This window comes from Thermomonas aquatica, from assembly GCF_006337105.1.
GTDB lineage: Bacteria > Pseudomonadota > Gammaproteobacteria > Xanthomonadales > Xanthomonadaceae > Thermomonas > Thermomonas aquatica.
Genome location: NZ_CP040871.1, coordinates 787648 through 897197, shown reverse-complemented (window position 1 = coordinate 897197; position 109550 = coordinate 787648). Strand labels below are relative to the sequence as shown.

The 109550-nt window shown below is 63.6% G+C and carries 125 protein-coding genes and 1 riboswitch (1 of these 126 running past the window's edge); of the genes, 49 read left to right on the top strand and 76 right to left on the bottom strand.

Annotated features, from left to right (window positions below):
• The 3 genes in view from FHQ07_RS04290 to FHQ07_RS04280 are tightly spaced (at most 2 nt apart) and all read left to right on the top strand, a layout consistent with a single transcriptional unit that may run on beyond the window.
• Window positions 1–336 carry the 3' portion of a PadR family transcriptional regulator gene (locus tag FHQ07_RS04290; protein ID WP_139715583.1) on the top strand. Its footprint begins 24 nt before the window's first position, so the window shows 336 of its 360 coding nt (coding positions 25–360); its start codon lies beyond the left edge, outside the window; the stop codon is at window positions 334–336.
• Complete coding sequence (locus FHQ07_RS04285) at window positions 333–1235, top strand: sensor domain-containing protein (protein WP_139715581.1); 903 nt, start codon at window positions 333–335, stop codon at window positions 1233–1235. The genes FHQ07_RS04290 and FHQ07_RS04285 overlap by 4 nt, the downstream gene beginning before the upstream one ends.
• 2 nt (window positions 1236–1237) lie before the next feature.
• The gene (locus FHQ07_RS04280; protein ID WP_139715579.1) at window positions 1238–2176 is read left to right on the top strand and encodes a hypothetical protein; all 939 of its coding nucleotides are present in this window, start codon (window positions 1238–1240) and stop codon (window positions 2174–2176) included.
• Window positions 2177–2222: 46 nt separating this feature from the next.
• On the opposite strand, the gene FHQ07_RS04275 is transcribed toward FHQ07_RS04280, so the two are convergent.
• Together FHQ07_RS04275 and FHQ07_RS04270 are read right to left on the bottom strand one after the other, a co-directional pair.
• A complete protein-coding gene (locus FHQ07_RS04275) occupies window positions 2223–3515 on the bottom strand; it encodes a polyhydroxyalkanoate depolymerase (RefSeq protein ID WP_139717864.1) in 1293 nt (430 codons plus the stop codon).
• Window positions 3516–3606: 91 nt separating this feature from the next.
• Complete coding sequence (locus FHQ07_RS04270; RefSeq protein ID WP_139715577.1) at window positions 3607–4200, bottom strand: class I SAM-dependent DNA methyltransferase; 594 nt, start codon at window positions 4198–4200, stop codon at window positions 3607–3609.
• Window positions 4201–4239: 39 nt separating this feature from the next.
• Here FHQ07_RS04270 and FHQ07_RS04265 point away from each other — a divergent pair, with 39 nt between their 5' ends.
• The gene (locus tag FHQ07_RS04265; RefSeq protein WP_139717863.1) at window positions 4240–4659 is read left to right on the top strand and encodes a CopD family protein; all 420 of its coding nucleotides are present in this window, start codon (window positions 4240–4242) and stop codon (window positions 4657–4659) included.
• A 9-nt stretch (window positions 4660–4668) separates the two neighbouring features.
• On the opposite strand, the gene FHQ07_RS04260 is transcribed toward FHQ07_RS04265, so the two are convergent.
• Entirely contained in the window at window positions 4669–6360 is a 1692-nt protein-coding gene (locus tag FHQ07_RS04260) for an alkaline phosphatase (protein WP_139715576.1), read from the bottom strand.
• 25 nt (window positions 6361–6385) lie between these two features.
• On the bottom strand, window positions 6386–6532 hold the full coding sequence (locus FHQ07_RS14290) for a hypothetical protein (protein WP_168191458.1): 147 nt from the start codon (window positions 6530–6532) through the stop codon (window positions 6386–6388).
• On the opposite strand from FHQ07_RS14290, the gene FHQ07_RS04255 reads away from it, so the two are divergent.
• Window positions 6531–7850 (top strand): dicarboxylate/amino acid:cation symporter, encoded by a 1320-nt coding sequence (locus tag FHQ07_RS04255; protein WP_139715574.1) that lies wholly within the window; start codon window positions 6531–6533, stop codon window positions 7848–7850. The genes FHQ07_RS14290 and FHQ07_RS04255 overlap by 2 nt on opposite strands.
• Window positions 7847–8272, top strand: a complete 426-nt coding sequence (locus FHQ07_RS04250; RefSeq protein WP_139715572.1) for a GNAT family N-acetyltransferase — start codon at window positions 7847–7849, stop codon at window positions 8270–8272. Before FHQ07_RS04255 ends, FHQ07_RS04250 begins: the two co-directional genes overlap by 4 nt.
• Here the strand turns inward: FHQ07_RS04250 and FHQ07_RS04245 are convergent.
• Window positions 8260–8679, bottom strand: a complete 420-nt coding sequence (locus FHQ07_RS04245) for a hypothetical protein (protein WP_139715570.1) — start codon at window positions 8677–8679, stop codon at window positions 8260–8262. The genes FHQ07_RS04250 and FHQ07_RS04245 overlap by 13 nt on opposite strands.
• 92 nt (window positions 8680–8771) lie before the next feature.
• On the opposite strand from FHQ07_RS04245, the gene FHQ07_RS04240 reads away from it, so the two are divergent.
• Window positions 8772–9260 (top strand): acyl-CoA thioesterase, encoded by a 489-nt coding sequence (locus FHQ07_RS04240; protein ID WP_139715569.1) that lies wholly within the window; start codon window positions 8772–8774, stop codon window positions 9258–9260.
• Window positions 9261–9330: 70 nt separating this feature from the next.
• Here the strand turns inward: FHQ07_RS04240 and FHQ07_RS04235 are convergent, their stop codons facing one another.
• Both FHQ07_RS04235 and FHQ07_RS04230 read right to left on the bottom strand, forming a co-directional pair.
• Window positions 9331–9978: a C40 family peptidase gene (locus tag FHQ07_RS04235; protein ID WP_240703545.1), complete on the bottom strand. Its 648-nt coding sequence runs from the start codon at window positions 9976–9978 to the stop codon at window positions 9331–9333.
• A 163-nt stretch (window positions 9979–10141) separates the two neighbouring features.
• Complete coding sequence (locus tag FHQ07_RS04230) at window positions 10142–10696, bottom strand: C40 family peptidase (protein WP_139715567.1); 555 nt, start codon at window positions 10694–10696, stop codon at window positions 10142–10144.
• Between the two features lie 61 nt (window positions 10697–10757).
• Here FHQ07_RS04230 and FHQ07_RS04225 point away from each other — a divergent pair, with 61 nt between their 5' ends.
• The 4 genes from FHQ07_RS04225 (at window position 10758) to hutG (ending at window position 14963) form a co-directional block, all read left to right on the top strand.
• Window positions 10758–11240 (top strand): FKBP-type peptidyl-prolyl cis-trans isomerase, encoded by a 483-nt coding sequence (locus tag FHQ07_RS04225; RefSeq protein ID WP_139715565.1) that lies wholly within the window; start codon window positions 10758–10760, stop codon window positions 11238–11240.
• 142 nt (window positions 11241–11382) lie between these two features.
• Window positions 11383–12837 (top strand): DUF418 domain-containing protein, encoded by a 1455-nt coding sequence (locus tag FHQ07_RS04220; RefSeq protein ID WP_139715563.1) that lies wholly within the window; start codon window positions 11383–11385, stop codon window positions 12835–12837.
• Between the two features lie 69 nt (window positions 12838–12906).
• Window positions 12907–14178, top strand: a complete 1272-nt coding sequence (locus tag FHQ07_RS04215) for an NAD(P)/FAD-dependent oxidoreductase (RefSeq protein ID WP_139715561.1) — start codon at window positions 12907–12909, stop codon at window positions 14176–14178.
• On the top strand, window positions 14175–14963 hold the full coding sequence (gene hutG, locus FHQ07_RS04210; protein ID WP_139715560.1) for an N-formylglutamate deformylase: 789 nt from the start codon (window positions 14175–14177) through the stop codon (window positions 14961–14963). Before FHQ07_RS04215 ends, hutG begins: the two co-directional genes overlap by 4 nt.
• Window positions 14964–15011: 48 nt before the next feature.
• On the opposite strand, the gene FHQ07_RS04205 is transcribed toward hutG, so the two are convergent.
• Together FHQ07_RS04205 and parE are read right to left on the bottom strand one after the other, a co-directional pair.
• Complete coding sequence (locus tag FHQ07_RS04205; protein WP_206202349.1) at window positions 15012–17012, bottom strand: alpha/beta hydrolase family protein; 2001 nt, start codon at window positions 17010–17012, stop codon at window positions 15012–15014.
• Window positions 17013–17074: 62 nt separating this feature from the next.
• On the bottom strand, window positions 17075–18964 hold the full coding sequence (parE, locus tag FHQ07_RS04200) for a DNA topoisomerase IV subunit B (protein ID WP_139715556.1): 1890 nt from the start codon (window positions 18962–18964) through the stop codon (window positions 17075–17077).
• A 172-nt stretch (window positions 18965–19136) separates the two neighbouring features.
• On the opposite strand from parE, the gene pyrG reads away from it, so the two are divergent.
• The 7 genes from pyrG to truD are packed head-to-tail and all read left to right on the top strand — an operon-like array spanning window position 19137 to window position 25515.
• The gene (gene pyrG, locus FHQ07_RS04195) at window positions 19137–20831 is read left to right on the top strand and encodes a CTP synthase (RefSeq protein WP_139715554.1); all 1695 of its coding nucleotides are present in this window, start codon (window positions 19137–19139) and stop codon (window positions 20829–20831) included.
• Window positions 20828–21661, top strand: a complete 834-nt coding sequence (kdsA, locus tag FHQ07_RS04190) for a 3-deoxy-8-phosphooctulonate synthase (protein WP_139715553.1) — start codon at window positions 20828–20830, stop codon at window positions 21659–21661. Before pyrG ends, kdsA begins: the two co-directional genes overlap by 4 nt.
• Window positions 21662–21678: 17 nt before the next feature.
• A complete protein-coding gene (eno, locus tag FHQ07_RS04185; RefSeq protein WP_139715551.1) occupies window positions 21679–22983 on the top strand; it encodes a phosphopyruvate hydratase in 1305 nt (434 codons plus the stop codon).
• A gap of 15 nt (window positions 22984–22998) precedes the next feature.
• On the top strand, window positions 22999–23322 hold the full coding sequence (gene ftsB / locus FHQ07_RS04180; RefSeq protein WP_139715549.1) for a cell division protein FtsB: 324 nt from the start codon (window positions 22999–23001) through the stop codon (window positions 23320–23322).
• Window positions 23319–24005, top strand: a complete 687-nt coding sequence (gene ispD / locus FHQ07_RS04175) for a 2-C-methyl-D-erythritol 4-phosphate cytidylyltransferase (protein ID WP_139715547.1) — start codon at window positions 23319–23321, stop codon at window positions 24003–24005. Before ftsB ends, ispD begins: the two co-directional genes overlap by 4 nt.
• The gene (ispF, locus tag FHQ07_RS04170; RefSeq protein WP_139715545.1) at window positions 24002–24487 is read left to right on the top strand and encodes a 2-C-methyl-D-erythritol 2,4-cyclodiphosphate synthase; all 486 of its coding nucleotides are present in this window, start codon (window positions 24002–24004) and stop codon (window positions 24485–24487) included. Before ispD ends, ispF begins: the two co-directional genes overlap by 4 nt.
• Window positions 24484–25515, top strand: coding sequence for a tRNA pseudouridine(13) synthase TruD (truD, locus tag FHQ07_RS04165; protein WP_139715544.1), 1032 nt, complete (start codon window positions 24484–24486; stop codon window positions 25513–25515). The genes ispF and truD overlap by 4 nt, the downstream gene beginning before the upstream one ends.
• Here the strand turns inward: truD and FHQ07_RS04160 are convergent.
• Window positions 25512–26087, bottom strand: coding sequence for a Smr/MutS family protein (locus FHQ07_RS04160; RefSeq protein ID WP_240703544.1), 576 nt, complete (start codon window positions 26085–26087; stop codon window positions 25512–25514). The two genes, truD and FHQ07_RS04160, sit on opposite strands and share 4 nt — an antisense overlap.
• 70 nt (window positions 26088–26157) lie before the next feature.
• Here FHQ07_RS04160 and surE point away from each other — a divergent pair, with 70 nt between their 5' ends.
• Genes surE through FHQ07_RS04140 form a run of 4 tightly spaced genes read left to right on the top strand, consistent with a single transcriptional unit; the run spans window position 26158 to window position 29027 of the window.
• Window positions 26158–26937, top strand: coding sequence for a 5'/3'-nucleotidase SurE (gene surE / locus FHQ07_RS04155; protein WP_139715535.1), 780 nt, complete (start codon window positions 26158–26160; stop codon window positions 26935–26937).
• Entirely contained in the window at window positions 26934–27614 is a 681-nt protein-coding gene (locus tag FHQ07_RS04150) for a protein-L-isoaspartate(D-aspartate) O-methyltransferase (protein WP_139715534.1), read from the top strand. Before surE ends, FHQ07_RS04150 begins: the two co-directional genes overlap by 4 nt.
• Window positions 27611–28225, top strand: a complete 615-nt coding sequence (locus tag FHQ07_RS04145; RefSeq protein ID WP_139715532.1) for a YqaA family protein — start codon at window positions 27611–27613, stop codon at window positions 28223–28225. Before FHQ07_RS04150 ends, FHQ07_RS04145 begins: the two co-directional genes overlap by 4 nt.
• Before the next feature lie 19 nt (window positions 28226–28244).
• Complete coding sequence (locus FHQ07_RS04140) at window positions 28245–29027, top strand: peptidoglycan DD-metalloendopeptidase family protein (protein WP_240703543.1); 783 nt, start codon at window positions 28245–28247, stop codon at window positions 29025–29027.
• Between the two features lies 1 nt (window position 29028).
• Here the strand turns inward: FHQ07_RS04140 and FHQ07_RS04135 are convergent, their stop codons facing one another.
• The 3 genes from FHQ07_RS04135 to yhbY are packed head-to-tail and all read right to left on the bottom strand — an operon-like array spanning window position 29029 to window position 30316.
• Window positions 29029–29598 (bottom strand): D-Ala-D-Ala carboxypeptidase family metallohydrolase, encoded by a 570-nt coding sequence (locus FHQ07_RS04135; protein WP_139715529.1) that lies wholly within the window; start codon window positions 29596–29598, stop codon window positions 29029–29031.
• Between the two features lie 20 nt (window positions 29599–29618).
• The gene (locus FHQ07_RS04130) at window positions 29619–29993 is read right to left on the bottom strand and encodes an Mth938-like domain-containing protein (protein ID WP_139715527.1); all 375 of its coding nucleotides are present in this window, start codon (window positions 29991–29993) and stop codon (window positions 29619–29621) included.
• A gap of 17 nt (window positions 29994–30010) precedes the next feature.
• Window positions 30011–30316: a ribosome assembly RNA-binding protein YhbY gene (gene yhbY, locus FHQ07_RS04125; RefSeq protein WP_139715525.1), complete on the bottom strand. Its 306-nt coding sequence runs from the start codon at window positions 30314–30316 to the stop codon at window positions 30011–30013.
• Window positions 30317–30388: 72 nt separating this feature from the next.
• Here yhbY and rlmE point away from each other — a divergent pair, with 72 nt between their 5' ends.
• The 14 genes from rlmE to FHQ07_RS04055 all read left to right on the top strand — a co-directional run bounded on the left by rlmE (window position 30389) and on the right by FHQ07_RS04055 (window position 46194).
• Window positions 30389–31051: a 23S rRNA (uridine(2552)-2'-O)-methyltransferase RlmE gene (gene rlmE / locus FHQ07_RS04120; RefSeq protein ID WP_139715523.1), complete on the top strand. Its 663-nt coding sequence runs from the start codon at window positions 30389–30391 to the stop codon at window positions 31049–31051.
• Between the two features lie 16 nt (window positions 31052–31067).
• Window positions 31068–32966, top strand: coding sequence for an ATP-dependent zinc metalloprotease FtsH (gene ftsH / locus FHQ07_RS04115; protein ID WP_139715521.1), 1899 nt, complete (start codon window positions 31068–31070; stop codon window positions 32964–32966).
• A gap of 189 nt (window positions 32967–33155) precedes the next feature.
• Window positions 33156–34952 (top strand): tetratricopeptide repeat protein, encoded by a 1797-nt coding sequence (locus FHQ07_RS04110; protein WP_139715519.1) that lies wholly within the window; start codon window positions 33156–33158, stop codon window positions 34950–34952.
• Between the two features lie 5 nt (window positions 34953–34957).
• A complete protein-coding gene (folP, locus tag FHQ07_RS04105) occupies window positions 34958–35854 on the top strand; it encodes a dihydropteroate synthase (protein ID WP_139715517.1) in 897 nt (298 codons plus the stop codon).
• An 86-nt stretch (window positions 35855–35940) separates the two neighbouring features.
• A complete protein-coding gene (locus FHQ07_RS04100; protein ID WP_139715516.1) occupies window positions 35941–37359 on the top strand; it encodes an amino acid permease in 1419 nt (472 codons plus the stop codon).
• On the top strand, window positions 37356–38315 hold the full coding sequence (gene miaA / locus FHQ07_RS04095) for a tRNA (adenosine(37)-N6)-dimethylallyltransferase MiaA (protein ID WP_139717861.1): 960 nt from the start codon (window positions 37356–37358) through the stop codon (window positions 38313–38315). The genes FHQ07_RS04100 and miaA overlap by 4 nt, the downstream gene beginning before the upstream one ends.
• Window positions 38316–38454: 139 nt before the next feature.
• Window positions 38455–38712 (top strand): RNA chaperone Hfq, encoded by a 258-nt coding sequence (gene hfq / locus FHQ07_RS04090; protein WP_139715514.1) that lies wholly within the window; start codon window positions 38455–38457, stop codon window positions 38710–38712.
• A gap of 92 nt (window positions 38713–38804) precedes the next feature.
• Window positions 38805–40121 (top strand): ribosome rescue GTPase HflX, encoded by a 1317-nt coding sequence (hflX, locus tag FHQ07_RS04085; RefSeq protein WP_139715512.1) that lies wholly within the window; start codon window positions 38805–38807, stop codon window positions 40119–40121.
• Between the two features lie 41 nt (window positions 40122–40162).
• The gene (hflK, locus tag FHQ07_RS04080; protein ID WP_139717860.1) at window positions 40163–41248 is read left to right on the top strand and encodes an FtsH protease activity modulator HflK; all 1086 of its coding nucleotides are present in this window, start codon (window positions 40163–40165) and stop codon (window positions 41246–41248) included.
• Complete coding sequence (gene hflC / locus FHQ07_RS04075; RefSeq protein ID WP_139715511.1) at window positions 41245–42108, top strand: protease modulator HflC; 864 nt, start codon at window positions 41245–41247, stop codon at window positions 42106–42108. The genes hflK and hflC overlap by 4 nt, the downstream gene beginning before the upstream one ends.
• A gap of 3 nt (window positions 42109–42111) precedes the next feature.
• Entirely contained in the window at window positions 42112–42300 is a 189-nt protein-coding gene (locus tag FHQ07_RS04070) for a DUF2065 domain-containing protein (protein WP_139715509.1), read from the top strand.
• Between the two features lie 82 nt (window positions 42301–42382).
• A complete protein-coding gene (locus tag FHQ07_RS04065; protein WP_139715507.1) occupies window positions 42383–43675 on the top strand; it encodes an adenylosuccinate synthase in 1293 nt (430 codons plus the stop codon).
• Window positions 43676–43783: 108 nt separating this feature from the next.
• Complete coding sequence (locus FHQ07_RS04060; protein WP_139715504.1) at window positions 43784–45748, top strand: TIR domain-containing protein; 1965 nt, start codon at window positions 43784–43786, stop codon at window positions 45746–45748.
• A 143-nt stretch (window positions 45749–45891) separates the two neighbouring features.
• Window positions 45892–46194 carry a hypothetical protein gene (locus FHQ07_RS04055; RefSeq protein WP_168191457.1) on the top strand — a complete coding sequence of 101 codons (303 nt, stop codon included), beginning with the start codon at window positions 45892–45894 and terminating at the stop codon, window positions 46192–46194.
• A 64-nt stretch (window positions 46195–46258) separates the two neighbouring features.
• Here the strand turns inward: FHQ07_RS04055 and FHQ07_RS04050 are convergent, their stop codons facing one another.
• Window positions 46259–47677 carry a serine protease gene (locus tag FHQ07_RS04050; protein ID WP_139715502.1) on the bottom strand — a complete coding sequence of 473 codons (1419 nt, stop codon included), beginning with the start codon at window positions 47675–47677 and terminating at the stop codon, window positions 46259–46261.
• Between the two features lie 272 nt (window positions 47678–47949).
• Here FHQ07_RS04050 and FHQ07_RS04045 point away from each other — a divergent pair, with 272 nt between their 5' ends.
• Entirely contained in the window at window positions 47950–50616 is a 2667-nt protein-coding gene (locus tag FHQ07_RS04045; RefSeq protein WP_139715501.1) for a M1 family metallopeptidase, read from the top strand.
• Between the two features lie 75 nt (window positions 50617–50691).
• On the opposite strand, the gene FHQ07_RS04040 is transcribed toward FHQ07_RS04045, so the two are convergent.
• From FHQ07_RS04040 to FHQ07_RS03995, 10 genes are all read right to left on the bottom strand, one after another.
• On the bottom strand, window positions 50692–53577 hold the full coding sequence (locus tag FHQ07_RS04040) for a TonB-dependent receptor domain-containing protein (RefSeq protein ID WP_206202348.1): 2886 nt from the start codon (window positions 53575–53577) through the stop codon (window positions 50692–50694).
• Between the two features lie 213 nt (window positions 53578–53790).
• On the bottom strand, window positions 53791–56727 hold the full coding sequence (gcvP, locus tag FHQ07_RS04035; RefSeq protein ID WP_139715499.1) for an aminomethyl-transferring glycine dehydrogenase: 2937 nt from the start codon (window positions 56725–56727) through the stop codon (window positions 53791–53793).
• Between the two features lie 34 nt (window positions 56728–56761).
• Window positions 56762–56892, bottom strand: a riboswitch (glycine riboswitch).
• A gap of 98 nt (window positions 56893–56990) precedes the next feature.
• On the bottom strand, window positions 56991–58247 hold the full coding sequence (locus FHQ07_RS04030) for an amino acid permease (protein WP_240703541.1): 1257 nt from the start codon (window positions 58245–58247) through the stop codon (window positions 56991–56993).
• 84 nt (window positions 58248–58331) lie between these two features.
• Window positions 58332–59417: an aromatic ring-hydroxylating oxygenase subunit alpha gene (locus FHQ07_RS04025; RefSeq protein ID WP_139715494.1), complete on the bottom strand. Its 1086-nt coding sequence runs from the start codon at window positions 59415–59417 to the stop codon at window positions 58332–58334.
• Window positions 59418–59496: 79 nt separating this feature from the next.
• Window positions 59497–61485 carry a M2 family metallopeptidase gene (locus FHQ07_RS04020; RefSeq protein WP_139715492.1) on the bottom strand — a complete coding sequence of 663 codons (1989 nt, stop codon included), beginning with the start codon at window positions 61483–61485 and terminating at the stop codon, window positions 59497–59499.
• Window positions 61486–61579: 94 nt separating this feature from the next.
• The gene (locus tag FHQ07_RS04015; protein ID WP_139717858.1) at window positions 61580–62062 is read right to left on the bottom strand and encodes a hypothetical protein; all 483 of its coding nucleotides are present in this window, start codon (window positions 62060–62062) and stop codon (window positions 61580–61582) included.
• Between the two features lie 13 nt (window positions 62063–62075).
• Window positions 62076–62342: a cell division topological specificity factor MinE gene (gene minE, locus FHQ07_RS04010; protein ID WP_139715490.1), complete on the bottom strand. Its 267-nt coding sequence runs from the start codon at window positions 62340–62342 to the stop codon at window positions 62076–62078.
• Between the two features lie 3 nt (window positions 62343–62345).
• Entirely contained in the window at window positions 62346–63158 is an 813-nt protein-coding gene (gene minD / locus FHQ07_RS04005) for a septum site-determining protein MinD (RefSeq protein ID WP_139715488.1), read from the bottom strand.
• A gap of 30 nt (window positions 63159–63188) precedes the next feature.
• Complete coding sequence (gene minC / locus FHQ07_RS04000; RefSeq protein ID WP_139715486.1) at window positions 63189–63956, bottom strand: septum site-determining protein MinC; 768 nt, start codon at window positions 63954–63956, stop codon at window positions 63189–63191.
• The gene (locus tag FHQ07_RS03995; protein ID WP_139715484.1) at window positions 63953–64567 is read right to left on the bottom strand and encodes a GNAT family N-acetyltransferase; all 615 of its coding nucleotides are present in this window, start codon (window positions 64565–64567) and stop codon (window positions 63953–63955) included. Before FHQ07_RS03995 ends, minC begins: the two co-directional genes overlap by 4 nt.
• A 132-nt stretch (window positions 64568–64699) precedes the next feature.
• On the opposite strand from FHQ07_RS03995, the gene FHQ07_RS03990 reads away from it, so the two are divergent.
• The 4 genes from FHQ07_RS03990 to FHQ07_RS03975 all read left to right on the top strand — a co-directional run bounded on the left by FHQ07_RS03990 (window position 64700) and on the right by FHQ07_RS03975 (window position 68500).
• Window positions 64700–65896 (top strand): sensor histidine kinase, encoded by a 1197-nt coding sequence (locus FHQ07_RS03990; protein WP_139715482.1) that lies wholly within the window; start codon window positions 64700–64702, stop codon window positions 65894–65896.
• Complete coding sequence (locus tag FHQ07_RS03985; protein ID WP_139715480.1) at window positions 65893–66579, top strand: response regulator; 687 nt, start codon at window positions 65893–65895, stop codon at window positions 66577–66579. The genes FHQ07_RS03990 and FHQ07_RS03985 overlap by 4 nt, the downstream gene beginning before the upstream one ends.
• A gap of 100 nt (window positions 66580–66679) precedes the next feature.
• On the top strand, window positions 66680–67741 hold the full coding sequence (locus tag FHQ07_RS03980) for an SRPBCC family protein (RefSeq protein WP_139715478.1): 1062 nt from the start codon (window positions 66680–66682) through the stop codon (window positions 67739–67741).
• An 84-nt stretch (window positions 67742–67825) separates the two neighbouring features.
• Window positions 67826–68500: a DNA-3-methyladenine glycosylase family protein gene (locus FHQ07_RS03975; protein WP_139715476.1), complete on the top strand. Its 675-nt coding sequence runs from the start codon at window positions 67826–67828 to the stop codon at window positions 68498–68500.
• 19 nt (window positions 68501–68519) lie between these two features.
• Here the strand turns inward: FHQ07_RS03975 and FHQ07_RS03970 are convergent, their stop codons facing one another.
• From FHQ07_RS03970 to FHQ07_RS03955, 4 genes are all read right to left on the bottom strand, one after another.
• On the bottom strand, window positions 68520–68909 hold the full coding sequence (locus FHQ07_RS03970) for a DUF488 domain-containing protein (RefSeq protein WP_139715474.1): 390 nt from the start codon (window positions 68907–68909) through the stop codon (window positions 68520–68522).
• A 402-nt stretch (window positions 68910–69311) separates the two neighbouring features.
• Window positions 69312–69821 carry a 2'-5' RNA ligase family protein gene (locus tag FHQ07_RS03965; RefSeq protein ID WP_139715472.1) on the bottom strand — a complete coding sequence of 170 codons (510 nt, stop codon included), beginning with the start codon at window positions 69819–69821 and terminating at the stop codon, window positions 69312–69314.
• Window positions 69822–70240: 419 nt separating this feature from the next.
• Entirely contained in the window at window positions 70241–70423 is a 183-nt protein-coding gene (locus tag FHQ07_RS14715; protein WP_139715470.1) for a PDZ domain-containing protein, read from the bottom strand.
• A 245-nt stretch (window positions 70424–70668) separates the two neighbouring features.
• Complete coding sequence (locus FHQ07_RS03955) at window positions 70669–71091, bottom strand: hypothetical protein (protein ID WP_139715468.1); 423 nt, start codon at window positions 71089–71091, stop codon at window positions 70669–70671.
• A 197-nt stretch (window positions 71092–71288) separates the two neighbouring features.
• Between FHQ07_RS03955 and FHQ07_RS03950 the strand changes: the two genes are divergently transcribed.
• Window positions 71289–72281, top strand: coding sequence for an IS30 family transposase (locus FHQ07_RS03950; RefSeq protein ID WP_139715466.1), 993 nt, complete (start codon window positions 71289–71291; stop codon window positions 72279–72281).
• Between the two features lie 755 nt (window positions 72282–73036).
• Here FHQ07_RS03950 and FHQ07_RS03945 read toward each other — a convergent pair.
• Window positions 73037–73372: a hypothetical protein gene (locus FHQ07_RS03945; protein ID WP_139715465.1), complete on the bottom strand. Its 336-nt coding sequence runs from the start codon at window positions 73370–73372 to the stop codon at window positions 73037–73039.
• A 106-nt stretch (window positions 73373–73478) separates the two neighbouring features.
• Window positions 73479–73787 (bottom strand): hypothetical protein, encoded by a 309-nt coding sequence (locus tag FHQ07_RS03940; protein ID WP_139715464.1) that lies wholly within the window; start codon window positions 73785–73787, stop codon window positions 73479–73481.
• 166 nt (window positions 73788–73953) lie between these two features.
• On the opposite strand from FHQ07_RS03940, the gene FHQ07_RS03935 reads away from it, so the two are divergent.
• Together FHQ07_RS03935 and FHQ07_RS03930 are read left to right on the top strand one after the other, a co-directional pair.
• On the top strand, window positions 73954–74205 hold the full coding sequence (locus tag FHQ07_RS03935; RefSeq protein WP_139715380.1) for a type II toxin-antitoxin system Phd/YefM family antitoxin: 252 nt from the start codon (window positions 73954–73956) through the stop codon (window positions 74203–74205).
• Entirely contained in the window at window positions 74202–74456 is a 255-nt protein-coding gene (locus tag FHQ07_RS03930; protein WP_139715462.1) for a Txe/YoeB family addiction module toxin, read from the top strand. The genes FHQ07_RS03935 and FHQ07_RS03930 overlap by 4 nt, the downstream gene beginning before the upstream one ends.
• A gap of 88 nt (window positions 74457–74544) precedes the next feature.
• On the opposite strand, the gene FHQ07_RS03925 is transcribed toward FHQ07_RS03930, so the two are convergent.
• The 4 genes from FHQ07_RS03925 to FHQ07_RS14460 all read right to left on the bottom strand — a co-directional run bounded on the left by FHQ07_RS03925 (window position 74545) and on the right by FHQ07_RS14460 (window position 76427).
• Window positions 74545–74895, bottom strand: a complete 351-nt coding sequence (locus tag FHQ07_RS03925) for a hypothetical protein (RefSeq protein ID WP_139715460.1) — start codon at window positions 74893–74895, stop codon at window positions 74545–74547.
• 98 nt (window positions 74896–74993) lie between these two features.
• On the bottom strand, window positions 74994–75290 hold the full coding sequence (locus FHQ07_RS03920; RefSeq protein ID WP_139715458.1) for a hypothetical protein: 297 nt from the start codon (window positions 75288–75290) through the stop codon (window positions 74994–74996).
• A gap of 163 nt (window positions 75291–75453) precedes the next feature.
• A complete protein-coding gene (locus tag FHQ07_RS03915) occupies window positions 75454–75804 on the bottom strand; it encodes a hypothetical protein (protein ID WP_139715457.1) in 351 nt (116 codons plus the stop codon).
• A gap of 419 nt (window positions 75805–76223) precedes the next feature.
• Entirely contained in the window at window positions 76224–76427 is a 204-nt protein-coding gene (locus FHQ07_RS14460; protein WP_338419640.1) for an excalibur calcium-binding domain-containing protein, read from the bottom strand.
• A gap of 263 nt (window positions 76428–76690) precedes the next feature.
• On the opposite strand from FHQ07_RS14460, the gene FHQ07_RS14455 reads away from it, so the two are divergent.
• Window positions 76691–76969 carry a hypothetical protein gene (locus tag FHQ07_RS14455; RefSeq protein ID WP_139715455.1) on the top strand — a complete coding sequence of 93 codons (279 nt, stop codon included), beginning with the start codon at window positions 76691–76693 and terminating at the stop codon, window positions 76967–76969.
• Window positions 76970–77087: 118 nt separating this feature from the next.
• Here FHQ07_RS14455 and FHQ07_RS03900 read toward each other — a convergent pair whose 3' ends face one another.
• The 19 genes from FHQ07_RS03900 to FHQ07_RS03800 all read right to left on the bottom strand — a co-directional run bounded on the left by FHQ07_RS03900 (window position 77088) and on the right by FHQ07_RS03800 (window position 92224).
• Window positions 77088–77381, bottom strand: a complete 294-nt coding sequence (locus tag FHQ07_RS03900; RefSeq protein ID WP_139715453.1) for a HigA family addiction module antitoxin — start codon at window positions 77379–77381, stop codon at window positions 77088–77090.
• Window positions 77381–77659 carry a type II toxin-antitoxin system RelE/ParE family toxin gene (locus FHQ07_RS03895; RefSeq protein ID WP_139715452.1) on the bottom strand — a complete coding sequence of 93 codons (279 nt, stop codon included), beginning with the start codon at window positions 77657–77659 and terminating at the stop codon, window positions 77381–77383. Before FHQ07_RS03895 ends, FHQ07_RS03900 begins: the two co-directional genes overlap by 1 nt.
• Before the next feature lie 483 nt (window positions 77660–78142).
• On the bottom strand, window positions 78143–78682 hold the full coding sequence (locus FHQ07_RS03890; RefSeq protein ID WP_139715450.1) for a DUF2262 domain-containing protein: 540 nt from the start codon (window positions 78680–78682) through the stop codon (window positions 78143–78145).
• Between the two features lie 93 nt (window positions 78683–78775).
• Window positions 78776–79129 carry a low molecular weight protein tyrosine phosphatase family protein gene (locus FHQ07_RS03885; protein ID WP_139715448.1) on the bottom strand — a complete coding sequence of 118 codons (354 nt, stop codon included), beginning with the start codon at window positions 79127–79129 and terminating at the stop codon, window positions 78776–78778.
• A 96-nt stretch (window positions 79130–79225) separates the two neighbouring features.
• The gene (locus FHQ07_RS14710) at window positions 79226–79522 is read right to left on the bottom strand and encodes a type II toxin-antitoxin system RelE/ParE family toxin (protein WP_139715446.1); all 297 of its coding nucleotides are present in this window, start codon (window positions 79520–79522) and stop codon (window positions 79226–79228) included.
• The gene (locus FHQ07_RS03875) at window positions 79522–79746 is read right to left on the bottom strand and encodes an addiction module protein (RefSeq protein WP_139715445.1); all 225 of its coding nucleotides are present in this window, start codon (window positions 79744–79746) and stop codon (window positions 79522–79524) included. Before FHQ07_RS03875 ends, FHQ07_RS14710 begins: the two co-directional genes overlap by 1 nt.
• Window positions 79747–79869: 123 nt before the next feature.
• Window positions 79870–80253 carry a hypothetical protein gene (locus tag FHQ07_RS03870; protein WP_139715443.1) on the bottom strand — a complete coding sequence of 128 codons (384 nt, stop codon included), beginning with the start codon at window positions 80251–80253 and terminating at the stop codon, window positions 79870–79872.
• Window positions 80254–82007: 1754 nt separating this feature from the next.
• Complete coding sequence (locus tag FHQ07_RS03865) at window positions 82008–82328, bottom strand: type II toxin-antitoxin system RelE/ParE family toxin (RefSeq protein ID WP_139715441.1); 321 nt, start codon at window positions 82326–82328, stop codon at window positions 82008–82010.
• Window positions 82316–82573 (bottom strand): type II toxin-antitoxin system prevent-host-death family antitoxin, encoded by a 258-nt coding sequence (locus FHQ07_RS03860; protein WP_139715434.1) that lies wholly within the window; start codon window positions 82571–82573, stop codon window positions 82316–82318. Before FHQ07_RS03860 ends, FHQ07_RS03865 begins: the two co-directional genes overlap by 13 nt.
• Window positions 82574–82714: 141 nt before the next feature.
• Window positions 82715–83125 carry a DUF6188 family protein gene (locus FHQ07_RS03855; RefSeq protein WP_139715432.1) on the bottom strand — a complete coding sequence of 137 codons (411 nt, stop codon included), beginning with the start codon at window positions 83123–83125 and terminating at the stop codon, window positions 82715–82717.
• Between the two features lie 457 nt (window positions 83126–83582).
• Window positions 83583–84005 carry a hypothetical protein gene (locus tag FHQ07_RS03845; RefSeq protein WP_139715374.1) on the bottom strand — a complete coding sequence of 141 codons (423 nt, stop codon included), beginning with the start codon at window positions 84003–84005 and terminating at the stop codon, window positions 83583–83585.
• 763 nt (window positions 84006–84768) lie between these two features.
• Complete coding sequence (locus FHQ07_RS03840) at window positions 84769–85047, bottom strand: type II toxin-antitoxin system RelE/ParE family toxin (protein ID WP_139715430.1); 279 nt, start codon at window positions 85045–85047, stop codon at window positions 84769–84771.
• On the bottom strand, window positions 85044–85316 hold the full coding sequence (locus tag FHQ07_RS03835) for a CopG family ribbon-helix-helix protein (protein ID WP_139715429.1): 273 nt from the start codon (window positions 85314–85316) through the stop codon (window positions 85044–85046). The genes FHQ07_RS03840 and FHQ07_RS03835 overlap by 4 nt, the downstream gene beginning before the upstream one ends.
• A 175-nt stretch (window positions 85317–85491) precedes the next feature.
• A complete protein-coding gene (locus FHQ07_RS03830; protein ID WP_139715428.1) occupies window positions 85492–85833 on the bottom strand; it encodes a hypothetical protein in 342 nt (113 codons plus the stop codon).
• Between the two features lie 135 nt (window positions 85834–85968).
• Window positions 85969–86301, bottom strand: a complete 333-nt coding sequence (locus tag FHQ07_RS03825; RefSeq protein ID WP_338419621.1) for a hypothetical protein — start codon at window positions 86299–86301, stop codon at window positions 85969–85971.
• 1712 nt (window positions 86302–88013) lie between these two features.
• The gene (locus FHQ07_RS03815; RefSeq protein ID WP_139715426.1) at window positions 88014–88430 is read right to left on the bottom strand and encodes a hypothetical protein; all 417 of its coding nucleotides are present in this window, start codon (window positions 88428–88430) and stop codon (window positions 88014–88016) included.
• A 1104-nt stretch (window positions 88431–89534) separates the two neighbouring features.
• A complete protein-coding gene (locus tag FHQ07_RS03810; RefSeq protein ID WP_139715425.1) occupies window positions 89535–90416 on the bottom strand; it encodes an LAPAL motif-containing putative phage structural protein in 882 nt (293 codons plus the stop codon).
• Between the two features lie 1242 nt (window positions 90417–91658).
• The gene (locus tag FHQ07_RS03805; protein ID WP_139715424.1) at window positions 91659–91979 is read right to left on the bottom strand and encodes a type II toxin-antitoxin system RelE/ParE family toxin; all 321 of its coding nucleotides are present in this window, start codon (window positions 91977–91979) and stop codon (window positions 91659–91661) included.
• A complete protein-coding gene (locus FHQ07_RS03800; RefSeq protein ID WP_139715423.1) occupies window positions 91967–92224 on the bottom strand; it encodes a type II toxin-antitoxin system prevent-host-death family antitoxin in 258 nt (85 codons plus the stop codon). The genes FHQ07_RS03805 and FHQ07_RS03800 overlap by 13 nt, the downstream gene beginning before the upstream one ends.
• Before the next feature lie 183 nt (window positions 92225–92407).
• Here FHQ07_RS03800 and FHQ07_RS03795 point away from each other — a divergent pair, with 183 nt between their 5' ends.
• Together FHQ07_RS03795 and FHQ07_RS03790 are read left to right on the top strand one after the other, a co-directional pair.
• The gene (locus FHQ07_RS03795; protein ID WP_139715422.1) at window positions 92408–92749 is read left to right on the top strand and encodes a type II toxin-antitoxin system RelE/ParE family toxin; all 342 of its coding nucleotides are present in this window, start codon (window positions 92408–92410) and stop codon (window positions 92747–92749) included.
• Window positions 92746–93036 (top strand): XRE family transcriptional regulator, encoded by a 291-nt coding sequence (locus FHQ07_RS03790; protein ID WP_139715421.1) that lies wholly within the window; start codon window positions 92746–92748, stop codon window positions 93034–93036. Before FHQ07_RS03795 ends, FHQ07_RS03790 begins: the two co-directional genes overlap by 4 nt.
• A 78-nt stretch (window positions 93037–93114) precedes the next feature.
• Here the strand turns inward: FHQ07_RS03790 and FHQ07_RS03785 are convergent, their stop codons facing one another.
• The 15 genes from FHQ07_RS03785 to FHQ07_RS03715 form a co-directional block, all read right to left on the bottom strand.
• Window positions 93115–93483 carry a YfeK family protein gene (locus FHQ07_RS03785; protein WP_139715387.1) on the bottom strand — a complete coding sequence of 123 codons (369 nt, stop codon included), beginning with the start codon at window positions 93481–93483 and terminating at the stop codon, window positions 93115–93117.
• 498 nt (window positions 93484–93981) lie between these two features.
• Window positions 93982–94476 (bottom strand): hypothetical protein, encoded by a 495-nt coding sequence (locus FHQ07_RS03780; RefSeq protein WP_139715420.1) that lies wholly within the window; start codon window positions 94474–94476, stop codon window positions 93982–93984.
• A 471-nt stretch (window positions 94477–94947) separates the two neighbouring features.
• Window positions 94948–95538 (bottom strand): hypothetical protein, encoded by a 591-nt coding sequence (locus FHQ07_RS03775; protein ID WP_139715419.1) that lies wholly within the window; start codon window positions 95536–95538, stop codon window positions 94948–94950.
• 837 nt (window positions 95539–96375) lie between these two features.
• Window positions 96376–96738: an ACT domain-containing protein gene (locus tag FHQ07_RS03770; protein ID WP_206202347.1), complete on the bottom strand. Its 363-nt coding sequence runs from the start codon at window positions 96736–96738 to the stop codon at window positions 96376–96378.
• Window positions 96739–97154: 416 nt separating this feature from the next.
• A complete protein-coding gene (locus FHQ07_RS03765; protein ID WP_139715417.1) occupies window positions 97155–97487 on the bottom strand; it encodes a hypothetical protein in 333 nt (110 codons plus the stop codon).
• A 113-nt stretch (window positions 97488–97600) separates the two neighbouring features.
• Window positions 97601–98095: a hypothetical protein gene (locus FHQ07_RS03760; RefSeq protein ID WP_139715416.1), complete on the bottom strand. Its 495-nt coding sequence runs from the start codon at window positions 98093–98095 to the stop codon at window positions 97601–97603.
• 97 nt (window positions 98096–98192) lie between these two features.
• Window positions 98193–98708 carry a hypothetical protein gene (locus FHQ07_RS03755; RefSeq protein WP_139715415.1) on the bottom strand — a complete coding sequence of 172 codons (516 nt, stop codon included), beginning with the start codon at window positions 98706–98708 and terminating at the stop codon, window positions 98193–98195.
• A 304-nt stretch (window positions 98709–99012) separates the two neighbouring features.
• Window positions 99013–99267 (bottom strand): DUF2164 domain-containing protein, encoded by a 255-nt coding sequence (locus FHQ07_RS03750; RefSeq protein WP_139715414.1) that lies wholly within the window; start codon window positions 99265–99267, stop codon window positions 99013–99015.
• Between the two features lie 871 nt (window positions 99268–100138).
• Window positions 100139–100354 carry a hypothetical protein gene (locus tag FHQ07_RS03745; RefSeq protein ID WP_139715413.1) on the bottom strand — a complete coding sequence of 72 codons (216 nt, stop codon included), beginning with the start codon at window positions 100352–100354 and terminating at the stop codon, window positions 100139–100141.
• Window positions 100355–100444: 90 nt separating this feature from the next.
• Entirely contained in the window at window positions 100445–100699 is a 255-nt protein-coding gene (locus FHQ07_RS03740; protein WP_139715412.1) for a helix-turn-helix domain-containing protein, read from the bottom strand.
• A gap of 1 nt (window position 100700) precedes the next feature.
• Window positions 100701–100988, bottom strand: a complete 288-nt coding sequence (locus FHQ07_RS03735) for a type II toxin-antitoxin system RelE/ParE family toxin (RefSeq protein WP_139715411.1) — start codon at window positions 100986–100988, stop codon at window positions 100701–100703.
• A 155-nt stretch (window positions 100989–101143) separates the two neighbouring features.
• The gene (locus FHQ07_RS03730) at window positions 101144–101623 is read right to left on the bottom strand and encodes a hypothetical protein (protein ID WP_139715410.1); all 480 of its coding nucleotides are present in this window, start codon (window positions 101621–101623) and stop codon (window positions 101144–101146) included.
• A gap of 448 nt (window positions 101624–102071) precedes the next feature.
• A complete protein-coding gene (locus tag FHQ07_RS03725) occupies window positions 102072–102704 on the bottom strand; it encodes a DUF4253 domain-containing protein (RefSeq protein ID WP_139715409.1) in 633 nt (210 codons plus the stop codon).
• 89 nt (window positions 102705–102793) lie between these two features.
• On the bottom strand, window positions 102794–103132 hold the full coding sequence (locus FHQ07_RS03720) for a hypothetical protein (protein ID WP_139715408.1): 339 nt from the start codon (window positions 103130–103132) through the stop codon (window positions 102794–102796).
• A 122-nt stretch (window positions 103133–103254) separates the two neighbouring features.
• On the bottom strand, window positions 103255–103677 hold the full coding sequence (locus tag FHQ07_RS03715) for a hypothetical protein (RefSeq protein ID WP_139715374.1): 423 nt from the start codon (window positions 103675–103677) through the stop codon (window positions 103255–103257).
• Window positions 103678–103860: 183 nt separating this feature from the next.
• On the opposite strand from FHQ07_RS03715, the gene FHQ07_RS03710 reads away from it, so the two are divergent.
• A complete protein-coding gene (locus FHQ07_RS03710) occupies window positions 103861–104100 on the top strand; it encodes a type II toxin-antitoxin system ParD family antitoxin (protein WP_139715407.1) in 240 nt (79 codons plus the stop codon).
• A complete protein-coding gene (locus FHQ07_RS03705) occupies window positions 104097–104396 on the top strand; it encodes a type II toxin-antitoxin system RelE/ParE family toxin (RefSeq protein WP_139715406.1) in 300 nt (99 codons plus the stop codon). The genes FHQ07_RS03710 and FHQ07_RS03705 overlap by 4 nt, the downstream gene beginning before the upstream one ends.
• A 78-nt stretch (window positions 104397–104474) precedes the next feature.
• Here FHQ07_RS03705 and FHQ07_RS03700 read toward each other — a convergent pair whose 3' ends face one another.
• The 8 genes from FHQ07_RS03700 to FHQ07_RS03665 all read right to left on the bottom strand — a co-directional run bounded on the left by FHQ07_RS03700 (window position 104475) and on the right by FHQ07_RS03665 (window position 109428).
• Window positions 104475–104777 (bottom strand): hypothetical protein, encoded by a 303-nt coding sequence (locus FHQ07_RS03700; protein WP_139715400.1) that lies wholly within the window; start codon window positions 104775–104777, stop codon window positions 104475–104477.
• An 86-nt stretch (window positions 104778–104863) separates the two neighbouring features.
• Window positions 104864–105307, bottom strand: coding sequence for a hypothetical protein (locus FHQ07_RS03695; RefSeq protein ID WP_139715405.1), 444 nt, complete (start codon window positions 105305–105307; stop codon window positions 104864–104866).
• Window positions 105308–105408: 101 nt separating this feature from the next.
• The gene (locus tag FHQ07_RS03690) at window positions 105409–106302 is read right to left on the bottom strand and encodes a DUF2971 domain-containing protein (RefSeq protein WP_139715404.1); all 894 of its coding nucleotides are present in this window, start codon (window positions 106300–106302) and stop codon (window positions 105409–105411) included.
• Window positions 106303–106611: 309 nt separating this feature from the next.
• Window positions 106612–106950 (bottom strand): immunity protein Imm33 domain-containing protein, encoded by a 339-nt coding sequence (locus FHQ07_RS14705; protein WP_139715403.1) that lies wholly within the window; start codon window positions 106948–106950, stop codon window positions 106612–106614.
• Between the two features lie 87 nt (window positions 106951–107037).
• Window positions 107038–107463, bottom strand: coding sequence for a hypothetical protein (locus tag FHQ07_RS03680; RefSeq protein ID WP_139715402.1), 426 nt, complete (start codon window positions 107461–107463; stop codon window positions 107038–107040).
• 196 nt (window positions 107464–107659) lie between these two features.
• Window positions 107660–108424, bottom strand: coding sequence for a hypothetical protein (locus tag FHQ07_RS03675; protein WP_139715401.1), 765 nt, complete (start codon window positions 108422–108424; stop codon window positions 107660–107662).
• A gap of 97 nt (window positions 108425–108521) precedes the next feature.
• Complete coding sequence (locus FHQ07_RS03670; protein ID WP_139715400.1) at window positions 108522–108824, bottom strand: hypothetical protein; 303 nt, start codon at window positions 108822–108824, stop codon at window positions 108522–108524.
• A 106-nt stretch (window positions 108825–108930) separates the two neighbouring features.
• The gene (locus tag FHQ07_RS03665) at window positions 108931–109428 is read right to left on the bottom strand and encodes a hypothetical protein (RefSeq protein ID WP_139715399.1); all 498 of its coding nucleotides are present in this window, start codon (window positions 109426–109428) and stop codon (window positions 108931–108933) included.
• Window positions 109429–109550: the final 122 nt, after the last annotated feature.

Genomic DNA, 109550 nt, shown 5'->3' with positions numbered 1-109550 from the left:
TTCCACAAGGAGCTGAGCGCCGGCACCGTCTCGCTGGCGTTGCTGGCGGTGGTCGCCGCCGGCGGCGAGGCGATGTACGGCTACCAGATCGCCAAGCGGCTGGAACAGCTCGGCGACGGCGTGCTGGCCGGCAAGCAGAGCGCGCTGTACCCGGTGCTGCGCAACCTGGAGGGCGCCGGCCTGCTGGAAAGCTTCGTCGAGCCCTCGATGAGCGGGCCGCCGCGCCGCTACTACCGCGTCACCGCCGCCGGTCGCGACGCGCTCACCGACTGGAGCGCCGCCTGGCGCGCCACCCGCGATTCCCTCGATGCCGTGCTCAAGGAAGCCAGCGCATGAACGCCGACCTGCCGACCACCATTCCCGCCTACCTGGAGCGCCTCAAGCACGCGCTCGATGGCTGCGATCCGGCGCTGGCGCAGGACGCGCTGTACGACGCCGAGGATTACCTGCGTTCGGAACTCGCCGCCAATCCGCACAAGTCCGAGGCCGAGGTGATCGCCGCGGTCGCCGGCAGCTACGGCGCGCCGGACGAAGTCGCCGACATCTACCGCGATACCGAAGTGAAGGTGCAGACCGCGCTGCGGCCGCCGGCTCCGACGCCGCGCAAGTCCGCGGCCGGCCGCTTCTTCGGCGTGCTGACCGATCCGCATACCTACGGATCGCTGTTCTACATGCTGCTGGCGATGGCCACCGGCACCATCTACTTCACCTGGGTGGTGACCGGCGCCTCGTTGTCCGTGGGGCTGGCGGTGCTGATCATCGGCATCCCGTTCGTGATCCTGTTCATCGGTGCGACGCGGATCCTGGCGCTGGTCGAAGGCCGCATCGTCGAGGTCATGCTCGGCGAGCGCATGCCGCGTCGGCCGCTGTATTCGGACAAGAGCCTGCCGGTGCTGCAGCGGATCGGTGCGATGTTCACCGACCCGCGCACCTGGGGCACGATGCTGTACTTCCTGATGATGCTGCCGCTCGGCGTGACCTACTTCACGGTCGCGGTGACGCTGCTCGCGGTGGGCGTGGCCTTCATCGCCTGGCCGTTCGCGTGGTGGTTCGGCAATCCCGAGTACATCAACGTCGACCTCGGCTGGATCGACCCGGCGTCGCCGTGGGCATGGCCGCTGAGCATCGCCATCGGCGTGCTGCTGGTGTTCGCCACCTTGCACCTGGTCCGCTTCGTCGGCCGCATGCACGGCAAGCTGGCGAAGGCGATGCTGGTCAGCAGCCGGGCGTATTGAGGATGAAGTGGCTGAAACGCGTCGCGTTGGGACTGCTTGCCTTGCTGGTGGTTTCGTCGGTCGGCGGCTATGTCTACTTCGACAGGAAGTTCACGCCGCCGGCGAATGCCTTGTCGGTGTCGAACGCGGCGCAACGCATCCCGCTCCGCTGGCTCGCCAGCGATGGCAATCCGCATGCCGCATTGCTCCTGCCGGTGAAGATCGATGGCATCGCCGACGTCTTCTACATGCAGCTGGATACCGGTGCGCCAAGCACGGTCTTCTATCGCAGATCGCTGCAGTCGATCCTCGAACAGCATCCCGCGGCATTCGCCATCGAAGCCGGCAAGCAGCAAGTCGGCCTGGGATTCGCGATCGATGGGTTGAACGTGCGCTCTCCGCGCTTCGCACTGCTCGACTACGGCAGCAAGGTCGAATCCGGCAACCCGCAAGCAGCCAACATCATCGGCAGCATCGGTACCGACCTGCTGGAGAAGCGCGTGTTGGTGCTGGATTTCAGGCAGGACGAGTGCGCGTTCCTGCAGGCGGTGCCCGAGGCGGGGTTTGCCGATTTCCAGTTCAGGAAACGCAGGATCCTGCTGCCCGCGCGCATCGGCGACCAGCCACGCACGCTGCTGTACGACTCGGGATCCAGCGGCTACGCCTTGCTGACCGGCAAGCAGGAGTGGGATCGGCTGAAAACGCCCGGTGGCTTGGTCAAGGTGGAGAAGGGCAATTCGTGGGGGCGCGCGCTGAAGGTGATGACGGCGCCGGCGAATCGGGAAGTGACGGTCTCGACGGTCGCGCTGCCGTTGACGGATGTGACGTACGTCGAAGGCACGTCGCGCATGCAGGACTGGCTGATGCGCAGTTCCGGTATGCAGGGGATGGTCGGCAACACGCTGTTCCTGGGCCGCAAGCTCACGCTGGACGCGAGCACGCGGAAGTTCAAGGTCGAATGACTGCTGGCGGGCGCAGAGGTCCGCCGATACCGCAACTCGGAGTGCTTCAGCGCGCGGACTTCTTCGCCGGTTTCTTGTTCGGCGCGACGGCCGCAGTCCCCGCATGCGCCGCGATGAAATCGCGCACCTGCGGATACACCTGGGTGCGCCAGCGACGACCGCTGAAGATGCCGTAGTGGCCGGCACCCGGCACCGTGTAGTGCTGCTGGTCGGCCTGCGGGATGCCGGTGCACAGCTTGTGCGCGGCGCGGGTCTGGCCCTGGCCGGAAATGTCGTCGAGTTCGCCTTCGATGGTGAGCAGCGCGCTGTGCACGATCTTCGACGGATCCACGCGCTCGCCGGCCACGTCCCACAGCCCGCGCGGCAGCAGGTGTTCCTGGAACACGGTGCGGATGGTGTCGAGGTAGTACTCCGCCGGCATGTCCAGCACCGCGTTGTATTCGTCGTAGAACTTGCGGTGCGATTCGGCGGAGCTGAGGTCGCCCTTCAGCAGGTCCTGGTAGAAATCCCAGTGCGAGGTGCCGTGCCGCTCCGGGTTCATCGCCACGAAGCCGAGGTGCTGCAGGAACCCCGGATACACGCGGCGGCCGGCACCGGGATAGTTGGCCGGCACGTTGTGGATCACGTTGTTCTCGAACCACCACAGCGGCTGGCGCGTCGCCAGGTTGTTGACCGCGGTCGGCGATTCGCGGGTGTCGATCGGGCCGCCCATCATCGTCATCGAACGCGGCAACGGTTCGCCGCGCGCGGCCATCAGCGAGACCGCCGCCAGCACCGGCACGGTCGGCTGGCAGACGCTGATCACGTGCAGGTTGTCGCAGCCGATGTGGCGGATGAAATCCTGCACGTAGGCGACGTAGTCGTCGAGGTGGAACGGGCCCTGGTCGGCCGGCACCATCCGCGCGTCGGTCCAGTCGGTGATGTAGACCTTGTGGTCGATCAGCAGGGTGCGCACGGTGTCGCGCAGCAGGGTGGCGTGGTGGCCGGACAGCGGCGCGACCACCAGCACGGTGGGATCGTCCTTGAGGTCGCGCAGGCGGTCCTCGTTGTCGCTGTAGCGCTTGAAGCGCAGCAGGCGGCAGAACGGCTTGCTCATGTCGACGCGTTCGACCACCGGGCATTCGACGCCGTCGATCTCCACGCCGTGGATGCCGAATTCGGGTTTCTCGTATTCCTTGCCCAGCCGGTACATCAGCTCGAACGCGGCGGCGGTGCGCTGCGCGCCCGGCAACGCGGTCAGCCAGCTGTCCTGCGCGGAATACATCTTGGCGCCGGCGTCGGCGAAGTAGGTGTACGGCGCCAAGCCCGCACGCCAGAGTTCATGCCATTGGTAAAGCAGCATCGTCGGTCGGTCACCCATTTGCGGCGATGCAGCATAACGCATCGCCACGGGTGGCCCGTGATGGCGGCCACGGTTCCCGCAAACGGCGTCAGTCCGGCAATTCCAGGGCCGCGGCGTGCCCGACCCGCGCCGGCGACAGCCAGCAATGCGAACCCAGCGGGCGCAAGCCGAGCGCGCGCAGGCGGCTGCGGTAGAACGCCGCGGGTCGGGCGATGAAACCGTGGTCGTCGCCGACGGCTTCATCGCCGCGGGCAAAGGCCTCGATGAAGGCCACCCCGCCGCACAACTCCGCCAATGCGGGCAGGCCGCGGTCGAGTTCGCGCGTCGGCAGGTAATGCAGCACGTCGCTGCACACCAGCAGGTCCACCGGCGCGCACGGGCGCAGGAATTCGAAATCGCCGAAGTTCGCCAGGTGCAGGTTGCGCGCGCGGCCGTAACGTTGGATCGCGTACTCGCTGCTGTCGAAGCCGAGGTAGCTGAGCTTCGGCCGCAACTTCAGCAGCGGCGCGCGCCACGCGCCTTCGCCGCAGCCGATGTCGAGCACGCTGCGCAGCGGGCGTTCCAGGTGGTATTCGGCGGTGGCGACGGCCAGCGCCACTTTCCGCGCAAGGCGCGCGGCGCCGCCGACTTCGCTGTGGCGGTACCACTTGTCGAAATAGGCGCGGTCGTAGGTCTTGGTCATCGTGGCATCCTAATGGCTTCGACCAACCACGAGCACGCCATGGCCTACCTGCTGACCAAGACCGCGCACCTGGTGTTCGTGATGGCGTGGATGGGCGGGGTGTTCTACCTGCCGCGGATCCTGGTCAACATCGCCGAAGCCGGCGATGAACCCGCGGTGCGTGCGCGGCTGGTGCTGATGGGGCGTCGCCTGTATCGCTTCGGCCACGTCATGTTCGGGCTGGCCTTCCTGCTGGGCCTGGCGTTGTGGCTGCACTTCGGCATCGGCGGCGGCTGGCTGCACGCCAAGCTGGTGCTGGTGCTGCTGATGATGACCCACTACAGCATCGGCGGGCGCTGGCTGAAGGGCGTCGATGCCGGCAAGCCGCTGCCCTCGGCGACGGCGCTGCGCTGGTTCAACGAAGCGCCGGTGTTCCTGCTGGTGGCGATCGTGTTCCTGGTGCTGGCCAAGCCGTTCTGAGATCCGCCGTCAGCGCGGCTTGAAGTCCTCGATGTTCGGCAACGCCACCGGCACGCCGTTCGCGTCGCAATCGCCCTTCGCGCACAGCGCGGCGCGCAGGCGCGGGGTGGCCTGCACGGCGAAATGGAAGATCGCGTTCTCCTCCACGCTGCCGCGCACGGCGTCGCTGCCGGGCCCGCGCGCCCAGATGCCGACGTCCTCGCCGCCGTGGGTTTCGTTCGCCAGCGGGACGATCGATTCCTGCATGTAGTCCGGGGCCTCGGTATCGACCTTGCGCAGGTCGGGGCGTCCGTTCGCCGGCCGGTAGCCCTTGCCGTCGTGGAAGAACGTCTTCGGGCCCGCGGCCTGCGAGCCGCTGGCGCCGGTGTAGCCGGGACCGTTGGCGTAGTTCAGCGTGGTGTAGGGCAGGCCGGTGCCGTCGCCGACCAGTTCGCCGCTGCCGTCCTCGCCGCCGCTGCCGCGCACCTTGCCCAGGATCGGATTGCCGCGGACCGGATAGCCGGAGAAGCTCAGCGTGTGCGAGTGATCGGCGGTGACCACGATCAGGGTGTCGTCCGCCGAGGTGGCCTCGGCCGCGGCGCGCACCGCGTCGCTCAGGGCCACGGTTTCGACCAGCGCGCGATAGGCATTGCCGTAATGGTGGGCATGGTCGATGCGCCCGCCTTCCACCAGCAGCACGTAGCCGTTCGGGTTGCGCGAGAGGCGCGCGATCGCGGCGCGGGTCATCTGCGCGAGCGACGGCTCGCCGGCCCGGTCGCGCGCGCGGTCGTGTTCGTACTGCATGTGGTCGGGCTCGAACAGGGCCAGCAACGGCTTGTCGAGGGGAGCGGCATCGAGTTGCCGCGCATTCCACGCATACACGCCGCCCGGGTGGCGTTGTTTCCATTCGGCGACGAGATCGCGCCCATCGCTGCGCTCGCCGGCCCTGTCGGGATATTCCGGGTCGCGCTGGGAGGACGGCATGTAGTTTTCGCGGCCGCCGCCCATCAGCACGTCGAAGCCGCCGGCGAACGCGGACTCCACCTGCTGCCGGGCGATGTCGATGCAGCCGGCCTTGCGTGCGTCCTCGCTGAGGTCGCCGTCCTTTTCCCAGTTGCGTTCCGCCGAATGGGTGGTGGCGGCGGCCGGCGTGGCATGGGTGATGCGCGTGGTGGTGACCACGCCCGCGGCCATCCCGCTGCCGGCCGCGAGCTCCCACAGGGTGAGCTGCGGCGCGGCGAGCGCGCCGGTGCAGTCCTTGCGCTTCGCGCCCTGGCCGACGCTGATCACGCCCATCCGGGTCTTCACCCCGGTGGCGATCGCGCTCATGGTGCCGGCCGAATCCGGAGTCTGCGAATCGGTGTTGTAGGTCTTGCTGAGCGCGGTGGCGGGGAAGGTCTCCCAGGCCAACCGGTTCTCCTCGCCGCTGCCGCCCTTGCGCTGGCCTTCGAAGATGCGCGCCGCGGCCACCGTGGTCAGGCTCATGCCGTCGCCGAGGAACACGATCACGTTCTTCGCGCGGCCCGCCATCGCGCCGCGCGCCGCGGCCTGGGCGGCGCCGTCGCGGAACCACCAGGCCGCGGTTTCGCCGCCGGGGCGGACGATCTGCGGCACGTCGACATGCACCGCGCCCGACCGGGTTGCAGCCGGCTGGCCGCTGCTGGCGCAGCCGCCGGTCGCGAGGGTGATGGCGAAGGCGAGGACAAGGCGGGTCGGTCGCATGGTCGATTCCGTTCGTATTGCGGGATTATGACCGCTGCACATGACGATTCGGCATGGCATCACGCCGACGCGCGCGCGGAAGCTTGCGGATTTCAGCGTTCCAGCCGGGGTCCTGACGCTGCATGGCGCGGTCGGTTATCGTCGCGGTCTGCTGCTTCAGGGCGACGTGCATGTTCGACTGGTGGTTCAAGATCAAGTTCTGGAAACGCGTGGTCGCCGGCTTCGTGCTCGGCGCGCTGGCCGGCTGGGCGTTCGGGCCGGATGCGGAAACCTGGTTCGGCCCGCTCGGCGACCTGTACGTCACCCTGATCAAGATGATCGCGGTGCCCCTGGTGTTCTTCGCGGTGATCAATGCGGTGGCCTCGCTGAGCGGGCAGAAATCGATCGCCGCGCTCGCCGGCCGCACCTTCGTCTGGTTCGCGATCACCGCGGTGCTGGCGGTGGGCGTGGGCCTGGCGTTCGGCTGGATCCTCAAGCCGGGCGTCGGCGTCGGCGTGCTGCAGGTCGCGTCCGACTACAAGGAAAAGCAGATCCCCGGCGTGCTCGACATGCTGCTCAACCTGGTGCCGTCCAATCCGTTCCAGGCGCTGGGCGGCGCGGCCAGCGCCAAGACCGCCGACGGCATGACCGTGCTGGTGCCGCGCAACGGCACCGTGCTGCAGGTGATCTTCTTCGCCGGCCTGGTCGGCTTCGCCATCGTCAAGCTGGGCGAGAAGGTCGCCGGCATGCGCAAGCTGGTCGGCGAGGCCAGCGAGATCATGATCCAGGTCACCCGCTTCGTGCTGGAGTTCACCCCGATCGGCACCTTCGGCCTGATCGCGGCGCTGGTCGGCGGCTACGGCTTCGAGCAGCTGCGGCCGCTGCTGATGTTCGTGATCGCGCTGTATGCGGCCTGCGCCTTCCACATCGTCCTGGTGTACAGCGGCCTGCTGCTGGCGCACGGCCTGAATCCGCTGAAGTTCTTCCGCGGCGCGGCGCCGGCCATGCAGGTGGGGTTCGTGGCGGCCAGCAGCTTCGCTGCGTTGCCGGTGTCGCTGCGCAGCGCCACCCACAACCTCGGCGTCGACAAGGACTATGCGGCGTTCGCGGTGCCGCTGGGCGCAACCATCAAGATGGACGGCTGCGGCGCGATCTACCCGGCGCTGGCGGCGGTGTTCATCTCGCAGTACAGCGGCATCGAGCTGTCGCTGACGCAGTACGTGGTCATCGCGCTGGCCTCGGTGCTGGGCAGCTTCGGCACCGCCGGCGTGCCGGGCACCGCGGTGATCATGGCCACGGTGGTGCTGAGCGCGGCCAACCTGCCGCTGGAAGCGATCGGTTACCTGTACGCCATCGACCGCATCCTCGACATGATGCGCACGATGACGAACGTGACCGGCCAGATCCTGGTGCCGACCCTGGTGGCGAAGGAAACCGGCTTGCTGGACCGCGGGATCTACGAAGCCGCGAATTCCGATGTCGGGCTGGACGAAGGCGGCGAGCAGGCATGAGCATCGCGGCGGCGCTGGTCGACGAGATCCGCCTGGTCGAGCGCGCGCCCGGCATCGACGACTACCGTCGCCTGCGCGCGGCGACCGGACTGTCGCCGAAATCGGAACAGGCGGCCCGCCGCGGGTTGGCGAAGACGAGCTATGGCGTCAGCCTGCTGCGCCGCGACGAGGTCGTCGGCATGGGCCGCATCGTCGGCGACGACGGCTGTTTCTACTTCGTGGTCGACATCGCGGTGATCCCGGAATTGCAGGGCCGCGGCCTCGGCAAGCGGATCATGGACGCGCTCGACGCCTGGCTGCGCGCGAACGCGGCGCCGAGCGCGCACGTCTCGCTGTTCGCCGATGGCGAGGCGAAACGGCTGTACGCGAAATACGGTTTCGCCCAGTCCGACCACTCGGTGGGGATGTTCTACCGGGTCTGACGGCGCGCGCGGGTCGCGATCCACGCGCCGGCCAGCGCCGCAGGCATCGGCAGCAGCAAGCCTGCGACCGACATCCACGCCGGGTGCGCGGGCATCACCACGATCATGCCGACCACGCCGGCCATGACCATCAGCGCGGGCACGATCGCCGCAGCGCGCGGATGGCCCTTGCGCGCGATCAAGCCGGCGACGAAACCGCCGTCGAACGCGCCGATCACCCAGGCCAGCACGATCATCAGCAGCGCACCGAACGGCAGCATGCCGATCAGTTTCGCCATGTCCGCGGTGTTGCCGGGGTCGATGCCCGGCGGCGGCGGATACACGTGGTGGCTGGCCAGCTCGACCAGCATGATGGTGAAGAAGGCCACCACCAGCCCGACCGTCGCGCCCAGGATCGTGCGTCCCATCTGCATCCCCTCGAAGAGTCCCCGCGCGAGCATCGCGCGTAGGTACGCTTCCCGCAAGCCGCGGCGTAGGATGGCCGCGACAAGGGGGAACGATGAGCGGACGCCAACGCGAACTGACCATGCGCTTCCTCGCCGAGCCCACCGACGTGAACTACGGCGGCAAGGTGCATGGCGGGCAGGTGATGAAGTGGATCGACCAGGCCGGCTATGCCGCGGCGGTCGGCTGGAGCGGGAAATACAGCGTGACCGTGGCGGTGGGCGGGATCCGCTTCGTCGCGCCGATCCGGATCAGCGACCTGGTCACGGTCGACACCACGCTGGTCTACACCGGCACCAGCTCGATGCACTTCGCGGTGGACGTGCGCGCACGGGATCCGATGGACGATGGCGGCGAACGCCTGTGCACGCATTGCGTGATCGTGTTCGTGGCGGTGGACGAGGCCGGCAAGCCGGTGCAGGTGCCGGCCTGGACCCCGGTCAGCGACGAGGACAAGCGCCTGTCCGAATACGCCACCCAGGTGATGGCCTTGAGCAAGGGCATCGAACAGACCGTGGCCCGCTACCGGGACGCCATCGACTGAGCCGCAGCGGAGCCGCCACCACGAAAAACGCCGCCCGGGGGCGGCGTTTCGCTGTCGAGCCGGCGGCGGATCAGCTGCCGGTGGCGAGCCGGCGCGCTTCCAGGTACTTCTGGCTCCAGTACCCGGTGCTCAGGGTCGACACGGTGACGTCGCGGCCGGTGCGCGGGGCGTGCAGGAACTTGCCTTCGCCGATGTAGATGCCGACATGGTCCACCTTGCCGCGCTTGCCGAAGAACACCAGGTCGCCCTCGGCCAGCGCGCTGCGGTCGGTGATGGCGGTGCCTTCATGGGCCATCGCGCGCGACACGCGCGGCAGGTCGACGCCGATGCTGCGGAACACGTAACCGACCAGACCGCTGCAGTCGAAGCCGCGCTCCGGGCTGGTGCCGCCCCAGCGATAGGGCGTGCCGAGCAGGGCGAACGCGCGCTGCAGCACGGTCTTGATCCGCGACGAGGTGCTGGGCGAGGCCTGCGCCTGCTGCAGCACGGCGATCTGCGCGGCCAGCGGGGCGTTGTCGGGGCTGGCCAGGTCGACCGGGGCCACCGCGTCGAGCGGGGCCAGGGTGGCCGTGGTGGCGGCATCGGCCGGCAATTCGACCGGATTGAACGCCATCGCCGGCGCGGCGCATGCGGCCAGGGCGAAGGCGAGGAAAAGACGGAGTCCCCGGCGGGCGGGGCGGGCGGCGGAATGGCCGTGGGGCAGGGTCGCTGTCGTCACGCGGTCATCACGAATAAAAACCAGGGGCGACTATGCCCGCGAAATCCGGGCAGGGGGTTCAAATTTCGTTAGCCGAACGCAAATGAATAGGCCGACAGGTCACAAAAACGAAACCTGCCCCTGTTCATCTTTGTGATCAAGCGGAATTTTCCAAGTCCTTGAATCAATTCAGCAATCTGCGCGCGCCGCTGTAGTGATCCCGCCACCAACTGCCGTCCAGGCGGTCCAGGCGCACGGTTCCGCCGCTGCTCGGGGCATGCACGAAGCGGCCTTCGCCGACGTAGATGCCGACATGGCTGACCGTGCCGCCGCTGCCGAAGAACACCAGGTCGCCGCTGGCCAGCCGGTCCGGGGCGATTCTCGGCCCTTCAAGGGCGGCCAGTTCCCTCGAGGTGCGCGGCAGGCGCAGGTCGAGCATGTCGCGGTAGACGTAGTTGACCAGCCCGCTGCAGTCGAAGCCGCCTTCCGGGGTATTGCCGCCATAGCGATAGGGCGTGCCGACCAGGCTGATCGCCCGCATCAGCACGGCATTGGCCTTGGCCGGATCGACCGGGCGGGCATCGGCCCAGGCGCGTGGCGTGGGGTTCGCCTTGGCGGTCGGGCGGACGTTCCCGCTGCCGCCGCAGCCGGCCAGCAGCAGGGCGGTCGATAGCGCCAGCAGGGCATTGCGCCGATAATGCGCGCCCGGTCGCTGTTGGCAGTCGGCTGGTTCCGTCATCCGCGCAGTGTTCCCGCATCGCCCCGCGGCGGCAAGCGCCCCCACCGAAAGCAGAGCACTCATGAAGATCGAGAAAGACCGCGTCGTCCGCTTCCACTACGCCGTTGCCGAAACCGGCCAGGAGTCGGTGGAGAATTCGAAGGACGGCGGCCAGCCGCTCGCCATCCTGTTCGGCCACGGCAACATCATCCCCGGCCTGGAGAAGGCGATGGACGGCCGCGAGGCCGGCGACAACTTCAAGACCACGGTGCCGGCCGCCGAAGCCTACGGCGAGCGCCGCGACGGCCTCAGCCAGCGCATCCCGAAGAAGCACTTCGGCGCGCAGAAGCTGGAGCCGGGCATGCAGGTGGTGCTGCAGACCAACTTCGGCCCGCGCGCGGTCACCATCGAGAAGGTGGGCATGAGCGTGGTCGACGTCGACCTCAACCACCCGATGGCCGGCAAGGACCTGGACTTCGACATCGAGATCGTCGAAGTGCGCGAGGCCAGCGCCGAGGAACTGGCCCACGGCCATGTCCATGGCGACGGCGGCCACCAGCACTAAGCCACGGCAACCGCGTTACCCGGAACGGCCCGCGAAAGCGGGCCGTGTCCGTTTCCGCGGACGGCAAGCGCAATGACTTCCGGCCCCTTGAGGGGCACCCGCCGGCATGCGCTAATCGGCGCATCACATCGGGGGATGTCGAGTGAACGCAGAGTTCCGTCCGGTCGCGATCCGCGACCGCATCCAGACGCTGGACGTGGTGCGCGGATTCGCCTTGCTGGGCATCGCGTTGATGAACGTCGAGTTCTTCAATCGTCCATTGGGCGACCTCGATGCCGGCATGCCGGCCGGCGCGACCGGGATCGACTTCTGGGCCGGCTGGTTCGTCCATGTGTTCGTCCGCGGCAAGTTCTGGACCATGTTCTCGTTGCTGTTCGGGATGGGCTTCGCGGTGATGCTCGCCCGTGCCGAACAGGCGGGGCGCGGCTTCTTCGCCCCCTACCTGCGGCGCACGCTGGCGCTGGCGGCGTTCGGCGCGCTGCACTTCATCTGCCTGTGGACCGGCGACATCCTCTTCAGCTACGCCACCGGCGCATTGCTGCTGATGGTGGTGTTCTACGCCAAGCCGCAGGCGCTGCTGTGGCTGGGCGTGCTGCTGCTGGCATGCGCGGCCGGGTTCGGCGTGGCGGGTCGCCTCGGCCATGCGCTGCCATGGCAGCCGATGCTCGGATTCGGCATTCCGCTGCTCCTGCTCGGCGTCGTGGCCTATGCCTTGCGGCGCTGGCCGTTGTCGGGCCTGCGCGCCGCGGGCCTGGCGCTGTACCTGCTGCCCTCGCTGGCGATGGCGATCGGTGGCGCGGTGATGATGGGACAGCCGCCGGAAGCCGAGCGCGACCGCATCCAGCTGGCGGAAGCGAAGACCCCGGAGCAGAAGCAGGCGGTCGCCGAGGCGATCGAAAAGCGCGCGGAACGGCGCGGGGAGCATGCCCGGGAGCTGGCCGAGGAGACGCGGGTGATGCGTGGCGGCCGCTACGCCGAAGCCACCGCCTGGCGCGCGCAGTCCTTCGTGAAGCACCTGGGTCCGAACATGGGGTTCGCTTTCATCGTGGTCGGGGTGTTCCTGCTGGGTGCGTGGTTCGTCCGCTCCGGGGTGATGACGGATCCCGCCGCGCACCTCCGGCTGTTCCGGCAGATGGCATGGATCGGCATCCCGCTCGGGCTGGGCATGAGCCTGGTCGCCGCGCGCATCGCCCTGACCCACGTGCCCGGGCACAACGACGGCCCGTTCCAGCTGGCGACCGGATTGGCGTTCTTCGGCAACCTGCCGGCCTGCATCGGCTATCTCGCCGCGGTGGTGCTGCTCTTCCACGGCCGCTGGCGCCGCTGGCTGGCGCAACTGGCGCCGGTCGGCCGCATGGCGCTGACCAACTACCTGATGCAGTCCGCGCTCGGCACGCTGTTCTTCTACGGCTACGGCCTGGGCCATTGGGGCATGCCGCGCGGGCAGCAGCTGCTGTACGTGCTGGCGGTGTTCGCGCTGCAGGTCCTGCTCAGCCGCTGGTGGCTGTCGAGGTTCCGCTTCGGGCCGATCGAGTGGTTGTGGCGCTGGATCACCTACGGGACCCGGCCGCCGCTGCGGCTGGCGGCGGCGGCCTGAAGCGAGGATGGCGCAGGCGCGAGTTGCCCGGATAATGGCGGTTGGTGTCGCCATCGGGACAGCATCGACGTGACGCAGCAACAGGACCACAACCGAACCGATGTGCTGGTGGTCGGCGCCGGCGTCTCCGGCCTGGCCGCCGCGCTGGCCTTGCTCCAGGATGGCCGCGAGGTCCGCGTGCTGGATGCGGGGCGCATCGGCGGCGGCGCATCGCATGGCAATTGCGGCACGCTCACCCCGAGCCACGCGCCGCCGCTGGCCGCGCCTGGCACCATCGGCCGCGCCATGCGCTGGATGCTGACCCCGGATGCGCCGCTGTACATCCCGCCGCGCTTCGATCCGGCGCTGTGGCGCTGGCTGCTCGGCTTCGCGATGCGCTGCAACCATCGCGACTGGATCGCCAGCGCGCGGGCGAAGTCGGCGATGCTCAACGATTCGCGCCGGCGCATCGCCGACTGGGTGCGCGATTACGGCCTGCAGTGCGAGTTCATGGAAAGCGGCGAGGACTACGTGTTCCACAGCCGGCAGGCGATGGAGCACGAGATGCAGGACCTGCCCTTGCTGCGCGAGTTCGGGATCGAGGCCGAGATCATCGACGGCCCCGCCTACGAGGCGCAGGAGCCGGCGCTGAAGCCGGGCGTGGTCGGGGCGATCCGTTTCGCCGGCGATGCCGCGCTGCGGCCCGACCGCTACGTGGCGGAGCTTGCGCGCGCGGTGCGCGAGCGCGGCGGGGTCATCGTCGAGCAGTGCGCCCTGCAATCGCTGCGCTCCGATGCGGACGGCGTGCGCGCGGCCACCGCGCAGGGCGACATCCACGCCCACGATGCGGTGATCGCGGCCGGCGCATGGTCGCCCACCATCGCCCGCGCGGTGGGCCTGCCATGGCTGCGCAAGGCGATCCAGCCCGGCAAGGGCTACTCGATGACCTACAGCGCGCCGGCCGTGGTGCCGAAGCGGCCGTTGACCCTGCGCGAGGTCTCGGTCTGCGTGACTGCCTGGGGCAGCGGTTTCCGCCTCGGCAGCACCATGGAATTCTCCGGTTACGACACCAGCCTCAACGAGCGCAGGCTGGGCGCGCTGGAACGCGGCGCGCGCAAGTACCTGCAGCATCCGGTCGGCCCGGAATTGCGCGAGCGCTGGTTCGGCTGGCGGCCGATGAGCCGCGACGACATCCCGCTGATCGGCCGCGCGCCCGGCCACAAGCGCCTGTGGCTGGCGACCGGCCACGGCATGATGGGCGTGGGCATGAGCGCAGGCACCGGGCAGATGCTGGCGGATCTCATGGCAGGCCGTACGCCTGCGGTGCAGCCGAGTGCCTTCGATCCGGCGCGCTTCGCATGAGCCTCGAGATCTGCACCCTGCATCGCGGCAGCGCGCCGCTGCTGGTCAGCCTGCCGCACGATGGCAGCGCGATCCCGGCGGCACTGGCGGCGCGGATGACCCCCGAGGCACGCCGCGCACCGGATACCGACTGGCACGTCTCGCGGCTGTACGCATTCGCGCGCGCGCTCGGCGCGTCGATCCTGGTGCCGACGCATTCGCGCTACGTGATCGACCTCAACCGCGGCGAGGACGACACCAGCCTGTATCCCGGCCAGAACACCACCGGCCTGGTGCCGCTGCTGCGCTTCACCGGCGAGCCGGTGTACCTGCCGGGCAGGGAGCCCGATGCCGGCGAAGTGGTGTCGCGCATCGACACGTACTGGCGGCCGTATCACTCGGCGTTGCGCGAGGAACTGGACCGCATCCGCGCCGAGCACGGGCGCGCTGTGCTGTGGGAAGGGCACTCGATCAAGGGCAGCGGCCTGCCGTTCCTGTTCGAGGGCCGGTTGCCCGACCTCAACCTGGGCACCGCGAGCGGGGCGAGCTGTTCGCCGGCGCTGCAGGCGCGGCTCGAGGCCGCGCTGGCCGCGCAGGCGGAGTACGACTGGGTTGCGAATGGCCGCTTCAAGGGCGGCCACATCACCCGCCACTACGCCGACCCGGGCAGCGGCATCGACGCGATCCAGCTGGAACTCAGCCAGCGCACCTACATGGACGAGGACGGCTTCGAGTACGACGAGGCGAAGGCCGCGGCATTGCAGCCGCTGCTGCGGCGATTGCTGGGGATCGCATTGGAAGGGTGAAAGCGAAAAGGGCGGCCGGAGCCGCCCTCTTGCAACCTCCGCGCGGGTTTACTTCGCGCCCGGGCCGATGTACTTGGCCAGGAACGCCTCCATCCGCTTGTAGAGTTCGGCGCGGTTCTCCGGCTTGTAGAAGCCGTGGCCTTCGCCTTGCGCAACCATGGTCTCGATCGGCACGCCGGCGGCTTTGAAGGCATTCTTCAGCGCGTTGAACTGCTCCATCGGCACGCGTTGGTCGATCGATCCCTGGACCAGGAACACGGGCACCTTGATCTTGTCGACATTCTGCGCGGGCGACCAAGCCTTCAGCTTCGCGTCGTCGGTGCCGAGCACACGGTTGAGGTAGCGCCTGCCGGAGGCGCTGTCCTTGATGTCGCCCTCCTTCTTCATCACCTGCAGGTCGTAGACGCCCACGTAGCCGATCGCGCATTTGTACAGTTCCGGATAGCGGATCTGCTGCATCAGGGATGCGTAGCCGCCATAGCTGGCGCCGTAGGTGCAGATGCGGTTCGGATCGGCGATCTTGTTGTCGATGGCCCATTTCACGCCATCGGCGAGGTCGTCCTGCATCTTGCCGCCCCATTCGCCATAGCCGCTCTCGATGAAGTCCTTGCCGCGGCCACCCGAACCGCGGTAGTTGATCTGCAGCACGCCGTAACCACGGCTGGCGAGGAACTGCGCATCACTGTCGTAACCCCAGCTGTCGTATGGGCCGTGCGGGCCTCCGTGCGGCATCACGATCATCGGGCGCGCGCCGCCTCCGGCGGGCGCGGTATACAGGCCATGCAGGTTCAGGCCGTCGCGGGTCTTGAAGCTGATCGGATGGCTCGGGGAAAGCGATGCCGCCTTCATCCACGGCATGGATTCGTTGACCAGCTGGATCTTGTTGTTCGCCTTGCGATCCAGAAGGTAGTAGGCCCCCGGATTGCGATCCCCCCATGCATAGAACAGGGCCATGCCGTCGTCGCGCGTCCAGTCGACGAACGACACCATCTGGCCCGGGAAGGCCTTCAGCAACCCCGCATGCAGCTTCGCCCATTCGGAGGCGGGGTCGAGGTACTGCACGGATGGCTTCGCTTCGTCGTAGATCACGGCGAATGGTGCCCCGTCATGACCCGAATAAAGCACTCGGGCGATGGATTCTTCGTCCCTGCCGGCTAAGCGCACCCTGGTGGCCTTGGCAAGGTCGATCTTGTACAGCTGGGTGGGTTCTCCCTTGTCCGTGATGGTGGCGTAGGCCGTGTTGTCGTCGGGCTCGACGTACAGCAGGCTCATGCTGTAGCCCGCAAGCGACTTCGGCACCGGCTGCCAGTCCTTGCTTCCGGCATCGGGCCGGTACATCAGCACTGGATCGTCGTTGTCGTTCGATATGACCTTCAAGCGAGCTCGGCCGGAGTGATCGAACATGAAAGTGGCCGTATCCCTGGTCTGCTCGATCTCTTGCCGATTGCCGGTTCGGGTATCGACCTTGTAGATCGACGTTGTCCGCTTCTCGTCGCCCACGTCGTCGGGCCATGCGGTGAAATCGACAAGAACCTTGCCGGGTTCGTTGTCGAGTACCTTGACCACGCTGGCGAACCCGCGATCCTTGTGCCGAGCTCGCATACCGTCGTCGCCGACGAGGTAGGCGAACAAGGTTTCTTGGGTCTTGCCATTGACATCCGAGCTCATCAGCTCGCCAGTGCTGTAGGGCCTGGCCTGGAGCGGTTCCATCTTGCCCCGCGCCACCACCACTTGGTCGTTGTCGCTCCAGACGATGTTCCCCACGTGCTGTTGGCGGCCGAAACGCAGCGCCTGCACCTTGCCCTTGCCATCGAGCGGGACGATATGGAGCTGGGTCTCCATCCCGTCTGCGGATGGGATGGCCATGGCGACATATTTGCCGTCTGGCGAAAGCGAAACATCGTTGACTTCCGAATGCTTTGCGAAGTCCATCTGGCTCGGGGCTTGCGCGTCAGCCCGCGTCGATGCGAACAGGGTAAGCGCGGTCAGGACGGCGAGTGAAGCATGTTTCATGGACCCATTCCCATCGAAAAACGCTGCCTGCGGCATCTGGGGAGGATAACGGCGCTTTGATCGCTTGCCTATGACAACCGCTTCATGTTCGTGAATCGTCAGACCTCCAGCGTCGCCAGATCGCCCTTCTGCTCCAGCCACTGCTTGCGGTCGCCGGCGCGCTTCTTCGCCAGCAGCATGTCCATCAGCGCGCGGGTGGCGTCGCCGTCGTCCACGGTGAGCTGCACCAGTCGCCGGGTGTCGACGTGCATGGTCGATTCGCGCAACTGCTGCGGGTTCATCTCGCCCAGGCCCTTGAAGCGGGTGACGTTGACCTGGCCCTTGAGCTTCTCGCGCTGGATCTTCTCCAGCAGCAGGCGCTTCTCCTCCTCGTCCAGCGCATAGAACACCTGCTTGCCCACGTCGACGCGGAACAGCGGCGGCATCGCCACGAACACGTGGCCGGCCGCGACCAGCGCCGGGAAGTGCTTGAGGAACAGCGCGGTGAGCAGCGTGGCGATGTGCAGGCCGTCGGAGTCCGCGTCGGCGAGGATGATCACCTTGCCGTAGCGCAGGCCGTCGATGTCGTCCTTGCCCGGGTCGCAACCGATCGCCACAGCGAGGTCGTGCACTTCGGTGGATGCGAGCACCTGGCCGCTGCCGACTTCCCAGGTGTTGAGGATCTTGCCGCGCAGCGGCAGGATCGCCTGGAAATCCTTGTCGCGGGCCTGGCGCGCGCTGCCGCCGGCGGAGTCGCCCTCGACCAGGAACAGTTCGGTGCGCGAGAGGTCCTGCGAAATGCAGTCGGCCAGCTTGCCGGGCAGGGCGGGGCCCTGGGTCACCTTCTTGCGGACGACCTGCTTCTCGGTTTTCAAACGTGCCGATGCGCGTTCGATCGCGAGCTGGGCGATCTTCTCGCCGAATTCGGTATGCGTGTTCAGCCACAGGCTGAAGGCGTCGTGCGCGGCGCCTTCCACGAAGCCCGCCGCCTGCCGCGAACTCAGGCGTTCCTTGGTCTGCCCGCTGAACTGCGGATCGGTCATCTTCAGCGACAGCACGAAGGCGACGCGGTCCCACACGTCTTCCGGCGCCAGTTTCACGCCGCGCGGCAGCAGGTTGCGGAAGTCGCAGAACTCGCGCAGGGCGTCGGTGAAGCCGGTGCGCAGGCCGTTGACGTGGGTGCCGTGCTGCGCCGTGGGAATCAGGTTGACGTAGCTTTCCTGCACCAGTTCGCCGTCGGCGATCCAGGCCACCGCCCAGTCGACGGTCTCGGTGTCCTTCTTCAGCGCGCCGACGAACAGCTCCGGCGGCAGCAGTTCGCGGTCGCTGAGTTCGCCCTTGAGGTAGTCGCGCAGGCCGTCCTCGTAATGCCACTCGTTGCGTTCGCCGCTGGCCTCGTCGAACAGGCTGACGGTCAGCCCGGGGCAGAGCACCGCCTTGGCGCGCAGCAGGTGGCGCAGCGCGCGCAGGTTGAACTTCGGCGTGTCGAAATACTTCGGGTCCGGCCAGAAGCGCAGGCGGGTGCCGGTGTTCTTCTTGCCGACGCTGCCGACGATCTCCAGCGCGGAAGCGCGGTCGCCGTCCTTGAAGCTCATCCGGTATTCGTTGCCGTCGCGCTTGATGAACACGTCGACATGCCTGCTCAACGCATTCACCACGCTCACGCCGACGCCGTGCAGGCCGCCGCTGAAGGTGTAGTTCTTGTTGCTGAACTTGCCGCCCGCGTGCAACCGGGTGAGGATCAGCTCGATGCCGGGGATCTTCTCCTCCGGATGGATGTCCACCGGCATGCCGCGGCCGTCGTCGGCCACTTCGCAACTGCCGTCGTCGTACAGGGTGACGCTGATCGCGCGCGCGTGGCCGGCCAGTGCCTCGTCCACCGCGTTGTCGATGACCTCCTGCGCCAGGTGGTTCGGGCGCGCGGTGTCGGTGTACATGCCGGGGCGGCGCTTGACCGGGTCCAGCCCGGACAGGACTTCGATGTCTTCTGCGTTGTAACGGCTGCTCATGATGCGCACTGCGTGGGGACGCGGCAGGATCGCCGTGGCGCCGGGCCGGGTCAAGTCGCGCGAAACCGCCGTTTTCGCCATTCCCGTTATGGATCAATGGGTTCCGCCCGCGGCGCGTGCAGATCGTCGCGCCAGCCGGTAGAATGCGGCTTTCCAGCGACGCGCTGCCGCCATGACCTCCCCCGAATCCCAGACCCCCATCGTCTTCGTCACCGGGGGCGTGGTGTCCTCCCTTGGCAAGGGCATTGCCGCCGCTTCGCTTGCCGCGATCCTCGAGGCGCGTGGCCTCAAGGTCACGATGATGAAGCTGGATCCCTACCTGAACGTCGATCCGGGCACGATGAGCCCGTTCCAGCACGGCGAGGTCTACGTGACCGACGACGGCGCCGAAACCGACCTCGACCTCGGTCACTACGAGCGCTTCGTCAACACCCGCCTGTCCGGGCTGAACTCGATCACCACCGGCAAGATCTACGATTCGGTGCTGCGCAAGGAGCGCCGCGGCGACTACCTCGGCGGCACCGTGCAGGTGATCCCGCACGTCACCGACGAGATCAAGCGCTGCATCGACGCCGCCACCGAAGGCTACGACGTGGCGCTGGTGGAGATCGGCGGCACCGTCGGCGACATCGAATCGCTGCCGTTCCTGGAGGCGATCCGCCAGCTGCGCATCGAGCGCGGTTCCGACAAGGCGATGTTCCTGCACCTGACCCTGATCCCGTACATCCGCGTGGCGGGCGAGCTGAAGACCAAGCCCACCCAGCACTCGGTGAAGGAATTGCGCGGCATCGGCATCCAGCCGGACGTGCTGCTGTGCCGCAGCGAAGTGCCGTTGCCGGACGGCGAGCGGCGCAAGATCGCGCTGTTCACCAACGTGCCGGAGAAGGCGGTGATTTCGGTGGTGGATCTGGACAACATCCACAAGATCCCGCGCTGGCTGCACGGCCAGCGGCTGGACCAGCTGGTGGTCGACCAGTTGCAGCTGGGCGGCAAGACCGGCGAGGCCAACCTGTCCGAATGGGACGCGGTGGTCGATGCCGCCGAACGACCGATCGACGAGGTCACCATCGGCATCGTCGGCAAGTACGTGGACCACAAGGACGCCTACAAGTCGGTGGGCGAGGCGCTCAAGCACGGCGGCATCCGCCAGCGCACCCGGGTCAACCTGAAGTGGCTGGAATCCGAGGACATCGAGCGCGACGGCGCGGCCAAGGTGCTGGCCGGCGTCGACGGCGTGCTGGTGCCGGGCGGCTTCGGCGACCGCGGCTTCGAGGGCAAGGTGATGACCGCGCAGTTCGCGCGCGAACAGAAACTGCCGTACTTCGGCATCTGCTACGGCATGCAGGCGGCGGTGGTCGATGCCGCGCGCAACCTGGCCGGCCTCGAAGGCGCCAACAGCACCGAGAACGACAAGCAGGCCGCGCATCCGGTGATCGGCCTGATCACCGAATGGCGCACCTCCAGCGGCGAGGTGGAGCGCCGCACCGAGGATTCGGACTTGGGCGGCACCATGCGCCTGGGCCTGCAGCAGCAGCGGATCAGGCCGGGCACGCTGGCGCATCGCCTGTACGGCAAGGACGTGGTCGGCGAGCGCCACCGCCACCGCTACGAATTCAACAACCACTACCGCGCGCCGCTGGAAGACGTGGGCCTGGTGTTCTCCGCCAAGTCCGCCGACGACACCCTGGTCGAAATGGTGGAGTGGCCGAACCATCCGTGGTTCCTCGGCTGCCAGGCGCACCCGGAATTCCTGTCCACGCCGCGCAGCGGGCACCCGCTGTTCATCGGTTTCGTGCGCGCCGCGCGCGAGCACAAGGCCGGCGGCAGGTTGCTCAATGACAGCAGCGTCAACGAGGTGGCGGCATGAAGCTGTGCGGATTCGAGGTCGGCCTGGACCGGCCGTTCTTCCTGATCGCCGGCCCCTGCGTGGTCGAGTCCGAGCAGCTGCAGATCGACACCGCGGCGACGCTGAAGGAAATCACCGGCGAGCTCGGCATCAACTTCATCTTCAAGTCGAGCTTCGACAAGGCCAACCGCACCTCGCTCAACAGCTTCCGCGGCCCCGGCATGGAAGAAGGCCTGCGCGTGCTGGCCGAGGTCAAGCGCCAGCTCGGCGTGCCGGTGCTGACCGACGTGCACGAATACACGCCGATGGACGAAGTGGCCTCGGTGGTCGACGTGCTGCAGACGCCGGCGTTCCTGGTGCGCCAGACCGACTTCATCACCAAGGTCTGCGCCGCCGGCAAGCCGGTCAACATCAAGAAGGGCCAGTTCCTGTCGCCGTGGGACATGAAGCCGGTGGTCGAGAAGGCCAAGTCGACCGGCAATGCCGACATCATGGTCTGCGAGCGCGGCGCATCGTTCGGCTACAACAACCTGGTCAGCGACATGCGCAGCCTCGCGGTGATGCGCGACACCGGCTGCCCGGTGGTGTTCGACGCCACCCACTCGGTGCAGCTGCCGGGCGGGCAGGGCAACAGCAGCGGCGGCCAGCGCGAATTCGTGCCGGTGCTGGCGCGCGCGGCGATCGCCACCGGCGTGTCCGGCGTGTTCATGGAAACCCATCCCGACCCGAGCAAGGCGCTGTCCGACGGCCCCAACGCATGGCCGCTCGCCAAGATGCGCGCGCTGCTGGAAACCATGCTGGAACTGGACGCGGCGACCAAGCGCGGCGGCTTCCTCGAATCCACTCTCTGATCCGGAACGACCCACCGATGAGCACGATCTCCTCCGTCCACGCCCGCGAAATCCTCGACAGCCGCGGCAACCCCACGCTTGAAGCCGACGTCGTCCTGGCCGATGGCAGCTTCGGCCGCGCGATGGTGCCCTCGGGCGCGTCCACCGGCACCAAGGAGGCGGTGGAGCTGCGCGACGGCGACAAGACCCGCTACCTTGGCAAGGGCGTGCAGAAGGCGGTGGCCAACGTCAACGGCAGCATCGCCGACATGCTCAAGGGCTTCGACGCCGCCGACCAGTACGGCCTGGACCGGCGCCTGATCGACCTCGACGGCACCGAGAACAAGGGCCGGCTCGGCGCCAACGCGCTGCTGGCGGTGTCGATGGCGAACGCGCATGCGATGGCGGCGTCGCGCAGGCAGCCGCTGTGGCAGTACATCGCCTCGATCAGCGAGCACCCGGCCGGCTGGCAGCCGACCCTGCCGGTGCCGATGATGAACATCATCAACGGCGGCGCGCACGCCGACAACAACGTCGACCTGCAGGAATTCATGGTGCTGCCGGTCGGCTTCGATTCGTTCTCCGAGGCGCTGCGCAGCGGCACCGAGATCTTCCATGCGCTGAAGTCGGTGCTGAAGGGCCGCGGCCTGAGCACGGCGGTCGGCGACGAGGGCGGTTTCGCCCCCGACCTGCGCAGCAACGAGGAAGCGCTGGAAACCATCCTGGAAGCGATCGGCAAGGCCGGCTACAAGGCCGGCGAGGACGTGCTGCTCGGCCTCGACGTCGCCTCCAGCGAATTCTTCGAGAACGGCAAGTACAACCTGACCGGCGAAGGCAAGCGCCTGACCTCGGAGCAGTTCGTCGACTTCCTCGCCAACTGGGCCGCGCAGTACCCGATCATCACCATCGAGGACGGCATGGCCGAGCACGACTGGGCCGGCTGGAAGCAGCTCACCGAGCGCCTCGGCGATCGCGTGCAGCTGGTCGGCGACGACCTGTTCGTGACCAACCCGCGCATCTTCAAGGACGGCATCGAGCAGGGTGTGGCCAATGCGATCCTGATCAAGGTCAACCAGATCGGCACCCTCAGCGAGACCCTGGAAGCCATCGCCATGGCCGATGCGGCGAAGTACGCCTCGATCGTCTCGCACCGTTCCGGCGAGACCGAGGACACCACCATCGCCGACATCGCGGTGGCCACCACCGCCACCCAGATCAAGACCGGCTCGCTGTGCCGTTCCGACCGCGTCGCCAAGTACAACCAGCTGCTGCGCATCGAGCAGGCGCTGGGCGCCGATGCGCGCTATGCCGGGCGCGCCGCGTTCGTCTCGCTGGCGCGCTGACGGAACCGCGCCTCGGTGAAGCCCCTGCGCGTGCTGCTCCTGCTGCTGGCCCTGTTGCTGGGGCTGTTGCAGTACAAGCTGTGGTTCGGCAACGGCGGCCAGCGCGAGGTCGAGGCCATGCGCGCGCGGGTGGCCGGGCAGGAAGCCGAGAACCTCAAGTTGCAGCAGCGCAACGAGGCGCTGAAGGCGGAAGTCGAGAACCTCAAGTCCGGCGAAGCCGCGGTGGAGGAGCGCGCGCGCAGCGAGCTGGGGATGGTCAAGCCGGGCGAGACGTTCTATCGCGTGATCGAGGACGGCAAGGCGCCGCCCGCGGCGCCGGCGCCGGTCCCGCCGCAATGACCTGGGCGTTGCTGCCCGCCGCCGGCAGCGGCCGCCGCTTCGGCGGCGAGGTGCCCAAGCAATACCTGCGCGCCGCCGGCAAGCCGTTGATCGAGCATGCGCTGGATGCCTTGCTGTCGCATCCGGGCGTGGCCGGCGTGGTCGTCGCATTGTCGGCCGACGACGCGCACTGGCCGGGCTGGACGCGCTTGCACGGCAAGCCGGTGGTCGCCTGCACCGGCGGCGGCGAGCGCGCGGATTCGGTGCTGGCCGCGCTGCATGCGTTGCCGGAAACGATCGCCGACGGCGAACTGCTGCTGGTGCACGACGCAGCACGGCCGAACCTGCGCGCGGGCGACATCGCGAAGTTGATCGATGCGGCCGGCGCCTGCGCCGACGGCGCGATCCTGGCGGCGCCGGTGCGCGACACGCTCAAGCGCGCGGCCGCCGACGCGACGATCGCGGCCACCGAACCGCGCGATGGCTTGTGGCGCGCGCTGACCCCGCAGGCGTTCCGCCGCGGGCTGTTGCGGCGCGCGCTGGAAGGCGCGAAAGCGGCGGGCATCGCGGTCACCGACGAGGCGATGGCGGTCGAACGGCTGGGCCTGCGCCCGCTGCTGGTCGAAGGCCGCGAGGACAACCTGAAAGTCACCACGCCGGCGGATCTCGCGCTGGCGGAATTCCTGCTGGCGAGGCGCGCATGAGCATCCAGGTCCGCATCGGCCACGGTTTCGACGTGCACGCGTTCGGCGACGGCGACCACCTGATGCTGGGCGGCGTGCGCGTGCCGCACGCGCGCGGCGTGCTCGCCCACAGCGACGGCGACGTGGCCCTGCATGCGCTGTGCGACGCCATGCTCGGCGCGTTGGCGCTGGGCGACATCGGCAAGCACTTCCCGCCATCGGATGAACGCTGGAAGGGCGCCGACAGCCGCGCCTTCGTCCGCCATTGCGATGCGCTGCTGCGCGAACGCGGCTGGCGCGTGGGCAATTGCGACATCACCGTGGTCTGCGAGCGGCCGAAGGTCGGCCCACGTGTGCAGGCGATGCGCGAGGCGATCGCCGCCGAGCTCGATATCGCTATCGATGCCGTCAGTGTGAAAGCCACCACCACCGAAACCCTGGGTTTCACCGGCCGCGGCGAAGGCATCGCCGCGCACGCGGTCTGCCTGCTGGTGCGCGCGTGATCGAGCTGGCGCGTGCACATGGCGCGCCGGTGCTGGACGCGCGCCTGCGCGTCGCGCCGGAGGATTTCTTCGTCGAGGAATTGCCGGGTTTCGAGGCCAGCGACGCCGGCGAACACCTGCTGCTGACCGTCGAGAAGCGCGGCATGAACACCGCGTTCGCGGCCAGGCGCATCGCCGCGTGGGCGGGCGTGGACGAATCGGCCATCGGCTATGCCGGCCTGAAGGATCGGCACGCGGTCACCCGGCAACGCTTCACCGTCTGGTTGCCGAAGAAGATTGCGCCCGATCTCGAGGCCTTGCAGTCCGATGACCTGCGCGTGCTCGAGCACGCCTGGCATGCGCGCAAGCTGCCGCGCGGGGCTTTGGCCGGCAATCGCTTCGTGCTGGTGCTTCGCGATGTCGCAGGCGAACGTGCGGCCATCGAAACGCGCCTGCAGGCCATCGCTTCGCAGGGCGTGCCGAACTACTTCGGCGAACAACGCTTCGGTCGCGGCGGCGGCAACGTGCAGCAGGCGGTGGCGATGTTCGCCGGCCGCCGGGTCAAGCGCGAGGAACGCACGATGCTGCTGTCCGCCGCGCGTTCGGAACTGTTCAACCGGGTGCTGGCGGCGCGCGTGGAGGCCGGCAACTGGAACGCCGCGCTCGACGGCGAGGTGTGGATGCTGGACGGCAGCCGCAGCGTGTTCGGCCCGGAAGCGTTCACGGACGAATTGCAGGCGCGCCTGGCCGCGTTCGATATCCACCCGACCGGCCCGCTGTGGGGCGAGGGCGAACTGCGCAGCACCGATGCGTCCCGCGACCTGGAACTTGCGGCGATGCAGGGCGATACCGCAACCCGCCTGCGCAACGGGTTGGAACGCGCAGGATTGAAGCAGGAACGCCGCGCATTGCGGCTGCGTCCCGATGCAATCGCGTGGCGTTGGCTGGACGATGGCGCGCTGGAACTGGCGCTCGCGCTGCCGCCGGGATGCTATGCGACCACGCTGTTGCGCGAGCTCGGCGACGTCGCGGATTCCGCCGCGGCCTAGCGCTTCTCCAGCAAGACCAGCACCGCGCCGCTGCCGCCCTGCGCCGCCGGCGGCGAGTGGAAGGCCAGCACGTCGGCGCGATGGCGCAGCACGCGGTCGACCAGGTTCTTCAGCACCGGCAGCCGTTCTTCCGAATTCCGCCCCTTGCCGTGCACGATCCGCACGCAGCCCACGCCGTGCGCGCGGCAGTCGCGCAGGAATTCGCGCAGCAGCGCTTCGGCGGCCTGCGCGGGCAGGCCGTGCAGGTCGAGTTCCTCCTGCGCCGCGTATTCGCCGCGGGCCAGGCGCTTGAGCACCTGCGGCGACACGCCTTCGGTCCGGTAACTGAGGATGTCGCCGGCTTCCAGCGCGGCGATCACCGCGTGCCTGAATTCGTCGCGCGCCGTATCCTCGTCGCGGCGCGCCATCTTCGCCGACGGCTTCGGCTTCGGTGCGGCGGGCGGCGGCGGCGCCTCGGGCAGGGTGCGCACCTTGCCGCGATCGGCGCCGATCGCCTCGCGGAACAGCGCGGCATCGTCCAGTTCGTCGTTCGCGGGCGCGGGCGCGGCTTCGCGGGAGGGTTTTTTTCGCACCGGCGCAGGGTATCGCAGCGACCTTCCGTTATCATGCCCGCATGCACAAATTTTCGATGCGCTAGGCGCCATGCGGGTACTGGTCAGCAACGACGACGGCGTCGACGCCCCCGGCATCAAGGCCCTGGCGAAAGGCCTGCGCGAGGCCGGCCACGAAGTCCTGGTGGTCGCGCCGGACCGCGACCGCAGCGGCGCCAGCAATTCGCTGACCCTGGACGCGCCGATCCGGGTGGCGCAGGTCGATGCGCAGACCTGGAAGGTGTACGGCACGCCCACCGACTGCGTGCACGTGGCGATCACCGGCATGCTCGAGGTCGAGCCCGACATCGTGGTCTCCGGGATCAACAATACCGCCAACCTCGGCGACGACGTGATCTATTCGGGCACGGTCGCCGCGGCGATGGAAGGCCGTTTCCTCGGCCTGCCGGCGCTGGCGATGTCGTTGGTCACCGCCGACCACAACGGCAAGCACTACCAGAGCGCGGCGCGCGCGGCGGTGGAAATCATCGCCCGCCTGCGCACCGACCCGCTGCCGGCCGACACCATCCTCAACGTCAACGTGCCGGACCTGCCGTGGGGCGAGATCCGCGGCTTCGAGACCAGCCGCCTCGGCAACCGCCATCGCGCCGAGCCGTGCACGCCGCAGCGGGACCCGCGCGGCCGCCAGTGGTGGTGGATCGGCGCCGCCGGGCAGGAGGCCGATGCCGGTCCCGGCACCGATTTCAACGCGGTGCGCAGCGGGCATATCGCGATCACCCCGATCCACGTCGACCTTACCCGCTACCAGGCGCTGGAGCAGGTGGCGAGCTGGGTCGGCGGCCTGGCCGAAACGCTGGAGCGCAAGTCGTGATCTCGCGCCTGCGCCTGCAGCCGGCCGACGTCGGCATGGGCATGACCAGCCAGCGCGTGCGCGATCGCCTGATCGAGCGCTTGCGCGGCAACGGCATCGTCGACGAACGCGTGTTGAACGCGATCCGCACCGTGCCGCGCCACCAGTTCGTGGACGAGGCGCTGGCGACGCGCGCATACGAGGACACCGCGTTGCCGATCGGCCACGGGCAGACCATCTCGCAGCCGTGGGTGGTGGCGAAGATGACCGAGGCCCTGCTCGAAAGCGCGCCGAAGAAGGTGCTGGAGATCGGCACCGGTTCCGGCTACCAGGGCGCGGTGCTGGCGGCGCTGGGGCTCGAAGTGTTCACCGTCGAACGCATCGGCGAGTTGCTGCGCATCGCCCGCAAGCGCTTCCGCGCGCTCGGCCTGCACGTGCGCAGCAAGCACGACGACGGCCGCATCGGCTGGCCGGAGGAAGGCCCGTTCGACGGCATCATCGTCACCGCCGCCGCGCCCGCGCTGGTCGAGGCGCTGAGCGCGCAACTCGCGCCCGGCGGCACCCTGGTGGCGCCGGTCGGCGGCGCATCGGGGCAGAACCTGCTGCGCCTGCGCAAGGATGCCGAGGGCAACATCGAACAGGCGGATCTTGGGCCGGTGGTGTTCGTGCCGCTGCTGTCGGGGATGACCGATCGATGAAGCTGTTCGCGCCGCTGTACGAGAAGGCCTTGCAGTGGTCGCGCCATCCGAAGGCGCCGGCGTTGCTGGGCGGCCTGAGCTTCGCCGAGGCGATCGTGTTCCCGGTGATGCCGGAAGTGATGCTGGCGCCGATGTGCCTGTCGCAGCCCAGGCGCGGCTTCTGGTTCGCGACGATCAGCCTCTGCTTCGGGCTGTTGGGCGCGGTGATCGGTTATCTGCTCGGCCACTACGCCTACGAGCTGGTGAAGCCGCTGCTGGCCGCGCTGGGCTGGCTGGACAAGATCGACGCGCAGGTGGCGCAATTGCGCGAGATCACCGCGCAGTCGCCGTGGAAGGCGTTCTGGCTGCTGGTGATCGCCGGCTTCACCCCGATCCCGCTGAAGATCTTCACCTGGGCCAGCGGCATCGTCGGCGTGCCGTTCCTGCCGTTCATGGCCAGCATGGCGATCGGCCGCGGCAAGCGCCTGTTCCTGGTCGCGCTGGCGATCCGCCTGGGCGGCGAGCGTGCGGAAAAGGCCCTGCACCGCTACATCGAGCCGATCGGCTGGGGCGCGCTCGCGCTGCTCGCCGCGCTGGTCGGTTGGCTGGCGTTGCGCGGACATGGGGCATAACTAGTCCATGATTGGGCCCATGCGCACGCATCGACTCCTCATTGCCGTCTGCATCCTCGCGCTGCTCGCCGCCTGCGGCCGCAGCCACGTCATCCGCGAATCCGCGACGCATGCGCGCAATCCGCGGATACCCGCGGGGGAACGCCCGATCCGGGTGTCGCAGCCGAAATACGGCGCCACCGTGGTCGTGCAGCGCGGGCAGAACGTGTACCGCATCGCCACCGAGAACGGCCTGACCGCGCTCGACCTGGCGCTGTGGAACGACATCCCGCCGCCGTACACGATCCATCCGGGGCAGCGCCTGCGCCTGTATCCGGGCGGGCAGGGCGGGGTCGCGGCACGGCCGGCCACCCCGTCGGCAACGAAGCCGGCAGCGCCCACCGCGCCCAGGCCTGCCGCGCCGGCGCCGGTCGTGATCCCGGCCACCAGCAACATCGGATGGCGCTGGCCGGCCGATGGCGGCGTGCTCGAAACCTATGCCGGCGGCGATCCCACCCGCCAGGGCATCGACATCGGCGGCAAGGGCGGGCAACCCGTGCGCGCCGCCGCCGACGGCGTGGTGGTGTATTCCGGTTCCGGCCTAGTCGGCTACGGCGAGCTGGTGATCGTCAAGCACAACGAGCAATGGCTGTCCGCCTACGGCCACAACCGCGCGCGCCTGGTCAACGAAGGCCAGCTGGTGAAGGCCGGGCAGCAGATCGCGGAAATGGGCCGCAGCGGCGCGGCGCGCGACATGCTGCATTTCGAGATCCGCTACAACGGCAAGCCGGTCGATCCGCAGCAGTATTTGCCGAAGCGCTGAATCAACGGATCGCGCGGCACAGGGAGGTCCGGCGCGTGTGGTCCCGGCCCCAGGTGCGGAAGCCGGCGGTGTCGACATGGATGCGCGTCGGCGAATAGAAGCCGAGCCCGAACCGATGCTCGGCGCCATGCGCCCGCCACCACGCGCACAAGCGCCGGTCTGCGGCGGTGCCGAGGTCGAAATCGAGCGCGTTGTTGGCCAGATGCCGGCTTTTCGCGCTGCCGCCCTCGCAGCGGTTGAACCCGGGAGTGCGGAACGAGGAAGCCACGGTTGGCCGGGCGATCACGCCTGCGGCGCGCAGGGTGCTCACCAGGCGCAAGGTGGCGGGCATCGCCTGCCAGGCCTTGCGCGGGGGAACCGCGAATTCGCTCGCTCCGCAATGCCGCCATCGGCGTCCGCTGCGCAGCAGTTCCTGCAACGGCAGGATGCCGGCGACGCCGCGCGCCTGCAGGAATGCCTGGTAGGCATCGACATCGGCGCGACGGGTTTCTCGCCAGGCCTCGTAGCGGGTTTGCGAGGGCGCCCGGGGCGATCCTGCCTCGCATGCCGCCAGCAGGGAGGCGACCGCCACGGCCAGGGCAAGCCGAGGGCTCACGCCGGCAACACGAACCCCGCGACCACCCGGCGCCCCTCGCCGGCCAGCACCGAATAGGTGCGCGCGGCCGCCGCATTGGTCATCGCTTCGATGCCGATCCCGCGCTGCAGGCAGGCGGCCATGACCGCGGCCGGCGGGAAACGTTGCTGCGCGCCGGTGCCCAGCACGACCAGTTCCGGTTGCAGCGCGAGCAGTGCATCGAGATCGGATGGCGTCATCGCGCCGGCATCGCGTACCGGCCAGTCTTCGACCAGCGCATTCGGGGCGATGACGAAGCTGCGTTCGAGGCGGCGGTCGTTGACCAGCGCGCCGTTGCCGTCGGCGCCGCGCAGGAAATACAGGTAATCCGGGCGTTCGAGGTTGAGCTGCATCGCGTGGCCGGTGCGGATCAGCCGCGCGGCAGCACGATGTGCCGCTTGTCCTTGCTCGGCCGGTACAGCACGGCGGTATGGCCGATGCGCTGCACCAGCGCGGCGTCGGTGCGCGCGGCGAGGTCGGCGATCATCGCGTCGCGCGTGTCGCGGTCGTCGGCGGCCACCTTGATCTTGATCAGCTCGTGGTGTTCCAGCGCGCCGTCGACCTCGGCGGCCAGCGCGTCGCTGATGCCCTTGCCGCCGACCTGCAGCATCGCCTTGAGGTCGTGGGCCTGGCCTCGCAGGAAGCGGATCTGGGCGTTGGTCAGGGCGACTGGCATGCGGCACGGGAAAGGGCGGAAACAGGCGGCAGGGTATCATGGCGGCCCGAATCCCCATGCTTCCAGGCGCTCGTGGCCACCCGCAGCAAATCCAGCCAGCGCTGGCTCAAGGAACATTTCTCCGACCCCTACGTGAAGAAGGCGCAGGCGGAGGGCATGCGTTCGCGCGCGGCCTACAAGCTGGAGGAACTGGTCGAGCGCGACCGCCTGCTCAAGCCGGGCATGGTGGTGGTGGACCTGGGCGCGGCCCCGGGCGGCTGGTCGCAATGGGTGCGGCAGGAGCTGGACCAGATGGAGCGCGGCCTGCCGGACGGCGCCCGGCGCGGGCGGATGATCGCCAGCGACATCCTGGAGATGCCGTCGCTGGCCGGGGTCGACTTCCTTCATGGCGACTTCAGGGACGATGCCGTCCTATCCCGCTTGCTGGAAATGCTGGAAGGGGAACAGGTCGACCTTGTCTTGTCCGACATGGCCCCCAATAAGAGCGGTATGGATGCGGTGGACCAGCCGCGCGCGATGCACCTGGCGGAACTCGCCATGGATTTCGCCGATGGCCAGCTCCGCACCGGCGGCACGTTCCTGATCAAGCTGTTCCAGGGAATCGGTTTCGACGACTACGTGCGGGAATTGCGGCGGCGCTACGCCAAGGTGGCGATCCGCAAGCCGGCGGCCTCGCGCAAGCGGTCGCCGGAGGTGTACGCACTGGCACAGGGCAAGCTTGCGCAGGTGAAGTAGGAAGCAGAAGGCAGACATGAACGATCTCGCGAAGAACTTGCTGCTCTGGGTGGTCGTCGCCGTCGTGCTGATGGTGGTGTTCCAGAGCTTCTCGCCGAAGCTCGCGGGCGCCGGCCAGGACGTGGTCTATTCGCAGTTCGTGCAGGACGTGCAGGACGACCGGATCAAGACGGTCGACATCGCCAGCGACGAGCGCACCGTCAAGTTCGTGCGCACCGACGGCACGCCCGGCACCACCACCGCCCCGGTCCGCGACCGCGACCTGATCAACGACCTGATCGAGCACAAGGTCGAGATCAAGCAGGCGCCGCCGGATACCGGCATCTCGTTCTGGTCGATCGTGCTGAATTTCCTGCCGGTGCTGCTGATCATCGGCTTCTGGCTGTTCATGATGCGGCAGATGCAGGGCGGCGGCGCCGGCAAGGGCGCGATGTCGTTCGGCAAGTCGCGCGCCAAGCTGCTCAACGAGGACCAGACCAAGGTCACCTTCGCCGACGTCGCCGGCTGCGACGAGGCCAAGGAGGAAGTCTCCGAACTGGTCGAGTTCCTGCGCGACCCCTCCAAGTTCCAGAAGCTGGGCGGCAAGATCCCGCGCGGCGTGCTGATGGTCGGCCCGCCCGGCACCGGCAAGACCCTGCTGGCCAAGGCCATCGCCGGCGAGGCCAAGGTGCCGTTCTTCTCGATCTCCGGTTCCGACTTCGTCGAGATGTTCGTCGGCGTCGGCGCCAGCCGCGTGCGCGACATGTTCGAGCAGGCCAAGAAGCACGCGCCCTGCATCATCTTCATCGACGAGATCGACGCGGTCGGCCGCCACCGCGGTTCCGGCATGGGCGGCGGCCACGACGAGCGCGAGCAGACCCTCAACCAGATGCTGGTCGAGATGGACGGCTTCGAGGGCGGCGAGGGCGTGATCGTGATCGCCGCGACCAACCGCCCGGACGTGCTGGACAAGGCGCTGCTGCGCCCCGGCCGGTTCGACCGCCAGGTCATGGTCGGCCTGCCCGACATCAAGGGCCGCGAGCAGATCCTCAAGGTGCACATGCGCAAGGTGCCGCTGCACGACAACGTGCGCGCGGACATCCTGGCGCGCGGCACCCCGGGCTTCTCCGGCGCAGACCTGGCCAACCTGGTCAACGAGGCCGCGCTGTTCGCCGCGCGCCGCAACAAGAACCAGGTGGACATGCAGGACTTCGAGGACGCCAAGGACAAGATCTACATGGGTCCCGAGCGCCGCAGCATGGTCATGCGCGAGGAAGAGCGCCGCAACACCGCGTACCACGAGTCCGGCCATGCGGTGGTGGCGATGTCGCTGCCGAAGGCGGACCCGGTGCACAAGGTCACGATCATGCCGCGCGGCTGGGCGCTGGGCCTGACCTGGCAGCTGCCGGAGCACGACCGCATCAGCAACTACAAGGACAAGATGCTGGAGGAGTTGTCGATCCTGTTCGGCGGCCGCATCGCCGAGGAGATCTTCGTCGGCCAGATGTCGACCGGCGCGTCGAACGACTTCGAGCGCGCCACCGGCCTGGCCCGCGCGATGGTCACCAAGTACGGCATGTCCGACGTGCTGGGCACCATGGTCTACGCCGACACCGACGCCGGCTTCGGCGTGCACAACAAGACCATTTCCGAAGCCACCCAGCAGAAGGTCGACGCCGAGATCCGCCGCATCCTCGACGAGCAGTACGAGGTCGCCCGCCGCATCCTGGAAGAGAAGCGCGGGGTGGTCGAGGCGATGACCGCCGCCCTGCTGGAGTGGGAAACCATCGACGCCGAGCAGGTCAAGGCGCTGATGGAAGGCCGTACCCCGAACCCGCCGCCGGGCTGGGTGGAAAAGCCCGGCAAGGGCGGCGACAAGGACGATTCGTCCACGCCCACCGCGCCGGTGCTGGTCGATCCGGCGCCGCAGACCTGAGCGGGGCATCCGCCCGCGGATGAAAGGCGAAGGCCGGGAGCGATCCCGGCCTTTTTCGCATCCGCCCCGGCGGCGACCCGTGGTTGCGCGGCTGGCGGTCATTGCGGACACTCGCAGCGGGAGCCGGCACGCCCGGCGGGCGAAGGGGGGAGCGCCTTGGCGACAGGCGACGGATTCATCGCGGAGCTCATGCGCCGCAACGTGATCCGCATGGCCGGCCTGTACCTGGTCTCGGCGTGGCTGGTCGTGCAGGTGGGCGCCACCTTGCTGCCGATATTCGATGCGCCGCCCTGGACGATGAAGGCGCTGGTGATCACCCTGGCCGTCGCGTTCTTCCCTTCGCTCGCCCTGGCCTGGGTATTCAAGCTTACCCCGCAGGGATTGCAGCGCGACCACTCGGACCCGTCGCCGGGCTCGGTGGCCCCGCACACCGCGCGCAAGCTCGATCGCGCGATCATCGCCGTGCTCGCGCTGGCCCTGGGTTACTTCGCCTTCGACAAGTTCGTGCTCTCGCCGCGGCGCGAGGCGGCGCTGGTGGCCGAAACCACCCGTGCCGCCGAGTCCAGGGCCGCCAACAGGCCGGTGGCGCGCGGGAACTCGATCGCGGTGTTGCCGCTGGTCAATGCCAGCGGCGATGCCAGCCAGCAGTTCTTCTCCGACGGGCTGTCTGAAAACCTGATCGACGCGCTGTCCGGGTTCGAGGGCCTGCGGGTGATCGGCCGCACGTCCTCGTTCCGCTTCCGCGACAGCAAGGAGGACGCCCGCAGCATCGGCGCCAAGCTGGGCGTGGCCTACCTGCTGGCCGGCAGCGTGCAGCGCGCCGACGACATGGTGCGGATCCGTGCCGAGGTCGTGCACGCCGAAGATGGTTCGGCGCTATGGACGAAGCAGTACGACCGCCCCTATCGCGACCTGTTCGCGTTGCAGGACGAGCTGACGCGCTCGATCGCCGCGGCGCTGTCGGCGAAATTGCTGTCGGGCAATTTCACTCGGCGCAACGACCGCCCCCCGAGCGGCGACCTGGAGGCCTATGCGGCCTTCATGCAGGGCAATTTCTACGAGGACCGTGGCGCCGAAGGCGACATGCGCCTCGCGATCGGGCATCTGCAGCGGGCGACGCAGCTCGATCCCAAGTACGCATTGGCGTGGGCGACGCTTTCGCGCTACTGGACCACCCTGGCGGCGCTCGGGCTCAGCGGCGAGCAGGCGCGCGACGCATACGACGAGGCGCGTCGCGCCGGCGACATCGCGATGCAGCTGGCTCCCGACCTTGGCGACGTGCACGTCGCCCGGGGCTGGTTGCTGGAGAACCAGCTCGACTGGCGCGGCGCCACCGCCGCCTACCGGCGCGGACTGGAACTGGCGCCGGAGAACCTGCAGACCAAGTTCAGCATGGCCAGCATGCTGGCGCTGCAGGGGCAATTGGCGGAAGCGACCAAGCTGAGCGGCGAGGCGATCCGCAACGATCCGATGTCGCCCAACTGGTGGAACTGGTACAGCGCCTACCTGTCCGCGCTGGGGCGGCTGGACGAAGCCGAGGCCGCGATCCGCAAGTCGATCGAGCTGCGGCCGCAAGGCAGTTCGGCATGGGCGCAACTGGCGATCATCGAAATCCAGCGCGGCGATGCCAAGGCCGCACTGGCGGCGGCGCAACGCGAGCAGGAAGGCGTGTGGCGCGACATCGCGCGGGCGATGGCGCTGCAGATCGGCACGGACCGCGCAGCCGCGGATGCGGCTTTGCGCGAGCTGATCGAACGCCATGGCGGGGTGGCCGCCTTCCAGATCGCGCAGGTGCAGGCGCTGCGGCGCGACGACAAGGCGGTGTTCGAGTGGCTCGAGCGCGCCCGCGCCACCCAGGACCCCGGCATCGGCAACACCCTGATCGACCCATTGCTGATGCGCTACAAGCACGACCCGCGGATGGCGGCCTTCTGCCTGCAGGTCGGCCTGCCGCCCCCCACCGAAAGCCAGGCAAAGGGCATCTGACCCGCATGTTCGACACCTCCCCGCAACTCGACTGCGCCGGCCGCATCCTCAAACTCGACGTGCCGCGGGTGATGGGCATCGTCAATGCCACGCCGGACTCGTTCTCCGACGGCGGCGAGCATTTCGATGCGGAAGCGGCGATCGCGCACGGGTTGCGGCTGGCGGAGCAGGGCGCGGCGATCCTCGATATCGGCGGCGAATCGACCCGGCCCGGCGCGCAGGACGTTTCCATCGAGGAGGAGCTGCGGCGCACCATCCCGGTGATCGAAGCGCTGGCGGCCCGGGTGCCGATCCCGATCGGCATCGACACCAGCAAGCCCGAGGTGATGCGCGCCGCGGTCGCCGCCGGTGCGGGCATGATCAACGATGTGTACGGCTTGCGCCGCGAGGGTGCGCTCGATGCGGCGGCGGAACTCGGCGTGCCGGTGGTGCTGATGCACATGCTCGGCGAGCCGCGCACGATGCAGGCCAACCCGGAATACGGCGATGTGGTCGGCGAGGTGCACCGTTTCCTCGCCGAGCGCATCTTCGCCGCGGAAATGGCCGGCATCGACAAGAAGAAGATCGTGGTCGATCCCGGTTTCGGCTTCGGCAAGAGCGCACGGCACAACCTGCAATTGCTGGCGCAGTTGCAGCGCTTCACCGAACTCGGGGTGCCGGTGCTGGCCGGCCTTTCGCGCAAGAAAACCATCGGCGAACTGACCGGCCGCGAGGACCCTCGCGAACGCATCTTCGGCTCGCTTGCCGCGCACCTCATCGCCGCGCAACGCGGCGCGATGCTGCTGCGCGTGCACGACGTGGCCGCCACCGTCGATGCGCTCAAGGTCTGGGACGCGGTGGCCGCGGTGCCGATGCCCCGCAAGGACGCGGGCACGCCGGCGATCCGCTGGCCGGACGACTGAGCGCCCGTCGCATCCCGCGCTGCACGTCGCATTGCCCGCGGCGATGGCCCACACTGTGCGCCTTCCAACGACGATGCGGGGATCCCATGCAGGCATGGCTGCGGCGCAAGGACATCGACCAGGTCACCGTGCATGAGGAAGGCCGGCGGCTGGTGCCCACGCTGAGCTGGCCGCACCTGGTGGCGCTCGGCATCGGCGCCATCGTCGGCACCGGCATCTACACCCTGATCGGCGTCGGCGCCAATCTGGCCGGGCCGGGCGTGCTGGTCTCGTTCCTGGTCGCCGGCATCGTCTGCGCCTGCGCGGCGCTGGCCTATGCCGAGATGGCGACGATGATGCCCGCCGCCGGCAGCGCCTATACCTACAGCTATGCGGTGCTGGGCGAAGCCATCGCCTGGGTCGTCGGCTGGAGCCTGATCCTGGAATACACGCTGGTGGTGAGCACGGTCGCGGTGGGCTGGTCCGGCTACTTCGTCGGCTTCCTGCAGGGGCTCGGCGTGCACTTGCCGCAGGCGCTGACGGTGGGCCCGCATGCCGGCGGCCTGCTCAACCTGCCGGCGATCTTCATCACCTTCGCGGTCGCCGGCCTGCTGATCGCCGGCACCCGCGAGAGCGCCACGCTCAACGCGTTCCTGGTGGTCGCCAAGCTGATCGCGCTGGCGGTGTTCGTGGCCATCGCGCTGCCCGCGTTCGATGCGTCCAACCTGCAGCCGTTCATGCCGCACGGCTTCGCCGAGAGCATCGGCCCCGACGGCAAGAAGTACGGGGTGATGGCGGCGGCGGCGATCATCTTCTTCGCCTTCTACGGCTTCGACGCGATCTCCACCGCGGCGGAAGAGACCAAGAACCCGGGCCGCGACCTGTCGATCGGCATCGTCGGCTCGATGGTCGGCTGCACGCTGATCTACATGCTGGTGGCGCTGGCCGCGGTGGGCGCGATGCGCTACACCGTGTTCGGCCAGAGCCCGGAACCGCTGGCGCTGATCATGCGCGAGCTGGGCCACGGCGCCGCGGCGAAGATCGTCGCGGCGGCGGCGGTGGTGGCGTTGCCGACCGTGCTGCTGGCGTTCTTCTACGGCCAGAGCCGCATCTTCTTCGTGATGTCGCGCGACGGCCTGCTGCCGCGCGGCCTGTCCAAGGTCGGCAAGCGCGGCACGCCGGTGGCGATCACCGTGTTCACCGCGATCGTGACCTCGGCGCTGGCCGGCGTGGCGCGCCTGGACGAAATCGCCGCGCTGGCCAATGCCGGCACCCTGGTCGCGTTCGTCGCGGTGGCCGCCTGCATGCTGGTGCTGCGCAAGCGCGACCCGGACCGCCCGCGGGTGTTCCGCGCGCCGATGGCCTGGCTGGTCGGGCCGGTGGCGATCCTCGGCTGCCTCTACCTGTTCTCCAGCCTGCCGACGAAGACGCAGCTGTGGTGCCTGCTGTGGAACGCGTTCGGCGTGCTGGTGTATCTCGCCTATGCGCGGCGCAACAGCCTGCTGGCGAAGGGGCGCGACGCCTGAGCCTGAATACGCGCCCGCGCGCCATCGCCCTGATGGGCCCGACCGCGTCGGGCAAGAGCGCGTATGCGCTCGAGCTGGCGCAGCGGCTGGAGGGCGAGATCGTCAGCGTCGATTCGGCGCTGGTCTATCGCGGCCTCGACATCGGCGCGGCCAAGCCGACCCGCGAGGAACTGGTGCTGGTGCCGCACCACCTGATCGACGTGCGCGAACCGTGGCAGCCGTATTCGGCGGCGGAGTTCGCGACGGATGCGCAGCGCGCCATCGACGGCATCGTCGCGAGAGGCAAGCTGCCGATCCTCGCCGGCGGCACCGGCCTGTATTTCCGTGCGCTGCTGGAAGGCCTGGCGGACATGCCGGAAGCGGACGAAGCGATGCGCGCGCAGATCGCGGCTGAAGCGGATGCGCATGGTTGGGCGGCACTGCATGCGCAGCTTGCCGCAATCGATCCCGAAGCCGCGGCGCGCATCCACGCCACCGACGCGCAGCGCATCCAGCGCGCGCTGGAGGTGTATCGCCTCAGCGGCAAGCCGATCAGCGACTGGCAGCGCGATGCCAAGCGCACGCGTTTCCCGCTCAAGGTCTTGAAGCTCGCGCTGTCGCCGCCGCAGCGCGCAGTGCTGCACGAACGCATCGAACAGCGCTTCGACGCGATGCTCGAGGCAGGCTTCCTCGACGAAGTCCGCCGCCTGCGCGCCTTGCCGGAGCTGGCGGCGCATGCGCGCCCGCTCGATCTGCCCGCGATACGCGCCGTCGGTTATCGGCAGGCCTGGGAATATCTGGATGGCGACTGCGATGCCGCGAGCTTCCGCGAGCGCGCCATCGCCGCCACCCGCCAGTTGGCCAAGCGCCAGTTCACCTGGCTGCGCGGCGAACCGGATGCGCAGTGGTTCGATCCCGCGACCCGGCGCACGCCGCTGGATGCGGCCGTTGCAGGATTCCTCGGCAGCGGCGGGTAACGCCCGCAATCGCGCCGACCTGCGCTACCATCGGCCGGTGCCCCCCGAAACGGGGCGGGCGCGGGGCCGGGGGAATGCCGTGGCGGCATCTGGCCCACGATCACAAACAAGAACAACAGCAACGGCAGCGGGGAAACACATGTCCAAGGGACAGTCTTTGCAGGATCCTTTCCTGAACGCATTGCGGCGCGAGCGCGTGCCGGTCTCGATCTACCTGGTCAACGGCATCAAGCTGCAGGGCACGATCGAGTCCTTCGACCAGTTCGTGGTCCTGCTGCGCAATACCGTCAGCCAGATGGTCTACAAGCACGCCATTTCCACCGTGGTGCCGGCGCGCAACGTGCGCGTGGGCCCGACCGGTGCCGACGCGGACGACGAGGCCGGCGACGAGGCCTGAGGCCGCGGATCGCGGCTCTGCACGGGATGTTCGGCCAGGCAGGCTTGTATTCGCCGGCCGCCGCCCGCATCTGACCTGCAATGCCAACCCAATTGTTCGAACGCTCCCGCCGGGGCGAACACGCGCTGCTGATCCAGCCCCACGCCGGCGGCCCGCCGGGCGAGGGCGTATTGGAGGAATTCGGCGAACTCGCCCGTTCCGCCGGCGCCAGCGTGGCCGCGGTGCTGACCGCCAAGATCGACAAGCCCAATCCCGCCACCCTGATCGGCAGCGGCAAGCTGGAAGAAGTGAAGGCGGCCTGCGAAGCCACCGGCGCCGACTTGGTGCTGGTCAACCACGCGCTCAGCCCGGTTCAGGAACGCAACCTGGAGCGCGCGCTGGAGCGCCGGGTGGTGGATCGCACCGGCCTGATCCTGGACATCTTCTCGCAGCGCGCGCGCAGCGCCGAAGGCAAGCTGCAGGTCGAGCTGGCCCAGCTCAAGCACGTGGCCACGCGCCTCGTCCGCGGCTGGACTCACCTGGAACGCCAGCGCGGCGGTTCGATCGGCCTGCGCGGCCCCGGCGAAACCCAGCTGGAAACCGACCGCCGCCTGCTGCAGAAGCGGGTGGACATGCTGCAGAAGCGGCTGGAGAAGGTCGAGGTCCAGCACACCCAGATGCGCCGCGCGCGCGTCCGCAGCGAACTGCCGCGGGTTGCGTTGGTCGGCTACACCAATGCCGGCAAGTCGACCCTGTTCAACACGCTGACCGGCGCCGATGCGTATGCCGCCGACCAGCTGTTCGCCACACTGGATCCCACCGTGCGCCGCATCGAACTTCCCGGCGGCGGCGTGGTGTTGGCCGATACCGTCGGCTTCGTGCGCGACCTGCCGCATGAGCTGGTCGCCGCGTTCCGCTCGACCCTGAGCGAAGCGCGCGAGGCCGACCTGCTGCTGCACGTGATCGACGCCGACGACCCATTGCGCGAGGAACGCATGGCGCAGGTCGACGACGTGCTGCGCGAGATCGGCGCCGGCGACATCCCGCAATTGCTGGTGTTCAACAAGATCGACCGCATCGAAGGCGCGACACCGCGCATCGACCAGCGCGGCGAGGATGGCGTCGCGGTTTGGATTTCCGCGCGCGACGGCCTCGGCATCGACCTGCTGCGCGAGGCGCTGGGCGAGCGGCTGGGCCTGCAGCGGGTGGTCGGCGAAATCCTGCTGCCCACCGATGCCGGCCGCCTGCGCGCGCGCCTGCATGCATTGGATGCGGTGCTGGGCGAACAGCACGACGCCGACGGCTGGCGCCTGCAGGTGGACCTGCCGGTGGCGGATGCCGCGCGGCTGGCCGCGCAGGCCGATGGCGCGCCGCTGCGCCCGCTGCTGCCGGCGCCGGCACCCGAGCTTCCCGTAGAATCCGACGCATGACGACGCAAAACAGCGGGCCGCGCAGGCCACACGTGAGCTGGATGGCCTGGAACAAACCCGGTGGCGCGTCCAATGGCGGCGGGCGCCGCAGTGGCGGCGGGCCTGGCGGCCTGTTCGACAGGTTGCCGAACTTCGGTGGCGGCTTCGGCGACGGCAACCCGCTGCGCTGGATCTGGATCGCCATCGGCCTGTGGCTGGCGTTCAACTGCTTCGTGCTGGTCACCGAACAGCAGCGCGGCGTGGTGCTGCGCTTCGGCCAGTTCGACCGGGTGATGCAGCCCGGTCCGCATTTCAAGCTGCCGTGGCCGCTGGAGCGGGTGATCAAGGTCAACGCGACCGAGATCAAGACCTACAGCGAAACCGTGCCGGTGCTGACCCGCGACGAGAACATCGTCAGCGTCGAGATCAACGTGCAGTACCGCATCGGCGATGCGCAGCTGTACCTGTTCGGCACCCGCAACGCCGACGACGTGCTGAAGGAGGCGACCCTGAGCGCGGTGCGCGAGCAGGTCGGCCGTTCCGACCTGGACACCGTGCTGAGCGCGCGCAGCGCGCTGTCGGTCTCGTCCAAGCAGCGTTTGCAGGCGGCCCTGCAGACGTACAAGACCGGCCTGGTGGTCACCGAACTCAACCTGCCCAACGCGCGTCCGCCGGAGGAAGTGAAGCCGGCCTTCGACGACGTCAACAGCGCGCAGCAGGACAAGGACCGGCTGAAGAACGAGGCCGAAGCCTACGCCAGCAAGATCGTGCCCGAGGCCCGCGGCCAGGCCGCGCGCGTGCGCACCGAGGCGGAAGGCTACAAGACCGCGGCGATCGCCCGCGCCACCGGCGACGCGCAGCGCTTCAGCCTGCTGGTCGAGCAGTACAAGGCCGCGCCCGAGGTCACCCGCAAGCGGCTGTGGCTGGAAACCGTGCAGCAGGTGCTGGCCGAGAACCGCAAGGTGGTCGGCGGCGATGGCCGCCAGCTGATCTACGTGCCGATGCAGGGCGCGACCACCACCCAGCCTGCCGCGCCCGCCCAGGCGATCCTGCCCGACCTTGTTTCGCCGACGGTGGAAGCCACCGCCGACCCGGCGCGGCCGGGTCGCCAGGGCCGCAACGCGGGCCGCGAGGAGAACGCACGATGAGATTCCCCGCATGGGTGCCGGCGCTGGTCGCCGCATTGCTGGTGCTGCTGAGCTCGGTGTTCGTGGTCAACGAAGGCCAGAGCGCGCTGGTGCTGAACCTGGGCAAGGTGGTGCGCAGCGACATCGGCCCCGGCCTGCATTTCAAGCTGCCGCTGATCGAGTCGGCGCGCGTGTTCGACCGTCGCCTGCAGATCCTGGCGGCGGAGCCGGAGCGCTACCTGACCTCGGAGAAGAAGGACGTCAGCGTCGATTTCTTCGCCATCGGCAAGATCGAGAACGTGCGCGACTTCTACCGCGCCACCGGCGGCGACGAATCCATCGCCACCCAGCGCCTGGCGCCGATCATCAAGGACGCGCTGCGCAACGAGATCAACGCCCACACCCTGCAGCAGGTCGTGTCCGGCGACCGCGCCAAGGTGCTGCAGGCGCAATTGGTCGCGATCAACAAGGGCGCGGCCACGCTGGGCGTGAAGATCTCCGACATCCGCATCAAGCGCATCGACCTGCCGACCGGCGGCGAGGTGATCGGGCAGGTGTACCGGCGCATGAGCGCGCAACGCAAGCAGGTGGCCAGCCAGCTGCGCGCCGAGGGCGAGGAGCAGTCGCAGAAGATCCAGTCCGAAGCCGACCGCCAGCGCGCGGTGATCGCCGCCGAGGCCGAACGCGACGCGCAGAAACTTCGCGGCGAGGGCGATGCCGAAGCCGCGCGCCTGTATGCGGAAGCGGCCAACCGCGATCCGTCCTTCTATGCCTTCCAGCGCAGCCTGGAGGCGTACCGCAAGTCCTTCGCGGATGGCGACGCGGTGATCGTGCTGGACCGCAACGACCCGTTCCTGCAATACATGCGCAGCGACCGCTGAGCCATGGCCGACCTGTGGGCGGCGCTGTGCCTGGTCGCGGTGCTGGAAGGCCTGTTCCTGTTCGCCGCGCCCGGCGCCTGGAAGCGGGCGGCCGAGCAGTTGCAGGCCATGCCGGATGAGCATGTGCGGCGGATCGGCGGGATCGTGTTGATCCTCGGCATCGTGTCGCTGTACCTGGTGCGGGGCGGCTGACGGTCGCGGGCTGGCCGGGAACCACGTAGAATGTCGAAAAGCCGGGGCAGACCTCGGCTTTTCTCACGTCTGGAGTTCGGAAATGGGTCAGTCAGTCGTCGTTCTCGGTGCCCAGTGGGGCGATGAAGGCAAGGGCAAGATCGTCGACCTGCTGACGCAGGACATCGGCGCGGTGGTGCGTTTCCAGGGCGGCCACAACGCCGGCCACACGCTGGTGATCGCCGGCAAGAAGACCGTGCTGCACCTGATCCCGTCCGGCATCCTGCGCGACGACGCGCTGTGCCTGATCGGCAACGGCGTGGTCCTGCACCCGGGCGCGCTGCAGAAGGAAATCGCCGAGCTGGAAGGCAACGGCGTGGAAGTGCGTTCGCGGCTGAAGATCAGCCCGGCGACGCCGCTGATCATGCCGTACCACATCGCCCTGGACCAGGCGCGCGAGAAGGCCGCCGGCGGCAAGGCGATCGGCACCACCGGCCGCGGCATCGGCCCGGCGTATGAAGACAAGGTCGCGCGTCGCGGCATCCGCGTCGCCGACCTGCATTACCCGGACGAGCTGGCCGAGAAGCTGCGCGCGGCGCTCGACTACCACAACTTCGTGCTGACCCAGTACCTGAAGGTCGATGCGGTCGATTTCCAGCAGACGCTGGACGAAGCCTTGGCCTTCGGCGAATACATCGAACCGATGAAGGCCGACGTGGCCGGCATCCTGCACGAGCTGCGCAAGGCCGGGAAGAAGGTGCTGTTCGAGGGCGCGCAGGGCTCGCTGCTCGACATCGACCACGGCACCTATCCGTACGTGACCTCGTCCAACACCACGGTCGGCGGCGCGATGGCCGGTACCGGCGTGGGCGCGGATTCGATCGACTACGTGCTGGGCATCGCCAAGGCGTATGCCACGCGCGTCGGCGGCGGCCCGTTCCCGACCGAGCTCAACGACGACGTCGGCCAGGGCATCCGCGACCGCGGCCAGGAATACGGCGCCACCACCGGCCGCCCGCGCCGTTGCGGCTGGATGGACATCGTCGCGCTGAAGCGCGCGGTGGCGATCAACGGGATCAGCGGCCTGTGCATCACCAAGCTCGACATCCTCGACGGGATGGAGACGCTGAAGATGTGCATCGCCTACGAATACCGCGGCAAGCGCACCGAGTACGCGCCGCTGGACGCCAAGGGCTGGGAGGAGTGCACGCCGGTCTACCTGGAGTTCCCGGGCTGGAGCGAGTCCACCGCCGGCATCACCGAGTGGGACAAGCTGCCGCCGGCCGCACGCGCCTACCTGCGTGCGCTGGAGGAATTGGCGGGCTGCCCGCTGGCGATCGTCAGCACCGGCCCGGACCGCGACGCCAACATCGTCCTGCGCGATCCGTTCGCGTGATGCGCATCGGGCGCGGGGCGTTGATGCCCCGCGCCAGCGGCGTCCGTCCGAAGCACCTGGCTGCGTTCCAGAGGTAAGCTGAACGCTCCAGTCGCGACGGTGAACGCCATGTCCAGCGGGGAAGATGCGCCACCGGAGCAAGCGCGGCCCAGCGTCTTCCTGAGCTATTCGCGCGCCGACCAGGAACGGGTGCGGGTATTGGTCGAGGCGCTGGAGCGCGCCGGACTGCAGGTCTGGTGGGACGACCAGATCGAAGGCGGCGCGGCCTATGCCAAGGCGATCGAAACCGCCCTGCAGGCCAGCGATGCGGTGATCGTGGCGTGGTCCGCGCATTCGGTGGGCTCGGACTGGGTGCTGGACGAATCCGCGCACGGCCGCGACATGAAGAAGCTGGTGCCGCTGTCGCTGGATGGCACCGAGCCGCCGCTGGGCTTCCGCCAGTACCAGGCGATCCCGCTGGCGTTCGCCCATGGCCGGATCGACGACGCCTCGCTGCAGGCGGTGTTGCGCGCGGTGCTGCCGCTGGCCGGGCGCGAGGCCGTGCCGCGGCCTGTAGCACGGTCGAATGCGGCGCACGATGCGTTGCGCCGGCGCCTGCTGGCGGGCGGTGGCGGCGCGCTGCTGGTGGCTGCCGGCGTCGGTGCGCTGGGCTGGAAGCGCGGCTGGTTCGGCGGAGCGGCAACGGCCGCCGCGGAAGGCAGCGTCGCGGTGTTGCCGTTCGACAACCTCAGCGGCAATCCGGGCAAGGCGTATTTCTCCGATGGGTTGTCGGAGGAATTGCGCGCCACGCTGGCGCGCAACCGCAAGCTGAAGGTGATGGCGAAAACCTCGTCGGACAAATTCCGCGACAGCCAGGATGGCGCGGTGCGCATCGCCGGCCAGCTGGGCGTCGCCTTCCTGCTGGACGGCAGCGTGCGCTGGGCCGGCGACCAGGTGCGGGTGGTGGCCGACCTGATCGACGGCAGCACCGGCTTCAGCCGCTGGACGCATACCTTCGAGCGGCGCATCGACGACGTGTTCGCGGTGCAGAGCGAGATCGCGGCCACCGTGGCCACCGCACTGGCCGCCCAGGTCGTCGACCCGGGCACGCCGCGGGACCAGCGCGCGGCCTCCGGCGGCACGGCCAACGTGGCCGCGTTCGACGCCTTCCTGCGCGGCCGCGCGCTGTACGAAACCGGCAGCGACGAAGCCGCCGAGCGCCAGTCGCTGGCGCTGTTCGATACCGCGATCGAACTGGATCCCGACTACGCGGCCGCGCAGGCCTCGCGCGCGGCGGCACTGACCACGCTGGCCAACCAGTACGGCGAGGTCGGCCAGCGGGTGGCGATGTACGACCAGGCGATCGCCGCGGCGCGGCGCGCGATCGCGCTGGCGCCGAAGTACGCCAATGCCTATTCGATGCTCGGTTTCGTCCAGTTCCAGGGCAAGCTGGATGCGCGCGCGGCGCGCGAGCCGTTCGAGAAATCCGATGCGCTGGGGCGGGGCGAGGCCAACGTGCAGGCGCGCTGGGCGCAGTACTGCGCGCGCACCGGGCGCGATCGCGAGGCGACCGAGGCGATGCAGCGCGCGTTGTCGCGCGACGTGCTGAACGCGCTGATCTACCGTGCCGCCGGCACCGTGGAATACGCGGCGCGGCGCTTCGATGCATCGATCCCGCCGTTGCGCCAGGCGCTGCAGATGAACCCGAAGATGTCGCGTGCGCATGCGCATGTCGGCGATGCGCTGCTGAACCTCGGCAAGTTGGCGCAGGCGCGCGAGGAATACGCCGCCGAGCCGGTGCCGGATTTCAGGCTGGCGGGCCTGGCCATCGTCGAGCATCGCGACGGCAAGCAGGGCGCCGCGCGTGCCGCGATGGACAAGCTCGTCGCCGAACTCGGCGACAGCGTGCTGTACCAGCAGGCGCAGGTGCTGGCGCAATGGGGCGAGCTGGACACGGCCATGGCGCGGCTGCTGAAGGCGCGCGAGATGGGCGACTCCGGCCTGATCTACGCGCGCAACGACCCGTTCCTGGATCCCCTGCGCAAGGACCCGCGGATGGCGGCGCTGCTGGCCGGGCTGGGCTTCGACGGTTGACCGGCGCGACCGCGGCGGACGCTGCCCGGCACGTTGTGGGCGGGATGCGGGTGGTGCAAGAATGTGACGCGGCGCACGGAAACACCGGTTCGCCGAAACAGGGGAATGTCCGTCACGAGCCATCATCTTCCAAGGGGAACCGCATGAACCGCATCACCTGCACCCTGGCTGCCGTCCTGCTGGCCGGCCTCCTGTCCGCTTGCCACAAGAACGAAGAAGCCGCTCCGGCCGCCGCCGAGCCCGCGCCCGCGCTTGCGGCGGAAGCGCCTGCCGCGATGCCGGCGCCGGCGGCCGAGACCCCTGCGGCGGCCACCGATGCGGCCGCGGCTGTGCCGGCCACGGAAACGCCCCCGGCCGATGCCGCCGACGACTCGGACGACACGCCGCATTCGGGCGGCGACAAGGTGGGCACCGCGCCGGCACCGGCCGCGCCTCCCAGCAACTGACCGCACGCGACGATGCGCGCGAAAGGCCGCCTCGGCGGCCTTTCGCGTTTTCGGGCGCAGGGTTTCAGGGCAACTGGTTCTTGCCCAGGGGCAGCTTCATCGCCTGGTCGATCCACTGCGCATAGCGGTCGATCCGCGTGTAAACGCCCGGGCGCCCGTCGCCTGCACAGGCGCGCTTGCCCCAGCTGACGATGCCGACCAGCAGCGGGGTGCCATTGGTCAGGATCACCGGGCCGCCGCTGTCGCCGCGGCAGGTGGATTGCGTCTTGTTCGCCGCGCAGAACACGCCATCCTTGATCTTCTGCGGCCCGTAGCCGGGGCGTTGCTGGCACACCGGGTTGGGCATCGCCTGCAGGTCGACCCGCAACAGCACGGCATTCATCTTGTTGGCCGCTTCGCTGCTGCCGGTCACGCCCCAGCCGGTGGCCGATACCGGAACCGCGGACGGCAGCGGATTGTGGTTGAGCGGGATTTGCCGGATGCGCCGGCTGTCGATGGGAACCGGCTTGCCGTCCGCCACGATGTGCACCAGCGCGATGTCGTTGGCGTACATGTTGGGCGGGTTGTTCACGTCGTTGCTTTCGGCGTTGTACTGCGAATGGCGGACGATGCGGTCGATCTTGTAGAGCACGCCGTCGCCCTTGGAGATGTCCTGCGCGCCCAGCCGCACCTTGAAGCCATGGTCGACCTCGTTCTGGTCGATGCAATGGGCGGCGGTGACCACCCAGTCCGGCGCGATCAGCGCACCGCCGCAGTAGTGCTGGCGTTGCCAGGCCGGGCGCTTGTCGTCCGGCTTGGGCGGTGCGCCCGGGTAGAGGATCTGCGCCTGCCATGGCACCGATGCCGCCGCCACCGGCAGGCCGCCGAAGGAGTAGACCGTGTCGTCGTCGTCGCCGGGGCGGCGCGGCGGCTTGCGGCCGGCCTTGCCGGTCGGACGCTTTGTGACGCGGATCGAGGGCATGCCGCCGCCGACGGAATCGCCGGCATCGTCGCCTTCATCCTCTTCCTCGACCAGCCACACGTCTTCGTCCTTGGCGAACACGCTGTGGTCGATCGGGATCACGTCGTCCTGTTCGGTTTCAGGTTGGTTCCAGGCGCTGGCCCAGCTGTCGTCGGCTTCGTCGTATTCGACGGCATAGTCGTCGCCGCTGCCCACGTCGATCTCCTCGGCGATGCCCCGCGGATCGTCCGCATCCCCGTCGGCGGTGTCGTCCGCGGCTTCGTCCTGTCCTGCGTCGGCCGCATTTTCGTCCTCGCCATCGTCCTCCGCGGCGTTCTCGTCCTCGTCCTGGTCGGCATCCTGGCCCGCGTCGTCGGCCTCGTCCGCGGATTCGTCGGTGGCTGCATCGGCATCGTCGTCCTCGTCCGCATCCTCGTCCGCGTGCTGGTCCTGTGCGGCGGCGATGGCGGGATAGCCGCTTGCCGCGATCAGCAGCGCGACCGCAAGCAGGCGGGGTACGACCGGGAAGCGCGGCATGGGCATGGCGGATCCTCGCAGGGTGCATGTGCGTGCATACGGGGCAAACGCAACGCTGCCGGCCACGCGGCCATTGGCCTGCGGGCGGCGGCGCACCAGCGGCATGACTTTGGTCATGCATTCGCGTGTTCAGGAGGCCCGGGAGCGCGGGGCGCCCGGTTTTCGTGCGCAGGTCGTGACTTCCGGCGGTGTCGTCCCCCATGCGTGGTCGCGATGATCGGCGGTCATGCGGGCCGTCCGCGCCCGCGCATCCCCAAGACCCAAGCCAAGGACATCCCATGCGTCGCAACCTGGTGACCGCTGCAATCACGCTCGCGCTGTGCGGGGCCGCTTCCCTGGCGTCGGCGCAGACGCCGGCCGAAATTTCCCGCGCGGCGAATCCGCCCGCGGTCCGCGCGACCACCCAGCTGCCGCACGGGGTGAAGCCTTCGCACTATGCGATCGAAGTCACCCCGCACGCGGACAAGATGGCGTTCGACGGGAAGGTGAAGATCAGCCTGGACGTGCTCGAGCCGACGCCGACGATCGTGCTGCAGGCGGTCAACATGAGCTTCGCCAACAGCGTGCTGACCGGCGCGTCCGGCAAGAAGCTGGTGCCGAAGGTGAGCGTGGATGCCGAGAACCAGACCGCGACCTTCGCCTTCGCTGCCCCGCTGGCGGCGGGCAGCTACGTGCTGGCCACCGATTACACCGGCGTCATCAACACCCAGGCCAACGGCCTGTTCGCGATCGACTACGACACCGATGCCGGCAAGCAGCGCGCGCTGTACACCCAGTTCGAGAATTCGGATGCGCGCAAGTTCGTGCCGTCGTGGGACGAGCCGAACTTCAAGGCGACCTTCGACCTGACCGTCAACGCGCCGGCCGCGCAGATGGCGGTCAGCAACATGCCGGTCGTCGAATCGAAGGACATCGGCAACGGCCTGAAGCGGGTCGTGTTCCAGACCTCGCCGAAGATGTCGACCTACCTGCTGTTCCTCGGCCTCGGCGAATTCGACCGCGCCACCGACAGCGTGGACGGCACCGAGGTCGGGGTGGTCACGCCGAAGGGCAAGGTGGGCCAGGCCGCAGGCGCGCTGGAAGCGTCCAAGCTGGTGCTGAAGGAATACAACGACTACTTCGGGGTCAAGTACCCGCTGCCGAAGCTCGACAACATCGCCGCGCCGGGCCGCAGCCAGTTCTTCAGTGCGATGGAGAACTGGGGCGCGATCTTCACCTTCGAGTACGCGCTGCTGGTCGATCCCAAGATCTCCACCATCGGCAACGTGCAGGGCATCTTCTCGATCGCCGCGCACGAGATCGCCCACCAGTGGTTCGGCGACCTGGTGACCATGAGCTGGTGGGACGACCTGTGGCTCAACGAGGGCTTCGCCACCTGGATGGCCGCGCGCACCACCGCCAAGTTCCATCCGGAATGGAAGACCGAACTCGGCGCGGTCGGCGGCCGCGAGGGCGCGATGAGCCGCGACGCCGTGGCGACCACCCACCCGGTGGTGCAGAAGATCGAGACCGTGGAGCAGGCCAGCCAGGCCTTCGACGCGATCACCTACAGCAAGGGCGGTGCGGTGATCCGCATGCTGGAGAACTACGTCGGCGAGGACGCGTGGCGCGAGGGCGTGCGCGCGTACATGCGCACGCACGCCTACGGCAACACCGTGTCCGACGACCTGTGGAGCGCGGTGCAGACCGCGGCCGGCAAGCCGATCCTCGATATCGCGCACGACTTCACCCTGCAGCCGGGCGTGCCGCTGATCACGGTGGATTCCGCGACCTGCGCGAACGGCAACACCACCCTGCAGTTCACCCAGGGCGAGTTCACCAAGGATCGCCCGGGCAAGACGCCGCTGCGCTGGCGCGTGCCGGTGGTGGCGCAGGCGGTGGGCGGCGCGCGCGTCGACACCGTGGTCGAAGGCGGCAAGGGCTCGCTGGTGGTGCCGGGCTGCGGCGCGGTGGTGGTCAACGCGGGGCAGGGCGGCTACTACCGCACGCTGTACGGCGCCGAGCAGTTCGCCGCGATCAGCAAGGGTTTTGCCACCCTGTCGACGATGGACCAGCTCGGCATCATGAACGACACCTGGGCGCTGGGCATGGGCGGGCTGCGTTCCGCGTCCGACTACCTCGACCTTGCCAAGAACGTGCCGGCCGACGCCGATCCGGCGATCTGGTCCGACATCGCCGGCAGCCTGTCCGGCCTCGATGGCTATTACGACGGCGACGCCAAGCGCCAGGCCAAGTTCCGCAAGTTCGCGCTGTCGGTGCTGCGCCCGGCGTTCGCGCGGATCGGCTGGAACGCGAAGGCGGACGATTCCGCGCCGGTGCAGCTGCTGCGCACGCAGCTGATCGGCACCCTGGCCGGGCTCGATGACGAGGCCGTGATCGCCGAGGCGCGCCGCCGTTTCGCCGCCGGTCCGGACGACGCGAACGCGATGCCGCCGGCCTTGCGCAACACCATCACCGGCATCGTCGCCTACAACGCCGACGCCGCGACCTGGGACAAGCTGCACGCGATGGCGAAGGCGGAGAAGACCCCGCTGATCAAGGACTCGCTGTACAGCATGCTGTCGATCGCCAAGGACAAGGCGCTGGCGCAGCGCGCGCTGGAACTCGCCCTGACCGACGAGCCGGGCGCCACCAACAGCGCGGGCATGATCGGCGCGGTGTCCGGTTCGCATCCGGACATGGCCTTCGATTTCGCGCTGGCCCATCGCGAGCAGGTCGACAAGCTGGTCGACTCCACCTCGCAGGCGCGCTACTACCCCGGCATCGGCGGTGGTTCCTCGGACAAGGCGATGATCGGCAAGCTGCGCGCGTACGCCGACAAGTACATCGCGCCGAGCTCGCGCAACGCCACCGAGACCGCGATCGCCAACATCGAGTACCGCCTCAAGGTGCGCGAGACCCGGATCCCGGCGATCGACGCCTGGTTGCAGAAGCACGGCGGCTGATCCAGCCGGCTCCGTGGAACGCGAAGGCCCCGCAGTGCGGGGCCTTCGTTTTTCGTGCGTTGCCAGCGCGGGATGTCAGAAGCTGTATTCCGCCAGCAGCGTGTAGGCGCGGCCACGCGGGTCGGCGATGCGCGCTTCCCACGCGGCACCCGCGGCGAAGTCGTTCTGGTGCGCGGTGAACGGCGGGTCCTTGTCGGTCAGGTTCTTGATGCCGAAGGCGAGCTTCAGGTCCGGGATGCCCTTCCAGGTGATGCTGTAGTCGTAGGTGGTGTAGCCGTCCACCCGCGGCTTCCAGCCGGTCGGGATGTAGCTGCCATTGGCCACACTGGGCGGCAGTTCGTCGTAGTAGCCGTCGCGGTGCAGCTGGCTGAGGTTGTGCGACCAGTTGCCGCGGGTGTAACCGAAGGTCAGCGAATGCTTCCAGCGGATCGGCAGGTTGTAGTAGCGCACGTACTTGCCGACCAGGTTGGTGCTGTACGGCAGCGATTCGAGCGCTTTGGTCTTGAACAGGTTGATCAGGCTGCCGTTGAGGTTGATGTTCCAGCGTCCGCCAGCCACCTCTCCGTTGAGGTTGGCGTCGAGCTCGACGCCGCGCATCAGGCTGCCGCCGGAATTGATGTAGCGGCGGTCGATCGCCACCACCTCGCCGCCTTCGCGGATCCAGTTGTCCTGGAAGATGCCGTAGTACTGGATCAACACGTCGCGAGGCGCGGAACGGATGGTGTTGACGCGTTCGATCTCCCACCAGTCCAGGGCGATGTTGAATTGCGACATCGGCGAGTACACCAGGCCGAAGCTCTTCTGCCTGGATTCCTCGGGAGAGAGGCCGGGGTTGCCGCCGAACAGTTCGACCGGGCGGATCACTTCGCAACCGGCCACGTTGGGATTGGCCACGCCGCTCGGGCAGGTCGCGGGGTCGGCCAGGTCGAGGCCGACGTACTGCACTTCGCTGATGCCGTTGAACAGCTGGTTGAAGTTCGGCACCTTGAAGCCGGTGCTGTACGCGCCGCGGAACAGCAGCGATTCGAACGGCTGGTACTTGAACGAGACCTTCGGGTTGCTGGTGCCGCCGAAGCCGCTGTAGTCGTCGTAGCGGCCGGCCAGGTTCAGGTCGAAGTGCTTGAACAGCGGCAGCTGGAACTCGACGTAGACAGCACGGATGTCGCGGCTGACGTCGCCCAGTGCATTGGCATCGTCGAACGGCGCATTGAACACGGCGCGCTTGTTGCTGCGCTGGTCGCCGTCGAAATGGAATTCCTCACGGCGCAGGTCGATGCCGGCGGCCATCGCGATGTTGCCGCCGGGCAGGCGGAAGAAGCCGAGGTCGCCGGAGATGGAGGCATCGAGCGAGGTCACCAGCGATTCGCCGCCGTAGAGCTTCACGCCCCGGGCCGAAGCCGCATCCAGCGCCGCCATCGCGGCGGCGGATTGCTCCTGCCCGGGGGCGAGGAAGGGGTTGATCAGCCCGCTGCCGAGCGCCGCCTTCAGCGCATCGGTGTAGTGGAAGCCGCTGCCCAGGATCGACTCGGACTTGCTGGAACCGCGGGTCAGGCCGGCGTCGTAGCTCCAGTCGCCGATCAGGCCGCCGATGCCGGCGACGAAGCGGTAGGACTTGGTGGTGGTTTCGATCTGGCGCGGCCCGCAGGCCATGCAGCGCCAGCGGTAGGCGATCGGCGCGCCGTAGTTGAGCTGGCCGGCACCGAAATAGCCGGCGAGCGCGTTGTACACCGCGTCGTAGGTCGCCTTGGTCGTGGCATTGAGCGGATACCAGGTGCTCTGGCCCAGCGACGTGGCGGCGGTGCTGGTGCTGGACGAGATCTGGTTCGGCTCGAAGGTCTTGGCGACATCGACCTTGGATGCGGTCAGTTCGACGTAAGCCTCGTGCCCACTGCCGATGCGGAACGTGGCGCGACCGATGAAGTCCACGCTGTCCTGTGGTTGCTGGATCACCGCGGCGGCGGGGTAGTCCCAGGCGCAGGCGTACTTCGAGGCCGGCGAATTCCAGATGCGGTAGGCATAAGGGCCCATGTCGTCGCCAGCGGCCTCGCAGCCCGCCGCGCCGGGCAGGTTGAAGATGTTGACGGCAGTGAGGCGGGTCGGATTGCCCGCTTCCAGCACCCCGTTCTTCAACATGCTGCTGGCGCCAACGCCGGTGCTGCCAAGACTGAACACGGTCGCGAACGGCGTGCCGCGGGTATCCGGCGAGAGGCCGCGATCGGGCTGGAACGTATAGGAGAAATCGCGGTCGCTGCCGCGCAGGATGGTGTTGCGCTTGACGCTGACCGTGCCGAAGGCGTTCCAGCCGTCCTTGTCGAGGTCGCCATGGCCGAACAGGACGCTGCCGCGCTGGATGTTGCCGCCACCGGCCTCGGTATAGTCGACGAAGGCGGAGACCTGCGCGCCCTGGAAGTCGCGCTTGGTGATGAAGTTGATCACGCCGCCGATGGCGTCGGTGCCGTAGATCGCCGAGGCGCCGTCGCGCAGCACCTCCACCCGTTCGATCGCGGCGAACGGGATCGCGTTGAGGTCGACAGCGCGGCCTTTCAGTCCATGGGTCGCCACCCGGCGACCGTTGAGCAGTACCAGCGTCGCATCCGCGCCCTGTCCACGCAGGTTGGCGCCGGAGACGCCGTTGTTGCCCCGTTGTTCCTCGCTGACGATGCCGCCATTGCTGGCCAGGTTGTCGGACCCGTTGCCGGCGATGTTGAGCTGCATCAGCAGCTGTTCGGCGGAGGTGATGCCAGCCGCATCGATCTGATCCTTGGTGAAGGAGGTGATCGGCAGCGACTGCTCGATTTCGGCGCGCTTGATGCGCGAACCGGTGACCGTCACCTGGTCGAGGGTCTTGACCTTGCTCGCAGTATCGGTGGCGTCGGATTGCTGGGCCATCGCCGGCATGGCCATTGCGGCGAGCAGGGCGAGGCTGAGACGGCGGATATTCGGCATCGCATGTGCAGGCATGGAACTCCCTCCCCGGGACGAATGGCGATGGGCGGCGGCCGTGTCGGCCGTCGCGGAGCGGTTGCCTGCCGGCGTCTCTCCCCGGACGGGTGGCAGGGCGGCCCTGCCGCCTAATCTAGACGGTAATCGATGCCCGTGGAACACGGGCAGCCCCCGATGCGAAAAAGCCCCGCGATGCGGGGCTCTTCGGTGTGCCTGGTTGGCGAAGCGAGGTCAGACCGCCATCGGCTCGCTGAAGGCTTCCGGCTCGTCCTTGAAGTCGCCGATCGGCACGCAGCTGCAGAACACGTTCTTGTCGCCGTAGACGTTGTCTACGCGCGCCACCGGCGGCCAGTACTTCTGCTGCCTCAGGGTGGCCAGCGGGAACACCGCCAGCTCGCGGCTGTAGCCGTGGTTCCATTCCGCCGCCGCGGCTTGGGTCGCGGTGTGCGGGGCGTGCTTGAGCGGGTTGTCCTCGCGATCCAGTTCGCCGCGTTCGACCATGCGGATCTCCTCGCGGATCTGGATCATCGCGTCGATGAAGCGGTCGAGTTCGTGCAGGGATTCGGATTCGGTCGGTTCCACCATCAGCGTGCCGGCGACCGGGAAGCTCAGGGTCGGCGCGTGGAAGCCGAAATCGATCAGGCGCTTGGCCACGTCTTCCGCGCTGATGCCGGTGGCGTCCTTGATCGGGCGCAGGTCGAGGATGCACTCGTGCGCGACCAGGCCGTTGCGGCCGGTGTACAGGGTCGGGTAATGCGCGGCGAGGCGCTTGGCCAGGTAATTGGCGTTGAGCATCGCGACCTGGGTCGCCTTGCGCAGGCCTTCGGCGCCCATCAGGGTGATGTACATCCAGCTGATCGGCAGGATGCTGGCGCTGCCGTAGCTGGCGGCGCTGACCAACGCGCCGTTGCCGATGCCGGCGGTCGCGAAGCCGTCGGCCTGCACGGCCTTCGGCAGGAACGGCGCCAGGTGCGACTTCACCGCGCATGGGCCGACGCCGGGGCCGCCGCCGCCGTGCGGGATGCAGAAGGTCTTGTGCAGGTTGAGGTGCGACACGTCCGAACCCCACTTGCCCGGCTTGGCCACGCCGACCAGCGCGTTCATGTTGGCGCCGTCGGTGTACACCTGCCCGCCATGTTGGTGGACGATCTGGCAGATCGCGACCACGTCTTCCTCGAACACGCCGTGGGTGGACGGGTAGGTGATCATGATCGCGGCGAGGCGGTCGGAGTATTTCTCCGCCATGCGGCGGATGTCCTCGACGTCGACGTTGCCGTTGCCATCGCACTTGGTGACGACGACCTGCATGCCGCACATCTGCGCGCTGGCCGGGTTGGTGCCGTGCGCGGATTCCGGGATCAGGCAGATGTCGCGATGCGCTTCGCCGCGCGAGGCGTGGTGGGCGCGGATCGCCAGCAGGCCGGCGTATTCGCCCTGCGCGCCGGAATTCGGCTGCAGGCTGACCGCGTCGTAGCCGGTGCATTCCACCAGCATGTCTTCAAGGCCGCCGATCAGTTCCTTGTAACCCTGCGCCTGGTCCGCCGGCGCCAGCGGGTGGAGGTTGCCGAATTCCGGCCAGGTCACCGGGATCATCTCGGCGGTGGCGTTGAGCTTCATGGTGCAGCTGCCCAGCGGGATCATGGTGCGATCCATCGCCAGGTCCTTGTCCGCCAGCGAGCGCATGTAGCGCAGCAGCTCGTGTTCGCTGTGGTGGGTGTTGAACACCGGATGGGTCAGGAACTTCGAGCTGCGCTGCAACCCGGACGGGATCAGCGACGGCGCGCTTGCATCCAGCGCGTCGATGTCCGGCAACGTCGCGTCGTCGCCGCCGAAGATGCGCCACAGCAGTTCGATGTCCGCGCGGGTGGCGGTTTCGTCCAGCGAGATGCAGATGTAGTCGTTCCACGCCTTGCGCAGGTTGACGCCGTGGGCTTGCGCGCGCGCCATCAGCGCATCGGTCTTGCCGTCGGTCTTCAGGCTGATGGTGTCGAAGGCGGTGCCGTGGTGGTCGTGGCTGTAACCCAGCTGCGCCAGGCCGGCCTTGAGGATCGAGGCGAGGCGGTGCACGCGCTGGGCGATGCGGGTCAGTCCGTCCGGGCCGTGGTAGACCGCGTACATCGAGGCCATCACCGCCAGCAGCACCTGCGCGGTGCAGATGTTGGAGGTCGCCTTCTCGCGGCGGATGTGCTGCTCGCGGGTCTGCAGGGTCAGGCGGTAGGCCTTGTTGCCCTCGGCATCGACCGACACGCCGATCAGGCGGCCCGGCATCGAGCGCTTGTACGCATCGCGACAGGCCATGAACGCGGCATGCGGGCCGCCGAAACCGAACGGCACGCCGAAGCGCTGGGTATTGCCGATGACGATGTCGGCGCCCATCTCGCCCGGCGACTTCAACAAGGTCAATGCGAGCAGGTCGGTGGCGAACACCACCAGCGCGCCGCGCGCGTGGATGGTTTCGCAGTCCTGCGTCCAGTCGTGCAGCCAGCCGCTGGAGGCCGGGTACTGGATCAGCACGCCGAAGAAATCGCCCTTGTCCATCGCCGCCTGCCATTGCTCGGCGGAGTTCGCCAGCTCGATGGCGATGTCCAGCGGCTCGGCGCGGGTGCGCAGCAGTTCGATGGTCTGCGGGTGGGTGTCGCCGGAGACGAGGAAGGTGTTCGACTTCGATTTCGCCGAACGCTTGGCCAGCGTCATCGCTTCGGCCGCGGCGGTGGCTTCGTCGAGCAGGGACGCGTTGGCGATCTCCATGCCGGTGAGTTCGGCGCACATGGTCTGGAAGTTGATCAGCGCTTCCATGCGGCCTTGCGAGATCTCCGCCTGGTACGGCGTGTAGGCGGTGTACCAGGCCGGGTTCTCGAGGATGTTGCGCAGGATGACGTTCGGCGTGTGGGTGCCGTAATAACCCTGGCCGATGAAGCTGCGGAACACCCGGTTCTTGCCGGCGATGCCGCGGATCTTGGCCAGCGCTTCCACTTCGCTGATCGCCGGCGGCAGCGCCAGCGGCGATGCGGACTTGATCGAGGCCGGCACGATGGCATCGGTCAGCGCTTCGAGCGAAGCGTGGCCGACGATCTTGAGCATGCTGGCGATTTCGCCGTCGTTCGGGCCGATGTGGCGTGCGATGAAAGCGTCGTGGTGCTCGAGCGAGCGTAGCGAGGGCTGGGTCATGGCGGCATCCGGAAGCGCGATTGCGCGTGAGAGGGATGCCCGCTCTGTCCTTTTGCCTGAGAGTTTGGAAGCGCGCGGGCGGGGAGGGGATCCGCGCGGCCTCTTGCCCCTTCGGCGCCGGTACCGCGTCGTCCGTGCGGTGCCGATCTCTCCAGAGTGTAGTCACACGGCGGTCTGTGGCCTGAGCGATTCCGGGCGGTTGCGCCTTCGGCAGCGCGGCCTGGCCGAAAGGCCCGCGCGCTTCTCCCACCGTGCGGGCGGAATTATACCCCGGCGACTGGAAGCGGGCGGCGCTTCATCCACAGGTAGACCGGCAGGCCGGCCAGCAGCAGCACGGCGCCCCAGGCCAGCGCCTCGATGCCGGCCCCGGACAATGCGTACAGGCTGTACAGCAAGGCCAGCAGGGCCACGATCCGGCCGCCATTGCGGCCGCCGCTGTGCAGCCACGCGGCGCTGCTGGCGGCATAGGGCAGCAGGATCGCCGAGGTCGAGATCAGCAGGATGAAGGTGAACAGTTCCACCAGCGAGCGGCTGTAACTGGCGATCACCAGCAAGGTGGCGAGCACGCTGCCGACGAGGATGCCGAAGACGGGCGTGCCGTTGCGGTCGAGACGCGCGAAGGCGCGCGGGAACAGGCCGTCGCCGGCCGCGGCCAGCGAGACCTGCGCACAGACCATCACCCAGCCGTTGATCGCGCCGAAGGTGGAGACCGCGGCCAACACCGCGATCCCGAATGCGACGCCCGGCCCCCAGACGCGCCCGGCGGCTTCGGCCATCGGTGCACCGGACCCTTTGAGCACGTCGGTCGGCACCAGCCCGATCACCACGGTGCAGGCCAGGATGGTGGCAACGCCGGCCAGCAGGGTACCCAGCAGGGTGGCGCGCGGGATGGTGCGCTCGGGATCGCGGATCGACCCGGCCGGGACGGTGGCGACCTCGAGGCCGCACAAGGCCCACATGGTGAGGATCACCGTGGCGTGCGCCACCGCCGGCAGGCTGTCGCCACTGGGGTTGAACGGCACGTAGTGGCGGGCATCGACGAACCACAGCGCGACCAGGCCGAACAACAGCAACGGCACCAGTTTCAGCGCGGTCAGCAGCACCTGGAAGCGGCCGGCCTCGCGCAGCCCGGCCAGGTTGACGAAGGTGCAGATCCACAGCGCGACGAGTGCGCAGGTCGCCGCGCGTACCGGGGTGGCGGTCAATGCGGGGAAGATCGCGCCGATGCTGCCGGCGAAGGCGACCGCGATCGCCGCCAGGCCCGACCAGATCGAGATCCAGTAGCTCCAGGCGATGCCGAAGCCGGCGACGTCGCCGAACGAACGGCGCACATAGGCATACGGGCCGCCCGTGCACGGCCAATGCACCGCCAGCTTGGCGAAGGTCGCGGCCAGCAGCAGTGCGCCACACAGGGCAATGGCCCATCCGATCAGGCTGGCGGCACCGTACGGCGCCAGCGCGGCCGGCAGCAGGAACACGCCGCTGCCGATCATGCTGCCGACGACCAGTGCAGTGGACATCCACAAGCCTAGGGGTTTCGTCGCAGGCCGGGGTTCATTGCTTGCATCGGTCATGCGGCGTTCCTCGCTTGGATTTGCGTGCAGCTAGGCGATGGGTTCGGCGTTCTGGCGATACGCAGCGCGCAGCAATTCGTGGAAGTGGTGCACGCCGGTTTCGCGCAGCGGGTTCAATCGACCGGGCACGTAACTGCCGGAAGCGAAGCCGCGCTGCACGTCCTCGCAGATGCCGAGGTCCTCGTGCTGCACCTCGTCGCTGAAATCCAGGTCCGCATCGCGCTTCACCGGGTCGGGCTGGCCGGCATCGTCCAGCGCGTAGTAGCTGTCGAACAGCACCCGGCAGCGATCCACGCCCAGCGGGATCACCCGGTTGGTCTGCAGGCGGCCGGGGAGGATGTTGAGCATCGCGTTGGGCCACAGCCAGTAGTACAGCGCATCGCCGTTGCCGTACAGCGAGGCATCGCTTTCCAGCGGGCTCCATTGCAGCGAATGCCAGCGTTCCAGTTCGGTGCGATAGCTGCGGTAGTCGAGCAGACGGTTCAGGCCGGGATGCACGTGCGGGACGTGGTAGCCCTCGAGGTAGTTGTCGACGTACACCTTCCAGTTGCAGGCGATGTCGTAGCTGGCGCGATGGTGGCCGCCGTAATGTTCGAGTCCGCGATCCGGGCCGAGGCGCGCATCGATGCCGGCGACGAAGGCGTCGAAGTCGGGCGCATGGGCTTCATCGACGGCGGCGAACAGCATGCCCTGCCAGACCTTCGTCGCCAGCTGCGGCAGGCGCACGCCGGCGGGGTCGAAGTCCAGCGCGTCCTTCATTTCCGGTGCCGACTTGAGCACGCCGTCGAGGCCGTAGTTCCAGCCGTGGTAGCGGCAGCGCAACGATTTCGCGGCCAGCCCGTCGCATTGCGCGATCGGGCCGGCGCGGTGCCGGCACACGTTGTGGAACACGCGGATCTCGCCGTCGGCGCCGCGCACGCCGATCACCGGCAGGCCGCCGAGGTCGGCGACCACGTGGTCGCCGGCATCGCGCAGCTGGCTGACGTGGGCGATCAGCTGCCAGCTGCGGTCGAGGATGGCTTCGCGGTCGATGCCGGCCATCGCCGGCTCGACGTAGTAGCGCGCGGGCAGGGCGGTGGCGGTTGCGGCGGGTTGCGGGGCGAGGTCTTCGTGCATGCCGGCAGTATTGCGCTGGATCGGGAAAAAAAAGAAGGCCCGCGAGGCGGGCCTTCGATCGCGGCGCGGGAGCGGGCGTTCAGCCTGCCTTCGGCGCCGGTGCCGGTGCCGCAACGGCAGCGCCGGCCGCATTCCAGCCGCAGGTGCTGCCCGCGTTCTGTTCCTTCAACCAGGCCTGCAGCGGCGCGAAGTATTCCAGCACCGCGGAGGCGTCCATCTTCTCGCCGCCGCCGAGTTCCTTCAGCGTGGCCTGCCAAGGCTGGCTGGCGCCCTTGGACAGCATCGCCCAGTACTTCTTGCCGGCTTCCTTGTTGCCGTAGAAGCTGCATTCGTACAGCGGGCCCTTGTAGCCGGAGGCATCGCACAGGGCCTTGTAGAACTGGAACTGCAGCACGTGCGAGAGGAAATAGCGGGTGTACGGGGTATTGCCCGGCACGTGGTACTTCGCGCCCGGATCGAAGAAGTCCTCGCCGCGCGCGGTCACCGGGGCCACGCCCTGGTACTTCGCCTTCAGTTCCCACCAGGCCTTGTTGTAGTTGTCCGGCTTGATCGAGCCGTCGAACACGCCCCAGCGCCAGCGGTCGATCATCAGGCCGAACGGCAGGAACGCGACCTTGGCCAGGGCCATGCGCATCTGCGCGTTGATCAGCGCCTCCCGGCTCTGCTGCTGTTCGCCGACCAGGCCGACCGAGGCCAGGTACTTCGGCGTCATCGCCAGCACGATGGTGTCGCCGATCGCCTCGTGGAAGCCGTCGTGCGCGGCGTTCTGGAACAGCGGCGGCTGCTTGTTGTAGGCGAGGTCGTAATAGATGTGGCCGAGCTCGTGGTAGATCGTGGTCAGCTCTTCCTCGTTGGGCACGATGCACATCTTGGTGCGCACGTCGCCGGCCATGTTCATGTCCCAGGCGCTGGCGTGGCAGACCACGTCGCGGTCGCGCGGCTTGATGAACTGGGTCTTCTCCCAGTAGCTCTGCGGCAGTTTGGGCATGCCGAGCGAGACGTAGAAGTCCTGCGCGCGCTCGGTCATTCTCTTGGCGGTGGCCAGCGCGGCGGCGCGTTCGGCATCCACTTCGCGCTGCGCGGCGGATGCGCCCGGCGCACCCGGCTTGGCGCGTTCGCTCGTCAGGTCTTGCTGGGCGATGGCGCGCAGCGCCGAGTTGACGTCGAGGCTGCCGGCGCCCGGGTAGGGCTGCATCATGTCCCAGAGGTTGCCCCAGTCCTGCTGCCACAGGTTGCCCATCAGGTGCGCGGGCAGCATGCCGCCGGCGACCTCGCCCTTGTCCTTGCCGTACTTGGCGTCGAGCTTGCCGCGCGCATAGCAATGCAGCTGTTCGTACAACGGCTTGACCTGGTCCCACAGGCGGTCGGTCTCGGCGGACAGTTCGGCCGGGCTCATGTCGTAGCCGGAACGCCACATCTCGCCGGCGTCGGCGAAGCCCATTTCCCTGGCGCCTTCGTTGACCAGTTCGGCGAAGCGGATGTAGTCCTTGCGCATCGGCTGGCTGATCGTGTGCCAGCCCTGCCAGGCATCCAGCTGTGCGTCGTAGTCGCGGCTCTTGGCCAGCACTTCGCTGAGCTGGCCGATGTCGCGGCAGCTCTTGGCATCGCCATCGCCCTTGCAGTAGCTGCCGGAGCCGTACATGCCTTCCATGCGGGTCGCGATCTGGGTCAGCTCTTCCAGCTTCTTCGGGTCCTTCGGCGCCGGCATCGCGGTCATCAGCTTGAGCAGCTTGATCGCGCGCGCCGTTTCGGGCGACAGCTTCTGGCCGTCGAAGCGCTTGGACTGCTCGATCCAGCCGTTGAGCTGCGACAGCCAGCGTTCGTTGGCCTTGGCCGCCAGCATCTCGGTGTCGCTGTTGATGTAGGTGTTGGACAGCCACTGCGCCGAGGTCAGCTCCGCGTAGCTCTTGCGGTATTCGTCGTTGACGCGGGCGATGAACTGGTCGGCGGTTTCGCCGGCCGGCGGCGCGGCGCCCGCGGCGGCCGTGGCGGCGGGCTCGCGCTTGCAGGCGGCAAGGCCGAGGCTGCCGGCGATGGCAAGGGCGAGCAGGGCGGGGCGTAGCTTCACGGGACGTACCTCGACGGCGCGATGCGCAGGAACGGCAAGGCTACCGTGTTCGCCGACGGCCGCAAGTGAAGCGCCAGGCCCCGGCCGCGGCCGCCTAGGCGCCGGTGGGGAACAGCAGTGCGCGCTGGCCGTCGATCAGGCCGTGCGCCTGCAGCCAGGCCCACGCATCGTCGGCATCGTGCTCGACATAGGCGGCGGCCGAGCCGAGCCGGAAGGTGTAGCCCCAGGCATCCATGTCGGCCAGCACGCGCGCGAGGCCGACGCCGGGCAGGGCATCGGCCAGCAGCGCCTGCAGCACGCAGACCGCGTTCTCTTCCTCGATGGAATCGGTGGCGTCGGTATGCACGGCGGCGCGGCGCTCCGGCGGCAGCACGATCAGGTGGCCGGCTTCGTGCAGCAGCGAATGCACCGGCGTGTCGCCGCGCGCATACACCGAGGTGCCGATGATGCCGGCCTCGCGTTCGCCCCAGTAGCTGCCGGGAATCGGTTCGCCGTCGGCGACGCGCAGCAGGGTCAGGCCGTGGCGATGGAGCAGGGCGGCGGCATCGTCGAAGCCGATGTCCGCCATGGTCAGCATCATGCGGTCCGGATCAGGCGCCCGCCGGCGCGCCGCGCTCCGGCAACGACACCGAGATGTCGAGCACGTCGTGCTCGCCGTCCTTGACCACGTCGACCTTGACCGCGTCGGCGTCGACGTTCACGTACTTGCGGATCACCTCGAGGATCTCGCGACGCATCAGCGGCAGGTAATCCGGCGCGCCCTGCGAACTGCGTTCCTGCGCGATGATGATCTGCAGGCGGTTCTTGGCGGTGGCGGCGGTGGTCTTCTTGGGCTTCAGGAAATCGAAGATCGACATGCCTCAACCCCCGAACAGCTTGCTGAAGAAACCCTTCTTCTCCAGCGTGGTGAAGCGCATCGGCCGCTCCTCGCCCATCAAGCGCGCGACCGCGTCGCCATAGGCCTGGCCGGCGTTGGACTCGGCATCCATGATCACCGGCTCGCCCTTGTTCGACGCGTTCAGCACGTCGCCGGATTCCGGGATCACGCCGATCGTCTTCAGGCCCAGCACTTCCTCGACGTCGGCGATCGACAGCATCTCGCCGTTCTCCACGCGTTGCGGGCTGTAGCGGGTCAGCAGCAGGTAGGCGGTGACGTCGCCGTCGCCGTGCTCCGCGCGGCGGGTCTTGCTGGCGAGCAGGCCGAGGATGCGGTCGGAATCGCGCACGCTGGATACTTCCGGGTTCACCACCACCACCGCCTTGTCGGCGAAGTACATCGCCAGGAACGCGCCCTTCTCGATGCCGGCCGGCGAGTCGCAGATGATGTAGTCGAAGCCGTCGTCGGCCAGGTCCTTCAGCACCTTCTCCACGCCTTCCTTGGTCAGCGCGTCCTTGTCGCGGGTCTGCGACGCGGCCAGCACGTACAGGTTCTCGAAGCGCTTGTCCTTGATCAGCGCCTGCTTCAGCGTGGCCTCGCCATGGATCACGTTGACGAAGTCGTACACCACGCGGCGCTCGCAGCCCATGATCAGGTCGAGGTTGCGCAGGCCGACGTCGAAGTCGATGACCGCCACTTTCTTGCCGTGGCGCGCCAGCCCGGTGGCGATGCTGGCGCTGGAAGTGGTCTTGCCGACGCCGCCCTTGCCCGATGTGACTACGATGATTTCCGCCAAGTTGGCTTCTCCGTTGGAACGTGATGCGCGCTAGTCGAGCGCGGCGAGTTTGATTTGCCCATTGTCCAGCCAGACCTGCACGGCCTTGCCGCGCAAGTCCTTCGGGATGTCTTCCAGCACCTTGTAGTGCCCTGCCACCGCGACCAGTTCCGCGTGGAATTCGCGGCAGAAGATCCGCGCGTCCTCGTTGCCCTGCGCGCCGGCCAGGGCGCGGCCGCGCAAGGCGCCGTAGATGTGGATGCTGCCGTCGGCGATCACCTCGGCGCCGGCGCCGACCGCGCTGAGCACGGTCAGGTCGCGGTTGTCGGCGTACACCTGCTGGCCGGAACGCACCGGCGATTTCTGCACCAGCCCGGGGGCCGCGTTGGTGGCCGCAGCCTTCGCGGCGACCGGGGCCGGTTCGCTGGCCTTCGCCCGCGGCGCGGGTTCGGGCGCCGCGGCGGCGTCGCCATCGGCGCGTTCGTATTGCGCGCGGAACTTGGCCAGCAGCGGCAACCCGAGTTGCTGCGACAGCGCTTCGATCTCTTTCGTGCCATAGGCCAGCGCGACCGGCAGCACGCCGGCGGTGCGCAGGCCGTCGACCAGGGCGCGGGCGTCATCGATGGACGGCGTCTTGCTCAGGCCGCCGAAGTCCAGCACCACCGCCGCGCGCGCGAACAGGTTCGGCGCGCGCTGCACGCGGTCCTGCATCTCGGCGGCGAGTTGCGCCACGTCCAGGGTGCGCACGCGCAGGTTGGCGATGCCGACCTGGCCGAATTTCAGTTCGCCGGCCTGGGCGTAATCGACCACCGCGCTCATGCGCGCAGGCCCGTCGCGCGGTTGGCCGTGCGCACCGGGCGCGGATGCAGCAGCCAGGGTTCGCCGGGCAGGGCGTCGCCGTAGGTGTCGCGCACCCACGGGTAGCTGCACAGCGGCTTCATCAGCATCGCCGCGCGGACGTCGTGCTCCGCCCGGTTCTCGACATGCATGGCGTGCTGGCCGACTTCGCGGAAACCGAAACTGCCGTGGAACAGCAATGCGTGGTCGGTGCCCGGCTGCAGGAAGACTTCGCAGGCCATCTGCGGATAGCGCAACTCGGCGTAGCTCTGCACATCCGCGTACAGGGCGCGGCCGACGCCGCCGCCGCGGCGGCGGCTGGCCACCGCGACGCGGTCGATGTAGAAGAAATCCGGATAGCGTTCGCGGAACCAGGCGAAGTTGCTGCTGTCGTGCTCCGCATGCGCGCCGAAGCCGATCAGGAAGCCGGCGATCGCCCCGTCGCGCTCGGCGACGCGGAAGTATTCCGCGCTGTCGTACAACTGGCGGAGCCTGGCCGCGTCGAGGGGAAGGATCGCAGGTCCTGCGGCGTTGTTCAGGGCGAGGACGGAATCCAGCTCGTGCTCGCGCACGTCGCGGATGGCGATCGACATTCCTTGGCTCCGTATGGCTTGCTGCGGACTGCCGCGCCGGGGCGCGGACCGGGCAGATTATCGCATGCGCCGGCAATGGCGGCCATGACCTTCGGCGCGGGCACGGCCCGCATTAAGGGGTTATAAAACGCCATGCTCGCCCGCCTGTCACATACCCGCCTGCTGCGCTACGCCGGCCTGTTCACCTGGGCGATGGCCTGCCTGCCCTTGCTGTATTCGTGGATCGGCCAGTGGCGCGATCCGTTGCCGGACGAGGCGCTCGCGCACGTCATGCCGTGGCAGGGTTGGGCCTGTTACCTGGCGTTCGGCGCCGGCTACTGGTGGCTGACCCGTGGCCTGGGCCAGCGCCGGCAGGCGCTGGACTACCTGTTGCTGACGATCACCACCCTGGCCGCGATCGGCCTGGGCTTCTACAGCGAAACCGGCCTGGGCAGCGTGTTGCTGATGGTGGCCGCCTGCGTGCTGCCCTGGCTGTTGCCGCTGCAGCTGGGCGTGGTCTGGCTGGTCGGCGCGCAGTTGGCGGTGGTGCCGGTGTTCATGCTCGGCCTGAAATTCCCGCTGTTCGAAGCACTGATGCAATCCATGTTGTACGCCGGCATTTCCGGCTTCGTGTTCATCACCAGTCTTGTTGCGCTGCAGCAGTCGGAGGCGCGCGAGGAGCAGCGCCGGCTGAACGCGGAACTGCGTTCGACCCGCGCCTTGCTCGCGGAAAGCGCGCGGGTCAACGAACGCACCCGCATCTCGCGCGAACTGCACGACCTGCTGGGCCACCACCTGACCGCGCTCAGCCTCAACCTGGAAGTCGCCGGGCATCTGTCCGACGGCCGGGTCAAGGAGCATGTGCAGCAGGCGCACACGCTGGCGCGGCTGCTGCTGACCGACGTGCGCGAGGCGGTCAGCCAGCTGCGCGAGAGCGGGGCGATCGACCTCGGCGCGGCGTTGCGGCCGCTGGCCGAGAACGTGCCCAAGCTCGAGATCCACATGGACATTCAGCACCCGCTGATGGTCGAGGATCCCGAGCGCGCGCACATCCTGCTGCGTTGCGCGCAGGAGGCGATCACCAATGCGGTGCGCCATGCCGGCGCGCGCAACCTGTGGCTGAGCGCGCACGGCGACGGCGCGCAAGTGGTGATGCAGGTCCGCGACGACGGCGCCGGCAGCGAGCACCTGGTCCCCGGCAACGGCCTGCAGGGCCTGCGGGAACGCCTGCGCCAGTGCGGCGGCCGGCTGGACGTTGCGACCGCCCGCGGCGAAGGCTTCAGACTCACCATGACCCTGCCGGCGGCGTCCAGCGTCGACCCCGGCATCCCCGAAGGAGTGGCCGCATGACCCGACCAGACCCCAGCAGCGCGGCTTCGACCCGGTCGGCGCCGATCAGCGTGTTCCTGGTCGACGACCAGACCCTGGTGCGGCAGGGCATCCGTTCGCTGCTGGCGCTGGCGGACGGCATCGAAGTGGTGGCCGAGGCCGCCGATGGGCGCCAGGCCGTCGAGCAGATCCCGCAGGTGAAGCCCGACGTGGTGCTGATGGACATGCGCATGCCGGCGATGTCGGGCCTGGAGGCGCTGCAGGCGATGGGACGGGCCGGGACCTTGCCGCCCACCATCATCCTCACCACCTTCGACGACGACCAGCTGGTGCTGGCCGGGATCAAGGCCGGGGCCAAGGGCTACCTGCTCAAGGACGTGTCGCTGGAACAGCTGGTCGACGCCATCCAGGCCGTGGCCGGCGGCGGTTCGCTGGTGCAGCCGGCGGTGACCCAGCGCCTGCTGTCCGGGCTGGAGCACATGCGCAACGAATTCGTCAGCCTGGACCGCCCGGATCCGCTCACCGACCGCGAGACCGAAATCCTGCGGCTGATGGCCTCGGGCTTTTCCAACAAGGAAATCGCCAATTCGCTGGGGGTGGCCGAGGGCACGATCAAGAACCACGTGTCCAATATCCTGTCCAAGCTCGGGGTCCGCGACCGCACCCGGGCGGTCTTGAAGGCATTCGAATTGCAATTGGTCTAGCCGGTCGCATTTCACCCCTCCCCGAGCCCCCGGCCGGTTTGGTACGATGGCGGGTCTGCGCGGCAAGATGCCGCGATGCGGCCTTCCCGGAGATTCCTGAATGACTCGTTTGATCGAGATCCTGATTTCCCTCGCCATCGTGCTGGGCCTGTACCTGGTGGTGGCGCTGGTGTTGCCGTCCAAGCGCCATCTGGTCGAGAAGGTCGAGACCAACCGCAAGCTGACCATCGTGTTCGACAGCCTGAACAGCCTGCGCCGCTTCAAGGACTGGAACCCGCTGGTCCTGCGCGACCCGCGCATGGAACTGAGCTATTCCGGCCCGGCGTCCGGCGTCGGCGCGCGCATGGACTACGCCTCCAAGGAAGAGCGCCTCGGCAAGGGTTCGTGGGAAATCACCGACAGCGTCCCGCGCGAGAAGATCAGCTACAAGATCGAGAACATCGAGCGCGGCGACAACAAGCGCACCAGCTTCACCTTCAAGCCGACCGGCCGCAACAACCGCAACGTCGAGATCACCCAGAGCTACGACGTCGACTACGGTTGGGACCTGCTGGGGCGCTATTCCGGCCTGTACGTCGCCCGCCACGTCGGCGACGACATGAAGATGGGCCTGGCCCGCCTCGTCACCATGCTGGCCACCGTGCCGAACGAGGACTACGCGATCTCCGGCAGCAAGCTGACCGGCTTCAAGGTCGTCGACCGCCCGGCCGAGGACGTGCTGTTCGTGAACGCCGGCAACGTCGAGCGCGGCAACTCGCAGATCCAGGCCTCGATCAACGCCAACAGCGAGTGGATCAAGCGCGTGATGGACGCCAACGGCCTGGAGGCCGTCGGTCCGCTGCGCATCGTCACCACCGACCTCGGTCGCGAAACCTACAACTTCGACGTCGCCCAGGTCGTGCGCAAGAAGGGCGGCGGCGCCGTCGGCAACGTGAGCCTGCAGGGCCCGGTGAAGTTCGTGCAGAACAAGCCGGCCAAGGTCGCCACCGCTGCCTACACCGGCTACATGGCCGAGCTCGAGAAGGCCCGCAACGGCCTGCGCGCCTGGGCGCTGACCTCCGGTTACGATGTCACCGATCGCCCGTACGAAGCCTGGAAGTCCGGCGTCGCCGGCGCCTTCACCGAGAATGGCCAGTTCGACGTCTACTGGACGCTGAAGTAAGCCGGCAAGGCGGGCACATGCACTGAGCGAACGCCGCGCACCGTCGCGGCGTTCGTGTTTTCGGGGGACGGTTGGAGGACGGCGATGCCGCGCTATGCACGGGGGTTCGATACCGAAGCCGCCTTCGCGCACCTGGCCCGGCGCGACCGCAAGCTGGGCGCATGGATGCGCAGGCTCGGCCCGATCGAGGCCGACCTGCGCTGGCGCAAACCGTTCGACCCGGTCGATGCCCTGGCGCGCGCGATCCTCTACCAGCAACTCAGCGGCAAGGCCGCTGCCACCATCGTCGGTCGCGTCGAAACGGCGATCGGCAGCCGCCGCTTCCACTGCGACACGTTGGCACGCCGCGATGATGCCGATATCCGCGGCTGCGGCGTGTCCGGCAACAAGCTGCTGGCGCTGCGCGACCTGGCCCGGCGCGAGGAGGCTGGCGAAATCCCCGGCCTGCGGCGGATGTCGACGATGAGCGAGGACGCCATCGTCGAGGCGCTGGTGCCGATCCGCGGAATCGGTCGTTGGACTGTGGAAATGATGCTGATATTCCGCCTGGGCCGCCCGGACGTCCTGCCGATCGACGACCTCGGCATCCGCAAGGGCACGCAGGTGGTGGATGGGCAGGAAGCGATGCCCACGCCGAAGGAACTGGCCGCGCGCGGCGAATGCTGGAGGCCCTATCGCAGTTATGCGAGCTTCTACCTGTGGCGGATCGCCGATGAAGCGAGTGCGGCGAACACGGCCACCAGGCGATCGCAGGAATAAGGCGCCCGCGGGCGCCGCATCAATCCGCGATGTCCGCGCCGGCAGCGGCCAGCAACTCGCGGAGGATCGAGCGGTGGCAACGCGCTTCGTCCTCGCAGTAGCAGCCGACGCTGAAATGCGTCCCGTGCGACAGCGCCGCGAGCAGCCCGATGGCATGCGCGGCTTCCGGCGCCGCCATCTCCTTGCGATAGCGCCGCCCGAATGCATTCCATTGCGCGATGGTGCGTGCCGCATGCGCGGCCTTCATCGTCTCCAGGCTGGGCGCGAGATTGGGGAACCACGCGTCGTAATAGTCGCGGCTGGCGAATTCGTTCTTCGGCACACCGCGCGGCGGGCGCCGCACGGTCCCGATGCGCAGGCCTTCGCCGGTCTTGCGCGGCGAACCAAGACGGACGATGCGTACGCTCATGCCTGCATTCCCGATGCCTCAAGCGGTGCTGGAACGATGCCTGCGGCTCTACCCAAAGTCACGCGAAAAGTCCGGAATGGCTTTGGCCAAGGCAAGCCGCTCTTGCGGATTTGATGCGACTTGGCTTGAGCGACTTGTCAGCTTGGAGAGCAGTCGCGGAACCTTGCCTGCTGTTCTACCGGGCACGATGCAAGGCGTCCGGAATTCCCTTTGGTCCAGGCCTCTTGTCGGCTGGTGAAAAACACTGGCTCAAATTTTCGAGCAATGCCATGAGCTACGGGCTCTTGGCCGTGACTCACTGAAGGCTTGTCTGCACCGAACTCACGCCTGAGTCGAGCCGGGCAGCGCGATGCGGCTCCGGTCGATCCGAGACCGCGAAGCGGGCTCGGCTTGAACGGATTGCTAGATGGCAGACCGGTACTCATTCTTCACGGTCCATGGGTCGCATCCACGCTGCTCGATGATTGCGATTGTCTTGAATCTAATCTCCAGCCCGGAAAGTTTTCTCGCGAGCGATTCGAGATTATGGATTGCCCCTGTTGCATTGCGCGGATGCAGAAGCGTCAGGTGAGCGCCTTGCGCAGTTGCGTCTGGTCCCAGGATCGATCTTCTCAATGCTTGGAAGTGTTCCACGCCGGTAGTTGGGCGGAGCAATACGCAACCGTCCGAAAGCTCTTGTGGCTCGCCGAACGCCATGGTGAAAGAGAATGCTTCAAGGCGTTCAAGCCGCCTTTTGAGAATGCGCAGTTCAGGTAGTTCATTGTCCCGGCAGAGGGTGACGTGAGCCGGGATCAGGGAATATTGAATCGGGTCCAGTCTCTGCCTGATGGGCTCGACAATAGCCCGTTGCTCCTCGGGAACGAGGAGGCTGAGTTGGCGCCTTGTAGGCCGCGATGGTGCGTCTTTTGCCATTTAACGCCTGAGTTAAGCTGGCCCGCTCGATGCGATTCGGCTGGTCCGAGACCGCGAAGCGGGTTCGGCTTGAACGAATTGTCAGGCGGCTGTCCTCTGAGTCCTGCGCAGTAGATTGCGCCGAGGAATGAGGAAGGCCGTCATGCTGCAGACAAAGATCAGTAACGCCAGTGACCAAACAAATGTGACGAATTCAAATCCTTGGCCGGTGAGGCCAAGCCAAAATACATGGGAATAAACGGAAGCTTGAACCAATTATTAGCAATAAGCTGAGCAGCCAACTGCGGTAGAAATCGCAATGTTAATCGTAATGGGAATGAGAATTGTGCGGGCCATTCTCTAAGCCGCCTAATGCCTGAGCTAAGCCAGCCCCGCGAGGCGAGATGGGTCGCGCCGAGACCGCGAAGCGGACTCAATTGTTAGATCTCCCCGGCGATCATGCTGATGACAACCTTCTTGCCAGAGCGCAACACTGACATTTTGACAGTGTCGCCGGCTCGGACGGCACTCATTTCCCTGTCCATTTTGCGTGCCGATGAGTCGGATACAACCGAGCCATTCAAAAGCTCGATGACGTCGCCAGGCATAAGCCCCGCACGCATTGCGGGAGAGTTTTTACTGGCCTTAGTCAGGACGACACGATCAAGCTTTGCGTCGAAGGCTGTGGCGTTCTTAACCGTGTAATGCACAGTAAAGCCGAGGAAGGCTTTCCGGCTACGCTGGGCATCGAGACTGCGAGAAACGCCAAGAGGAATATGGCTTTCAGTTAACGCCTGAGTTAAGCCGGCCCGCCCGATGCGACTCGGCTGGTCCGAGACCGCGAAGCGGGCTTGGCTTGAACGAATTGTTAGGTTGCACTTTGCTTTGATGCAAAGCGGTAGAAGTGGATGACCTTGGTTGAGGTCATGCCTAGATAAAGAAAGAGAAAGAAAATTGAAGAGGCGATGAGTGCTGCGGCAAGCGGTCCGCCAGTCAAGAATCCAGCTCTCTCGTTGAAGTGGTAGTTCATGCCCCACCTGGTGAATGGAACTGATGTTGCAGCAAGTACTGAGGCCAGTGCCATTGCCGCGAAGAAGATCGCGGTGAGCTTACGGGAGCGCTCGCTGTTCCGGAGCAAGCCAATTCCTAAAGGAAGAAGTAGCACGGGTGGATTGACCGAAAGAACCCCTTGTTCAGCTGCGGCCGCCACTGTGATGAGCGCGAGTACGCCGAAAAGAGTGAAGGCCAATCCTATGATTGTGCTAATGGTCGGTCTGTCTGTCATCTTCACTTGTGCAACCTAACGCCTGAGTTAAGCCGGCCCGCCCGATGCGGCCCGGTCACGCCCGAGACCGCGAAGCGGGCTCGGCTTGAACGAATTGTTAGACCTTGCGAGTTAACAAAGTAAGTGCAACACCTGCGGCCAGCCTTGAAGCAGAGGTGAGCTGGCAGTCTGAAGAGGATCACTCCGCCAAGAGACAATCCTCAATGTACCGCCAGCTCACCGAAGGTGAACGATACATCTTGTCCGCGTACAAGCGGGACAAGTATTCGCTCCGCAGTATTGCCAAGCGCCTGAACCGTAGCCCCAGCACCCTGAGCCGGGAGGTAAGGCGCAATGCCACGGTGGACGACCGCAAGCCGAACCCGCTCTACATCCCCAGCAAGGCCCAGGAGCAGGCGAGCGGTCGAAGGCGCCGAAGCCGGCGGGTGAAGCACCACGCGCCTGAAGTCTACGCCGAGGTGGAGGCGCTCCTGGCCGAAGCGCAGTGGAGCCCGGAGCAGATTGCCAGCCAGTTGCCCGAGCGGCTTGGTGTGCGCCTGAGCCACATGACGATCTACCGCCACGTGCGGCGCGATCAGCGCGCCGGCGGAATGCTGTTCCGGCATTTGAGGCAGGGTGGGAGGCGCCGCCGCAAACGCGCGCCTGGGCCTGAGAAACGCGGCAAATTGGCCAACAAGCCGATGATCGATCGTCGGCCGGAAGCGATCGAACTCCGCCAAGAGGTCGGACACTGGGAAGGCGATACGGTCATGGGCGCGGCAGGCGAACGCAATTGCCTCCTGACCTTGGTGGAGCGCACGACGGGCTGGGCGGAGGTCGTGCGCCTGCCGCACCGCACGGTGCTTGCGGTGAACCGGGCCACGATTGGCCTGATCCAACGCAGCGGCCTGCCGTTCAAGACGATCACCTGGGACAACGGCACCGAGTTCCACGGTTACCGGCAGATCGAAGAGGCGACCGGCGTGCGGTGTTTCTTTGCCTATCCGCACCATCCCTGGGAGCGGGGGAGTAACGAGAACTTCAACGGACTGATCCGGCAGTACTTCCGGAAGGGCAAGCGCCTCGCCGGCAAGCGGCAATCCGATTGCGACCAGGTGGCCGCTAAACTCAACTCACGACCAAGGAAACGTTATGGCTTCCAGACGCCAATCCAGCGCATGTGCCAACTCTCAGGGGTGTTGCACTTGGGGTGTTAATTCACCCCTTGCTTAGTGGAAGCACCACTCGCCGGTCGCTTTTCCGTTTTGTACATGGTTGAAGCAGCCGATCGTTCTGCCAGAGGCTTCCTGAGAGCATGTCCCGACAACTTTCACGCCTTGGCGAGTGCCCCGTGGAGCCTCGCACCACCCTTGGCACTCCGAACGGTCCATGCACGAGTTGCCTGAGTCAGTGGTGGGCCAAACACATGTTTGCACCGTGTACTGAGCCTGCTCAGGCCGGCCGCCCTTAGCTTTGCATGCCGCAAGCTCCGTGTCTGAAAGAACGATTTGCGATAGATCTCGTTCCCGCTGCGCAGGTTGTGCGCACCCGACAAGAACAACAGTGGCAAGTAGCGATATTGCTTTAAGCAAGGTCTAACGCCTGAGTTAAGCCGGCCCGCCCGATGCGACTCGGCTGGTCCGAGACCGCGAAGCGGGCTCGGCTTGAACGAATTGTTAGGCCGCTGAAGCCGTGGCTCTTTGCTGCCGAACACCAGGACTTCAGATTGCCTTTGATCACGTGAACCCGCAACCGGGCGGAGGCATAACGGGTTTCAGTTATGCCGGAGCCGCGGGCGAGGCTGTTCAAGAGCAGGGCAAGCCACTGGCGGCAAAAAATTCTTTAAGAGCTCTTTACCTGAGCGCCTGTCTTCTGCGGCCTAACGCCTGAGTTAAGCCGGCCCGCCCGATGCGACTCGGCTGGTCCGAGACCGCGAAGCGGGCTCGGCTTGAACGAATTGTTAGGGCGCACCTCAGTCAAGGTACGCCAACTTGGCCGAGACCACCTTGCCATCTTTTGCTCGGACAAAGCACATGTGCCTGGAGAACGGCGGAAGGCCGACGTAGGTGATGAACAATGTATCCATACCGTCAGCCTTTCCCCAACGAGTCTGAAAGTCACTGGCGCCGTCTGCGAGAGCTTGATCTCGCAGCGGTGCGGGGTTCTGGCCCGGCGTAATGGAAGCGCAAATAGCAGCGGCCTTCTTTTTGGCAGATCTCTCTGCGAAAAAGCCGTAGCCAGCGAAAATTGCGAACAGAACAACAATTGCAAGAATGGCTTTACTGAATTCAATGGCGAGGCGCTTCAAGAATCCGAGCATGCTTTGTGCACCCTAACGCCTGAGTTAAGCCGGCCCGCGTCCGGCGAGTGAGACTGCGACGAGCCCGCGAAGCGGGCTCGGCTTGAACGAATTGTTAGGCGGCAAACCGACCTGCCACCCACCCCAGAATGCCACCGCCTAATGCCCCGGTCACCATGATTGGTACGTAAGCCTTGGTCACAACTGCGTCCGAAAGACTGATAAGCGCCCCGACCACAACGCCCGCGGCAACAGGAGGCAATGGCAGATTGCACACCGGAATGAGGAGGCCGATTGAGAAGCGGCTGCAGAATGCTGCAATAAGAGCGGTGCGCTTGTCCGGGAATGACAGTGGCAGCATGAGCAGAACGGCAATGATGCCGAATGCCGTACCGCCGACGAGGCCAAGAACAACGGGGTTCATTGAACTCTCCTTTGCCGCCTAACGCCTGAGTTAAGCCGGCCCGCCCGATGCGGTTCCGGTCGGTCCGAGACCGCGAAGCGGGCTCGGCTTGAACGAATTGTTAGCTGCGGGGCTTGACATGGCAACTCTTCAGTTGTACAAATATCTGTACATAAGGAGTCTCCCGATGGACGCAATCACCTACAGCACCGCTCGCGCCAATCTGGCCGATACTATGGATCGTGTCTGTGAAGACCACGAGCCGATCATCATTACCCGAAATGGTGAGCAGGCGGTGGTGATGATGTCGCTCGAAGACTTCAAGGCGCTCGAGGAGACTTCCTACCTTCTCAGGAGCCCGAAGAATGCCAGGCGTTTGCTTGAGAGCATTGCCTCGCTTGAATCGGGCAATGGTCGGGCGAGGAGTCTTGCCGAGTGAAGCTCATTTTTTCCGAGCAAGCTTGGGAAGACTACCTGTATTGGCAGAAGACCGATAAGAAGCTGGTGCGGCGGATTAACGACCTGATCAAAGAGATCACGAGAACGCCGCATACAGGGACGGGAAAGCCGGAGCCGCTTAAGCATGCGTTATCCGGCTATTGGTCGAGGCGAATCAATGACGAGCACAGAATCGTCTACAAGGCTGCAGGTGACGAAGTTCTCATTGCACAACTGCGATACCACTACTGACCGCAGCTAACGCCTGAGTTAAGCCGGCCCGCCCGATGCGGTTCCGGTCGGTCCGAGACCGCGAAGCGGGCTCGGCTTGAACGAATTGTTAGCCCTCTGCGATATCACGCTTTAGCTGCTCAATATTCTGCGGTGTGATTGCGTAATTGATATCTGGATTAGCTAGGCAAAAGAGCAATTCATCAAGCGCTTCCGGCTTGTCTTGCGAAAACCCTACATCTTCCCGTTGTTCCAGATTCTCTGCCCACTCAACGACTTGATCCGCTGTGAGTTGGCCGACGAGAAACCTGTCCATGATTCTGACGAAGTGCTCCTCGGTGAGCACTAGAAGAGGCTCGCCAAGCCAATCCCAGCCCATTGCTCGGAGTTCATCAATCAGTGGGGCTGATGGCTCCTCAAACAGAGCCAGTCGTGAAAGTAGATTGGCGCGATGTTCCATTGTTGAGGGCTAACGCCTGAGTTAAGCCGGCCCGCCCATTGCGGAACCGGTCGGTCCGAGACCGCGAAGCGGGCTCGGCTTGAACGAATTGTTAGCTGTCAGACACGGAGCTTGTGCCATACAGGTTTGGAGAGCGCAATGATCAGCAGCAATGATCCAACCGTTGCAGCCTTGTGCGCGGTAGGGGCATTTGCGATTTGATCCAGGCCAAGCGTTGCAATCGTAGCGACAGCGAGCACCCAAACGGACCAGCGCTTGAGCTGCCACAAGCCAGCCAGCCCGGACAGTATCAATAGCGCAGCCAAGACATAGCCCGTGCAGATGGTATTAGTAGCGCCCGGGAATTGTGAAACAAAAAATTCGCGTCTTGTGAGGAGAACCACGAGCGCACTCATAGTCGATAGCCCGAGTAGGCAGATCAAGACTGAGAGTCCGAGAGGTCTGCTTTTGGCGATCATCTCTTTTGACAGCTAACGTCTGAGTTAAGCCGGCCCGCCCGATGCGGTTCCGGTCGGTCCGAGACCGCGAAGCGGGCTCGGCTTGAACGAATTGTTAGCTCTATTGGCAGTCTTTAACGGCCTTTTCGAACTTGGATACGCCGGCAACCATGGAAACTTTGTAGTACTTGGTTGTCGAGCCAGACTCAAGCTCGTGAACGTCTGCCATTAGCTGAACCGTTTGTCCGTTCTTGTAGACAACCGAGTAGCCGTCTGCGAGGAATTTGTTCTCAATTGGCATTGTCATGCCGAACACGCCGCCTTTTTCCCATGCCTCAGTGATGCATGCAGCAACCGCGCGCGCTTCCTTCGTGCTCGTGACAACAACCGTTGGAGTCTTGGTGCGGAGTTCGGAGCTCGACACACAACCTGTACATGCGACCACGAGACTGATGATTGCGATGTTCTTCATGGGGCCTCCTGATTGTTGGAATAGAGCTAACGCCTGAGTTAAGCCGGCACCGAGAGCGGCGGCGGCAGAGGCACAATCTTACGAGCCTTTGCCGACGCCGCGAAGCGGTGTCGGCTTGAACGAATTGTTAGGCCGCTGAAGCTGATGCTCTTGCTGCAAACCGCAGAAGTGCAGGGTGTCATGACCGCGAGGAACTTCGACCCAAGCGGAGGCATAGCGGGTTTGAGCTATGCCGGAGCTTGGGCGAGCTGTGTAGGCGTAGGCGCGAACCGAAAGAGCAAAGTCATATGCTCTTGTCACTGAAGACCGACTTCTGCGGCCTAACGCCTGAGTTAAGCCGGCCCGCCCGATGCGGCTCCGGTCGGTCCGAGACCGCGAAGCGGGCTCGGCTTGAACGAATTGTTAGACATTGCCTGCTCTTAGTGGCCGCACCACTGTTCTTCACAGGGTATGCCGTCACGATCGCCGTCCATTGAGGTGTTTGGGCAGTGTTGGATGAAGTACTTCGCTTCCTCACAGGATCTCATTTGAGGGCAGGTGGTACGACCGTCACATGCTGTTTGTGGTGCCGATGAAGTGACCGCCTGGTTGTCTTTTGGCTTAATCCAAGAGCGGTCATCCACTGTGGGGGTCACGACAACCCGCCGTGGAGCAGCCTGTGGCGGCGGCGAGCTCGTTTCCGCGGATTTTGAACTGTAGATGTCGTAAGCGACTAGCGCCGCACCGCCGGCGACAATGATGCCGAGTAGGTTGATCACTTTCACGAGAACCCTTTTGGCAATGTCTAACGTCTGAGTTAAGCCGGCCCGCCCGATGCGACTCGGCTGGTCCGAGACCGCGAAGCGGGCTCGGCTTGAACGAATTGTTAGGCCACGGGCTCGCCTAAATGCAAGAGCACACGCTGCTGAGCCGCTTCAAGGGCCAAGTCAGCAATGAGTTGATCCGCCTCTGTGGAAACGGTGTGGCTGCAGCTCACATAGATGCAGACATGGCCAGGGCCACACTGGGAAATGAAGTCTTCACTAGCGATTTCACGCAGGTAGTTCCGCACCTTGAGTGCAAGGTCACGGAGAGTTGTACTCGAGTTGTCGAGCGGTCCACTGCACACAATCACAGCATCTATGCCGCCGTCATTGCGGATGCCGACAATGTCGAATGCGTCTGATGGACCGATTGGCGAGCCAGAATTTTCCATGAGTGGCCTAACGCCTGAGTTAAGCCGGCCCGCCCGATGCGATTCGGCTGGTCCGAGACCGCGAAGCGGGCTCGGCTTGAACGAATTGTTAGGCCGCCGCGAGCTTGAGCTTACCTACGCCTTGCAGGTCAACGGACTGGCGCGCAAGCCAAAGATCATGCGCATCCTGCATGGCGAGCCAGCTCTCGGGAGAGCGACCGATCGCCTTGGCAAGACGCAGTGCCATCTCAGGCGAAATACGACCGGTTCCGTTCAGAACACGGCTGAGCGTAGAGGCCGCAACGCCGAGCTTTTCCGCCAGTACGCGACCGCTGATCCCATTGGGTTCAAGGTAGATGCCAGCGATGAACTCACCAGGGTGAGGAGGGTTGTGCATAGCCATTAGTGGTAGTCCTCATAGTCCAACACGTAAGCGTTCCCATCTTGGAACTCGAACGTGATGCGCCAATTGCCGTTGACGGTAATTGACCAGCGACCTCGCATTTCGCCTTTCAAGGGATGTAGGCGAAACCCGGGGATGTCCATGTCTTCAATGGATTGGGCAGTATCCAGAGCGGTCAATTGCAGTCTCAATCGCTTGGCGTGGCTGGCCTGTACGCCTGATGTGCTGCCCGTCTCGTACAGGCGCCGCAAGCCTTTATGCCGAAACGTCTTGATCATGCAGGAAATGTATCATGTTGCGCACTATGCAACAAGCGGCCTAACGCCTGAGTTAAGCCGGCCCGCCCGATGCGGCTCCGGTCGGTCCGAGACCGCGAAGCGGGCTCGGCTTGAACGAATTGTTAGGCCTCAAGTCCGGAGGCCCATGCGCTAGATCCGAGCAAGTTCTGCGGTACCTGACCGATTACTTGGCTGTCACCTTCAATGTTCCAGATGTCGACACAGCAGCCACAGCCAAGGTTCTCAGAAACGAAGCTCAGTGCCTCTTTGTGTCTATTGATCCACTGAAAAGCCGCCAGTCGATTCTCTGGCTCATCTGCGGTGGCTATCAGCGTTGCTCGTACTCTATCCATTGAGGCCTAACGCCTGAGTTAAGCCGGCCCGCCCGATGCGGTTCCGGTCGGTCCGAGACCGCGAAGCGGGCTCGGCTTGAACGAATTGTTAGGCCGCTGCCGGATTGCACACCCTGTGCAGGAGCGTATTTCAGCCGACCATTGACACATGCGCGTCTCCAAAGGTTGGCCCGTCAAAGAATGTCACCTGGAAACTATGGCCCCAGAACATGTCGTTATCTTTGTATGTGAGCACAAGCATCAAGGTGCCATAAGCTTCGATGTTCTCGAGCATTAATTTCTCGAAAAATTCTTCTCGCGTGAGGAGTGGTTTTTCAAAGTTTCTAAATGATCCATCTTCGAGCGCGGTTTGGCCGAATCTCCAGTCGCTGTTGTAGCCATCTAATGAATCATCCGCAATGAGTCCTTTGCATAATGCATCTAGCTTTTGAATGTCTTTTGTGGCGCGAATTGCTAGATCAATTGCAATTCCTATTGGTTGTCCATCCGGTGTTGCCTGTAGTTCGATGCAGTTCCCTCCATAGTTGATGCGGCCCGTCAAGGAATCAGGAAATTTCTTGTCTGGAACAAGTGAGCCGAGGATGGGATGTTCAATCGGTTCGGCTGGCACGCATTGACTAGCAGTGCTGCCGATTGGCTTTGTGAATAGGTTCTTCAGCAGCTTTAGCATGTCTGATGCGGCCTAACGCCTGAGTTAAGCCGGCCCGCCCGATGCGGCTCGGCTGGTCCGAGACCGCGAAGCGGGCTCGGCTTGAACGAATTGTTAGGCCGCTGGCTGCTTTTCCTGATTGACTGGCAGAAAGCGGGTCACCTTGGTGCGTAGCAATTGGACAAGCACTGGATCCATATAGTCGTAGTCGTCTGGGATGTCCAGACAGATAACGCGCTTACCACCTAGATGGGCACGGAACTTTTTGGAGAGCTTGTTGCGGTGAGCTTTCTCCATGACGAAGATCAGGTCTGACCAAGCCAGAACCTCCTGCGACACAGGATTTGCCACGCCGTTGCCGAGGCCGGCCGATTGGGTTTCGATGCCGGGCCAATCAGCGAACACGTGCTCCGCAGTCGGGCTGCGAAGACGATTCTGTGTGCAGATGAAAAGAACGTTGCGAGACAAGACTGTTCCTGCGGCCTAACGCCTGAGTTAAGCCGGCCCGCCCGATGCGACTCGGCTGGTCCGAGACCGCGAAGCGGGCTCGGCTTGAACGAATTGTTAGCGCCCAGTGCGTTGATCCAGCATGGTTGGACTTCGGCGATGATGAAAGACGGCAATTACAAGTAGTTCATCACCGCGCACTCTGAAAACGAGCGAGAACGGAAATTTGCGGAGAAGAACACGCCGACAAGCACCAGCGACTTGTGCAAAGGCTGTTGGATTGCGGGAAGCCGAAGCCAAAGCCGCATCAACAACACGGGCGAACTCTAGGCCAAGGCCAGTAGCGCGAGATTCATACCAAGCCTGTGCTTCAAGAAGCTCTGCACGAGCCTCTGGCCTAAAGAAGATGCGCATTAGTGACTGCGCTGGAATAGTTCACTTCGGACTTGTTCCCAAGAAACGGCAGTAGACGGATCTTGGTCGTGTGCATCCAGTCTGGCCTGAATCTCCTGAAGTTGCAGCGGAGTGAGGGCTGCAGATTCAGGATTCTCAGCAGCAATGCTGTCCCAAATGTCCTCAGCAAGCTGAATGCGCTCTGCAATGGACAGGCTCAGGAAATCAGGGCGGCTTTGGCTCATGTTTGGAGTATAGAGGGGAGTGGGTCCGGGCGCTAACGCCTGAGTTAAGCCGGCCCGCCCGATGCGACTCGGCTGGTCCGAGACCGCGAAGCGGGCTCGGCTTGAACGAATTGTTAGAGGTGGCTACTTGACGCTGCAGTCCTTGGCCAACGGACTGTCGTCGCGGACATAGATCGAAGTGTTCTTGGTCTTCTCGCTGTACAGCATCAGCTTGTCGAAAGACTCCGAAGCTTTCAGCTGGATCGGAATAGCGTAGCCATTCGCATTTGCCAGAAGCTGGACGTCCTGACCGGAATGCCTGTGAAGAAGCTCGATGTTGCCTTTGGAGCGGATAGAGAGACCGGTGCCGTCCGCGTTGAACTGAAGTGAGTCTTTGGGGCTGTTGTCCGGGTCCTCACAGAGCACCCAAGTGCCAACTAGCCAGTTTTCGCCATTCTTCTCACCGGCGAGGCAAGCGCCGCTCATGGCGACGAGAAACAGCGAACTGAGATACAACTTGCGATCCATGCTTGGCCACCTCTAACGCCTGAGCTAAGACGCGTAGTGTAGTGGAGGTCACGCCGTGGCAAGCTTTTTCTGCCACGGCGTGACCGGAACGAAGCGGAGTCGGCTTGAGCGAATTGTTAGGCGGCTGACCAGCGATGCTTTTGCTGGGCACTGTGAATTTTTCACAAGACTGCGATCGAATCCCGGCCAGCTGCACAGAACTGGTTCTGTGCGCCTGCAATGCTGTTGACCCGAACCTTCGACCGCAGACGGAGTGCAGCCGCTTTCAGGCTGCACGGAGTATGTGGCCGACGAGAACCACAAACCACGATGGCGTGTGATGTGTCTACTCACGACTACCAGATCTTTTTGTCTGGCGCCGCCTAACGCCTGAGTTAAGCCGCGCCGATTTGCGGCGGCGGCAGAGTCACAATCTTAGCGGGAGTCTGCCGACGCCGCGAAGCGGTGTCGGCTTGGACGAATTGTTAGCTGGGTTGGCAGCCGAGGAGCCACGCCTGCTGGCTCTACTCCAAGTCACGTAAAGAGTCCGGAATTCCCTTTGGTCCAGGCCGGCAAGCCGCTCTTGCGAATCTGATGGAGAAAACAGGCCAAAATTTTTGAAGAGCAACCGCGCGAACTACGGGCTCTTAGTCTTGACCTACTGAACGCCTGTCTGCACCCAGCTAACGCCTGAGTTAAGCCGGCCCGCCCGATGCGACTCGGCTGGTCCGAGACCGCGAAGCGGGCTCGGCTTGAACGAATTGTTAGCCATGCAACGCTTGGCTGCGAAAGATCAGTGAAACGATGAGCAGAACGGGGGCACTTATCAAGATTGACGCCACCACTCTGGAAGTGCGACTCGATCTATTCAGAAGAGTCCATGTCCCGGATAGCACAAGCGACAGGCCGACAACCGCAGCACTCAAAGGCATGAAAAGGCCGAAGCTGAGGACAAAAATGAAGGCGCCAAGTATGCAGCCACTTATGACAAGCAGAATTGGAAAGCCGATGCTTTTCTGCGTTGCTTCTTGCATGGCTAACGCCTGAGTTAAGCCGGCCCGCCCGATGCGACTCGGCTGGTCCGAGACCGCGAAGCGGGCTCGGCTTGAACGAATTGTTAGGTCTTGCGTGCCGGAACTAGGGTGCCCGCAACCAATCCGAGAAGGGCACCTGCAAGTACAGGCGGAACCCCGGCGCCAGGAAACTCAGTGGCAATGCGCCAACCTACATATGCCGCCATGAGCGTTATTAGGCTGGTTCGCATTCTTTGGGCAACTGAGGCCGCTGCAGTTCCCGCCTTGCGCAGTGGTTCTGACTTGGCCTGTTCTTGGATCAAGAGCGTGGCAGCGACACAGTTCGCATCTTCCCGGTTCACCGAAAACCCTCCTTGCAAGACCTAACGCCTGAGTTAAGACGCACCGCTTTGCGGCGCCGGTAAGGCACGATCTTAGCGGCCTTTGCCGGCGCCGCGAAGCGGTGTCGGCTTGGACGAATTGTTAGCTGGGTAAGCAGCTGTGGAACTTTGCCTGCGGCTCTATCTTGAACAACGTAAAGCGTCCGGTATTGCCTTTGGTCCAGGCCGGCAAGCCGCTCTTGCGAATCTGATGGCGAAAGAGGGCCAAAATTTTTGAAGAGCAACCGCGCGAACTACGGGCTCTTAGCCTTGACCTACTGAACGCCTGTCTGCACCCAGCTAACGCCTGAGTTAAGCCGGCCCGCCCGATGCGGTTCCGGTCGGTCCGAGACCGCGAAGCGGGCTCGGCTTGAACGATTTGTTAGGTCTTTGCCTGCTTGGAACGTTTGGCAAGCTGGCTCATGCGAAGCAGGCGTTCCGACCGCATGACGTGCAGGATAAAAACCTTGTGCCCGTCATAACGGTAGAACACGCGGCAAGGCGGCTCCACGATCTGACGGTAGCGCGATTTCCCAAGCTCTTGCGGGCGACTCCCGCTCTCAGGGTGATCCACGAGCTGTTCGATGTGGCCAAAGATGCGCTTGACCAGCTCTGACGCTGCAACTGAGTTCTCCAGTGCAATGTAGTCGGCGATTGCGTCAAGATCCGCGAGGGCGGGTTCTGACCAGACTATTTCAGCCATCTGGCAAGGCGCTTCTTAGCTTGTGTATGGGTTGCCACCCGGCCCTCAGCCAGCGCTTGCTCCCCACGGGCAATACCTTCAAGGATGGTCATGCGCTGCTGCATGAGCTGGTAAGTCTCAACATCCAGGAGGTAGGCACTTGGTAGGCCATGCTGGGTGATGAGAATGGGCTCTTTATCCCGCTCAATATCTGAGAGAAGTTCGGTGGCCTGCCGTTTGAGAGTCGTGACGAGTTCGGTGCGCATGAAGTGACACTACAGTATCACTATGGAGTGCGCAAGTGACCGGAGCAAAGACCTAACGCCTGAGTTAACCCGGACCGCAGCCGGCGAGTGAATCACGCGCGAGACCGCGAAGCGGTCTCGGCTTGAACGAATTGTTAGGCATCACGGCCATTCTTTGATCTGGCCGCCGCCAACAGCCACATACCTGATGTCAGTTCCCTTATAGATCTGCCAAGCCTCAAATCCGGTTGAACTGCTAATCACTTCAAACCGTAGATTTGATGGTGAAAAGATCAAAGTTAAATCTCCGGTCAGCTCGTTTGCGATGGCATGAGAGACGCGCTGGCTTTGTAACCTCTCTCGCAACTGTGCGATTGCGTCGATAGCAGCTTCAAGTCCGTATGTCTGTCTGTCATCCTCGCTGGTGAGCAACAGGGATTTGTTGTTGCCGAGGCGCCAGAGGCTTTCAATGTAGAGCTTATAGTTGTCCTCAAACTGCATTACGCACGGGCATCCTTCCCACGATTCAACCGAGTTCAACTGCTTTCCTGCAAGTTTGCCAATCGGCTTCATGTGATGCCTAACGCCTGAGTTAAGCCGGCCCGCCCGAAGCAGAACCGGTCGGTCCGAGACCGCGAAGCGGGCTCGGCTTGAACGAATTGTTAGGCCTCAGGCGATTGCAAACTGCGCCTCAAGTGCCCCTCATATTTGATGGCAGGATCTTGTGGTGTACGGGTGTTGGCTCATCTTGGCAGTTCGTCAGCACTGCGTAGTTGTTGTTCCGCTTGGCTACAAGGGAGATGGGGAATGAAGTCTCACCGTTATCCAGCGATATGCGAACTTCAAGATCTTGGTTCTCAAAGGTGCGTAGCTCCTCAATGAGTTGGGAAATCGATTTGCCCTTGCTCGTCCACTCTGGATTCTTCATATGAGGCCTAACGCCTGAGTTAAGCCGGCCCGCCCGAAGGCGACTCGGCTGGCCCGAGACCGCGAAGCGGGCTCGGCTTGAACGAATTGTTAGGTTGCTGCCTTATTTGCCGGGATGCAAGCGCCCTTTCCCAAGAATCAATGGCGAGTCTCCGCCTGATTCACGCACATATTCAATCGTTTTCCAGTCGAGATCATGGTCAGGCAAAAGAATTGCAATGCCATAAGCGATGTCGCCGTTTCTTGCGCTAGTTACGATAAGTACGGCTTTCTTTGGGCTGACGAGGATTCCTGTGACTGGCCCGCTGTCGTTGATACGGCCGCAACCACTTGTCGCAAATGTATGCGTGCCGGTAATTCTGTCTCCGACCTGCTTCAAGTCAAATGAAGCAAAGCCGCAATCTTTGTTTTGTTTGACTGCCTCTGGAGATCGGATATCAATAGTCCATTGACCAGAAAAGTCACGTTCTGCAGCGGCGGCAGAAGCTGCAACGAGAAGCGTCAGAATCAAGGTGGGAATGCGCATCTGTTTGTCTGCAACCTAACGCCTGAGTTAAGCCGGGCCGCTGCGCGGCCTTGGCGATGGTTCAATCACACAAGCCGGCGCCGAGGCCGCGAAGCGGGCTCGGCTTGAACGAATTGTTAGGCGCAGGTTGCCACAGGCACGTCGTGCACTGTCTTATATGTGTGCTCGTACAGCGACTTGTACGCGATGGTAAGGCTGATCTCTTTTGATAGTGAGTCGAACCGCCCGCGTATTTGATCTCTGTTTTCAGAGTCTCTGATTACAAATAGCGGATATTTCATCCCTGACGGAATAACTGAGTTGGCTGATGGAATTGCCATGTTGATTTGTTTTGCCTTCAGTCCCGCCTTGCCAAGAGCAACATTAAGTTTTGCGAACTCTTCCTCAACACAAAGCGAGTAAGTTACTTTTCGGAAAGTGGCTACTGCGCTTTCGACGAATGCAGGGCCTGGTCCGCAGTTGGCTACAAGAAATCCGATCGTTTTATCTGGTTGGCAATGAATCTCGATATCGAGAACAGGGCGCGAGGATAGGTGATTGTGTGTGCGTGTTAGATGTGCCTGCCACACCGTTGTAAAGAACGCGAGCAGCGCAATTATTCCGCCAATTACGGCAATCCATTCGCTAGTGCTTAGCTTTTCAATGGCTTCCCCCTTTTGTGTGTCTGCGCCTAACGCCTGAGTTAAGCCGGCCCGCCCGATGCGGCCCGGTTACGTCCGAGACCGCGAAGCGGGCTCGGCTTGAACGAATTGTTAGCTGCTACTTAGCGATTTTCAAAGTGATGCCAGATGCGCAGGATCACTAGCGCATGATCATGGACGGAGTAACGAACAACATACTTGCCGATGATGAGGTCACGAACTCTATCCGGCTGCGGTGCCTCAGCAACGTTTCTTCCGATCTCAGGGAACTTGCACAAGTGATCGATGCGCGAGATCAAATCGGCGGCAATGCGGGCCGCTGCAGCAGGGTCATGAGTGGCAATGAACTCGCGTAAACGAATGAGGTCGTTTACGGCTTCTTGGGAGTAGGAGAGCTTCACTGCCCAACCTTGGGAGGTGGCAGTTCATTAGCGTTGCCCCAGGATTCCAACCATGCGTGGACGGCTTGTCCTGAGACGACCTTGCCTTGTGCAACAGAACTCATGGCAGTCAATGTTTCATTCCATCGCGACAGTTCAAGTTCTTGACGTGCCACGAACTCACGAATGGCCTGATTTACGAGCCAGTTCTTGCTGCGATGAAGCTTGTCAGCCATTGCCTCGAGGCCGCTTTCGACCTCGGGTTGGAGGCGTACGGTTGTGACTGTCATGGGGAGTCCTCCAGGCGATTTGAATGCAATGTATTACAATGCATTCAACCGTGCAAGAGGGCCCGGAGTAGCGGCTAACGCCTGAGTTAAGCCGGGCCGCTTTGCGGCCACGGCAGAGTGACAATCCTACGACGCTCTGCCGAGGCCGCGAAGCGGGCTCGGCTTGAACGAATTGTTAGGCGGCACCCGTATTTGCCCCTTTTCCACGAGCAACAAATACGACGACACCAATAATTGTAATAAGCCCCTCAAGGAGAAAGGCGGCCGGAACTTCAAAATGACCTTCTCCGCCCCATGTCGGACGCGACACGCCAGGGAAGTAGCCGAAGAGGATTGAAGAGAACACAAACGCTGCTAGCGTAAAGTGAGCTACTCTGGTCTGGTCGTCATTTATCGGTCCCTTGCGCAAGAACCATAGCCAGATCAATTGAGGCGCTCCAAACATGGCAGCGAACATGAGTGCGGCTGGGACAAATGCGTTCTCTGACATGGCCGCGAAAAACTTGAAGCTGGCCACGCAGAGAAATGAGAGTGCTAGTACGAGAGGGTGCATTTGACTCCAAGTGCCGCCTAACGCCTGAGTTAAGCCGGCCCGCCCGATGCGGTTCCGGTCGGTCCGAGACCGCGAAGCGGGCTCGGCTTGAACGAATTGTTAGGCGGCGGCATGCGTGACCATATATGCCGCCCCGAGCGCGGCAGCTAGGCCGAGCAGGATCACAAAGCCGAAGCGTATGTGGAAGGGAATTGGCAGCTTGCCAATATTCTGTTCCATGGATCGCTTGTCCAGATGCCAGCCGTGATTGCATTCAGGACAAGTGAGTTGATACCGCTTGTCGTACACAAAGCCGAAAAGCAGGTCGAACTGGCCGAATTTGTACTTGAGCTGCGGCTGGAAGTCAGTGACCTCCTCACAGCGAGGGCAATGCTGTGGCTCTGGTGGGCCAACAGGAACTGTGCGCTCCCCCTGGCCGATCATGAACATCATGCGATCACCTGTATTAGCCGCCTAACGCCTGAGTTAAGCCGGACCGCTGCGCGGAACGGCGGAGTGGTACACGTCACCATGCAGCCGAGCCGCGAAGCGGTCTCGGCTTGAACGAATTGTTAGGGCCCGCCGAGTATAAGCAGCCCAATTACGACAACTACAATTGCAGCCAGGAGGAACGCGAGCCCCTGCTTACTCGGAGCAGACACAGGGCTTTGGTCATTGGGTGTGCGAATGAGTCCCTTGGCGATCAGGACTTCATGTGCGACAGGGAGATCAATCTCATGAATGACCCAGACGCCAACAAAGCCAGGCGTGAAGCTAGCGCCAAATCCCGCCAATCTTGAGGAGTGGGAGTTCGATACGTGAGTTTCGACGCCCTGCTCATTGAGTTGACGGGCTAGCCGATTGGCGAAATTTAGGTCGCTCGTGGAGTAGATCAGTTGCATGCGGTTGTCGCGGGCCCTAACGCCTGAGCTAAGACGCGTAGTGTAGTGGAGGTCACGCCGTGGCAAGCACGGCGTGGCCGGAACGAAGCGGAGTCGGCTTGAGCGAATTGTTAGGCGGCTGACCAGCGATGCTTTTGCTGGGCACTGTGAATTTTTCACAAGACTGCGATCGAATCTCGGCCAGCTGCACAGAACTGGTTCTGTGCGCCTGCAATGCTGTTCCCGAGAAGCCACAACCGCAGACGGAGTGCAGCCGCTCTCAGGCTGCACGGAGTATGTGGCCGACGAGAACTGCGATGTGCGCTGCAGCATGAGAAGGCCGTCTTCACGTTGAAAAGATCTTGGCCTGGCGCCGCCTAACGCCTGAGCTAAGACGCGTAGTGTAGTGGAGGCCACGCCGTGGCAAGCTCTTCCTGCCACGGCGTGGCCGGAACGAAGCGGAGTCGGCTTGAGCGAATTGTTAGGCGGCTGACCAGCGATGCTTTTGCTGGGCACTGTGAATTTTTCACAAGACTGCGATCGAATCTCGGCCAGCTGCACAGAACTGGTTCTGTGCGCCGCAATGCTGTTTGCCAGAACACGCGACCGCAGACGGAGTGCAGCCGCTCTCAGGCTGCACGGAGTATGTGGCCGACGAGACATGCGAAGTGCGCTGTTGCATGAGAAGGCCATCTTCACGTTGAAAAGATTTTGGCCTAGCGCCGCCTAACGCCTGAGTTAAGCCGGCCCGCGTCCGGCGAGTGAGACCGCGACGAGACCGCGAAGCGGGCTCGGCTTGAACGAATTGTTAGGGCGCGCCGCGATTCCTCTTGTCGTCACCATGGCCGAGGTGGTCCGACAACTTCTCTTCCACGTGGCGGACGACTTCACCTGTACGAACTCGAGTAATTTTTTCTACGTATAGATCATTAATGCGATCAACGAGCATGTAGCGCCGGTGCCATTCGTTGTCACGAACGAAGTAGCTGAGCTGATCCCGTTCTTCAGCTAGCGGCCGTTTGACGCCGGGGCGTTTGTGTTTGACACGATAGCCAGTGTGGGCGACTAGTGAGTCCTGGAGAACCTCAAGAAATTTTCTATTGAGCGCTCCACACTCCGGGCAAGGGAGCCGTTCGGCTGACGGATCCTCCGAGAGCTCGATGTTGCATTCTCCGCAATGGCGAATTTCTAACATTTGCGCCCTAACGCCTGAGTTAAGCCGGCCCGCCCGATGCGAACCGGTTACGTCCGAGACCGCGAAGCGGGCTCGGCTTGAACGAATTGTTAGCCAGCAGCATCAACTAGGATTCCAACACCTGAGCCTGGGTCGCTAGCTGTTATAAGAGGTTCTGAATCTTTGGCAGCACTGGATTGCCCAGCTGATCTGATGGCTTGTAAGACATTGCGGAACATTGTGGGTTCAGCCTTCATTGTTCCAGTCCAGATTGCAGCCCAACGTTCACCGTTAGGGGTGGCCTCAACATTCGAAGAGAAGCCTGTGACCTCCGTTGAGGCACATTGATCAGCCTGTTCCTTGTTTTGGAACGTGATTCGGAAAGTGAATTTGTATTCTTTTTCCGGGTCAAGCGGCTTCCGATGCCCAATGTCCCAGATGAGATCACGTTTTGCCGCGCGACTTTGGAAAGAGAGGGCGACAAGCACGATGGCAGCTATTACTAGAAGCGCGACGACGATTTTCATGCTGGCTAACGCCTGAGTTAAGCCGGCCCGCTTTGCGGCCACGGCAGAGTGACAATCTTACGACGCTCTGCCGAGGCCGCGAAGCGGGCTCGGCTTGAACGAATTGTTAGGTGCGCCGCTCAGCGACTTGGCTGACTGGTACGCATGGCAAGGACGTAGAGCCCAAGCAGGGTGGGAACCACGTATGGAAAGATGCCGTACAACGTGTCTGTATTCGAGTGCGATCGACTGTCGATGAACAGAAAGATGTGCACACAGAAAGCGAAGGCGAGGGTTGTGATTACCCAGCCAGCGATTGACGTTGGGCGATACAGCAGTCCGAATTCCTTGAACATGGCGAGTCCCCTGGGCGAGCGTTGAGGAACCGTGCGCTAGCAATGTGTGGCGACGATGAAGCCACTTCTTGCGCACCTAACGCCTGAGCTAAGCCGGGCCGCTTTGCGGCCACGGCGAGGTGTACAAGCTTGCCACACCGCGCCGAGGCCGCGAAGCGGGCTCGGCTTGAGCGAATTGTTAGCGCGCTGAAGCCGGCTTTTGATGCCGGGTACCAGGAAAGACGGTTTGGCTTGACGCCAAGACCTCTGTCACCGCGCGGAGGCGTATCAGGTCCGCGATATGCCGGAGCGCGGGCGAGACTGGATCAGGGAAGCTCTTTGGGTTTGGCGGAAGAAAAGCTCTTTGCTGAAATCTATTTCTTCTGCGCGCTAACGCCTGAGTTAAGCCGCGCCGATTTGCGGCGGCGGCAGAGTCACAATCTTAGCGGGAGTCTGCCGACGCCGCGAAGCGGTGTCGGCTTGGACGAATTGTTAGTTGGGTTGGCAGCCGAGGAGCCACGCCTGCTGGCTCTACTCCAAGTCACGTAAAGAGTCCGGCATTGCCTTTGGTCCAGGCCGGCAAGCCGCTCTTGCGAATCTGATGGTTAAAACAAGCCAAAACTTTTGAAGAGCAACCGTGCGAACTGCGGGCTCTTAGCCTTGACCTACTGAACGCCTGTCTGCACCCAGCTAACGCCTGAGTTAAGACGCACCGCTTTGCGGCGGCGTGTTGGTTCAATAACGAGAACCTATCACGACGCCGCGAAGCGGTGTCGGCTTGAACGAATTGTTAGAACGAGCTCTGCGTTTGTCTGGGCTCATGGTTGTAGACCTGCACAACTTCATACTTGACGTTGATCATGATGCCGCTATCGGGGTCTGGCCGCCGATGAATCTTCAGAGCGGCATGTAACACGTCACCCGGGGCGATTGTGATTGAGTGTGCAAAGAAGTCGTCGAAGAATGACTCGTCTAGAACGGGCGCTGCAATGCGGATGCCACGCCAGTAGAACTCCCACTTACGTCGACCACGGGCGAGAATTGCCCTTGAGATCTCCAAATGAGCGTCCTCAATGATGGTGTTTGCATCGTCTGGTGAGTGACGCTCAATTAGCGCCTTGAACTGACTTCTTGGAATTGCCGGAAGCGTTGGCCAGTTGCCAGTCGGTGTAATCTTGAGCCCCGAAACGTCGCGGTCCAGCATTGCGCCGCTAAAAACCTGACCCATTGAGTTCTCGAAGCGCTGCGACCTTTCCACGGCCTTCTTGGCTTCATAGACCTCGCGCGGAACGATGATGATCGTGTCGCCTGATCGGATCTCTACGGAGCCATCATTGACGATGATGGTTGGTTGCTTGTCAGCACCCAGCGTCTGATCGTAGATCCACGTGGCGATTAGCCCATAGATGATCGCTTTAGACGCTTCATGGGAAAAGATGTTCTTGGCTTTCTTTACGATCGTCTTGATCGTGGCTCGAAAGCTACCGTCGTCCAGTCGTTCAACTACGACCTCAATCGAGTGTCCAGGATTAACGATTGAGTTGGCTTCTTTGATCGCATTTGCCAAGCCGACAAGTGATGTGGCCAATGCATATGCATTGATCTCTTTGCGATCAGTATCAAAGTGCAGTACGAAGCGATCAGTCTCGCGTGGGATTTCTACGATTGCCATGAGCTCCCCCAGCTCGTTCTAACGCCTGAATTAAGACGCACCGCTTTGCGGCGCCGGTAAGGCACGATCTTAGCGGCCTTTGCCGACGCCGCGAAGCGGTGTCGGCTTGAATGAATTGTTAGGTGGCGTCTTCGCTCGACTCCGCCAGCTTGTCTATTGCGTAGCTAGCGGATATGAAGAGACCGCGCACTATGAGCAGGAACGCGAATACTGCAGATGGAAGCAAGATCACAAAAGGGATTAGCATATCTCCTGCACTGTCATCCCACGCTGGACTGCTCATTGCTGAAATCGTAGAGAACCAAAGAACTACTTGGCATGCTACGAAGATAAATAGGCCGGTTGCGATACTTCGTCTTGGAAGGAACGGGCAGATAAGTGTGAGCGGCCAAATCAAAACAAAGAGCACGTTGTGCATCAGGCGTTCTCCTAGGGTGTTTCCCTAGCGTGGCCGTGTCTTGTGTGCTCCGAATGGCGTGATTGCGAAGTTGGTTGGCAGCCACCTAACGCCTGAGTTAAGCCGGCCCGCCCGATGCGACCCGGTGTGACCGAGACCGCGAAGCGGGCTCGGCTTGAACGAATTGTTAGCGCGCTGTGTTGCTATTGGCAATCGACATGCGACGTGATCTGCGGACGAGCGGGGCGTCTGGAACCGCCAAAGCCTCCGCACCGAGAACCGCTCTTGCGAGAAAAAATTTTCGAAGAGCGGATTCTGTGAAAAATTTACAGAATCAGTTGGCTGCGACCGATGACTCAATCAATTCTTGAACCAGGCCTACGACAACCTGCGCGCTAACGCCTGAGCTAAGACGCGTAGTGTAGTGGAGGTCACGCCGTGGCAAGCTTTTTCTGCCACGGCGTGACCGGAACGAAGCGGAGTCGGCTTGAGCGAATTGTTAGGCGGCTGACCAGCGATGCTTTTGCTGGGCACTGTGAATTTTTCACAAGACTGCGATCGAATCCCGGCCAGCTGCACAGAACTGGTTCTGTGCGCCTGCAATGCTGTTGACCCGAACCTTCGACCGCAGACGGAGTGCAGCCGCTTTGAGGCTGCACGGAGTATGTGGCCGACGAGAACCACAAACCACGATGGCGTGTGATGTGTCTACTCACGACTACCAGATCTTTTTGTCTGGCGCCGCCTAACGCCTGAGTTAAGCCGGGCCGATTTGCGGCCGCGGCGATGGCACAGTCTACGACGCCACGCCGAGGCCGCGAAGCGGTCTCGGCTTGAACGAATTGTTAGGTCTTTGCTTGCTTGGAGCGCTTGGCAAGCTGGCCCTTGCGGAGCAATCGTTCCGAACGCATGACGTGCAGGATGAAAACCTTGTGCCCGTCATAACGGTAGAAGACGTGGCAGGGCGGCTCCACGATCTGACGGTAGCGCGATTTCCCAAGCTCTTGCGGGCGACTCCCGCTCTCAGGGTGATTCACGAGCTGTTCGATGTGGCCAAAGATGCGCTTGACTAGCTCAGACGCCGCAACTGGGTTCTCCAGTGCGATGTAGTCGGCAATTGCGTCAAGATCCGCGAGAGCGGGCTCTGACCAGACTATTTCAGCCATCTGGCGAGACGCTTCTTTGCTTGCGTATGAGTTGCCACACGGCCTTCTGCTAGGGCTTGCTCTCCGCGGGCAATGCCTTCAAGGATGGCCATGCGCTGTTGCATGAGCTGATAAGTCTCAACATCCAGGAGATAGGCGCTTGGCAGGCCATGCTGGGTAATGAGAATTGGCTCTTTATCCCGCTCAATATCTGAGAGGAGTTCAGTGGCCTGCCGCTTCAGAGTTGTGACGAGTTCAGTGCGCATGAAAGTGACACTACAGTATCACTTTGGAGTGCGCAAGTGACCGGGGCAAAGACCTAACGCCTGAGTTAAGCCGGCCCGCCCGATGCGGTTCCGGTCGGTCCGAGACCGCGAAGCGGGCTCGGCTTGAACGAATTGTTAGGCGGCGGCGCTTGACAATTGCACTTATTTAAGTACGATTCGCGCATGCCACCAATCTTGTCTGTGCGTTTCTACTCTACGACAACAGGCAAAGAGCCTGTCCGCGATTGGCTGATAGAGCAAGTCTCGCTTGGTGCGAGGAAAGCGATTGGTGCGGACATCAAGACAGTTCAGTTTGGCTGGCCGGTCGGAATGCCGGTTGTACGCAAGATGGAACCTGGCCTGTGGGAAGTGCGCAGCAGTATCCCTGAGGGAATTGCCCGCGTGCTTTTCACAGTGGTTGGCGCAGACATGGTGTTGTTGCACGGCTTTGTAAAGAAGACGCAAGCGACACCAAAGGCGGATCTCGCTTTGGCAGTACTCCGCATGAAAGAGGTGAGGGCATGAGCAAGAACAAGCACATTGGCAGCGACTTTGACGTTTTCTTGGCAGAGCAGGGCGAGCTTGAAGAGGCGACTGCGATTGCCGTTAAGCGCGTGATTGCATGGCAAATTGAGCAAGCGATGCAAACAACTGGCGTGAACAAAAGCGCATTGGCCAAGCGTATGCACACGAGTCGGACGGTTGTGGATCGAATGCTCGATGCGACTGATACCGGATTGACACTTGAAACTATGACCAGAGCAGCAACTGCTCTTGGCTTCAGGGTGCGAGTGGATTTGGTAGCCGCCTAACGCCTGAGTTAAGCCGGCCCGCCCGATGCGGTTCCGGTCGGTCCGAGACCGCGAAGCGGGCTCGGCTTGAACGAATTGTTAGCGCCGGCCAGAACTACGAAGTGCATTGAGCTTGCTAGTGAACCAATATTGGCTGGATACCGGAGGTGTCTTGCCGCAGCGTACTTGGTAAGGCTTCCCCGACATGCTGCTCTTGGTGGCCGCTAGCTCGATGAATGATTCCGTGGATGTGACCAAGCCCTTCTTTAGCAGGTAATCGTACTTCCGTTGCAGGTGGTCGCTGGCTTTCTGGGCGTTGTACCAAGAGCCATTGCGCGAGAACTCACAATTTGACTGTCGCAGTGCTGCGAACAGCTGGGCGACTTCCTGTTTTGTCGCGGACGACGGCGCCTGCGCAGAAGCTGCGCTTGCGATCAGTAGTGCGGCTGCGATGAATGCTTTCTTCATGGAATAAGGCGCTAACGCCTGAGTTAAGCCGGCCCGCCCGATGCGATTCGGCTGGTCCGAGACCGCGAAGCGGGCTCGGCTTGAACGAATTGTTAGGCGCGTGATGCACATTGGATACTATCGGAGACGGATAGTAAAAGTTCTCCGGAACACACGTTCAAAGCCTTGGTATGGAGTGTTCATCGTTTCTAGTCGCGCGATTACCTGATTCTGAATATCTTCCGGAAATTCACAATCAGACAAACTTGCACGAATCACTTGGCCGCCAGGTAGCTGGGTGAGCTCAACAGTACAAGCACCCTTGCCCTGCCATGGAACTGGGGTCAGTCGGTCGACGATTAGATCCCTGATTGCAACGGAATAGCCGGTTAACAAAGAACGGAGTTCTTCTCTCTGTTCCGCAGACAAATCCTGACTGGAAGCTCTGGGCGCCAACTGGGCTGCAAACAGTGCGATGAATAGTGCGAGCAATTTGAACATTAGCGCCTAACGCCTGAATTAAGCCGACCCGCGAAGCGGGTTCGGCTTGAATGAATTGTTAGGCGGCGGCCCTTCTGCGCTACAGAAGTTAAAGGTGCGCGCCGCCAGAACTAAATCCGTTGGAAAGCCATGAAACGTAGAAAGGCTGATACGATAAAGCTGTTCATGGAGTTGTTCCACCATGAGGTGCGCACGCATTGGAGCGCCGGAAGTGTACACAGAGCCAATTCGACTGTCCGGTTCTGCGATGCGCTCCTGCAGGAAATGATATCGACGAGCAAAGCGTGCAGCCCCATTAAACGCTTCCCGACGGCTCTCGCATACCTGCACGAAGCTCAACTCAAAGATGTCTGGTTTGTCGCCGTTCGCCTCGGGAAAGTACTCGGTGTACTTTGGATCACTTCCAAAGCAGCCTGCCAGCGTAAGTGAGAGTAGGGCGAAGGAAAAAATCAGTCGCGACATGGGTCGTGCGCCGCCTAACGCCTGAGTTAAGCCGGGCAGCGTAGCGGCCACGACGGTGGCTCAATCATAGCGGGCCGCCGTCGAGGCCGCGAAGCGGACTCGGCTTGAACGAATTGTTAGGCCGTAGACCAGCCTTTGCTCTTCCTGCAAACGACTGTTCACCCGTAAAAATCTCACACTCGCACGCAGGTACGCGCGGCAGGGCTTGTTGCCGCGTACGCCTGCGTGCGAACCGCCAGGGGTCAAGGAACGAAGCGAGAGACCGCACCGGCAACGCCTGATGAAATCTGGCGTGCCCAGCCTTGAACGAAACGAAGGTGAGCTGTGGTGGGTGGAGCGCGAGCGTAGCGGCGCGGAACATTGCGAGAAAACTACGTTGAGCTGCCGTTGCTACTGAAGTCTCACTGGCAAGGCCTAACGCCTGAGTTAAGCCGGGCCGATTTGCGGCCGCGGCAGAGGCACAATCTTACGATGCCCTGCCGAGGCCGCGAAGCGGGCTCGGCTTGAACGAATTGTTAGCCGTCACATTCTTGGCTTCATGCCAGGTGAGTCGGAATTCTCGGTAATCTCGAACTCATTCATAATGCTTGGGAAAATGTGCTGAGCATACTCAGAAAGGGTGCAGGCTTGAACAATTTTATTGTCTAGATTGAATCCGATGATGCTCGTGTAGTCTGAAAGTTGAATTTTTCCAGCGCCGCGCTCGTCGCGCTTTCTTAATGCAAGAAATTGAAGCAAGTACTTTTTGAAAAAAATCTGGCCTGCTGAATATTTATGAATATCGGTAAAATTGATCGTTTTTTCACTAAAGAAATTTTGCAGGCCTAAAGCCAATCTTGATTCATCTTTTCTGCCATATACGAAGAAATGATGGTCATCCGAATTTCCTAGCAGCTCCTTTGCAGTTGGATAGTCATCGAACTTATCTCTTTCAGTTTTCAAATCATCAATTGACGCTTTGAACTCGATTAGAAGTAGTTTTGCGTCTTTGCCAAATATTGCGTCGCCTGCGCCCCTCTCCTGTTTGCCTGACATAGGTGAGGCAAAATCCACGATCTCAGCTTGCGCCGCTCTCCATAAGAAAGCGTACTCAACCGTTTTCTCCCAAAACATAGAGGATCTCCAAATCTGACGGCTAACGCCTGAGTTAAGCCGCGCCGCTGCGGAAGTGTGGCCGAAGCAGGAGCGGACGGATGCAAGGACGTTACCACGACGTCGCGAAGCGGCGTCGGCTTGAATGACTCGTTATGCAGTGGGGCTGCGCAACGAAGCCGATTGACGCGAGTGATCTTAAGGCGATCGGGCTTGGGATGCGGGAATCCGCCTGGACGGGCGAAGGCAAATGGCGGCTGCGTTGCCTGCCTTGGCTCTGGCGAGCTTAGGCGAGAGTGTGGCCGAAGCGACTGCCGAACGTAGGGAGTCTCTTCCACGCGGTCCCGCGCGGCGACCTGCTCATGCCGAAGGTCTTGGCCCAGCCAAAGACTCTTCTCCGGCCGCGCATAACGCCTGAGCTAAGACGCGTAGTGTAGTGGAGGTCACGCCGTGGCAAGCTTTTTCTGCCACGGCGTGGCCGGAACGAAGCGGAGTCGGCTTGAGCGAATTGTTAGGCGGCTGACCAGCGATGCTTTTGCTGGGCACTGTGAATTTTTCACAAGACAGCGATCGAATCCCGGCCAGCTGCACAGAACTGGTTCTGTGCGCCTGCAATGCTGTTGACCCGAACCTCCGACCGCAGACGGAGTGCAGCCGCTTTCAGGCTGCACGGAGTATGTGGCCGACGAGACATGCGAAGTGCGCTGTTGCATGAGAAGGCCATCTTCACGTTGAAAAGATTTTGGCCTGGCGCCGCCTAACGCCTGAGTTAAGCCGGACCGCTGCGCGGCCACGGCAGAGTCACAATCCTACGGGACTTTGCCGAGGCCGCGCAGCGGTCTCGGCTTGAACGAATTGTTAGGCAGCGGCTCTTTGCAGATCAAACAGCACAGCCATGGCCTGCTGCGCTTGGTGAGCGGGCACGAACAAATGATCGTGATGGACGCCAGCGATGACATTGCAGCTGATGCCAGCTTGGCCGAGCGCGCCAGCAAATGCGGCGGTCAAGCCAACAGCGGCAAGGTCCGAGTGGACTGTGAGCGTGATCCAAGCTGCGGAGTAGGTGACCGGCAAACCACACTCATGTGCGAGTTGCTCTGGAATGACGAGGGACTGGCCTTCCGGCTCGCGAACAGAAGCGATGATCTGATCCGGTGGAATTTGGTAATCAACGGGCGCAACGACAAACGCATAGGTGCCTGGATTGAGTGAAGGCTCCATGCTTGCGAGCAACTGTGGAAGGTCACGAATCACTGCTGTTCGCTGCCTAACGCCTGAGTTAAGCCGCGCCGATTTGCGGCGGCGGCAGAGTCACAATCTTAGCGGGAGTCTGCCGACGCCGCGAAGCGGTGTCGGCTTGGACGAATTGTTAGATGGGTAAGCAGCTGCGGAACCTTGCCTGCGGCTCTACCTTGAACAACGTAAAGCGCCCGGCACTGCCTTTGGTCCAGGCCGGCAAGCCGCTCTTGCGAATCTAATGGAGAAAACAGGCCAAAATTTTCGAAGAGCAACCGCGCGAACTACGGGCTCTTAGCCTTGACCTACTGAACGCCTGTCTGCACCCAGCTAACGCCTGAATTAAGCCGCGCCGCGAAGCGGCGTCGGCTTGAATGAATTGTTAGGTGCCGGCCACACGGCTACAAGCAGATGCCGCCACGCCCAAGCTGATACGACGCCAAGCCGTTGCTATCTGTGAGCTTGATGCGGATCTGCGTAAACGTTTTGGCGCAAGGGAAGTGTGGCCAACGTGTGGTGATGCCGGGCGCAAAGAGAATGATGTCTTTGGATCCGTCTGAGACTCTACTGAGCTTATGCTGCTCGGCCCATGACAGGATTTCCTGTTCTTTCATGTCGCGCTTCAAGTACGAGTAGGCCTGGACTTCAAAAAAGTCTTGCTGCTGCTTTTCTGCGCGGGAGGCCCCGCAGCCGGTCAGGGCTATTGCCATGAGAAGCGCGACCGTAATCTTCATGGCACCTAACGCCTGAGTTAAGCCGGGGAGCGTAGCGGCCGCGGCAGAGTGACAATCTTACGGCGCTCTGCCGAGGCCGCGAAGCGGACTCGGCTTGAACGAATTGTTAGGTCTCACTGCCACCATCTATCAACTGGAATCTCTGTCAATTGCATTGACTTGCTGCCGGCACGAACGAGGATCTCTGTAATGACGGTTTTGCTTAGGTGGCAATCATCATGGAAAACGGTGTGAGGAAACGTTACTCCGTCGTGCGAAATCTCCACCCAAGCCGACAAATGCGCGCCACATCTGCCACCGATCTTCATGTTTCCAGGAGCGCCACCAACAACAATGTTGTAGATCCCGTCTGAGAGTTTGCACTCCCACGCTTTGGTTAGAATCTGGGTGATTAGGCTGTCACCATCCGTTCTCACCAAGTCGTCGGTAGCAACACCAGTCTGGTCTAGAGAATTGATGAGCGCTTCGCCGGCCTCGTTGTAGGCACCTACATAGCTAATTCTTAGACTGTCATCTGCCGTGTTGCAGGCAACCTTGACGCCTGTGCGAAATGTATCGGCCCATGCAAGGCTTGGCAGAAGAACGATCAAGAGAACGAGATATCTCATGTGAGACCTAACGCCTGAGTTAAGCCGGCCCGCCCGATGCGGATCCGGTCGGTCCGAGACCGCGAAGCGGGCTCGGCTTGAACGAATTGTTAGCGCGCTATTGAGAACCGTAACGGAATTTGTAGATGAGTCTCTTAACGCCAGAGCTGCCGAGTACTAACCAGCCTCCGATCAGAAGCTCAAAGCCAGCTAAGACCATGGATGCGATGTCGTCGGGTTGCCACTCAAATCCATAGTTCTTTGAGCTGACCAAACTGGTTGTACGAATGATCATGGCGAGCCAATAGATTGAATCCAAGAGGCCTTGGCCTATTAGCCAGACACCGATCAGTGTGATCCCGATCGAAAGGCCGACAGACGAGTCAACAGTTTGCTCGGATCGTGCTTCCTTCATTACAGGAAGGAGCTTGCGAGCGACTGTGAGCGGGAACTTCCAAAGGAACGCGCATATGGCTAAGGACAGAACTAGCGCCAAGGCGTAAAGCCAGGCCCAAGACATTCCGTCTGGGCTTTTAAGCATTTGAATTGAAGATGGGATTTGCAGAATGGTGTGAACGCCAACATAGATTGCGAAGAGTCGTGCACCGATTGCTACGTAGTCTTCCCGGCTCATAGCACTCCTTTGTTGGCGCGCTAACGCCTAGTAGTCAGTGAACTTGCAGGATATCGCCTGCTTGTTCAGGTTTGAACGGGATAGCGACAGCTGAAGCCCGTTGTGCATCAAGAGCTTAGCGCAATTAACGAGTTATCCCGCAAGCGAAATTCCGCATATTTGCGGCGATAAATCGTATTGCCTGCTCTTGGCGATGATCTGGGCGACCTAACGCCTGAGTTAAGCCGGCCCGCCCGATGCGAACCGGCTGCGTCCGAGACCGCGAAGCGGGCTCGGCTTGAACGAATTGTTAGGTTGCACGCTTTTAGCGCTTGAAATCTGTGTGCTGCTCAAGCTGATAGATGGCGTCTTGTATGTCGTCAAGCTTAGCGCTGACAGCAGCTTGCGCGTCATAAAGTCCTCGGTTGTAGAAGTAGGCGCCGACTTCCTGGGAAAAGAAGTCCAGGAGGAACTCTGCGTCAAATTGCCCAATCTTCTGCTTCAGTTCTTCAGAGAAGTACAGTTGGATCTTGCGGACGATGATCTCTTTCTCGTCTTTGCTGAACGCAATTTGCGACATGGTCTTTGTGCAACCTAACGCCTGAGTTAAGCCGGCCCGCCCGATGCGACTCGGCTGGTCCGAGACCGCGAAGCGGGCTCGGCTTGAACGAATTGTTAGGCCCCAGCGCTAACGCAGAGCCCGTGAAGGACGGCTGCTAGGAGTTTGATCTCCTTCCCATACTGCACGTTCAAGAGCGTATCCATGCGATGGCCACGTGTATATGAATTTTACTAGTCCACTTTTTGGAGAGTTGATTGTGCCGACGACTCCGACCCACGGCCCGGCCTCACTGGTCAGATACCGGTTGATCTCAAGAATTTTGATCGTCGTACCGATAGGAAGCCATTCTCCCCGAGAGTTGCCACTATTTTCGTCGTAAAGTTGGAAAGCAATGTCAGGCTCGAATCGCCACGGTTCTGACAGGCGCCATAGCAAAACTGGTCGAACAGTCTTTACATCTTCGCCGACGATTCCGCGAAATTGATCTTGTTCCGAAATCGAATGAATCGTGTTGCACCCAACTAGCAGAAGTGCGCAGATGGAAACACTGAGTAGGCGACTTCTTTTCATGGGGCCTAACGCCTGAGTTAAGCCGGCCCGCCCGATGCGACTCGGCTGATCCGAGACCGCGAAGCGGGCTCGGCTTGAACGAATTGTTAGGCCGGAACTGGCTCAAAGCATTGCGTGAGAATATGCTCCTGGCCTGCGCGACGTACTAGTTCGGTGTGAATTTCGCGGAGGTCCACGCCTAGTGTGTAGGCGAAAATCTCCGACTTGCTCGATCGTGACCCTATCAGCAACGCAGGAATTCCCTCAACTGATGTGGCTCGAACATCACGAACATCTGGCCAGCGAATCTCGACTCGGCGCCCCCAATAGCTTCTGCCCTTCAAGCCATACTGGTCGAAGCTCCAAGCCCAAACACGAGCGCCGACGTATACAAAAGAGCCAGAACAGTAGGAATAGCAAGGAGTGCGACAACAAGTATCCACAGGTCCGAAGGTATCGACTCGACTACGGGCAGGCCTTTGACGAGGCGGGTGACAGCCATCGCGCCAAAGAGGAAGACATAGAGAAAGGCGAATAGCTTGAACGCGTAGCGCATGCAGGGTGTGAGTGGCGGATGGACTTTCATGTGGAGGCCTAACGCCTGACTTAAGTCGCGCCGCGAAGCGGCGTCGACTTGAAGGAATTGTTAGGCCGCAGACTCAAGTTGCCAGCCCGGGAACACAAGAACAGCCGGGTGGACATGCAGGGCAGTTGCCAGCGTCTTGGCGCGCTCAACACCGAGATTGACTCGGCCGGTCTCAATGCCGGAAATGGTCGTCTGGGGAATGCCGCACTCCTCAGAGAGCTGAGTCTGAGTAAGGCCCTGCAACTCACGAATGATGCGCACAGACTCACCCGGGGTTACATCAACACGCTTTTTTGCCGGGATGAATTTACGCATATCAATTTCTCCGATAGTCATGGGGTGTCACGCGAACAACCTGGACCAGTAGGGCGTCCGCAACAACCTGGTAGATGACCCGCCATTGCTCGTTGAGTCTGGATGAACGGTAGCCTTTCCAATCACCGGAGAGGGCTTCATCACGAAATCCTTTGATGGCGCGAAGCCCGTGAGGCCCCGACAGCATGGCAATGTCTTTCCATTTCTCGTAGCGCTTCAGGATCTCGACGGGAATCCGGCCAGAGGAGAGTTCTTTGTCCGCTTGCCGATGTTCTTCGATTCGCCACATAGCCTATTGTAACTAGTCTAAATATGGACTGTCAAGTAGATTGGATTCTGCGGCCTAACGCCTGAGTTAAGCCGGGCCGCTGCGCGGCCACGGCGGTGGTTCAATCATACGAGCCGGCGCCGAGGCCGCGAAGCGGGCTCGGCTTGAACGAATTGTTAGACCTTTGACCCAAAGGAATCCACAAGAGCGTAGAAATCCATCAGGAGCTTAGTGTCGCCGCTGCCTTCGAGAACGTCGATCTTGTGCCTGATGAGGTAGTACTCAGAATCCGTCTTGATCTTTCCGCGGTCCCGGATCTTCTCCAGGCGTTCTGCGTCTTTAGCGAGGAACTCGGGGTAAGCGGTCTGCACCGCATTATTCAATGCTTTTGCAACGTGAGCTCGCCACTCTGGAGAGGCCATTGCAATGAAATCCGGTGTGTCCCGAAGCCCTTGCTCAAGACCGGCAGCAAACTGGCTCTTTGTGGCGCCGGGTTCCTTGCCGAGTGTCCTGTCCACAGTGGTTCGAACTGCATTGGACTGCTTGGCAAGCTTTGAGGCCCATGGATCGGGAATTGCCGCGATCTCTTGGCCGAAATGCTCGTAGACGGCGATGAGCTTTTCCAGCTTTCCCGGTTTGCCAGACTCTGTAGTCAAAGGTCTAACGCCTGAGTTAAGCCGGGCAGCGTAGCGGCCACGGCAAGTGGCTGAATCATAGCGGCCATTTGCCGAGGCCGCGAAGCGGACTCGGCTTGAACGAATTGTTAGGCAGCAGCCAGCGATGCTCTTGCTGCGGCCGTAAAAATTTCACAAGTCTGCAAGCGAACCGTGCTGGCTACACAGAACTGAGTTCTGTGTGCCCGAATGCTGTTCGCGAGACGCCACAACCACAGACGGAGTGCAGCCGCTCTCAGGCTGCACGGAGTATGTGGCGAGGATCAGGTGCGGCAAGGCGGGGAAGAGATTGGTTCCACCCAGCAAGTTCTGAGAACTTTGGTCTGGTGCTGCCTAACGCCTGAGTTAAGCCGGCCCGCCCGATGCGGTTCCGGTCGGTCCGAGACCGCGAAGCGGGCTCGGCTTGAACGAATTGTTAGGCACAGGGCGACTAGTCCCACCAGAGAAAGATCGCTCGTTCCTGTTTGATGGCGGCCTGAAGGGACTCAATGTCACCGACGCCTTGGTCAACGATGTCTGGGCAGAAGTCGTAGACCTTCTGCGAGAAGTTTGGAAGATCCTTTGGAAGGGACTTCAGCTTCAGTTGAACGGTGTCGGTCTCGGCTTGCCAGATATCAATCCCGAACTGAGAGTCCCACTGCTTGAGCTCCTCAATGATCTGATCAGTAGTTTTGTCATAGTTGACAGCGTCCGTGGTTGCAAGTCGGATGATGTCAAACTGATCTTGGCCTGGAGCCAAGACAATTTCAGCGCCTTTGATCTTAGGGTCATCAAGGTTGTTGGTGGTCCCAACAAAAGCGACATATCCAGCGGGCAATTGCTCCCGGATCGATTTAAGGAACGCCTCGGCTCTCTCGGTGGGGACGATCACCGAATAGCCACCACTCCGCTTTTCTCTACCAAAGTCGTTTGTCCAGAAGTCGCGGACATTCGACTTTGTGACGGCTGCGAGAAGTTCTTGCGGCGATCCTTGAGTCGGCGTTGCCGTATTAGCGCATGAGGAAGAACCAAAGATCGCAAGGACAAATGCGAGCAGTTTTCCAACAACCGAGCTTGTTTTCATGCTGTGCCTAACGCCTGAGTTAAGCCGGCCCGCCCGATGCGAACCGGTCACGTCCGAGACCGCGAAGCGGGCTCGGCTTGAACGAATTGTTAGGGCCCACGCGCTGAGGCCCAAGCGAGTACTGACAGAAGAAATGCCAAGAACGATACAGCGTAAACGGCAAGTGCGATGTAGGCATGATTTCCCATGCGGCGAAGGTTGGCATCTTGCAGAGAGTTGAACGTTTTGGAATTCAAGTAGCGAAACTTGGCAGGCGTTGTTCCACCGTAAATGACGAGCAAATGCCTTGTCTTAAATGAGTCGGACAACTCAGGATGAGCTCGGGTTAGCGCCTTGAAAAACCGTTCTGATAGAACATAGGCAACGGTGATCGAGACGATTGCGACTGCCAGGAAGTAGGGCGGAGCGCTTGCGAACAACTCTTTCATGGGCCCTAACGCCTGAGCTAAGACGCGTAGTGTAGTGGAGGCCACGCCGTGGCAAGCTTTTTCTGCCACGGCGTGGCCGGAACGAAGCGGAGTCGGCTTGAGCGAATTGTTAGGTTGCTGCCTTATTTGCCGGGATGCAAGCGCCCTTTCCCAAGAATCAATGGCGAGTCTCCGCCTGATTCACGCACATATTCAATCGTTTTCCAGTCGAGATCATGGTCAGGCAAAAGAATTGCAATGCCATAAGCGATGTCGCCGTTTCTTGCGCTAGTTACGATAAGTACGGCTTTCTTTGGGCTGACGAGGATTCCTGTGACTGGCCCGCTGTCGTTGATACGGCCGCAACCACTTGTCGCAAATGTATGCGTGCCGGTAATTCTGTCTCCGACCTGCTTCAAGTCAAATGAAGCAAAGCCGCAATCTTTGTTTTGTTTGACTGCCTCTGGAGATCGGATATCAATAGTCCATTGACCAGAAAAGTCACGTTCTGCAGCGGCGGCAGAAGCTGCAACGAGAAGCGTCAGAATCAAGGTGGGAATGCGCATCTGTTTGTCTGCAACCTAACGCCTGAGTTAAGCCGGGCAGCGTAGCGGCCACGGCAAGTGGCTGAATCATAGCGGCCATTTGCCGAGGCCGCGAAGCGGACTCGGCTTGAACGAATTGTTAGGCGCGTCGCTTGACAGTCGGTTCTTGCTGTACCAATAATTGGTACAAGTTAGGAGGACGCAATGGCCAGAAATACCAGTGTCAGCTTGGGTGACCACTTTGAGCAATTCATTGCGGGTCAAGTTGATAGCGGCCGATACGGCTCTGCTAGCGAGGTCGTGCGGGCGGGCTTGCGTTTGCTTGAGACAACCGAGAGCAAACTCGAAGTTCTGCGAAATGCCCTGATTGCCGGTGAGCGTAGCGGTCGGGCCAAGTACAGCTATGACTCGCTTATTTCTGAGCTGGACTCTGAGCAGAAATGAGAAAGTTCGATCTCACTAGGTCCGCCCAGGCGGATCTAAAGTCGATCGCGAGATACACGCAGGAGCGCTGGGGTGTCCGCCAGCGAAATACCTACCTGAAAGAAGTGGATCAGGTGTTCCATGCTCTGGCGAAGAACCCATTGATGGGACGTGCGTGCGATGACATCCGTGAGGGCTACCGGAAGTTCCCGCATGGCGGGCACGTCATCTATTACAAACATCTGAGTGAAGACGAGTTGCTGATCGTGCGAATTCTTCACATGACGATGGACGTAGACTCCAACATAAGCGCCTAACGCCTGAGTTAAGCCGGCCCGCCCGATGCGGTTCCGGTCGGTCCGAGACCGCGAAGCGGGCTCGGCTTGAACGAATTGTTAGCGCCCGGACGATGATGCCTGGCGCTGTTTGACTTGTGAAAGGCATTGTTCAAGCAAAGGCTTGTACGTCATGGCCTCTGGATCCTGCAGGTCCCGCGCATAGGTCAAAAGCTTGTTCTGAGGCTTGCTAAGTGAAGCAATGCGAGACTCCGCATCCTCGATGAAGGTAACAGGAGCGGTCTGGTCAGTCTGCTCCAGTATCTGTTGGCAAACCTCGGCCATCGCTTTGGTCTGATCGTTCATGCAGCCTGTCAGGCCCAGAACAATAAAAGAAATGGTCAGTCCAGTGATCTGCTTCATGGGCGCTAACGCCTGAGTTAAGCCGGCCCGCCCGATGCGACTCGGCTGGTCCGAGACCGCGAAGCGGGCTCGGCTTGAACGAATTGTTAGCATGCAGGCCGGTCTTCATTGAGTATGGTGTCGGCGACTTGAGCCGCGAACACTTTCAGCTGACCTGCGATCGATTGAAGCTTCAAAGCACGTGAAGCTAGATCAAAAACGATCGCTTGCTTATCACCGCTAGTCAGCTCTTTTGAGTACGTTTCGACGAAGTGGTGAACTACTTCATTTCGAATATTCACGTACTTCTTCAGAAGCTTCTTAACTTCTCGGCCACCCCTCTCTGCCTTGGAGGCGAAAAGAGTGGTCATCTCGCCAAGCGGCTTTTTCTTGATGCGGTTGTAGCGTTGCATGACAGAATAATTCTCGTCCTCTCCGAGCACAGAGGTAAGAAATTTTAGTGTCGATTCAATCTCCTGAGAGGCAAGAACGATAACCCCAAGGTTGTGGGCTATCTTATTTTCTATGGAGAGGTAGGTGTTGCTCTGCATGCTAACGCCTGAGTTAAGCCGGACCGCTGCGCGGCCACGGCGGTGTGACAATTTACGGCACGACGCCGAGGCCGCGCAGCGGTCTCGGCTTGAACGAATTGTTAGATTTCACTGAAAGAGAGCTCGTAAGCTGAAGTTAGCCGGTGAGAGCGATAAGTCTTAACATGCGGGAAGTGTGAGCTCACAAGCTTGCTTGCTTTTTCTATGAAATCCGGCTCGGCCCTGCAGCCGAAATAGATACCCCTGAATTCTGATGGTCTAAGAGACACGTCTTCATAGAGTCCGGGTTTGTCAGAGAGTGGGTAATACACGCGCCACTCCTTTTCATAGTTCCAGTGGTCACTCTTTGTATGGACAGCCCGTCTAGTGAGGGCTGGGAGGTCTAGTGCTGATACTCCGCAGAAATAATCAAGAAACTCGTTCTCTGTGAAGAATGACGGCGGAGTCTTTGTATATTCAACTGGGCGTGAAACTGACAGGGCGTTATCTTCTTCCGGGAGTGACCAGAGCTCTAGAACAGCTCCTGTATGGTCTTTTGCGTAGTGAGCCCACATGAGTAGGTTTGTGTGTTCTTCAGTAACGCAGAAGGTGCGGTTGGCCTTCAGTGATTCTTCCCAGTGAGACTGAAACATAGCCCTGGTTCGTTCAATCTCGTTCGCTCCCTCTGAGAAGATTGAAAGAGATTCCTTAGCGAAGGCTTCACCTGGAAATCCATGCGTAGGAAGCTTTGCTCGCATGAGAGCTATGAGTTCAAAGACAGGTCCTGACTCTTCGAGAATAGGAATCTGAGGATTCCGTACCAAGTACTCAATTTTTCCCAAGAGCTTGCGCGGGAAATCTTTGAGATCAAAGTCGAGATGCAGGCACGTCTGATGATCGAAAGGATCGTTGAAGCGAAGCGGCGAGCTATACCGGACACTCTTATGCTCTAGCGTCGCCAATGCCGCGTCTGGGGTCATGTACTTGTAGAACGGTCGGCGTCCGGGTAGCTGCATGGTGAAATCTAACGCCTAGTAGTCAGTGAATTTGTAGGATATCGCCTGCATGTTCAGGTTTGAACGGGATAGCGACAGCCGAAGCCCGTTGCGTATCAAGAGCTTAGCGCAATTAACGAGTTATCCCGCAAGCGAAATTCCGCACATTTGCGGTGATAAATCATATGGCCGTGCTTTTGGCGATGATCTGGGCGGCCTAACGCCTGAGTTAAGCCGGGCCGCTTTGCGGCCACGGCGTGGGTTCAATCATACAAACCGGCGCCGAGGCCGCGAAGCGGGCTCGGCTTGAACGAATTGTTAGGCCGCAGGCTACACAGAAAGTAATGCTGGGTCGTACCAGACGTCTGTTTGGCCTGGAGCCAGGAGTACGCGCCAGCCTGGCGAAAGTCCCATGAATGGAATAAGCGCGGGCGCGTATTCGGCCAAGTGATTGAAGTGCAAGGGTGCGAAGAAGTCCGGTGCGTCCAAGAGTTCACCACCCCAGATGTACCAGCCGCACGTGCCATTCTCAGCTTGGTGTCGCAACGCATTGAGAGGCAAGAGACCTAGCGTTGAAAGCGCGATGCCAAGACGTTGATCCGCTCCGGGAGGGTCAAGCAGTGACCCGTACTTCTCACAAATTTCCGCTTGCGAGAACGATTCTTTCATGCGGCCTAACGCCTGAGTTAAGCCGGCCCGCCCGATGCGAACCGGTTGGCGCCGAGACCGCGAAGCGGGCTCGGCTTGAACGAATTGTTAGCCCACAAGCCGTGACCAGATCCGGTGAATGAATCCGCGAAACCCAACTTGGTGCGGGAGTGGCTCAGGAAACCACCAGTCCCGCACGGAGTGGCTGTAATCAACGCCGCGGTCATCACGAAGCTCAAGCGTGCATACATACGGGCTTTCTAGAACATTTGCATACCGTGATGGGCGCGTCTGAGAAAGATCAAAATCCAACTCTAGGCGAGCCGTCGAAACAAGTGATGGATCAGAGCCCTGCAGGGTCACATTGTCCCAGAACATCTTCATATAGCCATCAAACACGAATGTGAAAGGTGGCTGCTCAAATATCTTGGATGCTTCTCGTGTAACGAAGTCAATGAAGTAGTGGGTCTGACCAGTCGATCTGGCATTTGTCAGCAATGACCCTAAAACATAGTCGTCAGCCGCGTAGTTCATCAAGCTTGTGAACGACGCGGCTGTATTGTGAGCGACGGACTTGAGGACTTTTCGGCGAGCCATACTGAACCTGCAATTGTGGGCTAACGCCTGAGTTAAGCCGGGCCGCTTTGCGGCCACGGCGGTGGTTCAATCCTAGCAACCGACGCCGAGGCCGCGAAGCGGTCTCGGCTTGAACGAATTGTTAGCCCTCAGCTTACTCAAGTATGGTGCGGCCATCTTGCCGCCAAACCATTGCCCAGAACTGTTGGCTCCAATCTGTCTGGTGCCCGTCGAGATACTTAGATTCGCTCAACGACTTGCCGAGACGATTGACGGTAACGGACAGCTCTTCATCCGCTCCTGCGGCAAGCAGGATGCGCCCTAAAACGTATGTGACGATGGCATGGAACAGAGTAATTCGTGTAGCTTTCTGCGCGTCATAGGCGCGAGGTCCAACTTGGATCAGCTTGATAATGCTGCCCGTTTCAGTTGGATCATTTGCGGGTCCATCTAGTAGCTTCACTTGCCACTGCGAAAGCGGCGCGGAGTAGTGAGCGTATGGTTGCAGTGCTGCAGCGAACTGCCTCATAAACTGTGGCCATGGCTCATGCCACAAGCCAGAGCCATACGATGACCATACGTTCGCCTCAAGCCAAGCTCTCAGCTTGCCGGGGCTTAGATCGTCGCTCTCCCACTTGTGGAGCATTGCCTCAGCTTGCGCGTGCCCGCAAAGACCAAGCTCTATCACGCTGATTGACTCAATGCATTGCCTGGTCAGCGAGAGAGCGTTCGCGTGCATCCCTTCTCGATTGGCTTGGTTCGCGAGAAGTAGTGAGTCAAGAAGAAACCAGTGGGCCATCCTTGGTAGGAAGTTGACCTGCGGCGCCATGGCAGTGTTCATCACGACATTGGCAATGCGTGACATCACAACCGGGGTTGCTTCTTCGGCTCTACCGAACCAGTCTGGGGTCGCGGTCATGTCTGCTGCTGAGGGCTAACGCCTGAGTTAAGCCGGCCCGCCCGATGCGGTTCCGGTCGGTCCGAGACCGCGAAGCGGGCTCGGCTTGAACGAATTGTTAGCGCCCGGACGATGATGCCTGGCGCTGTTTGACTTGTGAAAGGCATTGTTCAAGCAAAGGCTTGTACGTCATGGCCTCTGGATCCTGCAGGTCCCGCGCATAGGTCAAAAGCTTGTTCTGAGGCTTGCTAAGTGAAGCAATGCGAGACTCCGCATCCTCGATGAAGGTAACAGGAGCGGTCTGGTCAGTCTGCTCCAGTATCTGTTGGCAAACCTCGGCCATCGCTTTGGTCTGATCGTTCATGCAGCCTGTCAGGCCCAGAACAATAAAAGAAATGGTCAGTCCAGTGATCTGCTTCATGGGCGCTAACGCCTGAGTTAAGCCGCACCGCTTTGCGGCGGCGGCAGAGTCACAATCCTACGGGACTTTGCCGACGCCGCGAAGCGGTGTCGGCTTGAACGAATTGTTAGGTTTTGTTGCGACGACCTTTCACGAGCCCATAGATCAGGATCGAGTCCATCAGGAGGGCTACAAGACCAAAAACGAGCCGCCCTTCCAGCTCTGACGCGGGGCGCACCACTACTTTTGAAAAGCTGGAGGATGTCTTGGTTGTGAACTTCCGATCACCAGGGCCAAAGGCAATCCAGTTGAAGGTGATCAGGAAAAATAGCAGAGCGAGACCGGCCAATTGGGCAGCTACCCGATGCAGTCCGAGACCATAGAGTGCGACACCGATGCCTGAAGCGATAAATACTGCCGAGGCGCAGACTCCGAACACTTGGTAGGTGTAAGTAGTAGGTACGCTGCTTTTAAGTACGCCCAAGACCGAGAGCAGTGCGATGGTTCCCAGTGCAGCAAAGAAAAGGCCGAAAGGGATTGCAAGGATCCGAGTCAAGGGTGAAGTGGCGAGATTGTTGGTCACAAAACCTAACGCCTGAGTTAAGCCGGCCCGCTGCGCGGCCACGGCTGAGTGACCATCTTACGGCGCTCTGCCGAGGCCGCGAAGCGGGCTCGGCTTGAACGAATTGTTAGGTGCCACGCGATTCTCCGGCAGAGCTTTTGCGCGTGGGCCCACTGTACTTGACC

Coding starts and splice junctions, on each gene's coding strand:
- FHQ07_RS04285 (WP_139715581.1), top strand. CDS start 333: ATGAACGCCGACCTGCCGACCACCATTCCCGCCTACCTGGAGCGCCTC.
- FHQ07_RS04280 (WP_139715579.1), top strand. CDS start 1,238: ATGAAGTGGCTGAAACGCGTCGCGTTGGGACTGCTTGCCTTGCTGGTG.
- FHQ07_RS04270 (WP_139715577.1), bottom strand. CDS start 4,200: ATGACCAAGACCTACGACCGCGCCTATTTCGACAAGTGGTACCGCCAC.
- FHQ07_RS04265 (WP_139717863.1), top strand. CDS start 4,240: ATGGCCTACCTGCTGACCAAGACCGCGCACCTGGTGTTCGTGATGGCG.
- FHQ07_RS04260 (WP_139715576.1), bottom strand. CDS start 6,360: ATGCGACCGACCCGCCTTGTCCTCGCCTTCGCCATCACCCTCGCGACC.
- FHQ07_RS04255 (WP_139715574.1), top strand. CDS start 6,531: ATGTTCGACTGGTGGTTCAAGATCAAGTTCTGGAAACGCGTGGTCGCC.
- FHQ07_RS14290 (WP_168191458.1), bottom strand. CDS start 6,532: ATGCACGTCGCCCTGAAGCAGCAGACCGCGACGATAACCGACCGCGCC.
- FHQ07_RS04250 (WP_139715572.1), top strand. CDS start 7,847: ATGAGCATCGCGGCGGCGCTGGTCGACGAGATCCGCCTGGTCGAGCGC.
- FHQ07_RS04245 (WP_139715570.1), bottom strand. CDS start 8,679: ATGGGACGCACGATCCTGGGCGCGACGGTCGGGCTGGTGGTGGCCTTC.
- FHQ07_RS04240 (WP_139715569.1), top strand. CDS start 8,772: ATGAGCGGACGCCAACGCGAACTGACCATGCGCTTCCTCGCCGAGCCC.
- FHQ07_RS04230 (WP_139715567.1), bottom strand. CDS start 10,696: ATGACGGAACCAGCCGACTGCCAACAGCGACCGGGCGCGCATTATCGG.
- FHQ07_RS04225 (WP_139715565.1), top strand. CDS start 10,758: ATGAAGATCGAGAAAGACCGCGTCGTCCGCTTCCACTACGCCGTTGCC.
- hutG (WP_139715560.1), top strand. CDS start 14,175: ATGAGCCTCGAGATCTGCACCCTGCATCGCGGCAGCGCGCCGCTGCTG.
- FHQ07_RS04205 (WP_206202349.1), bottom strand. CDS start 17,012: ATGCCGCAGGCAGCGTTTTTCGATGGGAATGGGTCCATGAAACATGCT.
- parE (WP_139715556.1), bottom strand. CDS start 18,964: ATGAGCAGCCGTTACAACGCAGAAGACATCGAAGTCCTGTCCGGGCTG.
- pyrG (WP_139715554.1), top strand. CDS start 19,137: ATGACCTCCCCCGAATCCCAGACCCCCATCGTCTTCGTCACCGGGGGC.
- kdsA (WP_139715553.1), top strand. CDS start 20,828: ATGAAGCTGTGCGGATTCGAGGTCGGCCTGGACCGGCCGTTCTTCCTG.
- eno (WP_139715551.1), top strand. CDS start 21,679: ATGAGCACGATCTCCTCCGTCCACGCCCGCGAAATCCTCGACAGCCGC.
- ispD (WP_139715547.1), top strand. CDS start 23,319: ATGACCTGGGCGTTGCTGCCCGCCGCCGGCAGCGGCCGCCGCTTCGGC.
- ispF (WP_139715545.1), top strand. CDS start 24,002: ATGAGCATCCAGGTCCGCATCGGCCACGGTTTCGACGTGCACGCGTTC.
- surE (WP_139715535.1), top strand. CDS start 26,158: ATGCGGGTACTGGTCAGCAACGACGACGGCGTCGACGCCCCCGGCATC.
- FHQ07_RS04145 (WP_139715532.1), top strand. CDS start 27,611: ATGAAGCTGTTCGCGCCGCTGTACGAGAAGGCCTTGCAGTGGTCGCGC.
- FHQ07_RS04140 (WP_240703543.1), top strand. CDS start 28,245: ATGCGCACGCATCGACTCCTCATTGCCGTCTGCATCCTCGCGCTGCTC.
- FHQ07_RS04130 (WP_139715527.1), bottom strand. CDS start 29,993: ATGCAGCTCAACCTCGAACGCCCGGATTACCTGTATTTCCTGCGCGGC.
- yhbY (WP_139715525.1), bottom strand. CDS start 30,316: ATGCCAGTCGCCCTGACCAACGCCCAGATCCGCTTCCTGCGAGGCCAG.
- ftsH (WP_139715521.1), top strand. CDS start 31,068: ATGAACGATCTCGCGAAGAACTTGCTGCTCTGGGTGGTCGTCGCCGTC.
- FHQ07_RS04110 (WP_139715519.1), top strand. CDS start 33,156: ATGCGCCGCAACGTGATCCGCATGGCCGGCCTGTACCTGGTCTCGGCG.
- folP (WP_139715517.1), top strand. CDS start 34,958: ATGTTCGACACCTCCCCGCAACTCGACTGCGCCGGCCGCATCCTCAAA.
- FHQ07_RS04100 (WP_139715516.1), top strand. CDS start 35,941: ATGCAGGCATGGCTGCGGCGCAAGGACATCGACCAGGTCACCGTGCAT.
- hfq (WP_139715514.1), top strand. CDS start 38,455: ATGTCCAAGGGACAGTCTTTGCAGGATCCTTTCCTGAACGCATTGCGG.
- hflK (WP_139717860.1), top strand. CDS start 40,163: ATGGCCTGGAACAAACCCGGTGGCGCGTCCAATGGCGGCGGGCGCCGC.
- hflC (WP_139715511.1), top strand. CDS start 41,245: ATGAGATTCCCCGCATGGGTGCCGGCGCTGGTCGCCGCATTGCTGGTG.
- FHQ07_RS04070 (WP_139715509.1), top strand. CDS start 42,112: ATGGCCGACCTGTGGGCGGCGCTGTGCCTGGTCGCGGTGCTGGAAGGC.
- FHQ07_RS04065 (WP_139715507.1), top strand. CDS start 42,383: ATGGGTCAGTCAGTCGTCGTTCTCGGTGCCCAGTGGGGCGATGAAGGC.
- FHQ07_RS04060 (WP_139715504.1), top strand. CDS start 43,784: ATGTCCAGCGGGGAAGATGCGCCACCGGAGCAAGCGCGGCCCAGCGTC.
- FHQ07_RS04055 (WP_168191457.1), top strand. CDS start 45,892: ATGAACCGCATCACCTGCACCCTGGCTGCCGTCCTGCTGGCCGGCCTC.
- FHQ07_RS04050 (WP_139715502.1), bottom strand. CDS start 47,677: ATGCCCATGCCGCGCTTCCCGGTCGTACCCCGCCTGCTTGCGGTCGCG.
- FHQ07_RS04045 (WP_139715501.1), top strand. CDS start 47,950: ATGCGTCGCAACCTGGTGACCGCTGCAATCACGCTCGCGCTGTGCGGG.
- FHQ07_RS04040 (WP_206202348.1), bottom strand. CDS start 53,577: ATGCCTGCACATGCGATGCCGAATATCCGCCGTCTCAGCCTCGCCCTG.
- gcvP (WP_139715499.1), bottom strand. CDS start 56,727: ATGACCCAGCCCTCGCTACGCTCGCTCGAGCACCACGACGCTTTCATC.
- FHQ07_RS04030 (WP_240703541.1), bottom strand. CDS start 58,247: ATGTCCACTGCACTGGTCGTCGGCAGCATGATCGGCAGCGGCGTGTTC.
- FHQ07_RS04025 (WP_139715494.1), bottom strand. CDS start 59,417: ATGCACGAAGACCTCGCCCCGCAACCCGCCGCAACCGCCACCGCCCTG.
- FHQ07_RS04015 (WP_139717858.1), bottom strand. CDS start 62,062: ATGCTGACCATGGCGGACATCGGCTTCGACGATGCCGCCGCCCTGCTC.
- minE (WP_139715490.1), bottom strand. CDS start 62,342: ATGTCGATCTTCGATTTCCTGAAGCCCAAGAAGACCACCGCCGCCACC.
- minC (WP_139715486.1), bottom strand. CDS start 63,956: ATGAGCGCGGTGGTCGATTACGCCCAGGCCGGCGAACTGAAATTCGGC.
- FHQ07_RS03995 (WP_139715484.1), bottom strand. CDS start 64,567: ATGTCGATCGCCATCCGCGACGTGCGCGAGCACGAGCTGGATTCCGTC.
- FHQ07_RS03990 (WP_139715482.1), top strand. CDS start 64,700: ATGCTCGCCCGCCTGTCACATACCCGCCTGCTGCGCTACGCCGGCCTG.
- FHQ07_RS03985 (WP_139715480.1), top strand. CDS start 65,893: ATGACCCGACCAGACCCCAGCAGCGCGGCTTCGACCCGGTCGGCGCCG.
- FHQ07_RS03980 (WP_139715478.1), top strand. CDS start 66,680: ATGACTCGTTTGATCGAGATCCTGATTTCCCTCGCCATCGTGCTGGGC.
- FHQ07_RS03975 (WP_139715476.1), top strand. CDS start 67,826: ATGCCGCGCTATGCACGGGGGTTCGATACCGAAGCCGCCTTCGCGCAC.
- FHQ07_RS03970 (WP_139715474.1), bottom strand. CDS start 68,909: ATGAGCGTACGCATCGTCCGTCTTGGTTCGCCGCGCAAGACCGGCGAA.
- FHQ07_RS03965 (WP_139715472.1), bottom strand. CDS start 69,821: ATGGCAAAAGACGCACCATCGCGGCCTACAAGGCGCCAACTCAGCCTC.
- FHQ07_RS14715 (WP_139715470.1), bottom strand. CDS start 70,423: ATGCGTGCGGGGCTTATGCCTGGCGACGTCATCGAGCTTTTGAATGGC.
- FHQ07_RS03950 (WP_139715466.1), top strand. CDS start 71,289: ATGTACCGCCAGCTCACCGAAGGTGAACGATACATCTTGTCCGCGTAC.
- FHQ07_RS03940 (WP_139715464.1), bottom strand. CDS start 73,787: ATGAACCCCGTTGTTCTTGGCCTCGTCGGCGGTACGGCATTCGGCATC.
- FHQ07_RS03935 (WP_139715380.1), top strand. CDS start 73,954: ATGGACGCAATCACCTACAGCACCGCTCGCGCCAATCTGGCCGATACT.
- FHQ07_RS03925 (WP_139715460.1), bottom strand. CDS start 74,895: ATGGAACATCGCGCCAATCTACTTTCACGACTGGCTCTGTTTGAGGAG.
- FHQ07_RS03920 (WP_139715458.1), bottom strand. CDS start 75,290: ATGAGTGCGCTCGTGGTTCTCCTCACAAGACGCGAATTTTTTGTTTCA.
- FHQ07_RS03915 (WP_139715457.1), bottom strand. CDS start 75,804: ATGAAGAACATCGCAATCATCAGTCTCGTGGTCGCATGTACAGGTTGT.
- FHQ07_RS14455 (WP_139715455.1), top strand. CDS start 76,691: ATGCAAGAGCACACGCTGCTGAGCCGCTTCAAGGGCCAAGTCAGCAAT.
- FHQ07_RS03900 (WP_139715453.1), bottom strand. CDS start 77,381: ATGGCTATGCACAACCCTCCTCACCCTGGTGAGTTCATCGCTGGCATC.
- FHQ07_RS03895 (WP_139715452.1), bottom strand. CDS start 77,659: ATGATCAAGACGTTTCGGCATAAAGGCTTGCGGCGCCTGTACGAGACG.
- FHQ07_RS03890 (WP_139715450.1), bottom strand. CDS start 78,682: ATGCTAAAGCTGCTGAAGAACCTATTCACAAAGCCAATCGGCAGCACT.
- FHQ07_RS14710 (WP_139715446.1), bottom strand. CDS start 79,522: ATGCGCATCTTCTTTAGGCCAGAGGCTCGTGCAGAGCTTCTTGAAGCA.
- FHQ07_RS03875 (WP_139715445.1), bottom strand. CDS start 79,746: ATGAGCCAAAGCCGCCCTGATTTCCTGAGCCTGTCCATTGCAGAGCGC.
- FHQ07_RS03870 (WP_139715443.1), bottom strand. CDS start 80,253: ATGGATCGCAAGTTGTATCTCAGTTCGCTGTTTCTCGTCGCCATGAGC.
- FHQ07_RS03865 (WP_139715441.1), bottom strand. CDS start 82,328: ATGGCTGAAATAGTCTGGTCAGAACCCGCCCTCGCGGATCTTGACGCA.
- FHQ07_RS03860 (WP_139715434.1), bottom strand. CDS start 82,573: ATGCGCACCGAACTCGTCACGACTCTCAAACGGCAGGCCACCGAACTT.
- FHQ07_RS03855 (WP_139715432.1), bottom strand. CDS start 83,125: ATGAAGCCGATTGGCAAACTTGCAGGAAAGCAGTTGAACTCGGTTGAA.
- FHQ07_RS03845 (WP_139715374.1), bottom strand. CDS start 84,005: ATGCGCATTCCCACCTTGATTCTGACGCTTCTCGTTGCAGCTTCTGCC.
- FHQ07_RS03835 (WP_139715429.1), bottom strand. CDS start 85,316: ATGACAGTCACAACCGTACGCCTCCAACCCGAGGTCGAAAGCGGCCTC.
- FHQ07_RS03825 (WP_338419621.1), bottom strand. CDS start 86,301: ATGATGTTCATGATCGGCCAGGGGGAGCGCACAGTTCCTGTTGGCCCA.
- FHQ07_RS03815 (WP_139715426.1), bottom strand. CDS start 88,430: ATGAAAATCGTCGTCGCGCTTCTAGTAATAGCTGCCATCGTGCTTGTC.
- FHQ07_RS03810 (WP_139715425.1), bottom strand. CDS start 90,416: ATGGCAATCGTAGAAATCCCACGCGAGACTGATCGCTTCGTACTGCAC.
- FHQ07_RS03805 (WP_139715424.1), bottom strand. CDS start 91,979: ATGGCTGAAATAGTCTGGTCAGAGCCCGCTCTCGCGGATCTTGACGCA.
- FHQ07_RS03800 (WP_139715423.1), bottom strand. CDS start 92,224: ATGCGCACTGAACTCGTCACAACTCTGAAGCGGCAGGCCACTGAACTC.
- FHQ07_RS03795 (WP_139715422.1), top strand. CDS start 92,408: ATGCCACCAATCTTGTCTGTGCGTTTCTACTCTACGACAACAGGCAAA.
- FHQ07_RS03790 (WP_139715421.1), top strand. CDS start 92,746: ATGAGCAAGAACAAGCACATTGGCAGCGACTTTGACGTTTTCTTGGCA.
- FHQ07_RS03785 (WP_139715387.1), bottom strand. CDS start 93,483: ATGAAGAAAGCATTCATCGCAGCCGCACTACTGATCGCAAGCGCAGCT.
- FHQ07_RS03775 (WP_139715419.1), bottom strand. CDS start 95,538: ATGTTTTGGGAGAAAACGGTTGAGTACGCTTTCTTATGGAGAGCGGCG.
- FHQ07_RS03770 (WP_206202347.1), bottom strand. CDS start 96,738: ATGGAGCCTTCACTCAATCCAGGCACCTATGCGTTTGTCGTTGCGCCC.
- FHQ07_RS03765 (WP_139715417.1), bottom strand. CDS start 97,487: ATGAAGATTACGGTCGCGCTTCTCATGGCAATAGCCCTGACCGGCTGC.
- FHQ07_RS03760 (WP_139715416.1), bottom strand. CDS start 98,095: ATGAGATATCTCGTTCTCTTGATCGTTCTTCTGCCAAGCCTTGCATGG.
- FHQ07_RS03755 (WP_139715415.1), bottom strand. CDS start 98,708: ATGAGCCGGGAAGACTACGTAGCAATCGGTGCACGACTCTTCGCAATC.
- FHQ07_RS03750 (WP_139715414.1), bottom strand. CDS start 99,267: ATGTCGCAAATTGCGTTCAGCAAAGACGAGAAAGAGATCATCGTCCGC.
- FHQ07_RS03745 (WP_139715413.1), bottom strand. CDS start 100,354: ATGCGCTACGCGTTCAAGCTATTCGCCTTTCTCTATGTCTTCCTCTTT.
- FHQ07_RS03740 (WP_139715412.1), bottom strand. CDS start 100,699: ATGCGTAAATTCATCCCGGCAAAAAAGCGTGTTGATGTAACCCCGGGT.
- FHQ07_RS03735 (WP_139715411.1), bottom strand. CDS start 100,988: ATGTGGCGAATCGAAGAACATCGGCAAGCGGACAAAGAACTCTCCTCT.
- FHQ07_RS03725 (WP_139715409.1), bottom strand. CDS start 102,704: ATGAAAACAAGCTCGGTTGTTGGAAAACTGCTCGCATTTGTCCTTGCG.
- FHQ07_RS03720 (WP_139715408.1), bottom strand. CDS start 103,132: ATGAAAGAGTTGTTCGCAAGCGCTCCGCCCTACTTCCTGGCAGTCGCA.
- FHQ07_RS03715 (WP_139715374.1), bottom strand. CDS start 103,677: ATGCGCATTCCCACCTTGATTCTGACGCTTCTCGTTGCAGCTTCTGCC.
- FHQ07_RS03710 (WP_139715407.1), top strand. CDS start 103,861: ATGGCCAGAAATACCAGTGTCAGCTTGGGTGACCACTTTGAGCAATTC.
- FHQ07_RS03705 (WP_139715406.1), top strand. CDS start 104,097: ATGAGAAAGTTCGATCTCACTAGGTCCGCCCAGGCGGATCTAAAGTCG.
- FHQ07_RS03700 (WP_139715400.1), bottom strand. CDS start 104,777: ATGAAGCAGATCACTGGACTGACCATTTCTTTTATTGTTCTGGGCCTG.
- FHQ07_RS03695 (WP_139715405.1), bottom strand. CDS start 105,307: ATGCAGAGCAACACCTACCTCTCCATAGAAAATAAGATAGCCCACAAC.
- FHQ07_RS03690 (WP_139715404.1), bottom strand. CDS start 106,302: ATGCAGCTACCCGGACGCCGACCGTTCTACAAGTACATGACCCCAGAC.
- FHQ07_RS14705 (WP_139715403.1), bottom strand. CDS start 106,950: ATGAAAGAATCGTTCTCGCAAGCGGAAATTTGTGAGAAGTACGGGTCA.
- FHQ07_RS03680 (WP_139715402.1), bottom strand. CDS start 107,463: ATGAACTACGCGGCTGACGACTATGTTTTAGGGTCATTGCTGACAAAT.
- FHQ07_RS03675 (WP_139715401.1), bottom strand. CDS start 108,424: ATGACCGCGACCCCAGACTGGTTCGGTAGAGCCGAAGAAGCAACCCCG.
- FHQ07_RS03670 (WP_139715400.1), bottom strand. CDS start 108,824: ATGAAGCAGATCACTGGACTGACCATTTCTTTTATTGTTCTGGGCCTG.